Genomic DNA, 113,139 nt, shown 5'->3' with positions numbered 1-113,139 from the left:
GGATGAAAGCCGAAAAGTATAAAAACAGAGTGAAGCTAACAAAATCCATAAAAATAAACCGATGGAAAAACCGCATATCTGTTGAATGTTACAACAAAAAGACAAAAAGATTTGCAAATTATATCTGGATGATTATTCATTAATTGAGAGGGCCTTTAAACAGCCCTCTTAAATACCTCTTCCCAGGAAGGACGTTTTCTGTAAGTGGTATGAAGAATATGATGGGCTTTCTCACCACCGATTGCACCTAAATATTTCTCGTAAACAGCTTTTACGTAAGGGTTCTCGTGAGATTTCCTTAAAACCCTTCTTTCATCATCACTGTAAAGACCTTCCGCCCTCTTTCTAACAACCTCGGCAGTTGAAGGTATAGGCTGACCGCCACCACCGACACATCCACCGGGACACGCCATAACCTCAAAGAAGTGAACTTCTACCTCACCATTCTTAATCATCTGGAGCAATCTTTCAGCAGCAGAGAGCGTATGTGCAACAGCAACCCTAACAGTTGTTCCGTTTATGTCAACTTCTGCAAATTTAAGATCTTCCACACCTCGAACGGCAGTAAATTCAAGCTTTTCAAAAGTACCACCTGAAAGCCAATCAACAGCCGTCCTTAGAGCAGCCTCCATAACACCACCGGTAACACCAAAAATAGTAGCCGCACCTGTGTAATCACCAAAAGGCTTATCCGCTTCATCTTCTGGTAGTTTTGAAAGATCTATATCAAACCGTTTAAGCAGTCTTGCAAGTTCCCTTGTCGTCAGAACATAATCTGTATCGCCACTAAGTTCGGGCCTTGAAGCTTCATACTTTTTCGCCGTACATGGCATAATGGTAACGTGAACAACATTCTCTTCCGGAATACCCTCAACCTCTTTCATGTAGTTTTTTACAAGTGCACCAAGCATTGCTTGTGGTGACTTACAGGAAGAGAGGTTAGGAATAAACTCTGGATAAAATCTCTCCACGAAACTCACCCATCCGGGACAACAGGAAGTTGCCATCGGCAGAACACCGCCATTTTTTATCCTTTCAATCAGTTCGTTGGCCTCTTCAACAATTGTAAGATCTGCACCAAAGTTTACGTCGTAAACCCTGTCAAATCCGAGCTTTCTCAAAGCAGAAACAAGTTTTCCGACCACAACCTCTCCAGGTTCCATTCCAAAAGGTTCACCGATTGCAACCCTAACAGAAGGAGCAAAAGAGGCAAAAACGACTTTATCAGGATCATATATAGCCTCTAAAACCTTTTCGGTATCATCCCTCTCTGTAAGAGCACCTGTCGGACATCTTACGACACACTGGCCGCACACAATACACGGTGTATCCGACATTGATAGAGATTCAGGCGGCTCAACAGTTGCATCGTGCCCCTTTCCGAAATACCCGTAAATACCGATACCCGGAATAAGTTCACAGGTATTAACGCACCTCTGGCACTTAATACACTTTGCCGGTTCCCTTGAAATTATGGAATTGTCAACGCCTTCGTCTCTGTATATCGGTTCCACTTCAAAGTCTGGAAAGCCAAGGTGTTTTGCGACTTTTCTTATCTCACAGGTTTCATCCCTTTTGCAGACCGGACACTCTACCTTGTGGTCAGCCAAAATCATCTCAAAGACAGTCTTCCTCACCTCCCTAACAGCAGGCGTGTTTGTCTCAATTTCCATGCCGTCCCTAACTTCCGTTATGCACGCCCTCTGAAATGTTTTAGCGCCCTTCACATCAACAATACAGAGGCCACAATGCCCGCCTTCGCTTATCTCTTCCATAAAGCAGAGCGTGGGAATGTAAATACCAAGTTTTTTACAAATCTCAAGAATCGTCTGTCCCGATTCCACCGTGTATTTTTTGCCGTCTATTTTTATGGTAACCGTCTCAGCCATTCTTACCTCCTCTCACGTGGGCAAGCCATTCATCTCTAAACTTTTGAATGGACTGATATAGAATGTTGGGCGCAGTCTGACCAAGTCCGCAGAATGAAGCCTTTCTCATTCCTATGGATATTTTTTCTATTTTTTTAAGGTCTTCCTCCGTTCCGTTACCCTCTTTTATTCTGTGAATAAGATTACAGAGAGAAACTGTTCCAAGACTGCACGGACGGCACTTACCGCAGGATTCCGTCCTGAAAAACTCCATAATATTCTCAGTTACATCTACTATATCTCTCGTCTCATCAAGGACAATAATCGTCCCACATCCGGGACCTGCTTCAATAACACCGAGTGAATGGTAATCGACCGAGATATCAACCTCATCGTACCTGACAAGCGTTCCGGATACTCCTCCTAAAATAACCGCTTTAAGTTTCTTACCACCTTTTACCCCGCCTGCAAGTTCTATAATTTCCTTTATTGTCGCACCGAAAGGAATCTCTATAAGACCTTTCCACTCAATATCTCCTGATAGGCTGAAAAGCTTCGTTCCGTGAGAACCTTCTATACCAAATTCAAGAAACCTATCTGCACCTTCACTTATAATAAAGGGAAGATTTGCAAGCGTTTCGACATTGTTAACAACAGTGGGTTTTCCATAAAGCCCTTTCTGCGGCGGGAAAGGTGGTTTTTTTCTCGGTTCTCCACGCTTTCCTTCTATCATCTCAAGAAGCGCTGTCTCTTCGCCGCAGACATAGGCACCGGCACCTCTTTCAATGGTTATATCAAAGGAAAAGTCCGTTCCAAAAATATTTTTACCTAAAAGGCCTCTATCGTAAGCATCAGCTATTGCTTTTTCAAGTCTTTCAATCGCTTTTATGTAGTCACACCTTACACATATTATTCCCTCATCAGCACCTATCGCGTAACCGGCAAGGATCGTCCCCTCTATGAGAAGGTGTGGCGAATCCTCCATTATTATTCTATCCTTAAATGTCCCCGGTTCTCCCTCTTCACCATTAACAACCACGTACTTTTTATCCGACTTTTCTTTCGCTGCAAGTTCAAACTTCAACCCCGTGGGGAAGCCAGCACCACCTCTACCACGAAGCTGAGATCTTTTTATCTCCTCTATTACTTCTTCCGGTTTCATTTCAGTAATGGCTTTCCTTAAAGCTCCGTACCTACCTGCCTCCATACACTTTTCTATGTCATTAGGACATATCTTACGGGCATTTTTAAGAATGATAGGTTCCCCAATAACCTTAAAATCAATCATTGTCGCCCTCCATATATTCCTTCAAAACCTCAACGACCTTTTCAGGCGTTAAATTTCCGTAAGGCACGTTGTTTATAAGAATCACCGGAGCAGCAGCACACAATCCAAGGCAAGAAGTACGTTCAAGATAGAACTTCCCATCCGGCGTTGACTGACCAAAGTCTATATCTAAAAAATTTTTAATTGCATCTATAACTTCCTGAGCACCTTCTATGTGACAGGGAAGGTTCTCACAAACCCTTATTAAATACTTTCCTCTTGGTTTATCAGAAAGCCTGGGATAGAAAGAAATTACAGAGTGGATATCGGCGGGACTTCTACCGGTCTTTTTGGCAAGCTCAAGGATCTTTTCTTCAGGAATATAATGAAGTTCATTCTCTTCTTGAATTTTTAGAAGCTCCTCTATCAGAAAGAACTTTTCCTCTTTCATAACACCCTCACGAGAAGTTTTCTCCCATTTTTACAAAATTTTTACATATTAGTCAAATTTAACAGATTAAGAATAAACAAAAAATGAAACGCATTTTCACACACCAGCTCTACTTTTAATACTCAAAGCGAAGTTAACGGCAGATAGAAAACTTCTGTTATCAGCTATACCCTTACCGGCAATATCATAGGCGGTACCATGACCCACCGATGTTCTGACAAAGGGAAGACCAAGAGTTATATTAACAGCTTCAGAAAAACCTGTAAGCTTAACAGGAATCAATCCCTGATCGTGATACATACATACCACCGTTCCAAACTCACCGGAAATCGCCCTGTTAAACACAGTATCTGAAGGAAAAGGACCTTCAACAGGGATACCGGCTCCTTTCGCCTTTTCTATAGCAGGAACAATTATCTTTTCCTCCTCGTCACCAAAAAGTCCATTCTCACCGGCATGGGGATTAAGTCCTGCAACCGCTATTCTTTCATTCGGAAAGTATCTGTGAACGAGGAAAATCTTTTTTAAAATGGATTCTGTAGAGATGAGAATCGGAACTTTCCTTAAAGGAACGTGAATGGTCTCAAGGACAACCTTAAGCTTTGAGTTTGCAAGCATCATGGCAAAATCGGAAACACCAAACTCAGACGCAAAGTACTCCGTATGACCGGGAAATTTAAAACCGGCAAGTTTAATTGCCTTCTTATTTATAGGTAAAGTTACAACCCCCCAGAGCAAACCCTTCTTTAAATCCTCTACAACCGCCTGAAGATATGCAAACTGTGCCCTGCCAGATTCAAGGGAAACAACGCCCGGAACAACATTACAGTTTGGAAAAACATCTACAAAAATAAGATTTTTAAAAGAGCGAAATTTGTCAAAACCAAGACTTTCTAAAACGGAAAATGAACAATAAATTCTCAAAGGAAAGCCAAGCGCATCAAGGCTTTCAATACTTTTTATAACTATTTCCGGCCCTACACCGGCCGGATCACCCATAGTTATGGCTAAAGCTTTTATAAATCGCCTCCGTTCGTATCATTTCCAAAGTTTTCAGGCGGAAGAGACGTTCTTTTAATAACCTCTGCAACAATTTTTTCACCTAAAGTCTTCAATTCTTCTGAAAGCTGGCGAAGTTTATACTTCAACTCCACATTTTCCTGCTCAAGAGCTTCACATCTTTCAGATAATTCCTGAACTTTATCCTCATACTCCTTCTCCAATTTTTCAAACAGTGCGAAAAGTGAAACAGAAATATTTTCGAGCTCCGCCTTATACTTACTGTTTTTATCAAAATTCTCTTCCATTATCTCCTTTCTATCTTCCATAATAATTCCTCCTCTCTAAAATAGATTTATTTTTCTCAGATTTTCCACCCTTAATATTCTATCAATATTTTTCACTTTAATATAATACCTTTTAAAGAACTTGTGGAGGAAAAGATGTTAGGAACACCACTACTTAAAAATGCAGACAAGATAATGCTCCTTGGTTCAGGAGAGCTTGGAAAGGAAGTAACTATTGAAGCACAAAGACTTGGGATAGAAGTTATAGCGGTTGATAGGTATCAAAATGCTCCTGCTATGCAGGTAGCCCACAGAAGCTATGTTATCGATATGTTAGACGGAAACGCTATCAGGGCAATCGTCGAAAGGGAAAAACCGGAACTGATAGTTCCAGAGATTGAAGCAATCCATACACCTACACTACTTGAACTTGAGAAAGAGGGATATACGGTAATACCAACTGCAAGGGCAACAAGACTCACAATGGATAGAGAGGGAATAAGAAGAGTAGCCGCTGAAAAGTTAGGCCTTAAAACTGCAAAGTATGCTTTTGCAGATACGATGGAAGAACTTGCAGAAGCTGTTAAATACGTGGGACTTCCCGCCGTCATAAAACCTATAATGTCATCTTCTGGAAAAGGACAGAGCATCATAAAAACATTGGCAGAAATAGAAGAGGCATGGAAATATGCTCAAAGTACGAAGAGGGGAATGGGAACAAGGGTAATCGTTGAAGAATTTATTGAATTTGATACAGAAATAACACTACTAACAATAAGAGCAGTAAATGGAACATTCTTCTGTGAGCCGATAGGACATCTCCAGATAAAGGGCGACTACAACGAAAGCTGGCAGCCGGCAGGTATCAGTGAAATAGCCAAGAAACGGGCACAGGAAATTGCCAAAAAAATAACTGATGAGCTTGGAGGACTTGGAATCTTTGGCGTTGAACTATTTATAAAAGGTGATGATGTGATCTTCAGCGAGGTCTCACCAAGACCACACGACACAGGAATGGTAACAATGATAACTCAGGACATGAGTGAATTTGAACTTCACATAAGAGCAATACTTGGCTTTAACATAAATCCGCCTAAATTACTCTATCCTGCAGGGGCATCAAAAGTGATACTCTCTGATGTTAAAGGATGGAATCCTGGATACACAGGTGTTGAAGAGGCAATGGCTATGAAAAATGTAAAAGTAAGGCTCTTTGGAAAGCCTAACACAAAGCCTGGAAGAAGGATGGGCGTTGTTTTAGCAGCAGGTGGTAGTGTCGAAGAGGCAAGAAAACTTGCCAATGAAGCTGCAGCAAAAATAAAGGTTGTGGTGTAGATGAAAATCGACATTATTTCTGACCTACACTTAACAAAAGCTTCCAGCATCAACATAGAACCGGAAAGTGACTTGATAATCATCGCCGGTGATGTCAGCTCTGACGCTGACATCACTATCGATTTTTTAAATAGCCTCTCAAAAAAATACAAATCAGTAATTTATACATTTGGAAATATTGAACTATGGTGCAGCAATAATCCTTACAACAAATTAAATTACATAAAAGATAGGACAAATGATAATGTTTTCATTCTTGATTTTTCCAGATGTGTTAAGGTAAACAACATAGTAATCACTGGAGGAATATACATATCACCCGAAAACCTCACGAATCAGGATAAAGAGAATATTGCGGACTACAGTAAATTCGTAGAAAAGCTATCTTTACTGTCTAAAAGTTCAATTTACAAACATATAAAGGAATTAAATCCACGGATAATAGTCACCCACTACCCACCAATTTCCGTATCGCAATTAAAAAGAATCTATGACATAAAAGAAATAAAATTTGAAAAACTGTGGATATTTGGACATTACCATCAGTTTAAATCATTCGCAGGAATCCATCCTGTCGCAAAAAATATTTTATACGTAAGTAACGCATCCGACACAATAATGACATTGGAAATATAAGCAGACCCTTTCTTGACATTTCAATAATTTAAGTGTAAAATTAGCTACGGAATTTAAAATATGGTGAAAATTATGGAGTTTAAAGAACTTCTTAAAGTATACAACATCACAAATGAAGACCTAAAAGAAATAAAAAGTTTAAAAAAATTTTTTTCTCATGAAACCAAAAAAACAATAAGCAAACAAACACTTGATTTCATAAAAAGAAGCCTGCCAGATTCATCTCAGATAATAGCAGACCTTAAATTTCAGGAAAGTTTTATAGAAATAATATTAGAGTTTTTCGACAAAATATTCAAAGCTGAAAAAATCGATGTGCACATAGATGTAATAGCAAGAACTCACTTAAAATATATACCCACAGAAGACTTCATTAAAGATTACGCCAAATTCCTTCAGAACATAATAAACTCAATAGACATTCCTCAGGAAAAACTTCCAACGTTTAAGAAATTTATATTCATCTTAATTCTTATATCTTATTGTATTCTATTCAAGCAAATATCAAGTGAACTGCAAAATCAGGATGCTGATTCTGTAACAAAGCTTCCATCAAAAACGTATCTTATAAGAAACTTTTCTAAAATACTAACTAAATCCAGAACTGTAACAGTAGTAGATATAAATGATTTTAAAAACATAAACATTTATTACGGATTTCAGGCAGGAAACAGCATCTTGACTTATATGGCATCCTTCTTAAAATCAATATTTAAAAAAGCAACTATCGTAAGGATACAAAACGATGAATTTTTTATTTTGTCTGAAGAAAAGCCAGAAGTTGTATTTCAAAAACTGAGAAACCTGCAAAACGAACTACAAAACACATCCATTGAAGTTCCCGTGAAATCAGGCATTGAAAAATTATCTTTATTTTTCACCGGAGTCATATTAGAAACATCCAGATGTAAAACTATGGATTACAACACATTACTCTGGATATTATATAGAGGTATCAAAACAGCAAAGAAAAAAGAAAATAACATAAAAATTATATATCCCGAAGAAATTTCATATTTTCTTTTACAAAGGAAATTAACTCTTGACGTAATAGAAGCCATAAGAAGAAAAAAAATCAAAATAGGGCTTCAAAAAATAGAAAGCCTAATAACCGAAAAGCTGCTGTTTAAAGAATCTCTTGCAAGAATTCCAGCAACCGATACCGTTATAGAAGCAGAAAAATTCATCAAACTTGTATGTCAAACTAACATAGAAGAAAAGCTTGATACTTTAATGGTGGAAAAATTGCTGGATTTCCTCAAAGAAGAAAAACCAGATTTTTCAATTTCAATCAACCTTTCTTCTCTATTTATGCAGAATAAATTCAACTGGTTCCTTGATAAAATCTCAAACGCAAACATAAATCCAGAAAAGATTATCGTAGAACTAACAGAAAGAGAGGATATTCTTGCTATTCCCAATATTGTAAAAAAAGTTACTATTCTTAAGAAAAAAGGAATAAAAGTTTTCATAGACGATTTTGGCGTTAAGTATGCTAATTATGAACTCTTAAGAATACTCCCCGTTGACGGAATAAAAATAGACGGAAGCATAATACAGAATATAACAAACAATAAACTTGACCAATTATTTGTATCTTATGTTTTAGAATTAGCAAAACTTAAAAATCTAAAGATTGTTGCAGAGCATATAGAAAATGAAGACATTAAAGAAAAATTAATAGACCTTTCAGAAAAAGCCAACTTTACTGAAATTTACGGTCAAGGATTTCTCATGGGCAAACCGGTAATTGTCAACATCTGATTTGAAAAATTCATCCATTTATCTTAATTTTTAAAGACACACTACATTAGGAGGTCTCAATGGACAAGACTATTAGTCAACTTATTCCAATGGTAATAGAGCAGACTGGAAGAGGAGAAAGAGCTTACGACATCTACTCAAGACTTTTAAAGGACAGAATTATTTTTCTCGGCACGCCGATAGATGACAACATAGCAAATCTGATAATTGCACAGCTCCTATTCCTCGAAGCAGAGGATCCTGAAAAAGATATCTACCTTTACATCAACAGTCCCGGTGGCGTAGTAACAGCAGGACTTGCAATATACGACACAATGCAATATATAAAACCTGATGTCTGCACGATTTGTCTCGGCCAGGCAGCAAGTATGGGTGCTGTACTTTTAGCAGCCGGTGCAGCCGGTAAAAGATTTGCTCTACCACATTCAAGGATAATGATTCATCAGCCACTTGGTGGATTTCAGGGACAGGCAAAAGACATCGAAATTCACGCAAAAGAAATACTGAAACTCAAAAAGATGCTAAATGAAATTCTTTCTCACCACACCGGCCAGTCTGTTAGAAAGATTGAAAAAGATACAGACAGAGACTTCTTCATGAGTGCCGAAGAGGCAAAAGAGTACGGAATTGTTGACAAAGTTCTCTACAAAAGAGGAGAGTAAAAGTGGTAAAGGGCAGATTCAACCTCAACACCGTAGAAGAAGCCATTAAAGATTTAAAAAACGGAAAAATGATAATTGTCGTTGACGACCCAAATAGAGAGAACGAAGGTGACCTTGTGATGGCTGCCGAAAAGGTCACGCCGGAAGCCATAAACTTCATGGCAAAGTATGGTAGAGGATTAATCTGCCTTGCACTCCCGGAAGAACGCTTTGACGAATTAGGCATAGAGATGATGACGCCAAGGCCAACAGACCCTAAAGGAACGGCCTTCGGTGTTTCCATAGATGCACACCCCAAGTTTGGAACAACAACGGGAATATCTGCCTACGACAGAGCAATAACGATAAAAAGAGCCATAGCAAAAGATGCCAGACCAGAAGATTTTGTAAGGCCGGGACACATATTTCCTCTAAGAGCAAGGAAGGGTGGCGTTCTTAAACGTTCAGGACACACGGAAGCCGCCGTTGACCTTGCAAAGCTTGCCGGTCTTTATCCTGCCGGTGTGATATGTGAAATTATGGATGAAGATGGAACAATGATGAGGCTTCCCGCCCTCATAGAATACGCAAAGAGACACAACCTTAAAATAATAAGTATTGCTGACCTTATTGAATATAGAATGAGAACAGACACACTTATAAAGAGAGAAGCCGTTGCAAATCTACCAACAAAGTACGGCAACTGGAAGATATACGCCTACACAAGCACAGTGGACAATAAAGAGCATGTAGCCCTTGTAATGGGAGAAATCAAAGAAGATGAACCGGTACTTGTCAGAGTCCACTCTGAATGTTTAACAGGAGATGTTTTTGGTTCTCTAAAGTGTGACTGCCAGTCGCAACTTCACAAAGCAATGGAAATGATAGCTGAAGAAGGAAAAGGTGTAATAGTCTATTTAAGGCAGGAAGGCAGAGGGATAGGTCTTGTAAACAAGATAAAGGCTTATCACCTTCAGGACCACGGATTCGATACGGTTGAAGCAAACCTAAAGTTAGGATTTCCGGCAGACATGAGAAATTTTGGAATTGGTGCACAGATTTTAAGAGACTTAGGTGTAAGAAAAATGAGGTTGATGACAAACAATCCTAAAAAGCTAATAGGACTTGAAGGATATGGTCTTGAAATCGTTGAAAGAGTTCCTATAGAAACGGGAATATGTGAACACAACATAGAATATCTTAAAACAAAAAAGGAAAAGCTTGGACACATTTTAAAGAGCATAGACAATGGTGAAAGTTAACTATCTTCCACCTGCACCACCGCCACCAAAACCGCCGCCTGCTCCGAAACCGCCACCAGCACTACCAGAACCGCTTGATAGAGAAGCAACTCCTTTTCCTATACTTACATAAACAGCACCCAAATGGGTCCTCACCCCTCTCTCTATATCAACTTCAGGGATATGCACATTCAGCTCTTCCATCGCCTTTTCCACCTTGTCAGCAACACCAAGAGCCGTACCATATACAAGCCACTCTTTCCACATCAAAAGATCTTCTGGAGCGTACTTTTTAATCATGGCCATATTTGAAAGAAAGTTTTTAAAACTCTGCCAGAGAAGCCTATCCTTATAACGTCTCTCCTTCCATCTACCAAGAACCTGAGGTGGCAGGATAAAGAAAACAAAAAGCTGAGCAATTAAAACAGCACAGTGAATAACAACCTTCTGAGTATCTATAAGAACGTTATCTGTAACAAGAACTGAAGCAGCAAAAAAGACCAAAATCACAGCAGTAATGATTGCACCTGCTCTGAATAGATTATAACCTTTAAGGTCAAGATAATCATAAACTATAGAATTATCTTTCCAGTGTAAAACCGCGTCAAAACTCTTTTTCATAGATTCAAGTGCTGTCAAATCTTTCTGATTCACAAGATTTTTAACCTTTAATTCAACCTTTTCCGGAATAAAAAGTTTTTTTCCACCTACATCTTCGGAATAGTGTTTCAAAAATGAAAGAACTTTAACCTCGTAAGGATCATCAGCCTGCATAGAAAGAACCTCTATAATGACACCGCTTCCATCACTCTTAATATCTATCAATCCACGTCTTTTTAGATCCAAAAGTGTCGCATAAAAACCGTTCTCATCACAGGAAGTAGCATTTCCAGAGAACAGCAGATTAACTATATAGGGCTTTTTCTTTTTATCTGGAACAAAACTTATATATTCGGGAACCGTAGCAGAAATCTCACTGCCGAACCTGTTGTAGTAATAGACCATAAAGAATGGAAAAACAACAATTGCAACAATAACAAGTTTATCTGCAATCTTAACAATAAACGCATATAAGTCCCTGTTCATCTTCTCGGTTAAAACTGTGACATCAGAAACACGCCTGTAAAATCCCTTGAAAGGTGAAGGATTCTTTAAAACCATTTCAAGCTCAACGAGAGAATCGTCAGGTGCTTTCCCGGTTATAACATACCCGGAATGCACTACCTTTACAGAATAATCTACCATGTGAACGTACAACTTTTTAATCAAAGATTTCGGATCCTTTAAAATAATTTTCACCTCAGGATAGAAAACGTGAGAATCGGCAAGTTTTATATTCAGATGCGACAAATTACCATCTGTTTCAATTGGTGGATACAGAGAATAAAAAGCTGAAAGAGTATAGATTCCTCTGTTAAATCTTTTAAGAAATCCACCATTCACACCTCTAACTATACCAATCTCATTATTAAAAGCCTTTGATTTACAAATAGCAGCAAGAGCTCTATCGGGCGTTTGAAGGTAAACCCTATGGGCATAATCAACAACGTACCATGGATAAGATGCGTTTAAAGATTCCACAGTAATATGAGGATTGTTAAAATTTTCATTTTTAAACGTAAGAGGAACTTTCCAGTTTCTAAAAAGCATGGAGTACTTATTATCTTTTTTTACCCTGAAATCAAAATTTTCCTGTAAAGAAACAGTATCATTAAGCGTAATAACAGCCGTATAGTCAGCAAGGAGCGAAGAAAACAAGAGCCTGAAGTCGTAAAAAGCCACGAAAACAAGGATGAGAGAAACTATTACGGCAGCAGTAAAAATCCTCTTTTCAGTCATCACATTACCACGTAGTGTCAGGTGTCTTATTTATCTCTTCACCAAATTCCAGATAAGAGAGCTTTCTAAATCCAAACATAGAGGCAACAAGATTGGAAGGAAACATATCAATTTTTGTATTCATCTCCTGAGCTATATTGTTGTAAGTGTACCTGTGGCGGGCAATTTCATTCTCTATGTCCTGAATGGCCTGCGTAAGCTCGAGAACAATCGTTGATGTTTTAAGTTCTGGGTAACTTTCAACAGCAACGTTTATTGCTCCCATTATTCTCCTTGTCTCTCTTTCTATCTCCGAAAGTTCTTCAGGCGTCTCAGCCCTGGTTACTCCACTCCTCAAAGCTGCAACCTTTTCAAACGTTTCTTTTTCAAATTTAGCATGGCTTTTAACAGTATTAACAAGTTGAGAAATCATATCTAATCTCTTTTTAAGGGCAACCTTAATCTGCCCTAACGTTGCTTCTGCACCGTTCTTAAGCGACTGAAAGCGGTTGTAAGTAGAAATGGTGTAAAGAATGATAACGACTAAAAGTAATATAATTACGACTCTTATCATAACGACACCCCAGAGAGATATTATATTGATAGTATATCATTAATTTTATTTTCGGGAGGGAGAATGAGCGTAGAGTTTAGATTAAAAGAGATACTTACTGAGAAAAAACTTAAACTATCAACTGCAGAAAGCTGTACTGGAGGACTGATTGCAGCAAGAATCGTAAATGTTCCTGGAAGTTCTGAATACTTTATGGGTGGCGTCGTATCCTACGATAACAGTATAAAAATGAAAGTTTTAAATGTATCTGCCGAAACACTTTTAAAGTACGGTGCAGTAAGTGAAGAAACGGCAAGGGAAATGGTTGAAGGTGTAAAAAAACTAATGGGAACGGAATGTGCCGTGTCAACCACAGGAATAGCGGGACCTACTGGCGGAACACCTGAAAAACCTGTTGGATTAGTCTACATAGGCGTATCGGTAAAAAACAGAACTGAAGTTTACCGCTTTATATTTAAAGATAGCCATCCGGATCCCGTGAAGAGGCGAAATAAGATAAGGAAAAAAGCAGCGAAAAAAGCTCTCAAGCTTCTACTATCAATGTTAAAAGAGGAAGCAGATGGCTAAAGTAGTCCTCTGCATAGGAACAAACCTTGGAAATAGAAGAGAGAACATAGAAAGAGCTATCTCAGGTATAGAAAAGTACGCCGGTAAAATAGTCAAAACAACAGAGATTACAGAAACGGCACCTTTTGGCGTAACAAGACAACCTTACTTTCTTAACGTTGGTGTCCTGATAGAAACAGAACATCCACCATTTCTACTCTTAAATATTCTTAAGAAGCTCGAGAAAAAAGTTGGAAGATATCCCACCTACCGTTGGGGACCAAGGGTGATAGACATAGATATTTTACTTTATGAAATGGTGAAAATTAATACAACAAAACTAACGATTCCTCACCCTGGCCTAAAAGACAGAGACTTCTTCCAAGAAGCAGCATCACTGATAGAGAAAGGGGGCTAAAGCCCCCTTAAAATTACTTTTTCTTAAGAATTTTTTCTGTAGCTTCCTTGAGGTCTTTTCCAGGTTTGAAGTCAGGAACAACTTTTGGAGGAACTTTAACCTCTTTTCCTGTTTTAGGATTCCTTGCAACCCTTGCAGCCCTTTCCTTCATAAGGAAAGTACCAAAACCTCTAATCTCCACCTTGTCCCCTTTCTTGAGGGTTTCTGTTACCACCTCAAGAAACGCGTTGAGAGCTGCTTCAGCATCTTTTTTTCTGAGACCTGCCTTCTCGGCAATTGCACTTACAAGCTCGCTTTTTGTCATACCGCTCCCTCCATTAAGGATTAATAGTTAAAAACTATCTTTAAAATGAAAATACTATTTCTTTTTTTTCCTGTCAAGAGTTTACAACTAACTTTTCAAATCTGATACCAATTGGAGCAGTTTTTTCTCAACTTTATCAGGATTTTCGGTAAAAATTGCCACAATTTTATCCCTTGAGGTCTGTCCTTTTACTATTTCAACAGATGAAACTGAAACTTTTAAATTTTTTGAGAAAAGCCTTCTAACAGCGTCGTTTGCCTTACCGCCTTCAGGCGGTGCCGTCACCTTTATCTTCAACTTCCCGTTTTCCACTTTTACTATTGCGTTCTGTCTCCCTTTGGGTTGAACTTTCACCTCCACCTGAATGAAATTCTTTCCCTTTTTTAGGTTTATCATCAGGTTTAATCTCCTCTAAAATTCTTGTCATCTCTATTATTGTTAATTTCAATTTATTAGCCATTTTCCTCTGAACAATTCTTAACTGCTCTATTTCATTCTCAATCCGACGTTTTTCCTCTTCAAGTTGCCTTTTTTCTTTTTTACTCTCTTCCACTATCTTTTCTATCTTCTTTTTAGTTTTTCTAACAAGTTCTTTCATTTTGCTTTCAGGTGTTTGACTCCTAATCTGTTCAATTTTATTAAGCAAATTTTGAAATTCGTTAGATAATTCTATTAGAAAAGCATCAACCTCATCAGGATTATAACCAAAAACTTTTTTAGAAAACTGCTTGGTTCTTATGTCTTTTGGATTAAATTTCAATTTAATGTCCATGTCAAAAACCCCTTATTATGAAATTGTCTATCATCTGCAAAATCATTATAGCAATTAGCGGCGTAATGTCTATTCCACCAAGGGGAGGAATAATCTTTCTAAGAGGTTCCAGCAAATCGTCGGTAACAGCAATTATCCAGTCTGCAAAACGGGGCCTGTTGGCCGGAGGTATCCAGGTAAAAACTGCACCTATTACAATGAACCATGTGAGAAACTGTATGAGAAAGTGAATTAAATCCTTAAACATCATCATTTTAATTTCTCCTTCAAAAGGTTAACTATCTTCTCAAGAGCCTTTCCTCTATGGCTTATTCTGTTTTTTTCTATCATAGAATACTCAGCAAGCGTTCTGTTATCACCTTCAGGTATAAAGATAGGGTCATATCCAAAGCCTTCATTACCTTTTGGCTCTGTTACGACTTTTCCCTTAAGAACGCCCTTACTCCAGAATCCTTTACCGTCAGGAAACGTAACCATCATAAAACAGACAAAAGAAGCCGGAGATTCAAAAAGCCCCTTGTGCTTTAAAAGTTCAACAAGCTTTTTCAAATTCTCTTCATCAGTGGCACCTTCACCTGCAAAGCGGGACGAGTGAACGCCTGGAAGTCCCCCCAGAGCATCAACAACAAGGCCGGAATCATCGGACAACACGGGCATATTTAACCTCTCAGCGTAGAAAGAGGATTTTTGATAGACATTTTCAAGAAAGGTACTACCCGTTTCAGGTGCTTCAGTAACTTCAAAATCAAGAAGTGACAACGACTCTATTCCAAGAGTTTTTAGCTTTTCACTTATTTCCTCAATTTTATGCCTGTTCTTACTCGCAATTACAATCTCCATCACTAAACCCCAAGAACGCTCTTTTGAATCTCTATAAGTCCCTTAATACCCTTCTCGGCAAGCTCTAAAAGCTTATCAAGTTCTTCCCTGTTAAAGGGACGTTCCTCTCCCGTTCCCTGAATCTCTATAAACTCACCCTTTTCATTCATAACAACATTCATATCAACTTCTGCGGAAGAATCTTCCTGATAGTTAAGGTCAAGGCAGGGAATAGACTCAACAATCCCAACGCTGGTAGCTGCAACAAACGAAGAGATTGCATCTGTCAGTTCAAGTTTCTTTAAAGCAAGATAGAGAGCAACGAAAGCACCTGTAATTGAGGCTGTTCTCGTACCGCCATCAGCCTGAATAACATCACAGTCTATCCATACAGTCCTCTCACCTAACTTTTCAAGATTAACAGCACTTCTCAAAGCCCTTCCTATCAAGCGCTGAATCTCCTGTGTCCTTCCAGAAAGTTTCCCTTTAGCCGCCTCTCTAACATTCCTCGTTGCTGTCGCCCTCGGGAGCATAGAATACTCAGCAGTTATCCATCCCTTTCCAGAATCCTTTAAAAAAGGCGGAACCTTCTCCTCTACAGAGGCCGAACAGATAACCTTTGTATCTCCAACTTCTATCAGACACGAACCCTCCGGATATCTAACGTAATCAAGCGTTATTTTTACAGGCCTAAGTTCATCATAATCCCTTCCATCTGGTCTAACAAACATCAACAGAAACCTCCTCTATGGAAAAAGACTCTCCCATTATCATTTCAGCAATTTTCCTAAAACGTTGACTCATGTCACTTACAAGAATTCTAACCTCTCCCTTTTCATCGCCTTCTCTTTTATTGAGAAGTTTTCCAGTTTCAAGTGCCGTTTCCTCAGCAGAATCTACCAATTTTATATTATTACACACTTTTCCAATAATATTTTTCAGTAAAGGATAATGAGTACAGCCAAGAACAAGCGTATCAATATCTTTATTCCTTAACTCCGAGAGGTACCTCTCTGCCACCATGTATGTAATCTCATCATCAAGCCAGCCTTCTTCAATCAAAGGAACAAACAGCGGGCAGGGTTTCTCAAAAATTTTTAGAAAAGGATTGATGGAAAGTATCTCTCTTCTGTAAGCACCACTCTTAATAGTCGCCTCTGTCCCTATAACTCCGATGTTTCCCGTCCTTGTTGCCTTAACAGCAGCTGCAGCTCCAGGTTTAACAACACCTATAACAGGAATATCCATCTCTCTTTTCAGTATATCAAGGGCGTAAGATGAAGACGTGTTGCAGGCAACAACAATAAGTTTCACATTGAATTTTCTCAAAAGTTTTGCATTCTCAAGACTATACCTTATTATGGTTCTCTCAGACTTAGTCCCGTAAGGTACTCGGGCTGTATCACCAAAATAGATAAAATCTTCTTCCGGATATCTGTCTCTTATTGCCTTAAGAACAGTAAGGCCACCAACGCCAGAATCAAAAATACCTATAGGTCTTCTCTCCATAAGCTTCCCTTTACAAAACTGATTTAATGCACTACTTTTAAAATTTAAGCCACTGTAAAACAGGGAGATAAATTGAGAAGTTGTAAAGAAATTATAGAAAAAGTTAAAACCTATAGGGATAGTTTTGACAGTAAACTCATAGAGAAAGCTTACAAATACTCAAAAGAAAAACATGAAGGACAGTTCAGAAAATCTGGTGAACCTTACTTTTCCCATCCAGCAGAAGTAGCATACATATTAGCCGAAATGAAAATGGATGTTCACACGATAGCCGCCGGCCTACTCCACGATGTTGTAGAAGACACGGATACAACAATAGAAGAGATAGAAAGAGAGTTTGGAAAAGAGGTAGCTTTTATCGTTGCCGGTGTTACAAAACTTGAACAGTATAAGTTTTCAAGTAAAGAAGAGAGAAACGCGGAAAGTTTTAGAAAACTTTTAATCTCTCTTTCTGAAGACATAAGGGTCCTTATAGTGAAATTAGCAGACCGCCTTCACAATATGAGAACACTTGACAGCAGAAGTCCAAACGGACAGAGAAGAACTGCAAGAGAAACGTTAACAATATACGCACCACTTGCCAACCGACTCGGCCTCTACAGAATCAAAAATGAACTTGAAGACCTGTCTCTAAAATACCTTGAGCCAGAAATATACAGAGAGCTTCAGGAAAAGGTAAAAGAAAAAAAGAGAGTAATAAGCACATACCTTTCAGAAATTATAGAAACCGTCAGGAAAAAACTTGAAGAGAACGGGATAGAAGGTGAAATACAGTGGCGATTTAAACACATATACGGTATCTATAACAAAATGGTAAAAAAAGGTATCCCCTTTGAAGAAGTTTACGATGTTGCAGGAATAAGAATAATAACAGACACCGTACCAAACTGTTACGTTATAGCGGGACTCATTCACAGCCTATGGATGCCTGTACCGGGCAGAATTAAAGATTACATAGCAGTTCCAAAGCCAAATATGTACCAATCACTCCACACAACAGTAGTAGGACCCCGGGGACAGTTTATAGAGTTTCAAATAAGAACACACGAAATGCACCAGATAGCAGAGATGGGAATCGCTGCCCACTGGAAGTACAAAGAAGGTGGCGGTAAACTCTCTGAATCTGAAAGGGAAAGATTCCTCTGGCTGAGAAATCTCTTAGAATGGGTAAAAGAGGAAAAGGATACAAAAGAATTTATGGAAAACGTCAAAAGTGACCTATACGAAGAGGATATTTATGTATTTACACCCAAAGGTGACCTCAAAACACTTCCAAAAGGCGCAACGCCGGTTGACTTTGCCTACGCAATACACACAAGTGTTGGACACAGATGTATAGGTGCAAAGGTGAACGGTAAACTTGTTCCTTTAAATCACATACTCAGAAGCGGAGATAAAGTAGAAATAATAACCGGAAATATTGAAAATCCAAAAAGAGACTGGCTTGCTTTTGTAAAAACTTCAAAGGCAAGAACTGCCATAAAATCGTTCATAAAAAAACAGGAAAACGAAAAAGCAAAAAAAATTGGGTGAAAGTATTGTTGAAAAGATAATCAGGAGAAGTGCCGGAAAAGGCATAAGCTTTTTATATGAAAACGACTTTTCAGAACAGTTAAAATCTCTCGGTTACTCATCACTTGAATTTGCTCTAATTGATGTAGGATTTGGAAAACTTGACGGTGAAAAGTTAGTAAGAAGACTTTTGGGAATCCAGGAAGAACAGGAAAAGAAGAAAAAGAAAGAGAAGAAAAATGAAGGTGCCGACATTATTATTGACGGTATAGAAAACATGCTGGTTACACTGGCAAAGTGCTGCCATCCACTTCCTGGCGATGACGTTGTTGGCATTGTTTCAAAGGGGAAAGGAATAGTAGTGCATACAAAAAACTGTGTTGTGGCTCAGCAGGTACTTGAAAGCGCTCCAGGAAGAGTCCTCTCAATAGAGTTTAAACCGTCTGATAAGCTCTACCCTGCAAAGATAAGAGTCTTTGTAGAAGACAGACCCGGAATGTTAGCTGCCGTATCGGCAAAGATAGCGGATACAAAAACAAACATTGCAAGTGCCTACACACGAACAATTGGGGGAAAAGCAATCCTTGATTTTACACTACAGGTAAAAGATGTTTCTCAGCTTCAAAAAGTTATAAATGCGATAAAATCAACAAAAGGCGTAATAAACGTCAAAAGGATAAAAAGAGAAAAGGTACAAATTAGATAATTTTGTGGAGGCGGCGGGCGGATTTGAACCGCCGAATAAGGGATTTGCAGTCCCCTGCCTTGCCACTTGGCTACGCCGCCAATATGGAGCGGGCGACGGGACTTGAACCCGCGACCCCAACCTTGGCAAGGTTGTGCTCTACCAACTGAGCTACGCCCGCGCTAAGGGTTATTATACTAAATCTATGGTGCGGGAGGAGGGAGTCGAACCCTCACGCCACAAGGACACTGGATCCTAAGTCCAGCGCGTCTGCCAGTTCCGCCACTCCCGCATTAAGTGGGGTGGGAGACGGGACTTGAACCCGCGACCGCCGGGGCCACAACCCGGCGCTCCACCAGCTGAGCTACTCCCACCACTATGCGGGAATAAAAAAATGGCTGGGGCGGCAGGATTCGAACCTGCGAATGGCGGATCCAAAGTCCGCTGCCTTACCGCTTGGCTACGCCCCAACTCAAATTGCAGAACAAAATTTAACCCACCAGCCCTTTCTTTGCAAGGGGGTAATGTCTATTTTTTTATTTTTATCTATGATAGCAAAAAGGCTTGAACCACTTCCACTCATTAAAACCTTTGAACCTACAACCTCTTCAACTAACTTTTTAGCTTCCATAACTTCTTTTATACAGGGTGCAGCAGAAGACTCAAGGTCATTCCACATATTCTCTCTTAGAGTGTTAAAATCACCTTTCATAAGAGGAATAAGTATCAACCTCTCAGCATCCTCTATTCCCATTTCTCTCTTTATTGGTGGAAGATGTTTATAAACTTCCGCCGTTGAACAGAAGATATTTGGATAAACAAGAAGAATATTAAATTTCTGTTTGCCGTAGAATATAAGCTTTTCCCCTCTACCGTAACCTACCGCAAGTCCTCCCTTAAGAAAAAAGGCAACATCAGAACCTATCTCTGCAGCCATGCCCATCAATTTATCTTCATCAACAGGATAGTTATATAGCATATTTAAACCCTTTAAAACAAGAGCAGCATTGGAGCTTCCACCTCCAAGTCCAGCCCCAATGGGTATGTGTTTTTCAAGGGTTATACTAACCTTCGGTTTTATACCTGTATGCTTTGAAAATACTTCACAAGCCTTGATTATCAAATTGTCATTTCCTGCCGGAACAACAGTCGACCCTGCAACATTCAATTCAAGTTGTCCTGACTGCTGAATGGAAATGTAATCAAAAACGTTAATGGTATGAAAAACAGTCAGAATATCATGATAACCGTCATCCCTTTTCCCGTTAACCCAAAGGGATAAATTTATCTTTGCCGGAGATGGTAATATTATCTTCATAGCAGAAGTATTATAACACTTCAAAGGATTTAAATTATGACAACACTGTCTGTATCAATGATTGTCAAAAACGGTGAAAAATACCTGAGCGATGTCTTAAGAAGTGTAGAAGACCTGGCTGATGAAATAATCGTGGTAGATTCAGGTTCGACAGACAAAACAGTTGAGATAGCAAAAAGCTACGGTGCTAAAGTTGTTTTCAGAAAATTCGATAACTTCATAAACCAGAAAAACTATGCTCTATCACTCTGTACAAAGGATTGGGTCCTCTTTCTTGACGATGATGAAGTTGTTGACGAAAAACTAAAAAGAGAGATTGAACTTGTAAAGAAACAAAATTCAGAGTACAAAGGTTTTTATATAAACAGACTCACAAATTACCTTGGAAAATGGATAAAACACGCATGGTACCCTGACTGGCAGCTGAGACTTGCAAGGAGAGACTCTTGCAGATGGGAAGGTGATGAGGTTCATGAAACGTTAAAAGTTAACGGAAAAACGGGTTATCTTAAGGGAAACCTCCTCCACTACTCATATCCAGATATAGAAACGCACCTTAAAAAGCTCAACCTATACACAACACTTTACGCTAAAGGTACTCACAAAAGAGGCAAAAGATTTTCAAAAACAAAACTTATAACCTCGTCCATTGGAGCATTCATCAGAAGATACTTCATAAAGAAAGGATTCCTGGACGGATTTGAAGGATTCGTTGTGTCGGTTATGAGTTCTTATTATACTTTTTTAAAATATTTAAAACTGTGGGAAATTGAGAAGAGGAGCGAAAAGAGATGATACCATTTATATTTAAATGGACAGTTGTCGCACTTACAATATTTGCAACTTTTATTCTTATACTTATGGCGGTAGGAACCACAATAAGAGCTATTAGAGAGAGGAAAAAGTAATTGTTTGCCGAAGTGGCTTTAAACATACCTCTTGATAAAACGTTTATATATAAAGTGCCTGAAACGGTATCTTCAAAACCGGAAGTAGGTAAGCGCGTAATAGTTCCCTTTGGTAAAAGTGACTTTTTAAAAACAGGAATAATCGTTTCTCTAAAAGAAACGAGTAGCGAGATAGAAGAAACCTACATAAAGGAAATATTTGATATACCGGACGATTTTGTCCTATTTACAGAAAAAAACATAAAACTTGCAGAGGAAATTGCCAGAAGGTACGCTTCGGCTATTGGCGAAGTTCTATTTTTCTTTCTCCCTTCAGGATTCATCATTGAAGAAACAAGTTACGTCTATCTTAAAAGAAACGAACATGTTAAGGGAAAAACCGAACAGCAGATAATAAAATACCTTAAAAGTAAGAAAGGAAGAGTAAAACTCATCACACTTGTAAGAGCTATTAAGGGGAAATCAACCTATTCCACCGTCAAAAATCTTATAAGAAAGGGAATCATAGGAAAGGAAGAGGATATAACGTACACCCTTCTCCCAACTCAAAAAGTTGCAGTTCTAAAAGAAATCAAACCGGTAAAAGGAAAAAAAGAGTTAGAAGCCATTGAAATCTTAAAAAAGATAAAAGAAATACCAATAAAAGACTTAAATAAAAGAGGGATCTCCTACAACACGATAAAGAGACTCACCAATAAAGGCATTATAGAAATTGAAGAGAGAGAACACCTGATAGACATTAAAAAACAGGTACTTACAGACAATAGAAAAATAATTCTGACAGCCGATCAGAAAAGAGCACTTAACGCAATACTGAATGGAAAAAATGAAACATTCCTCCTTTATGGAGTAACCGGCTCTGGAAAGATGGAAGTTTATCTCCACGCTGCACTTGAAACAGTCAAGAAGGGAAAAAGCGTTCTCATACTGGTTCCAGAACTTTTACTAACACCTGAATTAAGAGCAAGGGTGGAAAGTTACTTTGGCGAAAATATTGTTGTTTTTCATAGTAAACTCAGTAAAAAAGAGTTAGTCTCTCAGTGGTTAAAAGCTGTCAAAGGAAAGAGCAAGGTTTTCATAGGCACAAGAATGTCTCTTATGCTTCCCATAAAAGACTTAGGATTAATAATCGTAGATGAAGAACAAGACACATCCTACAAAGAGCAGCAGAAGCCTCTCTACCATGCAAGGGAAATGGCCGTTAAAAGGGGAAGTATAGAAAAGTGTCCTGTAATACTTGTATCGGCAACACCATCAGTTGAAAGCTACTACAGAGCATCTATTGAAAAATATAGAGCCTTAGAACTTAAAAAAAGAGTATCAAATATACCGCTTCCATACATAAAGGTGGTGAATCTGAAAGAGGAAAAAAGGGTTGGCATATTTTCTGAATCACTAATTTCAGCCATAAAAAACACGGTGAAAAAAGGTGAACAGGTACTCCTCTTCATCAACAGGAGAGGTTTCTTCTCATCAGGGTTTTGCCCAAAGTGCGGTTTTGTGGCAGAGTGTGACGACTGCGCTGTTCCTCTCGTCTATCACAAAAACATGAACAGGCTTATATGTCATATATGCGGTAAAAAGTATAAACCTCTCTTCAGGTGCCCCGAATGCGGAACAAAACTTGAATTTAAAGGCTACGGAACAGAAAGGGTTGAAGAAGAAGTTAAAGTTCTCTTTCCCGATTTCAGAATCGTAAGGCTTGACCAGGACACTGTAAAAAACCCAACAAAAGGCGCCAAACTGATAGCAGATATAAAAAACGGAAACTACGACATAATTGTAGGGACACAAATAGCAAGTAAGGGACACAATTTTCCAAAACTTACCCTTGTTGCTGTTCTAATGGCAGACACGGGATACCTTCTTCCGGACTTTCGTTCGGCAGAAAGAACATTTCAAACAATCGTACATACAACAGGTAGAGCAGGAAGATTTAAACCTGGCGCTGCTATTATTCAAGCCTTTGACCCTGAAAATCCCGCAGTCAAATATGCAGCAGAGTACAAGTTTGATCTGTTCTACAAAGAAGAAATAGAGGCAAGAAAAATTTTTAATTATCCACCTTTTTCATACCCTGTGCTTTTAGAATTCCAGATAGAAAAGACCTCTAAGTTTGGCAAAATTGAAGAGAAATTCAATATTCTGAAAGAAAAGATAAAACCTTACTTTAATGTGCCACCACTCAACCCGGCTCCCATACCAAAAGTGTCTGGAAGATACAGATTTATAACCTTTATGAGGGCAGCAACTGAGGAAAACCTTTTAAAAGGTATAGAGATACTTAAGAGAGAAATGCCCGTACTTTTCAGGGGCGTAAGGTATAGAATTGATGTTGACCCTGTTTATCTTCTCTGACTTGAAGTTTTTACAAACAGCAATTACTTTATCAGTATAAACAGTACCACTGGAGAAAAAATGGCCTGTAAAGAGTGTTCCGGAACAGGATGGATTATTATAAAAAGCAACGGCAGAAGGGAAGCGGTAAGGTGCAGGTGCCAGTTTGACATATTAAAAAAAGAGTTTTCCAGGAATTCAGGCATTCCAAGCAGATATAAGAAGTGTAAATTTTCCAACTTTAAACCTGAAACGATATACCAGAAGAGAGCTTTAAGGCTCTGTAAAGAATTCTTTAAACTCTATCCATTTGTTGATAAAGGGCTCGTACTTTACGGACCACCCGGTGTTGGGAAAACACACCTTGCAGTTGCTCTTCTTAAAAACATCTTAATCTACAAGGGATTAAGAGGAAAGTTCGTCGATTTCAGAAACCTTCTAATAGACATTAAAACAACATTTGACACAAAAGAATCGTCTCAGGAACTGCTCCACAGAGTAATGGAAGCTCCTCTCCTCATACTTGATGATGTTGGTGCAGAAAGAACAACAGACTGGGCAAAGGATATCCTATCTACAATCATAAACTACAGATACACAAAAAATCTACCTACAATAATAACGACCAACCTCAGTTTCAACTCACCGCTTGATGACAGCTTCTCTTCCCGTTTTGACAAAAGAACAGAATCAAGAATCTATGAAATGTGTAAATTAGTAAGGGTGGAAGGAAATGACTACAGAAAAGAGGAAAGCTAAATATAGAAACATTGGCATTATTTCAAACCCAACTAAAAGAGATGCAGCAGAGGGCGTCAAAAAGATAATATCGCTCCTTTTGGAAAAGGGAGCGGTTGTCTGGACAGAAGAGGAAACAGCATCGTTGTTACCACAAGAGATGGTAAAAAAAGTAAAAGTCGTTGATAGAGTGTGCCTCCCAGACAAAATTGAAGTAATGATAGTTCTTGGAGGTGATGGAACCTTTTTAAACGTCGCAAGGCTTATAGACAAAAAACCCGTTCCCATCTTAGGCGTAAACTTTGGAACTTTAGGATTTTTAACAGAATTAACTATGGACGAAATAGAAAAAAGCATAGAAAAACTTTTAAACGGAAAGTTTATAGTCGAAAACAGACCTGTAATAAGAGTGAAATTAACAAGAAGAAACGGCCACATAGCCATCTACAGATGCGTTAATGAAGTGGTAATAAAGAGAGATACATTAGCACGAATAATAGAGGTTGAACTAAAAGCAAATGGAAAGTTTGTCAGTACTTTCAGAGGTGACGGCCTTATAGTTGCAACGCCAACAGGTTCTACAGCCTACTCACTATCAGCCGGCGGACCCATAATATTTCCTACGTTAAGCGCCATGCTTATAACACCTATATGCCCCCACACGCTCACCATGAGACCACTCGTAATAGACGGAAACATTGTATTAACTGCGCAGCTAAAAACGACAAGTGAAACGGTAATGGTGATTTTTGATGGTCAGGAAGGAATAGAACTGAGAAAAGGGGATAGATTGGACATAGCAAAATCACCCTACGACCTTCTCATACTGAGAGATCCCGACAAATCGTACTATCAAACCTTAAGAGAAAAGCTCCACTGGGGGTAGAAATGAAAAAGGTGTTTATATTGTTCTTTTTGATCTTTACCTGTTCATCTTCCGCAGCAACGTTAAAAACGCCGGAGAGTGCCCAGATTTATCATGGAAAAATATACGTTTCAAACATAGGCAACCTTCCTCCATCTGCAAAAGATGGAGATGGATTCATAGCAGTTTTAAATCTTAACGGAAATTTCAATAAAATTCTCACAAAGGAATTAAACGCTCCAAAAGGAATAACATTTGCAAAAGGAAAACTGTTTGTAACAGACATAGACAGAGTTTTAGAAATAGACCCTCACAGCGGAAAAGTAGAAAAAATAATTCCGATCAAAGGTTCTCAATTTTTAAATGACATAACAACAAACGGTAAAGAACTGTTTATCTCTGACACACAGACAAATACCATCTACAAAATTCCTCTATCAACCTTTGAACCGGAAGTTTTTATCAAATCTCCACTTCTTGAAGGACCAAATGGACTGATATTTAAAGGAAACACGCTACTGTGTGTAACATGGAATACAGGAAAGGTATTGGTAATAAAAAACGGCAAGATAGAAACTCTCTGTAAGGTCAACGGAAACCTTGACGGAATAGTCGTAACAGATAAAGGAAACGTTCTCTTTTCAGACTTCAAAAACGGCATTATCTATAAATTAGAAAACAACAAAGCCATACCTGTTTTTAAAGGCTTAATCACACCAGCGGACATAGGATACAAAAATGGTATACTAACCGTACCTCAATTTTATACTAATAGTGTTAAAATTTTAAAGGTTAAAAGATGAAAGAAGCAAAAAAGATAATTATAATAACCGGACTCTCAGGAGGCGGAAAATCTACCGCCGCTAAATACCTTGAAGATCTTGAGTTCTATTGTATAGACAATATTCCACCAGACCTCATCCCAAACCTTTTCCACCTTATAAGCGAAAATCCTGAAATTCACAGAGCCGCTCTCGTTCTTGATATAAGAAATCCAAAATTCAGAGAACTTGCAGGTGGCATGCTCAGAAGATTAAAGAAAGAGTTTCCTGAAGTTGAAGTCTGGTTCTTTAAAGCTGACGAAAAAACACTTATAAAACGGTTCAGTGAAACAAGAAGGCCACATCCACTTCAAAGATATGAATCTGAAAAAAGTCTTCAAAAACTTATAGAAGAAGAAATTGAATACCTGAAACCTGTAGAAGAAGAGGCGACAAAAATTATAGATACATCCCATATGACGCCTCACGAACTCAAACAGCTTATAAAAGACCTCATAGCCGGTGGAAAGGGAACGTTCAAGATAACGTTTCTATCCTTTGGCTTTAAGTACGGCATACCACAGGAAGCAGACAACGTTTTTGACGTAAGATTTCTTCCAAATCCCCACTTTGTCCCTGAACTTAGGGCAAAAACGGGAATGGATAGAGAGGTAAAAGAGTTTATTCTTAAATTTCCTGAAACACTATCTTTCATAGAAAAACTGAAGGATCTTATCTCCTTCACAATTCCACACTACTACAAAGAAGGAAAAAGTTATCTAACTTTTGCCGTTGGATGCACTGGCGGACAGCACCGTTCAGTGGCAATTGCCGAAATTCTTGCGGAAGCAGCCGCAAAAGAGTTTCCCGACTTTGATATATTTGTGGAACACAGGGAACAGAAAGAAAGAAAAAAAGTTAAGCAGTAACCTCCCTTCCCCTTAAAATCTTCATTATCCTTTCTGCTATCTCTTTTCCTGTTAATCCCAACTTTTCCCTCAACAGCATCTGGTCACCATGTTCTATAAACATGTCAGGAACCCCAATGTTATAAACTTTCCCGTCATACCAGCTACTTAAAAACTCATCAACAGCACCGCCAAGACCACCCTTAACTGTGTTCTCTTCAACTGTTATGATAAGACTGTGCTTCTTTGCTATATCGGTTAAAAGAACCTCATCAATCGGCTTTATAAATCTTGCATTGACAACCGTAACGCTTAAACCTTTCTTCTCAAGTTCTTTTGCCGCTTCAAGGGCCTGATTTACCTCCCATCCCGCAGCAATAACAGCAAGGTCCTTTCCTTCCTTTAAAATTTCCCAGCTTCCTATCGGAATATCTTTAAAACCGCTTTCTATATCGACACCCGTTGCAGCTCCTCGAGGATACCTTATGGCAAATGGAAGTTTTGACTTAACAGCGGTGTATAAGAGATTTCTCAACTCATTTTCATCTTTTGGTGCAGAAACAATAACGTTTGGCACTATTCGAAGGTAGGAAAGGTCAAAAACACCGTGATGCGTTGCACCATCTTCGCCCACAATACCGCCTCTATCAATTGCAAAAATAACGGGAAGTTCCTGAAGTGCAACATCGTGGATAATCTGGTCGTAAGCCCTCTGAAGGAACGTTGAATATATGGCAACCACAGGTCTTAGCCCCTTCTTTGCAAGTCCGGCTCCAAATGTAACGGCGTGCTGTTCGGCAATACCTACATCAAAGTACCTGTCTGGAAACCTTTCCTGAAACTTATCAAGTCCCGTTCCCGAAGGCATGGCAGCCGTTATTGCAACAATTCTCTCATCTTTACTGGCAAGCTCTATAAGAGCGTCCGAAAAGACTGAAGTCCACTTTGGAATGGGCTTTTCAACAGAAACGGATATCTTTTTCTTTGGAACACCGTGAAACTTGTCCGGTCTTTTCTCTGCCGGTTCATATCCTTTGCCTTTTTTAGTTAAAACGTGAACGAGCGTAGGTCCTTTCATTTTCGAAACATTTTCAAGAACGGGAATAAGCGTCTCCAGATTGTGACCATCAACAGGACCTATGTATCTAAAACCAAGTTCTTCAAAAAGCATACCTGGAGGAAACAATCCCTTAACTATTAAGTCTTCAAAACGCTTCATTCGCTTGTATATACGTTCACCAAAAATCTTTTTAACAACCTTTTCAAAATGTCCCTTCGTCTTTCTGAGCCACTCATCGGTAGTGACTCTAATAAGGTAGTTTGCCATGGCACCGATGTTTGGCGATATAGACATCCTGTTGTCGTTAAGGATAACAATTAAATCCTCCTTCAGCTGGCCGGCGTTGTTTAGACCTTCATAAGCCTCACCTGCCGTTAAGGCACCGTCACCAATTACGGCAATAACCTTTCCCTTTTCGCCTTTAAGCCTCTTTGCAACTTTTATTCCAAGAGCTGCTGATATGGAAATACTGCTATGACCCGCACCAAAGGCATCATAGGGACTCTCTTTTATTGACGGGAAGCCTGAAATACCTTTATACTGTCTGAGCGTTGGAAATCTATCTTTTCTGTCTGTAAGGATCTTGTAAGAGTAGGCTTGATGTCCGACATCCCATACTATCTCATCTTCAGGCGGCGAAAAAACCTTTAAAAGTGCTATTGTAAGTTCAACAACACCCAAAGAAGATGCAAGATGTCCTCCTGTTTTGGTTACAACATCTATTATGTACTTTCTCAGTTCTTCTGAAAGCTGTTTTAACTCATTTATGGAAAGTTTTTTTAAATCTTCAGGACCGTTCACTCTATCCAAAATCAATAAACTACCTCCCCTCTAAACAGTACCCATAACTATTATAAGAAATCAATACTCCCGCTCCACTATGAAACGGGCTATCCGTTCAAGAGGTTCTCTCTTTTCCTCATCAAAAATCCCAAGCAGGCTAACTGCTTTATTTACAGCCTCTTCAGCCTTTTTCTTTGCTCCTTCCACGCCGTAGAAGGTAACAAACGTAACCTTTCCCTTTTCAACATCAGAACCTACATTCTTTCCTATCTTTGACTGGTCACCAATAACATCAAGAACATCGTCTATTATCTGAAAGGCATAACCAATAAGCTGCCCATAGTTTCTCAAAACCTCTATCTCATCTTCACTGCCACCACCGACAATACCACCTGAAACAACAGAAGCGGTTATCAAGGCACCTGTCTTGTGTCTGTGAATAAATTCAAGCTCTTCAAGTGATACATCCTTTCTCCCTTCTGCTTCCATATCACACTGCTGTCCCAACACCATACCAAGCATGCCGGCAGCCTTTCCAATTTCAGAGATAACCTTTAACTTTAATTCCGAATTAAGAGAACAATCGGCTAAAACCTCAAAAGCCCTGTTCAAAAGAGCATCTCCTGCTAAAATTGCCGTAGCTTCATCAAACTTTTTCCAGGTTGTTGGATGTCCCCGCCTTAACGTATCGTTATCCATGGCAGGAAGGTCATCATGGACGAGAGAATAGGTGTGAATCATCTCAAGCGCCACAGCAACAGGAACAGCCTTTTCTATATCTCCTCCGACAATCTCACAACCGGCCATACAAAGTATTGGTCTTAACCTCTTTCCACCAACAGTAAGAGAATACTTTACCGCCTCGTAAAGCCTCTTACCAAACGGCGGCTCCTCAGGAAGATAATCTGTCAAAATTTCATCTATGAAAGCTTTTCTCTCTTTAAGATACATCTTAAGATCCATACTTCTTTTCCTCGCCTTTAATGAGTCTCACGATATTAGCGTAGTGTTTAGCTATTATTACAAAACCTGCAACGGCTACAAAAAAGAAATGGTCAGGACAGGGAGAAACAAGAAATTTAAAAGCCACAATGTACGTTGCAACTGCCGTTATTGAACTAAGTGAAACATACCTTGTAATGGTAAAAATGAAAATAAAAACGCACACCGCAAGAAGAGCATTTATCGGTGAAATAACCAGAAATGCACCTATACCTGTTGCGACTCCTTTTCCTCCTCTAAACCTTAAAAACGGTGAAAAGCAATGACCTAAAACGGCAAAAAGAGCTGCCATAAGCTGATAGTGAAGCGGCAGTCCGACAGATTTTACAACCAGAACGGGAATAGCACCTTTCAGTGCATCAAGTATCAGAACTAAAAGGCCAACTTTTTTTCCTAAAACTCTTGAAACATTTGTAGCACCAATATTTCCACTTCCGTACTTTCTAACGTCAACACCTTTTAGTTTCCCTATTATGTAGCCAAAAGGGATGGAACCTGAAAGAAACGAAAGAACAACTATCAAAACCTTTAACGTAGCACTATCCATTTTCTTCTCCACTTAATCTAAAAAAGTTATAGAAGTAGATTGCACCAGAGTAAATAGCAACAAAAGCTGAAACCATTAAAAGAATTTCTCCGTAACGCTTAAAACCAGAAAGGAGAAGCAGAATAGAAACCATTATAAACACGGTTTTCAACTTCCCAAAACTTCCAGCAGGAAGAACCTTTCCCTTTGAAGCCGCAATTGCCCTTAATCCCGTAACTGCTTCTTCCCTTGCAACTATCGCTGTAACGGAAAATGGATCACACAGATGCTTGTAGGTCAAAGCAATCAAAACAGACGATGTAAGAATTTTATCCGCAACAGGATCTAAAAGCTTTCCAAAGTTCGTAACGCTTGCCATGCGCCTTGCAAGATAGCCATCTAAAAAATCTGTAAGGGAGGAAATTATAAAAAGAACAAAAGAGACCATATACATTCCGTCAACAATAAAGAAAACTATAAACGGAATAAAGAGTATTCTCAAAAAGGTAAGCGTATTAGGAATGCTACTCATCTTTAAATCTTCATAGGCATTATTACACATTTTATCTGAGGCTCTTCACTGCTTTCAAGTAAAACCTGAGTCATAGGACCATCCATTGAAATGGTGATAGTATCACTATCGAAACTTCCAACAGCCTCTACCATATGTTTAACGTTGAAAGCTATTTCGAACTCCTCACCGTTGTACTCACAGGGAACTTCAACCTCAGCTTCCTCACTGGCATCTATAGAATCAAAACGCCTTGCAACAAGTTTTACTCTGTCCGGATTAAAGATCATAATAACAGGTTGAGTATCATCCCTCTCGTATATGACTGAAACCTCTTTGAGTGCCGTTAAAAATTCATCCTTATTAACCACAGCCTTAAGCGGATTGTCTTCTGGAATAACAGCCATGTAGTCTGGATACTCTCCTTCAATAACAGAGCTGAAAAGGTAAGTATCATCTATTTCAAAAAATATTTGATTACCTTCGGTTGAAATCTTAACCTCACCACTTCCCTTTAAAAGTCTCTTTAATTCCCCAAGTGTTCTCTTTGGAATGATAACACCAAATTCTGCAACAGAAGCATCCATAACATAGAGGGCCAATCTATGACCATCAGTAGCAACCGCATCTATTCTCTCACCGTTGGAATTTAGATAGACTCCCATAAGGTTGTACCTTACCTCATCTCTGCTCGCCGCATATGCGACCTTTCTGATAGCCTTATCAATTTCTTCCGAAGGCAATGAAACTTCGTTTTCACCTTTTATCTTTATCTGCGGAAACTCATCAGGCGGCAGGGTGGCAAGTGAAAATCTTGATCCCATTGTTCTTACTGTAAACATGTTTCCTTCCACTTCACACTCTACCTCTTCAACGGAAAGGCTTGAAACAAGCTTCATCAGTTTCTGAGCATTTACCGTAGTATTACCTTCTTCTATTACTTCACAGTTAACAATTGTCGCTATACCTATATCAAGATCCGTTGCGTAAAGAGAAAGTGTGTTGTCACTGGCAACAAGAAGTATGTTCGAAAGAATCGGAATGTTGCCCTTTCTGTCGGCTGCTGGCGCAACTTTTTTCACAGCCTCTTTTAATACTTCCTTATTTATTTTAATCTTCATTTTGGAGTTTCCTCCCTTTTGGACTCATCATAGTCATATAGTGCACATAATTTATGCAAAAACTGTTTAGCCCTTTATATTGTATAAAATTCCTGCAACAGTGTGTGAATAACTATGTGGATAACTATGTGGATAAGTTTTAACTTATCCACAGTTTGAATAAATTTCTGTGGATAAGTGGAACGCTTTTTAGTTTATCCACAAGTTTAGAGTTGTCCACAACAGTTATCCACAAGAGTTATCCACAGTTACTGTGGATAACTTACACCGATGTATCTATCAAGCGCGTTAGCGTACTCTCGATCTCTGTAATAATTTGATTAATTTCTGTGTCTTTTTCTCTTAGCTCTTTTATCCTGTTAAACGCGTGCATGGCAGTTGTGTGGTCACTTCTGTTAAAAGCTGATGCAATCTTTGGAAATGAATAGTTCCCAAATTTCTTACACAGGTACATGGCAACTTGCCTTGCTAATGCTATGTGTTTTTTTCTTGAGCTTCCGTCAAGTTCTTCAATGGTTACACCCATAACCTGAGATACGACTTTTTTAATCTCATCAACAGGTAGGTGTTCAGACTCGTTTGACGGTGGTTGAGCTATTCCGGGTTCTATTCTTAGTGCACTTTTCACCAATTCTTCGTCAAGAGGCTTTCCTTCGAGTTGAGCTTTAGCTTTAAGTTTCAGTAATGCCCCTTCCAGCTGTCTGATGTTTGATTTTATTCTGCTTGCTATGAGCTTGAGGACTGAATCTGAAACTTCGATTCCCTCATCTTCCGCTTTACGCCTCAGGATTGCTATTCTCGTTTCAAAGTCTGGTGGCTGTATATCAGCGATCAATCCCCATTCGAAACGGCTTCTAAGTCTTTCTGTAAGCATCGGGATTTCTCTTGGTGGTCTATCGCTTGTCAGAACAACTTGTTTTCCTGAGCCGTGAAGCGCGTTGAATGTATGGAAAAACTCAATCTGAGTCCTGTCTTTACCGCTTATGAACTGGATGTCGTCAATGAGAAGAACATCAACGGTTCTGTACTTTTCTCTGAATTCTGTCATTCTGTCGTTTCTCAGCGAATCTATGAGGTCGTTCATGAAGCTTTCCGTAGTAACGTAAACAACCGTTTTTGATGGATACATCGTTTTTATGAAGTTTCCTATTGCCTGCATAAGATGAGTTTTTCCCAGCCCCACACCTCCATATATAAAGAGCGGGTTGTAGGCTTTTCCGGGATTTTCGGCTACTGCTATCGCAGCAGCATGGGCAAACTGGTTGCTTGCACCGACTATAAAGTTTTCGAATGTGTATTTGGGATTCAAGTTGGACTCTATCTTGTTTTCTGCCTTTTTCTTTTTTGCCCTTAAATCTAATTCAAGGACTCTTGCGGTATTACCCTTTAAAACTATTGATATGTTAAGGGGCTTGCTAAAATTTTTGGCAACTACATCTTTTATGGCGGGGAGGTATCTCTTTTCTATAAGCTCTTTTGTTATGTGGTCTTTTGCCTTGATTACCAGTTTGTTGCCGGTTATAGATACAAATTCAAGATCCTTTATCCAGGCTTTGTATTCATGGCTTTTGATGGACTTTTTTAGGTCATTTAAACACTTGTCCCATATAGCCTTCACTCTATTACCTCCCCGTAGAGCTGGAAATATGCATTTACCATTTTATCAACTGTGAAGTTTTCGTTAACGAATTTGCGGGCGTTAATTATAAGGCTTTTTCTCAATTTTTCATCCCTTAAAATCCTTATAACAGCGGTAGAAAGTGCCTTAGGATTGTTTTTGGGAACCAAAAGTCCCGTTTTCCCGTTAATTACGACCTCTCTTACGCCTCCCGCGTCTGTCGCAACAACAGGAACTTCTAACATCATAGCTTGAAGAATAGTACTTCCAAGGCCTTCGTTGTTTGATGTCAGGACAAATACATCAAGTGCTTTTATATAGTTCAAAATATCTTCTTTAAATCCTAAAAATTTTATTCTGTCTGATATTTCTCTATCTTTAGCATACTTTTTGAGCTGATTTAGTAATTTTCCACTTCCTATAATCGGGAAAAATGAGTTTTTAATTTGTTTTGAAATTAGATTAGCCATGTCTATAAATAAAAACTGGTTTTTTTGTTCAGTTAAAGCACCAACATTTCCTATAAGTATATTATTTTTGAAAGATTTCTTTATTTGTGTTACTTTCTTTGTATCTATTTTATTATTGATATCCTTTTCTACACTACTATAGATTACTTCTGATTTTATTCCGGATTCTTCCAATATTTTTTGTACAGTTTTTGTTATAGATATGATTTTATCAGTGTTACGGTATTTAAATTTTGTTAAAAAATTGTTTTTAACAGGGTAATCTACCCGTCTTGTGTATATGACTTTTTTTCTATGAATTGGTTTCGAAGCTACTGATATGTTGTGTCCCTTTGCGTTGTGTGCATGTATTATATCTGCCCATTTTCCTTCTGTTCCAAGGATAAATATATCTTTTATCTGGTTGCCGGTTAAATCTACCGTTTTTATTCCCGATTTTTTACATCTTTTCCACAGTTCTTCACCTTTTACACATGCAACGGCTTGATTAACATTCTTTTTGTTTAGGCCTTTTAGTAGGTAGAAAAGCTGCTGTTCTCCACCTCTCCAGCCTTTTTCTGTATCAACGTGGATAATTTTCATTTTAGTTCCCATCTCATTTTTGGTAACAGGTATAATATCATCTCAGATCCCTTTCCATTAAATTTCCGGAGGTTACCATGCGTTTTTCAAGGCTCTTTGCACCGACTTTAAAAGAGTCACCTGCAGATGCAGAAATACCAAGTCATAAGCTTCTTATTAGAGCTGGATTTATAAGAAAAAAGGCTGCTGGCCTTTACGATATTCTTCCTCTTGGAGTTAGAACTCTTTTGAAGATTGAAAAGATAATAAGAGAGGAGATGAATAGTGCCGGTGCTCAGGAGGTTTCTCTTCCAGTAATGCATCCTTCTGAGCTGTGGATAGAGAGCGGTAGATGGAATGTTTATGGAAAAGAGATGATTAAGTTTAAAGATAGGCATGAGAGGGATTATGCCCTTGGACCAACAGCTGAAGAGATGATAACAGACCTTGTAAGGAAAGAGGTAAGGTCTTATAAGCAGCTTCCGCTTAACCTATATCAGATAGGTAAAAAGTTTAGAGATGAGATTCGTCCCCGCTTTGGTCTTATGAGATGCAGGGAATTTATCATGAAGGATGCATACTCTTTTCACGTTAGCGATGAAGATGCTGAGAGAGAATACTGGAATATGTATGAGACCTATTCAAGAATATTTAAAAGAATGGGACTTAACTTTAGAGCAGTTGAGGCTGACACGGGCGAGATAGGGGGGAAGTTTTCCCACGAATTTATGGTTATTGCAGATACGGGAGAAGGAAAACTTGTTTATTGTGAAAAGTGTGGTTACGCTGCAAGCACGGAGAAGGCGGAACAGTGCAAAGCGGTTATTCCAGAAGATAGAGAATCTCTCTTTAATTCTGTTGAGGAAGTTTACACACCTGATGTTAAGTCGATTGAGGATGTTGCAAAGTTTCTACGTGTTAAAGAATCTTCTCTTGCCAAGTTACTTGTTATTATTGTTGAAGGTAAGCCGTATGCGGTTCTCTTAAGAGGTGATAGAGAGATTAACGAACTTAAACTTTCAAGGCTTCTTAAAGTCAAAGATTTCCGGTTTGCCACTGATGAGGAAGTTAAGGAATTAACAGGGCAGGAGCCAGGATTTCTTTCACCTATGAATATAAAGATTCCTCTAATTGTTGATGTTTCTATTGCTGAGATGGTTAACTTCTATACTGGAAGTGGCAGAAAAGATTATCACCTGAAGAATGTTAACTGGGGAAGGGATTTTCCTGTTGAAAAGTTCAATGACATTTCGGAGGTTAAAGGTGGCGATAGGTGTCCCCGTTGCGGCGCGCCTCTTATTGAAAAGAGAGGTATTGAGGTGGGACACATATTTAAATTAGGCACAAAGTATAGTGAAGCTATGAATTGTGTCTTTGTAGATGAGAACGGTAAAGAGAAACCCATGGTTATGGGATGTTACGGCATAGGTGTTACAAGGGTTATGGCTGCAGCTGTTGAACAGAACTATGATGAATGGGGAATTATCTGGCCTGTCGCAATAGCACCTTTTGAGGTAGAGGTAATTCCCGTTAATGTTAAAAACAGTCAGCAGATGGAAATTGCAGAAAGAATTTATAAAGAACTTGTTTCAAAAGGCATTGATGTTCTCATGGACGATAGGGATGAGAGGGCTGGATTTAAGTTTAAAGATGCTGATTTAATAGGTATTCCTTATCAGATTATTGTCGGTAGAAAGGTGTCTGAGGGTGTTGTTGAGGTAAAAATTAGAAGAACCGGTGAAAAGAGAGAAGTACCTGTAGAACAAGCGGTTCAGGAAGTTTTAAATTTGATAGAAGTTGAAGTAAAAAATTTGTAAAAAAATTCTTTTCTGGGGGTTGACACCCTCCCACTCTTTTCTTATATTTCCTCATGCGTTGTCCCCATCGTCTAGCCCGGCCTAGGACACCGGCCTTTCACGCCGGCGACGGGGGTTCGAATCCCCCTGGGGACGCCAATTTAATTTTTAAACTTGATTTAAAGGGGAGCGGAAGTTTAGTCTTCATCATACCCCCCTTTTCCCCCTCCCTCCCCTTTATGGAGAAAGCCGGCACCTGCAGGTGCCGGTATTTTTTATTGTTGTCATAACTAATTTTAAGACTTTGTCTCTTAAATGGCAATACTATATATAAATCTTATTATTAACTATCAAAATTAGCCTTATCATAAGCTTTTTAGTTTAACCTAACCACAGCTAAGTGGTTAATTAAGCTTGTAAAGTATTAACAAATTTTAAATTATCTTGAATGCTATGTATTCCATTGTCTCTGAGAATCTTGTTAGATGGTTCTGTTTTTTGAAAAGGTTGTTTTTTTTCGTTCCGGTTATATCCGCTCTTTTATTATATTAACGTTTCTTTTTTCGTTTCCAAATTTGATTGCCTGTAAAAACGAAGCTTTAAATTCTTCTACATTTCCCCTGTTATAGATTATTTCACCTACAGGTTCTCCCCTCTTAACGTAGTCACCTATTTTTTTGAAAAATCTCAGACCTACTGAGTGGTCTATTTCTTCTCCGGCTTTCCTTCTTCCTCCACCCATTTCTATTATCAGAAATCCCAATTTTTCCCCGTCTATCTCAGTTATGTAGCCGCTTTCTTGAGCTTTAACAAGAGCTCTTTTTTTTGAGATTTTGAGTTCTGTTGTTCCGCCCAAGTACTCTATCCACTCTGCAAATCGATTAAGGGCTTTTCCTGAAAGTATGATTTCTTCGGCTTTTCCTTTTCCCTCTTTGAAGCTGCCGGTCTCTGTTATTTCGTACAGAACACCGCTTAGAGAGGTTACGACCTCTAAAAGGTCGCCAGATATATCTCCCGATAGTGCATTCAGAGACTCTATCACTTCTATTGCGTTTCCTGCCGTTCTTCCAAGGGGCTGGTTCATGTCGGTTATAAGTGCTCCTGCTCTCTTTCCGTAGAGTTTTGATACGTTTACAAGGCCATTTGCAAGGGCTCGTGCTCTTTCCATCGTTTTCATAAATGCACCGGTGCCCACTTTCACGTCGAAGACTATTGCTTCCGTGTTGACAGAGAGTTTTTTGCTTAATATGCTTGATACTATTAGGGGAATACTTTCAACCGTTGAGGTAGCATCTCTCAATGCGTATATCTTTCTGTCTGCCGGTGCTATTGTATCTGTCTGACAGGATATTGAAAAACCGAATTTTTCCGTGACTTCTTCTATTTCTGCTTTTGAGAGTGTTACTTTCATTCCAGTACTTTCTAACTTGTCCGCTGTTCCTCCTGTAAATCCTAAAGCTCTTCCGGATAGTAAGACAGCTTTAAATCCCATTTCTGCTAAAACCGGTGCTATTATAAGGGATACCTTGTCACCTATACCGCCTGTGCTGTGTTTATCAACGATTGTTCCGTTGCAGCTTATATTGATCGTCTCACCACTTTTAAGCATTGCGTCTGTAAGGTAAAGGGTCTCTTTGTCTGTCATTCCTTTGAAAAAGATTGCCATTAGGAGGGCGGCCATCTGGTAGTCAGGAATTTCACCGTTCGTGTACTGCTTTACAGCCTCTCTTATCTCTTTTTCTGTTAAGATTTCACCGTCTCTCTTTTTCTTTATTATCTCTTTAAATACCATTTTTTCTACCTAAAATAGGTTTATTCCGACAATTTTTGCCATTACCATACTTATGCCGTTTATCATTGATATAAAAACAGATGTAAACGGTGGGAGTATGATAATTGCTATGAGAATTAGCATTCCGTAAGGTTCGTACTTTTTGATTTTTATTAGTGTTTCCACCGGAAGGAAGTATTCAAGGATTCTGTATCCGTCAAGTGGCGGAATCGGTAGCAGGTTGAATATGCCGAAACCTATATTAATGAAAGTTCCCCAGGTTAGAAATATTTCGAGTGGTAGTTTCACAGCTTGAGGTATTGATAGAGGGGTTAAAATTTTTAGAAAGATGAGGAATAGTAGTGCACTTATGAAGTTTGCCACAGGTCCTGCAAGTGCTACAAGTAGCATTCCCAGCCTTTTGTTCTTTACATTTCTGAACAAAAGAGGGTTAACAGGTACGGGTTTTGCCCATCCAAAGTGGACTAAGAGAAGCGCTATGAAACCAAAAGGGTCTATGTGTGCTATGGGATTAAGCGTGAGCCTTCCGTGGATTTTCGGCGTTATGTCTCCCAATTTATAGGCTATGTAGCCGTGGGCGAATTCGTGGATTGTTAGTGCCCACAGAACGGCAGGTATTCCTATTATCCATTCGTTCAGATTGATGGCTTCCTCCTTAATCTAAAAGGTGTTATTCAATTTATCTCGTTTATATATTTTCTTCAACAATTTTACCGTAAGGTTCAACCTCTTTGAAAATCTGTCCCTGAAATCTGTAAATTTTGCAGTAGGGGCTTTTCCAGCAGTCCGGTGGCATTCCTGCTTTTATGCAGGTTTGCGATAGAAATTCCCTTTCGTTCCAGCCCCACTCTACCGGTACCTGTGGCAGGAGAAGACCGCTTGTGAAACCACACCTGATTATCAGTCCGTCCCTTCCAACTTTTATCATTTCAGGCAGTTTTTCCGGTGGTGCTTCTATAAGTTCTGGTGGCGTTAAAACGGTTACTTCAAATGTAACGTTGTCGAGTTCTTCAGGTGACATTGGAGGAAATCTCGGGTCTCTTGTTGCTGCTGATATTGCTGCATCAATCGTTGCTTCAATAAGCGGCATTACAGGTTCGGGAAATCCTATGCATCCTCTTAGCTGGTTGTGAGGGTGGGTTTTTATTGTGACAAAGACACCCCTTTCTTCAAAGAGCTCTTCAGGTGTGTTTTCCGGAACGGGAAGTTTCATGCCTTTTGTCAGGAGTGTTTCAACTGCGGCTCTTGCAACTTTTACCAAAAATTTTCCTTTTTCAATGTCAAGCAACTTCATTCTTTTTCCTCCGGATTACGGACGCTTCCTATAAATAAAATAGTGCCTTTTTTGTCGCTTATGGTGAAAATAAAAGGTCTATCTACTCTGAACACTTTTCCTGGCTCCGGTGGAATGCACTTTAATCCAACAATTACGGCTGTTGCTGCGGCTGCTTCTGTTCCATTTTCGTTAACATCTATGAACGTCTGGTGGATTGCTTTCTGGATGTAAAGATTTTTTGTTCCATCCATATTTTTAAAGTTCGCTTTCCATGTGAAGGGTAGTACTACGTGAAGTTTTACAAGGTACTTTTTCAGGTAAAGTCTCTCTTTTATGTGAAACTTTGGGAGATAGAGTTTAATAAATTTCCTTTTCATTGCTCTTTTGATTTTTCTGTAGTTTTCCAGCGTTAGATTGAAATTTTTTTGAGGAACGATAATTGTCATATCAAATCCACTTCTGTACGGTATTGAAACGGCTTTTACGTCTTGAGATTTGTATATCTTGAAGTAACCGGTTGTTTCCATCGTTGGGACAGAAATTGTTTTATTACCGGTAAAAAATGGCCTTTTTTTCGTGTTGTTTTTGTTGAAAGGTTTCTTCCAGCTGTCTTTGAAGTAGATGGCGTTAATGTTTATGAGTCTTGTAAGCCTGTTAACATCGCTCGGGTGTATGAGATCTTTTATCTTTCCTTCTGTTGCGTTTTTCACGTCGTTGTTTATAAGCTTTATAGCCAGATATCTCTTTTCAGAATCTATGAAGTCAACTTTTTTAACCTCTGATAGGTAGTAAGTTTTTACGATGTTTATGTAGCTTCTGAGAAAATTGTACCTTCTTTCAACATAGAGACCGTTGAAAATTTTAAGGGGCGTTTTTATTTTTTCTTTAAGTTCTTTCAGCACAGCTTTTCTGAGTTTGCACTTCTCTGGATATTCAAAGCCGATTTTCAATTCTTCCTCTGTTTTTCCGGCAGCTCCTTCATATATGGGGCCAAACGCAAGGTATATGCTGTAGGGTGATAAAAAGCTGTTTTTTGCTTTGTTTGTTACGTTAAAAAGGTTTATTGAAAATCTGTTTACAGACTGTTTCAGGTTGAAGCTTTCCATTCCTTTTGCTGAAAACGGGAAAAGCGATGATAGTGCAATCAGTGCAGCGATGATTTTTTTCATGTTAGCCTCATAAAAGGTTTAGTGAAACAGCCGCATAATATCATTATAGAAAACAAGCACCATCAAAAATCCCAATATGGCAAATCCTATCTGCTGGAATCTTTCTCTGAATTCTACCGATAGGGGTTTTCTCCTTACCCACTCTATCAGGAACATGAGTATTAGACCGCCGTCAAGGACGGGAAGTGGAATGAGATTGAAGTATCCAAGTTGAAGACTTATGAATGCCATAAAGTAGAGAAAGCTTGATAGTCCTGCCTTTGCGGCTTTTCCTGCAACCTGAGCTATCATTATTGGACCGCCGAGGCTCTTAACAGAGGCTCCCCCTGTGAGGAGTTTTTTCAGGAACGTAAAGAAGAGAGACGACTGTGATAGGAATTCTTTGAATCCCATCTTTACAGATTCTGGAAACGGATAGCGAACAAATGTCTGGTCTATCTTTGGCACGATACCGATTATGTACTTTTTGTACTCTTTGCTGTACTCTGGTTTTACCTTTAACGTTAATTTTTTTCCATTCCTTAAAACTGTAATTGTTAAAACTTTTCCGTTGCTTGATTTTATTATGTTAACGACCTCTTCCCAGCTTTTTATTTCCTTTCCGTCTATTTTCAGAATTATGTCGCCTTTTTTAAGTCCCGCTTTCTCGGCGGGGCTGTTTTTTGCCACCTGGCCGACAATTGGTTTTAGTGCCGGAATTACATTTATAAATCCGGTTCCCGTCTCGTTATCCTTTTCCGTTTTAACGTTTACCGTTATTTCTTTTCCATTTCTTTTAATGAGAAGTTTCAGCGTTTTGTCAGGGTTAAGTGCAACTATTTTTTCAAAGTCTTCCCACGTTTTTACCTTTTTTCCGTTTACCTCTTCTATTATGTCGCCCTGCTTCAGTGTGGAGTTTGCAGGGACAAATCCAACTTTTGGGGCTTTTATGCGATATGTTGGAATGTATCTTCCGATTGTGTAAACGGCTGAAAAGAGAAATATTGCAAGGAGAAGGTTCATTACAGGACCTGCAAGGGCTATTACTATTCTCTGCCAGGGAGGTTTTGCATAGAAATCTCTATTGCTTTTGACAGGTTCGTCCGGATTTTCACCTGCCATTTTCACGTATCCACCAAGGGGAATTGCGGCGATGACATATTCCGTTTCGCCTATCTTTTTCTTTAGTATAGGGGGGCCAAATCCTATGGAAAATGTTTCAACTTCTACATCAAAGAATTTAGCTGCCGCGAAGTGGCCTGCTTCATGGATTGTGATGAGAACTCCAAGTGCTATGACAAAAGCTAAAAGGGTTACCATTAACGTTCCTCCTGAAATATGATGTCTTTAAGTGCTTCTTCCGGCTTTTTTGCACCGGTTTTTATTGAGAATTCTGCTTCGTGAATTGTGCTTAACTTTTTGTACAGAGTTTTTAACGGTATTCCTCTTGTAAGAAGGTTGTACTCTTTTACTACAAAAGATGGCAGTTTAACAGGTTTTCCTAATTTTACTTCTATTATCTGTCTCATTTGTGTCTGCAGTAGGGCTATTAAACTTAGAGGTTCGCTTTCTTGAAGAATTAGGTTGAGGTTTTCTATGTATTCCCGTTTTCTGTTTCTTACTATTTCCTTTATGAGCGAAAATACATTTCCCGATTTTGCAGCAAATAGCAGTTCACTTACCGTTTCTTTCGTCAATGTTCCCGGGTAACAGATGAGCTTGTCGGTTTCTACTTTTAAATTCTGCAGATTGCGCCCCACAGAGTCTATGATGAAGAGAATGGTTTCGTCGTCAATCTCCTTTCCGGCTGTTTTGAATTTCTTTTTAAGAATTGAAAATAGGCTTTTTTTATCGAAAGGTGTTGCGTTTATGACTGTGTCAACAGTTGATAGTATCTTTTTAAAGAGTTCTGTTTTAAGAGTTTTGGGTTCAAGCTTCGATTTTGAAACTAAAAGGTATTCTTCTTTTGTTTTGAGAAAAGAGAGAAATTTCTCTTTATCCTGTTTTTTTCTAAGTTTTCCGCCTAAATGTTCAATACCTATGACTATGGGAAATGTATATTTTTTTGAGAAAAGATTTGCACTTTCAGTTGAAAATAATCTATTTAAGAAGTTTTCGTCGTCAACGTAGATTTTTTCCGTATCAAGTTTATCTGTGAAGAGTTTAACTATCTGTTTGGTCAGATAATACTCTTCACCGTGTATGAGGAATTTTCTTTTATCGGGTAAGTTTTTCTTATATTTTTTAATAAATTCTGCTGCTTTTATTTCACTCATTTTCAACCTTTACCATAATTATGGATTTAGGTTCGGTTGGACAGGCGTTTATACACCTTCCACATCCCTTACACTCTTCAGGGTGAAATTCTGGATAGCTTCTATCCCTTATGGTTATGGCTTTATCTATATTCGGGCAGCTCCAGTAACATGTAAGGCAGAACATCTCTTTAAACGCAACGCATCTATCCTTTAATAGTTTTGCAACGTACCTATATTTTTTAAGGTTTTCAAACTTTAGAGCACCGGAAGAACAGCTTTCTATGCAGGTGTAGCACTGTTCACAATAGTTGTTGTCAAAGTTCATAAAGGGTGTTTCTAAAATAATAGGGTTTAGCTTTTTATACTTTTCAAGTACGCCTGTTTTGCAGTTTTCCACGCATTTACCACACTTTTCACACAGTGCTGTGAAGGTATCTTCGTCGGCACTTCCCGGTGGTCTTACAAGGTTTTCGGTTGTTTTTGATACTTCGTATGCAAATTCTGCTGCTGCTTTTGTCACAGAGCTGAATAGTTCCTTGAAAAAGTCTCTCCTTCCTCTCATGGAAGTTTACCTCTCTTTATCCTTCTGTATGCAAGGAACAGAATAATTATCAATGCACCGGAAACGGTAAAAATGATATTGAGGTTATGTTCGACAAAACCGGTTATCTGGCTTCCGTAAAAATAGAATAGAGCGGCCTCAGCGAAAAACCGCAATCCTCTCCCTATAACGGAGAATATTATAAGTTTTGGGAGGCTTGCGAATAGAACACCTGAAGTTATTGTAAACAGTTTGTAGGGTAAAGGCGTAAATCCTGCTGTGAGGATTATCATACTTTCGTAAGCTTCGAAAAGGCGGTGAACCCTGTTTACTTTTTCTTCACCGAAAAATCTTATCGCTAAAGGTTTTCCCCCTTTGTATCCAATAAAGTATCCTACAATACCACCGAGCGTTGAAAAGATTGTGGTTATGAGTGCGTAAAAGAACGCTTTTTGAGGGTTTGTGGCACACAGGGCAATTAGAAGGACATCAGGTGGTATTGGGAAGAATATGGCTTCGATAAAGCTATTGAGGGCAAGTCCCGCTATGCCGTACTTTAATGCAAAGGTCTGCCAGTAGGATGGATTGAAAAGTTCCATTTTCCTGCCTTTTGAAATGAAGTTTCAGAATAAATATATGTTTTTTTTACCGGGAGGCAGGCTTTTAATTTTCTCCGAATATTTCGTCCATTATAGATCTTACCGGAGATTCCTCGTATAAAAGGTCTATACCACATTTTAGTTCTGACAGAAAATCGAGAGCAGTTTTTACAAATTCTTCTGGAATTATTGAGCCATGCTGGGGGGCTATTGCTTTTATGTTAAAGGGGCTCACTTTGTTGACAAAGTACTTTAAAGCTTTTTGAGAGGCCATATAGTAAACATGGAAATACATCATTTCATTTTTATGTTTTTCCATGTTTTTAACTATAAGTTCCCATCTGTTCTGGATTGCTGCGAATATGTCCCCGGAAAACAGAATTCTGCTTCTTGAATCGTATGTTACGAATGCGTCTGGAAAGTGAAGGAAAGGTGCACTTAAAAATATGAGAGTGCTACTATTTCCTATGTCAATTATAGTATCGTCTAACGGACTAACGTCAAGCCAGTTTACATTTTCTCTGTCAAAGCCATAATAGGGGATTAGCACTTTGGTTCTCGGCGTTGTTATTACCGTGATTTCGGGATTTATTTTAAGCCATTCAGGTAAAGAGCCTATAACGTCAGGATCCTGATGGTGTGTTATTATGTGTGTTACATTTGCCGGATTCCCCACAATTTTTGTTACTCTGTCTTTAACCTGTGGAAAGTGTTGTATGCCTCCCGGGTCTATCAGTATGTTTATTCCTCCTGAGGAAATTAAGTACGCATTGCACCTGAAAATAAATTCTTCAGCACTGCCGACCCATGCAACTTTGTAGTCGGGAGATTCGTAAAGAATTACAGGATTTGTTAAATCTATTTTTCCTTTTTTAATCTCTTCTATTTTAAGTGCCATTTTATACCTCTTCTGCTATTGCTTTTGAGTAGTGGTGAAGCATGTACCTGGTGTATCCTAAGTTTGCATCTTTTTTAAGCACCGCTAACTGGAAAAATTCATAATTGTAAAATATTCTTATAAGAATTGTTATTTCAGATGTAGTCATAAGTATTTCTTTTGGAATACCTACTGCGTATTCGCCCAGTGAATGGTATATGCTTATATAATTTTCTACGATAGACTGTATGTTTTTGAGATTTTTCTCAGTTTCTTCACCAGCAATTGAAAGGAGTTCTCCGTTAAATTTCACCGCTGCGTATCCTGTTATGTAAGGTATTTCTTCCATCGCTTTTTCGGCGAGTCCGGTCATTTTGCCCCCTCCTGTAATTTTCTTCCATTATACAATAATGTTTCTTAATTGCTACATGTTTTCTTCATTTTTGGTCAGTTTGTATATTACGTAAACGGGAATTTTTATCTGGCTCTTTTTGACTTCTGGTGGAAACGGCGGGAATTTTGCCTTTTTTGCCGTTTCAACGGCGTTTTCATCAAGTATCGGGAATCCTGATGATTCAGCCACCTGAACATTTACAAGCTTTCCGTTTCTATCGACAATCAGGATTAGTTTTACGGTTCCCTGAATTCCCATTTCTCTTGCCACCATTGGATACTCTTTTTTTTCTTCCAATCGTAAGATTACGGAGTTTATGTATGAACGTTTCCAATCAAGGAATGAGAAAAGACTTCCACCTACTTTTTGGCCCTTAGTTTCCTGTTGAGTGTTTGTTGGCTGTGTTGTTTTTTCTTCTCTCTGTTTTACTGCCGTTGTGTTACTTTCTGTTTCCTGCTGTTTTTTATTTTTATGTTTCTTTGGAATTTTTTGTGCATTTTTAGAGTGTACCTTTTTTGTGGTGATTTTACTGCTAACTTTTTTCTTTCTTCTTTTGGCTGTTTCTTTGATATTACTGCTTTTAATTTCTGTAGTTTTTCTCCTTTTCTTTTTTTTGAAAGTAGAAGTGGAGTATGTTTTTAGAGATACCTTTATTTTTCCTTTTCCACCAGACAGGGAAAATAACTTTCCTGTGGAGTAACTGTTTGCTGCTATGATTTTTAAAAGTGTAAGATGCAAGAAGAGAGAGAAAACCATCGTAATTATGAGAATTTTATTCCTTGAGGGTGAGTAGATTGACATTGTTTATGCCTGCCTCTTTTAATCTGTCTAAAACTTTCATGAATGTTTGATAGCTTATGTTTTTATCGCCTGCTATGTCAACCTCGGCTGTTTTTGGAATTTTCTCTATGTCGTTTAATGTAGATGTTTTTCCGTTTATGAGTATTATGCCGTTTGGTTTTATTTCTATTGTGTATGTTTTCTTCGTCTCTGTTACTTCCTGTCCCGATTTTGTGGCAGGAAGAGTAACTGATACCTGGTGCTTCTGATAACTGTTTGTCAGGAGGAAAAAAATAAGGAGAAGAAAAACCATATCAACAAGGGGCGCAATATCAAGAATCGAACCGTTATCTTCTCTCTTTTTGAACTCTATCACCGTAAACCTCTATCAATACCTCTTCCATATCCTGTTTCAGGGCAAGTTCAATCTTCTCTATCAGATTTGTAAGGTAAAAGTAACCGAAGTATGCTGGAATAGCAACGCACAAACCTTCTGCCGTTGTTAGAAGTGCTGTCCATATTCCATCTGCTAACTGGGCAGGATTAACACTATATCCACTTCCGGCAACATTGTGAAAGGCTTCTATCATTCCTATAACGGTTCCAAGGAGGCCGAGAAGAGGTGCTATAGAAGAGGCGAGCCTTATAAAGCCTACCCCTTTCTCGCATTCGGCTATTATCATTGAACCTCTTATACTTAGAAGATTTTCTACAACTTCAATAGACTGATTACCAACAGATTCTATTACCCTGCGTACTTCTGGCTTAAAACCATGTTTTTTAACCTTTCTGTAAAACCTGTTGAGAGAGAAGACTCGTTCCAAGAACACGCCAAGCGTAACGATGGAGAGAAAAAGAATAACATATCCTACAAAGCCGCTTTTAGCAAGAAGTTCCATATTATTCCTCGTCTTCTATTAGTTCTTCTATCGTTTTAGCCTCTCTTTCAGGAGGAACAAGAAGAACCGGAATGTCAGCGTCGTCTGTTACTTTTTGGGCAACACTTCCAAACCAGAACAGGTTGTATTTCATCCTTTTTTCTTCGTGGGTTCCGATGATTCCCATTGCTATCAATGTGGCATTTTCGTTCTGGGCTTCGTTAAGTATTGCATCAGCCGGTTCATCATTCCGCAGGATTTTATAGGATACATTTTTAACGCCGGAAGATTTTATGTGGTCTGTTATCTCTTTAAGCTTTTCTTCTATTTCGGTGCTTTCACTTCCGTTTTTGAGAACGTGAACGACAGTTATTCCGTCGATTAGCGGCTGGAATTTCAGGATATACTCAATCATTCTAAAGGAGTTTTTGGACAGGTCTGTTGCTATGATTATCTTCTCAAAAATGCTTACTTTTTCGTGCTCTTTAAATGTGGATGGAAATATAAGAACAGGAAACGCGGTAACTTTTATGAAGGTGAGGGCCGTTGAACCGAGACTGCTAAATAGGATTCCGAAGAAGCTTCTCCTCTTCCTGTGTCCTAAGATTACAAGGTCGGCATTTTCTTCTATCGCCGTTTCAAGTATTTTTTCTACCGCTTTTCCCATTTTTACGTGGTAGGAGGCCTCTATGCCGTATTCCTCAAGGAGAAGCTGCCATTTTTTGAATCCCTCTTCTGCCTTCTGTTTTTCCTTTTCCAATTCGCTTTTTAGCAGTTCGCCTGTTTTGGGAACAATAACCTTTTCAGGTTCTATTACATAAAGAAATACAATCTCTTTAAGTCCTGCTTTCCTGAGTTTTATTAATTCTCTTAAAATTCCAAATGAAAACTTTTCAAAGATTGTTGGAAACAGTACCTTCATTATTACCCCCTTTATGTTTTAAACTTTAACTATTTTATCAAAATCATACCCGTTTTTTAGTTTCTGTGCTATCTCTCTTGCTCTTTTGATAGAAGATTGTCTGAAGGTTATTTTGTATTCTTTTCCATCTATCATGACCGTTCCAATATCTCCTTCTACTGCGTTGAAGGGACACAGGTTGATACATCTGCCGCAGAACATACAGTTAGTGAGAAATCCTTCTTCTTTTGAGAACGCTTCTGCCGGACAGTGTTCTTCTATAAGGCAGGGATTGCACTTTTGGCACTTTTCTCTGTTAAATTTTAAGGTATCGTCAAATTTCCAGACGTCACTGTAAGTTAGCGTGGCTATAGGTTTTCTTCCTACAACGTTTGCCACTAAAAGAGGGATGTTTTCATGCCTCTTTTCTGTGAGTTTCTTATACTCTTCACGGCTTTCTACTGACTTTTTTATACCTAACCCTACGTAGTATTCTGTTCCTCCGCCTGTTTTGAATAGACCGAAGTACTCTTTCTTAACGTCTTTTAGATCGCACATGACCGAGAGGTTTGGTTTTTTAGGTGTGCTTCTTGTTCCGTTTCCTGTAACGATGCCTACCGTTCCTGCGATGAAGATTTTTTCACCGGGTTTTACTTTGAAGTGTTCAAGGGGATTAAGCGCACCGCAGCCTGAGAATGTGAATTCACCTGGATTCAGTTTCTCTGCTGAGAAGATGGTTTTTACGGGTTTATCCGATACAAAACCCATGTAGTTTTTGACACACACTCTGGTGAAGAGGAGTTTTGTGTAGGAAAAATCTTCAAGGGATAGGTTTCTTTCAATAGTTTCTGTTGAACCGTCCATTTTTTCTGCTGTAACGATGGCTTTAACGCTTTTTCCGCTTAAAAGTTTTTCTACAAAGAGGGGCCTTGAGGCTATTCCATCTGCTATTCCAAGTGTTTCGTTTGGAGCGGGTCCAGTTAGAGTTTCTTCGCCGTCTATTGTAACTTTTATAGCCTTTTTGAACCTTCCTGGTTCTGCAAAGGGAAATTCAAATACAAGGGATACGGCAGAAACGATTGCAAAAGTGGCACAGGTAACGGCATCAACTTCTCTGTAATCGGGAAGCCGATTCTGCAGTTCTTCTATCGTAAAAACGCCTTCCATTCTGCCTCCGGAGATATTTTACTCTTTTTTCTGATTTGAATGATAGGACTAAACCTTTATAATAAAAGTGACTTAATATCAGGGGTGGTGGTATGACGTTTACAGAAAAGTTGAGAGCTTTTGTGAGATTGTCAAAGCCTTTTAAATTTTTAACGATGGTCTATCCGTTTCTCCTTGGGACGGTGGTTGCCATATGGGATGAGCGGCATATCGATGTAGGTCTTTTTGTTGTAAGTTTTTCTATTTTGATGCTTGCCGTTGAGTGTGTTTACGTTCAAAATGACGTTGCCGATTTAAAAACGGATAGTGAGAATCCGTCAAAGTTTACAGGCGGTTCAAAGGTGTTAGTTGAAGGACTCATCTCGCCCAAAGAGGCTCTTTTCATTGCTTACGCTTCAGGTATTCTTGCCGTTCTGTTGGGACTGGTGTTTGTTTTTAAATACAGATTTTCGTGGAATTTCTATTTTCTCTGTTTTGTTCTCTTTCTTATAGCGTACGGTTATACGGGTTGGCCCTTTAAGTTTGCCTACAGAGGGCTTGGTGAGATTGTTTTAGCTTTTACAAATGCGGTTGCTCCGACGCTCATAGCTTACATGTTTCAGACAAGGCACTTTTCATGGCTTCCAGTTGTGATGGCCCTGCCTTATATGATTTCTGTTTTTGCACAAAAAGTTTTGAGGGAGTTTCCCGATTATGAACCTGATAAAAAAGCTGGAAAAAGAAACCTTGTAGTCAGATTTGGAAAAGATACTATGGCCAATGTTTATATCGCTTCTCTCTATATTTATCTGATGACACTCATTTTCTGTGCCGTATATCTTCTCCATCTTGGACTTTCAATAGTTGCGACGATTCCCATCGCATACCTTTTTGTTTCTGTCTATAGACTTATAAATCTTGCGAAAAATAGAAGGGATTTCTATAACGATTACGAGACGTTGAAGTTAATGAACGGAAAGGGATTTAAGTTAATGTTTGATACAAATATTGTTCTTATACTTGTCCTTGGTGTTGACCTAATAGTAAAAGTGGTGAGAGGTTAAGCCTCTCATCCACTAATGGAGTACGCTTTGTCGGATTCTTTTATTAACTTTCTAAGTTCCGCTTCGATTTCAGCGGAACCTTTCTTTCCGATAAACCTCAGGCGATTTGCATATACGAAGAACTGCCTGAGCATTATTAGGAATGCATACATACCCCTTTCGGTAGTGTAAACGTTACCTCTCTCTTCCGTTACTATACCCATGAGTTTGACAAATTTAGATTCCCACCAGAGAGCTCTTTCGTACTCTACACCAAATCTCTCTTTAAATTTCTCTTTATTAAGCCTTCTTCCAAAGAGACTCATCATCATGTAGTATCTCATGTGGTCTTTGAAAGCCAACTTGTAAGAGCGCATTATAGTCGGAAATTTCCCTTCTTTTATGAGAGATATGTAGAGAGGAATGGTATAGGCGTTCATGTTTACATAACCATTTGCGAATGAGAAAGAGCCACATCCAACGCCTATGTAATCCTGATAATCCACAATGTACTCGTCAATCATGTCTATTTTCTTATCTTCTCTTTTTCTTGAGAAGCACCATGAAGATGCAGGGATGTACTTTTCTCTCATTGCAGGAAGAACAGTGTTAAAGTACATGTACCTTTCTTTATTGTAATCAACCTGCCCCATCTGTTTAATGTTTTTCACGTTCTGTTCTGCCACCATGAGTGGATAACAGGTTATCTGATCGGCGCCAAGTTCTATGGCTGTTTCAAGGTCTGATTTGAGTATTTCTGGTGTTTGTGTTGGAAGGTTAAAGATGAAATCAAGATTTACAATTCTGAACTTTCCGATTATTTCTTTTACCCTTTCTTTGATTTCTTCGCCGCTTCCGTATTTTTCGTATCTACCTATCTCTTTCAGAAGTTGATTGTTGAAACTTTGAATGCCTATAGATAGTCTATCAAGTCCGGCGTTCTGAAAGATTTTTACAGTTTCATCAGAAATCCTCGGATTTGCTTCGATAGAAATTTCTGTAATGTTGAATTCTTTTCTTATGAATTCAAGTATTTCTGCCAGTTCGTCAGGAACAGTTGTAGGTGTTCCTCCACCTACATAGGCAGAATTAAAGTCGTATCCCAGATCTCTGTACATTTTAATTTCTTCTTTTACCGCTTCGAAATACTCTTTTATTGTATGTCTGTATTTGTTTATATCGTAGCTATTAAAACAACAGAAGGGACACACTTCTTCACAGTAAGGAACATGAATGTAAAGAAGCTTTTTTCCCCTGCTGTTCATGTCCTCGGCTGGAGGTTCGCCAACAGCTTTTCGGAACTTTAAGGTTCTTGAAAGTTTGTATCTCATTGCAGGCACAAGGGCTGAATTGATAATATTCATTCAGGCCTCCTAATAGGTTTAGAGCAAATTTTACGGGTAATTATAGTTTATAGTTATAGAAATTTCCAAGGATTTCATGAAACATAAATTAAAAATGATATTAGTCTTTATTTAATAATTCAAAGAAGTCCATAAAGCCAATGGTGAACTTTTCCTGACAGGGTTCCTTCATGGGTTGTAGTTCTGCTGTCTGGATTTCGTTTCTGTGCTTAACAATTCTGTTAAGAGCTTCTTTCCCCGTGAAAACTTCTTTTGTTATTTTGTCTAAAAAGTAAGCATCTATGTATTTTCTATCTTTTAAGTATAGTTTACCTTTAAAAGTTGCACTCTGGAGGTTAACCACCCAGTTGCTGTCAAGGGAAATGAGGTTTAAAAGGAATTCTTCTATCCAGCTCTTTTCACCGGGCGTTATCGCTTCTATCTCTTCAAGCATTTGCATTACACAGTAAATATCGCAGGACATTCTATTTTCCACTTTATTTCTTAATGGGAATATGTCTAATTTTTCTATCTCTCTTCTCCTTTTTATTATTTCTTTGAATGCTTCAAAATCTTTTAGTGTTTTATTTTTCTTTTTAAGTTCGGCAGCAACGATCATTTTGTTTTCGACATATATTGCACCCTCACTTTCCGGAAGTTTAATAGATATTTCCCATGGGTGAAATGCTTTAAGAGCAAGAAAGAGAACTTTTTCTATTTCAAGCATTCCTGCTTCTCCTTATTTGAATATCTTTTCTAACTTCTCTTCTAATTCCTCTGAAGATATGGGCTTTTTAAGGAATTCGTCAAAGATATCTTTATGTTTTTTGTATTCTTCTGGATACATCGTCAAAGCTATTACTAAAGTTCCAGGATATTTTCTTTTTATATGCTTTGCAAGTTCTATACCGAGACCGTCTTTTAGTTTTATATCTGTTATGACAATGTCATAATCTCCTTTGCTCAATTTTTTGATAGCTTCCCTGTAGCTTGCCGCCTGGTCAAGGATGTCAAAATGAATTTCCCTCTTTGATTCTAAAATCTTTAACGCCTCTTCCATAACGAGCCTTGTAAAAAGAACATCATCGACTATTAATGCCTTCAATGCAAGCCTCCATTTGTATCATATATTATCTCAAATTCTGAGTCTATTTTGCAGGGTAAATATGCATTAGATTTAATTTTAGCTTAGAGGATATATATTTATGATTTCTGTGAAATTATAATAAAGTGAGGTTTTATGATGAAGATTCTACTTTCAAACGATGACGGCATTCGTTCTGAAGGTTTGAAAGCCCTGTACGACGCGCTTTCCACATTTGCTGATGTTGTCGTTGTTGCACCTGATAGAGAGAGGAGTGCCGTTGGCAGGGCTTTGACGCTTCACAGACCGATAAGGTGTGAAAGAGTGGCGGATAGGTGGTACGCCGTTGATGGTACACCCACGAGTTGCGTTTACATAGGTGTACATGCCGTTATGAACGGGAAACGCCCCGATATGATTATTGGTGGTATTAACAGGGGGCCCAATCTTGGTGAGGATATAACCTATTCAGGTACCGTTTCTGTTGCTATGGAAGGTGCACTTTTAGGTATTCCTTCTATTGCTTTTTCCCTTGCCGCTTTTACCGATTTTCACTGGACTGCAGCGGCTGAATATGCAAGGAAGATTACACTTAAGGTCGCGGAGAAAGGGCTTCCGGAGGGATGTTGTTTAAATGTGAACATTCCAAACCTTCCTTTAGAAAAAATAAAGGGAATCAAAATGACAAGACAGGGCAAGAAAGCTTACAGTGAGAAGGTAGAAGAGAGAAAAGATCCCTGGGGAAGGAGTTACTACTGGATAGGAGGGGAAGAACCGAACTGGAAAGCGGAACCAGGAACAGACTACTGGGCCGTAAAAAACAGTTTTGTCTCAATAACACCTATACAGCTTGATTTAACGGATTATAAGGCACTTTCAATTCTTGAAACTTACGATTGGGAAAAATAAAAGGTGAGGATTTCCCTCACCTTAGTATGCCTGTAGCCTTTAACGCCATTTGATAAATTGGTGATGGAATAATTCCTATTGCAAGTACAATTACGGCCAGTATGACCGCTACGGTAGAGTCAATCGGTGACGTATTTACTTTTTCTTCTGTTTCACTCTCTTCTGTGTATGAGAAGCGGATAAACTTCAGATAGTAATAGGCTGCTACTGCTGTGTTAAGAGCCGCTACAATAATAAGCCAGTCAAATCCCTTACCCCATGCACCTGTAAGGAGGAAGAACTTTCCTATGAATCCTCCTGTAGGTGGAAGTCCTATCAGTCCCATTGCAGCAATTGTTACGGCGAATGCAAGAATCGGTGCTCTTTTATAGAGCCCTGAAAAATCCTTAAAGGTAAGATTCTTGCCGTCAGAGAGTTTACATATAACCCAAAAGGCAAGAAGATTCATAAACATGTAGGCCGCTGCGTAAAATGCAACGTTTGCCAGTGCTTCTTTTGTTTGAATGAGAAGAGCAACTGTCATGTAACCTGCATGGGCGACAGAAGAGTATCCAAGAACTCTTTTAACATCATCCTGAACGAGAGCAGTAATGTTACCTATTGTCATTGAAAGTGCAGCGAATACCGCAAGAACCGATGCAACGGCTGCTGATGGGTAAACTGCCCCAAGAAGTCTTATGAGCACCACTATTGTTCCAAGTTTTGGAAGTGTTGTTGCATAGGCTGCAGTTTCGTTTGCCATTCCCTGATAAACATCAGGTGCCCAAAAGTGGAACGGGAACAATGCCAATTTAAACAGGAATCCAACTAAGAATAGTGTTATTCCAAATGTTGCCATCGGATGGGCCGTTAAGGTCCATCCAATATTTTTAAACTGGGAAAGCATCGTTGTGTGGGCATCAGCATAGATGAAGGAAAGACCGTAAAGTGAAACGGCGGTCATAACCGCACTAAATAGAATGTATTTTATGCCAGCTTCAGCTGCTTCTTTACTTTCAGCTCTCAGGGGAACTATAGCATAGAGAGCATATGAAGCGATTTCTAAAGAGATGTATATAGTTATAAGTTCTACAGAAGAAGAGAGCATCATGAGTCCAAGAACGCTTATAGAGATTAGTAAAAAATAATCTGCTCTGCGGTTTTCATCTATACTTTTCACATGGAGGAGAGAGACTATAAAAAATCCAATTGTTATTAGTAGTTTAAAAAATTGAGATAGCATATCTATTTTATAAGTTCCGTAGAACATAAGTCCGGAGTTAAAAAGTGAGACAGCGGTAACGACAACGCATGTTCCTGTTAGGAACGGTAACCAGGAAAATTTCCTTTTTTCTTTGCCAAGAGCAACTAAAAACAGAATTATAACTATTAAAAGCTGAAACAGCTCAGGTAAAAGCATTACTATTCCGTTCATTGCCTCTCTCCGTAAGAAGGAATGGTATGTTTATTTATAAGTTTTCCGTTAGAATTTTTCTCTACGTGAGTGATGAGAGTTTTAATAGACGGGTCTATCGTTTTGAGGAAGATGCCCGGAGCAACACCTATATAAATTACAAAGAATGCAAGGGGTAGCAACATTACGATTTCCCTTAAAGTTAGATCCTTCCACTCTTTTGCTTTTGAAGGTTCGCCCCATGCAAGCTTTAAAGTGAGTCTAAGCATGTAAGCTGCCGCAAGGAGCGCACCCGGAATAACTGCGAGTCCAAGAGGTACATCTTTTGCAAAGGTTCCTATAAGAACTAACATTTCACCAACGAAACTGTTTGTCCCGGGAAACGCAAATGAAGACAGTGCGAAAAGGAGGAAAAACCCCATGTAAATGGGCATGTACTTTGAAAGCCCCAGGTTATCTTCTATTTCTCTGCTGTGGCTTCTTTCATAAAGTGCACCAACCAGCATAAAGAGGGCACCTGTTGTAATGCCGTGGTTAAGCATCTGCATAAGTGCACCTTCAACACCCCTTAAGTTAAACATGAAAATACCTAACGTTACAAATCCCATGTGAGCTACAGAAGAATAAGCGATAAGCTTTTTAATATCTGTCTGTCCTAACGCTACAAAGCCGCCGTAAATGATTGAAATTACAGAAAGAACCACCATAAGAGGTGCAAGTGTGACGCTTGCTTCTGGTGCAAGGGGTAAACAGAGTCTTAAGAATCCGTAAGTTCCCATTTTAAGGAGAACAGAAGCAAGAATAACACTACCTGCTGTCGGTGCTTCAACGTGGGCAGCAGGTAGCCATGTGTGGAATGGGAACATTGGAACCTTTATAGCAAAGGCAAGAGCCATGGCAAGGAACGTAAATATCTGAAAAGTTAAACCAAATTTGTGTTTCATAAGTTCAGGAATGGAAAAGGTTCCGGCACTTTTGTAGAATGCAATGATGGCAACGAGTAGAAGAACACTTCCAGCTAATGTGTAGAGGAAAAACTTTATGGAAGCGTATTTCTTTCGCGGTCCACCCCAAACGGCAATGATAAGGAACATCGGAATGAGCATTGCTTCCCAGAATATGTAAAAGAGAACCAGATTAAGGACGGAAAACAGTCCGATACATGCAGCTGCGGTCAGCAAAAGTGCTACGTGAAATTCTTTCACACGTTTCTTTATGTAGGTCCAGGAACAGAGAACTGTAAGGGGAAGAAGAAACACAGTTAGCAGAATCATTAAAATACTTATACCATCAACACCTACGTAATAGTTAAGCCCAAGAGAAGGAATCCACTTTACTTTCTCTACAAACTGAAATCCTGCACCCGGTTTAAATCCTGTTATAAGAGGTATTGATAGTCCTATCTCAACCAGTCCAACTATCAGCGTGTAAAACCTTACTGTCTTTTCCCCTTTTAAGAAGGGAATAACTATCGCCGCAACTATCGGAAACAGTATAAGTGCAGTTAGAACCATTGGTGCCACTCCGTTTTAATGTAGTATAAAGTAAAGAATCAGTATTATTGCAAATCCAAAGCTTAGAGCATACTCAACGTACTCATTGAGGTTTCCACTCTGTAGGTTGCCTAAAATGCCACCACTTTTTTCAACGGCCTTTGCACTTCCGTCAACAATACCGTCAATGACGCCCCTGTCAAATATGGATGTAAATTGAGAAACTGTAATTAGAAAAGCAACACCAAGTTTCTTGTAGAGCGTTGACCAGAAACTGTCTATTGAAGCTACAAAGTCTGCAAATATCATCATGAGCCATTTAACAAAGTCGTAGTAGAGATATTGAAGGTCAAGGATAATTTTGTCGTGAGGTTTGACAATTTTCCTCAGCAGGTAGAATCCAAGACCTGTAAATCCAAGGAGCTGTAGTGTGGAAAGAACGTGAAAAGCCGTGTAAGGATGGTATTCGACAGGCTGGATCGGAAGCATATGGTAAAGGTAATGAGGATATGAACCTACAAGGATGCACATAAATGCCGCCATTGCCATGCCGACATACATGTTTTTTGGAACAGGTTTAACTTCACCATCAAATTCCTTCTTGTGGAAGAATGCAAAGTATGGAAGTTTAAGACCAACAGAAAGGAAAGTACCGACAGCAGCAACTTCAAGTCCAAGGGCAAGTATTTTCATATGCTCTTCAGCTGCACCTGCTATGACCATTGTTTTTGTAACGTACGCGGCAAACAGCGGTGCACCTGAAATAGAAAGGGCCCCCACCATGTAGAAGATCATTGCCCACGGAAGTTTGTAGGCAAGTCCGCCCATTTCTGTAAGTTTTCTCCTTCCTGTAGCCTCTATGATTACGCCTACGCCCATAAATAGCAGACCTTTAAATAGAATATCTGCGTAGGCGTGGGCAATACCGCCGTTAAATCCTAAAGAGTTACCTATTCCTATTCCGGCAACCATATAGCCAACCTGAGAGATAATATGGTATGTGAGAATCTTTCTTGCATTGTTTTCAATAAGTGCCATGGCGGCACCGAATATAGTCATAACTGTTCCTGCAACGGCCAGCAGATACATACCGGGGAATACCGTTGCCAGTGCAAAGACGGCTGTCTTTGTGGTGTAAGCGTTCATGAAGGTAATACCCGTTACTGTTGAACGCGGATAAGCGTCGTGAATCCATGCGTGTAGGGGAACTATTGCCGCATTAATGGCAAAACTTATAAGGATTAGCCAGTCGTAAGCGGCAAGGTGGTGTATATCTATGGTAGAAAAGTCAAAGCTACCAACGTATTTATATCTGAGCATTATCCCAGCGAGGAGGAACAGACCGGAAACGATGTGGAAGAGTAAGTATCTAAACGCAACAACAGGCGCACAGTCAAGGTCTTCATTTAGCCAGATGAGAAATGCAGAAGCGACTGCTATCAGTTCCCAGAATATGTAAAGTGTTAGGTAATCTGCAGAAAAGATACAGGCGATGGCACCGCCTACGTACGTTGCAGCGGCAACGTGGTGCCATGGATTTTTTACATGCATTGAGAATACCATTGCAATTATGGCTTCAATGGCAAATATGTTTGCGAATATAAGTGAAAGTGTCGAAACACGTGCAGTTAGCGTGTAGCCAAGGTAATGCCCAAGCTCATAAATTCCCGGCTTCATTGACATACTTATGATAAGTGCAAGTACGCCGGGAATAGGTAGAAACCACTTCCATATGTGATGTCTATCCTTTCCAAGGATAGGTACAATTACTGCCAGCAGAAAGAAAAATATTGCAGGATGTATGAAATTAGCACTCATAGTACCCCTCTGGACGGCTTATTAGTGGATAAATAACCTTCTTCATAACTAAGATGATTGTTATTGAAAATACGAGTCCAAAAATACCCCACGCTCCGGGAATCTTTTCCCACTCGAAATGGGGATGGTGTGGCTTTATGAAGATATTTAGAACAACTGTCAGGGCTAAAAATGCCCACCAGAGCAGTTTCAGTTTGTGACTGTTATCCCTTAGGGTTTCCAAAACTTTAACCATGTCCATTTCTTACCTCCAGAGCGTCTGAATAAGGTTGAGGAAGAAGTAAGGGTAAATACCAAGTAGTAAAGATGCAATGGCTGTAACTGTTAAAGGTATGACCATTGTTAACGGTGCTTCCGATATATGTTCTATTTCAATTCCGGGTTTGGGCTTTTCAAAGAAACCTTTATAAACGATTGGTACAAAGTAAGCAGCGTTGAAGAGGGCACTGATAAGCAGAACAACCATAAAAATAACCTGATGGATGTTTAAAGCACCTTCTATCAAGTACCACTTACTTACAAAACCGACTGCCGGCGGAAGGCCGATCATGCTTATAGTTGCAAGGCCAAACATACCAAATGTTATTGGCATCTTTCTGCCTACGCCCGAAAGCTGACTCACCTTTTTAAGATGTGCAGCTACATATATGGCACCGGCAGCAAAAAATAGGGTAATTTTAGAAAAAGCATGTGCAGCAATGTGAAAAAGTCCTCCCTGTATTGCTGCAGGAGCCAGCAGAACCACACCCAAAACTATGTATGAAAGCTGGCTTATTGTAGAGTATGCAATCCTTGCTTTTAGGTCGTCTTTTGTTAGAGCTATTATTGAAGCAACGAGAATTGTAAATGATGCAAGGTAGGCACTCGGTATGTCAAGGTGTAGTCTGTGCATCGCATTTGTTCCCATCACGCAGAGAACCACTCTTGCGATTGAGAAAACGCCGGCTTTAACAACGGCAACCGCGTGTAGAAGTGCAGATACCGGTGTTGGTGCAACCATAGCGGATGGAAGCCAGTTGTGTAGCGGCATAATGGCAGCTTTTGCGATACCTGCTATGTAAAGTGCGTATGTTAATACCATTATCCAGTGAGGTGTGGTTGTGGGGAATATACCGTGGGCAAGGTCCATGAGGTTAAAATCAAGTGTTCCGGCATAAACGTAGGTAAGTATCATCGCCGGAAGCAAGAAGAGTTTGGAGGTACCCATAAGGTAGATAAGGTATTTCTTTGCACCTTCTAAAGCCGTTTCTGTCTGTTCGTGACCAACTAAGGGGAAAGTAGCTACAGTGATTATTTCATAGAAAAAGTACATGGTAAAAATGTTGCCACTGAATGCTACACCTAAAGCGCCAAATATGGCGAGTGCAAAAAATGCAAAGAAGCGGGTCTGTGCGTGTTCTTTTAAGGAGCGCATGTAACCTATATTGTAGCTTGTAGCGAATATCCAGAGGAATGAGGATACAATGGCAAACAGGAGACTCATTCCGTCAACGGCAAGCTTAAAAGAGATACCCGGTATTAATTCGGAAATCTTGTATATGAGAACCTTATGGTTTAACACCGGAGGAACAAGGGATATTACCGATAGGAAAGTTAAAATGGCAATGATAAAGGATACCATTTCTCTTCTGTTCGGATCTTTTCTCATAAACACTATAAGTAGGGGTGCTATACCTGTCAGGATTAACGGAATCACCATCTGTGCACTAACGACAAATTCTTTCATCCCTTAACCTCTCAAAGTTGCAACTTTTTCAGATTCTACAGTTTTAAACCTTCTATAGACGATTAGAGCTATTGCGAGGACGAGCGTTGCTTCTGCAGCTGCAAGGCCCATTATGAGTAGTGCACCTATCTGGCCTGTAGCGCTGTCAGCTGTTGTTAATTGTGAAGAGGCAACAAGAGATAACCCTGCGCCGTTCAGCATTATCTCAACACCGATTAACATCCCTATAAATGTTCTTTTAAATGCCATACATGTGGCACCTATGAAAAAGAGCAGAGCACCTGTAAGCTGGAACATTGTAAGTGGTGAGAGAATCATTCTTTTTCCCTCCTTCTCTCAAATCCGAGAGCCACGGCACCTGCCATAGCTACAAAAAGAACTATGGATATAAGCTCAAAAGGAAGCATGTATGTTGTTAAAAGAGCTTTTCCAATGACTTTTAAGCTAACTTCTTGTGGGAGCGTGAAGTTTATTCTACTCCTTGCAATTGTCAAAACCATTGTTGCAGCGGCAATGCCTGCAGGAACGGCACTTTTTAAGAGTCTTTTGATATCAAATTTTGCTTCACAGTCTGTTTTTGTAAGCATTATTGCGAAGAATATTAAGACACTTACAGCACCTACGTATATCATTATCTGCATTAATGCCATAAATGGTGCTGCCATAAGAAGGTACATCCCTGCCACGCCAAACAGTGTTACAATGAGACCAACGAGAGACCTTACGAGATTCTTGCTGAATATGGCAAGTGCACCGCCGGCTAAGATTATAAATATGTAAATTCCAAAAGCTGCGTATCCGGCAAGTTGTTCTATCATTTTTCCTCTCCGTATCTTTTCTTGAAATCTTCAAGAAGGTTGTAAACGAAATCGTCCCTGCTTGTTCCCACGATATACGGATAGTTTGAAAACTGGAGTGTTTTAGTTGGACAGGATTCAACACACAATCCACACAGACTGCACAGAGAAAAGTCAACGTAGAATCCCTGAAGTTCTCTGTTGACCTTTTTTTTCTTTTTGCCGTCTGGCAGTTCAATCTCTTCAACTGTCTGCTTTACATCAAGTTTTATGCAATTTGAAGGGCAGCTCCTTGCACACATACCGCAGGCAACACATTTGTGCTTATTCCCGCTGGGTGGAACGGGAACAAGCTGAATTACCATCCTGAAACCTTCGAGACCTTCTTTTCCAACAGTTTCCCATGGATAGTTTACTGTCACTTTCGGCTTGATGAGGTATTCACCTGTTATTTTCATACCTACAAAAAGGCTTTTAATTCCTTTTAAAAACTCTTTTATATCCTGTGCCAGAGCCACTTTTTCCTCTCCAGTTTTAGAAAAGTTTTACTAAAAATGCCGTTGCAAGAAGATTTAGTATGCCTGCCGGGATTAGATACTTCCAGCTCAGGTTGAGTAGTTGGTCGAATCTAACCCTTGGATATGCCCATCTTATCCATATTATGATAAAGCAGAGCAAGTACATTTTTAAAAGAAACCACCATATGCCCGGAAGGAACGGGCCCTTCCATCCACCAAGGAAAAGAGCGGTCATTACTGAAGATGCAACTACAACGTGGGTATATTCTGCAAGCACAAAAAGTCCAAAACCCATGCCGCCGTACTCTGTGTTGTAACCTGCCGTTAGTTCACTTTCACCTTCAGGAAGGTCGAAAGGTACTCTGTTCATCTCTGCGAGTGATGCTACAAAGAAGATTACAAATGCTAACGGCTGAACCACTATATTCCACTGCCAGGGGAAATTTCCCTGCTGATTAACTATTTCAGAAAGGTTTAGTGTCCCTGTCATCATAGCTATGGCCAGGGCCACAAGAAGTATAGGTACTTCGAATGCTATATATTGAGAAACTGAACGGGCGGCTCCAAGGAGAGACCACTTGTTGTTCGAACCCCAGCCACCTATACAGAGGGCGAGAACGTTAAGTCCCGCGAATGCAAGTATTAAAACGATTCCCAAGTTAACGTCTAAAACTGTAAATGTTGGGCTGAAGGGAATTGCTATGAAAAGTACCGGAACCGCCATAAAGGCTATGAGAGGAGCAGCCCAGTATAGGTATTTGTCAGCCTGCTTCGGCGTTACAAGCTGCTTTGTCATGAGTTTTACCATATCGACCATCATCTGAAAGATTCCGTGAGGTCCCACGGCGTAAGGTCCGAGTCTTCTCTGAATAAATCCGGATATTTTTCTTTCGCCGTAACCTAACAGGATTGCGTTTAGCCCTATAAACATAAGGACCACAACGAGCCCAGCAACGATTTTTAGAAACGGTGTTCCCATTATTCCACTCATTTGTCTATCTCCGGAATAACAAGGTCTAAACTTCCAAGTGTTGCAACATAGTCTGCAAGTAGCATTCCTTCAGATGCCTCATTCAGCAGGCTCAAGTTTGAATAAGTTGGAGAACGCAATTTTACCCTATAGGGATTCAACCCTCCGTCGCTTACAACATAGATACCTACCTTTCCTCTTGCACTTTCAACGGAGAAATAAGCTTCTCCTGGAGGAGGTTTGAGGATTTTAGGTGCTTTTTTGTTGCGGAAATCTCCTTCAGGAAGCCCTTCTATAGCCTGTTCTATAATATTTAGACTCTGCTCTATCTCTCTCATTCTAACCGTGTATCTTGCAAGACAGTCGCCCGATTCTTCCACTGGAATTTCAAAGTCAAATCTGTCGTAAACACCGTAAGGTTCTGCTTTTCTAACGTCGTAGTTTATACCTGAACCTCTGGCTACCGGTCCTGTTGCGCCGTACTTGGTTATCAAGTCTTTTGAGAAAACACCTACGCCTTCAACCCTTTTTCTGAAAATGATATTTTCCGTTACAAAGTCTCTGTAAAGGTTCAGCCTTGAGCGCATTCTTTTGCAGAAGTTTTTTGTCTGTTCTATGAACTTTGAGTCGATATCCTGAAATACGCCACCGAAGCGGAAGTAAGTGTATGTTAATCTTGAACCGGTGACTCTCTGAAGGATGTCAAGGAGAATTTCCCTGTCCTCGAAAGCGTACATTACGGGTGTGAATGCTCCAAGGTCGAGGAGATAGACGCCCCACCAGAGCAGGTGAGATGCTATTCTGTTAAGTTCAGTGGTGATGACTCTTATATATTCTGCCCTTTCCGGGACTTCTATGCCGGCTAATCTTTCAACGGCTCCCACGTATGCCCAGTTCCAGGCCAAGGCATGTGCATAATCGAGCCTTCCGGTGTTTGGATAAAACTGAGGATAGGTTTTTACCTCTCCCATCTTTTCCTGCATTCTGTGCAGGTATCCAAGAACACATTCGCTGCGTACGATATATTCACCATAAAGTTCCACTAAAACTCTCAACACACCGTGTGTTGCCGGGTGCTGAGGTCCCATGTTAACGATTATCGTATCGTCTCTCTTTTTCTCAGCAAACTTTCTTGAGTAAAAGTCTTCTTTCCAGAATTCCATCAGGATTGCTCCTCTTTACTTTCAGATTCTTCCTGCTCTGATTTTTCAAAGAACATCGGGAAAATATCTTTAATCGATTTTGCACTCTTCTCGTCTTTTCTGAGAGGCTTTCCTTCAAAATCTTCAGCAGGGAGAAGCAGTGGCTTTAGATCCGGGTGTCCTTTGAAGTTTATGCCGAAAAATTCGTACACCTCTCTTTCATGCCACAGAGCACCGGGATATATATCGGAAATAGATTCTATTTCACCCGGTTCTTTATCTATGGATGTTCTTACTGTTACTGTTCCAGGATTTTCAAAATGGTTAAATCTGTAGAGCAGGTGGAAACACTCTTTAAATTCCATTGCCATTACGTCTTCAAGAAAGTAACCGTTTTCTCTGAACCGCTGTGTGACCTCTCTTATGTTTTGCGGTTCTATGAGAATTTGTTTTTTGCTTCCCTTTAGTCTATCGTCTTCAATGATTTTTATATCAATTCCCTCAAGGAGTTTTTCCATTATTTATCCTCCTTTGGAGGTTCTGGCCACCAGCGTTTGCCACTTATGAGTTCCTGGAGTTTAAAGATTGCTTCAAAGAGTGCTTCAGGCCTTGGTGGGCATCCCGGAACATATACATCAACGGGAATAAGTTTGTCTATACCCTCTATTATGCCGTACTGACCTTTGAAAACGAAAGGTCCACCTGATATAGCACAGCTTCCAAACGCTATAACCCACTTTGGATGAGGCATTTGCTCGTACAATCTAACGATAGCAGGTGCCATTTTCTTGGAAATGGTTCCAGGGACTATCATAAGGTCAGCCTGCCTTGGTGAAGGTCTAAAAACCTCAGAACCAAATCTTGCAAGGTCAAATCTGCACATTCCCGCAGCCATCATCTCAAGGGAACAACAGGCAAGACCAAAAGCCATCGGCCATATTGATAGAGAACGGCACATTTCAATAAACTTTTCAGCTACTGCAAACTGAACGACTGGTGGAACAACTTCCGGTTTTATCATTGGTTCTATTGTATGTTTATCTTTTTCGGCCATGTAAAAACTCCTTTTTTAAGGAAGTATATAACCGCGGCTCCAAGCACTCCTACAAATATTAGAACGTCTATAAACGGAACAATTCCCGGTGCTTCCGGGTAGAAAACAGCAACCGGAAACAGATAAAGAACGTCCACATCAAAGGCTAAAAAGATAAGGGCGTAGAAGTAGTAGTTGATGCCAAACTTTCCCCAGGCATTATCGTGAGGTACCATACCACATTCGTAAGTTGTATATAAAAGTTCATCTTTAATCTTGTGGGATAAAAGTGTTGATGCCATTAAGGGGCCAGCACCAAATGCCAATCCACCAACCATGAAGAGTATAACTGCAAGGTGAAGCCAGGAAAAAACCATAACCTTTTCTCCCTTTGCTAAATATTAGCGTTCCGAAAGCTATTTTTACAAAATTTTTACATGAAGTCAATATCTATTTTTTACTATATAGAAGAGGCATAGTCCTTTTTTTTCCCTTGTTGTTGACGTTCAGAAGTTATAGTATTAATTAATACGTAAAGACAAATAAAATTTTTGGAGGTTAAGGATGCGTATAGCTGTCCCTGTTAACGAGGATAACGGTTTGGATTCAACTATTTGTGAGCACTTTGGCCATGCCCCCTATTTCGCGATCATAGATGTTGAAGGAGAAGATATTAACCTTTCCATTTTCCCGAATCCTGCTATTGAGCATGCTGCAGGCCAGATTCCAAGGATGCTTGCGGAAAAGAACGTTAACATGATAATTGCCAGCAGAATGGGAGAAAAGGCGAAGCTTTTCTTTAAACAGTTTGGTATAGAAGCAGTTACAGGTGCTTCAGGAACGCTTAGAGATGTTGTTGCCCGGATTACAGCGTAAAAATTTTTTTACCGTCCGGTTTGTAAATACTAATAAAGTTTGGTGGAGGTTTCCTTAATGATAATAGCGTTTTCCGGCGGAAAAGGCGGAACCGGTAAATCTACCGTTTCTACGAATATAGCGGTTCTTCTTGAGTATTTTGCACTTGTTGACCTTGATGTTGAAGCACCGGATGACCACATTCTTCTTTCAACGGAACTTGTCAAGGTTAAGGATGTGAATCTGTTTCAGCCGGTTTTTAACCACGATGCCTGTTTTGCCTGTGGAAGGTGCCTTGATGCGTGTCACGACAGTGCAATAATAAGTGGAAGGGATGGTAAACCTATTCTTATACCTGAACTTTGTGGTGGTTGTAGAGGCTGTAAACTTATCTGTCCTTCTGAGGAGGCAATAAAAGAGGGTGGAAAGTTTGTTGGAAGAATCTATGAAAATTTGACACCTTACGGCTTTCCCCTAATTACAGGGGAACTTCTTGAAGGAGAAGAAAAGACCTACAGGGTTTTGCTTGAGACGAGGCGTTATGCTGTTGGTAAGTATGAGAAGCTAATATTTGACACGGCTGCTGGGGCTGGCAACAGTATTTTTAAAGCTCTTGAAGGTGTTGATGTTGTTGTTGCTGTTACAGAACCAACGCCTTTTGGGGTAAGGGATTTAGAAAAAATTCTTGAAGTGACGAAACGGCTGGAGAGAAGGACGGTTGTTGTTATTAATAGAAGCGGTACCGGTGATGAGTCTGTCGTTGAGAGTTTATGTGATAGATACGGGGTAAAACTAATTGGAAGAATCCCTTACAGTGAAAATGTTATGAAAAGTTACTTTGAGAACAGGCCCATTGTTAAAACTGATCTGCCGGAAGCGGAGGTTTTTAAAGAGCTGAAGGATAGAATTTTGGAGGAAGCATGCAAATAACTGTTTCAAGTGGTAAGGGAGGCGTTGGCAAGTCGTCTATAACGGCTTCTCTTCTCTATTTACTTGGTAAAGACATTGAGTTGGTTGCTGTTGATGCTGATGCTGATACTCCAAACCTTGATATACTTTTAAACGTTAAAGATTGGGAAGGGGAAGAGCCTCTTTCTGGTGAAAGAATTGCCGTCATAGATGACAATAGGTGTAACGGTTGCGGTTTATGTGCAAGGCACTGTCCCTACGAGTGTATAGAGAGGGACGGAAAGGTTTATCGCGTGAATGAGGACTTGTGTGAAGGTTGTAATGTTTGTTCTATCGTCTGTCCCCACGACTTTGTGATCTTTTTTAAAGAGACGGTGCCCGGCGTTGTTAAGTGGGGTAAGACCGTTTACGGTTTTGATCTCGTTTCTGCTCAGCTGTTTCCTGGACGCCCCAATTCAGGTAAGCTCGTATTTAAGGCAAAGAAATTGGCAGAGTCTTTTGATAAGGATTTGATCGTGGTTGATGCTGCAGCTGGTATAGGTTGTTCAGTTGTAGCGAGTGTTAACGGAAGTGATATCGTTGTTGTGGTTGTTGAACCTACGGAAGTTTCCCTTTCCGATGCTAAAAGATTGATAAAGGTGCTTGATCATTTTGGTTTAAAAAGGGTAGGGGTGATAAACAAATTTGACGTTCATCCTGGTTTTGTTCCGGTAGTGGAAGAATTTCTTAAGGAGGCAGATGCCGAAATTATCGGATATGTACCGTACGATAAGAATGTCGTAAATGCAATGTTAGGGGGAAAACCTGCAGTAGAGATTTTCCCCGAGTCTCCGTTTTCATTAGCTGTAAAAAAGGTTTATGAAAACTTAAAGAACTTCATTTAACGTTCTCAGTCCCTCTCTTACTTCGACTTCAATGCCTGCCTGTTCCAATGCCGATGAAGCGTGAGGACCGGCAGGCTTTTTAAGGATAACTTTCTCAACACCGCCATTAATTATAAATTGGGAGGCCTTTACACCAGCACCGCTTGAAGTTTCACTACCCGGATTTTTAACAAACTTAACATTATTTTCCTCTATGATCGCAAAAAACGGTGCTCTTCCAAATTCTGTAACTTCTGCTTCTCTTCTATCTTCAGTTACAGGAACGGCTATTTTCATCTTTTCCTCCAGATATTTTACTTTTGTTGGTTTAAATATACTAACTTTTTTAGGCAGGGCAACTAATAGGAAATTTGAGGATTGAAACTGCCCCCGGCCGGGGGCAGAGGATTATTCAATTTCTATATCTGTATCACCAGAACCGGCTTTGATGATGAGGAGAGAACCTGTATCAAGAACTTTTTCCAATTTTCCAGGTCCAGAATACATGTCTTCAAGTTTCATAAAGAGTTCATAAGCGTTTGGTATGTCTTTTACATACACAACGTAGGTTGTTGCCGATTTTCCTGAAGCTAAACGTTTAATGGGTCTCCTTGAAAGTTTTCTAAACAGTCTGTAAAGGCTTCTGTCAACGTCTCTAAATTGATCCTCTGAGGAGAAAACTACGACTTTGAAAGGTTTTCCTTTTCTTGTTTCTTTGATCCATGCCTTTCTTATCTGGAGTGTAATTTTGTCTGCAAGGTCGTTTGTCGCTTCCTGAACAACTGCTTCAGGCGATGTTACATTTCTTTCTGGTGAAAATCCTGTTGAAGCACCAAGGAGCTTTCCTGTAGCTGTTTCGTAGGCTTTCGCCTCTGCTGATGCTTTAAGGAATGTTCTCCCGTATTTGTTTACTTTCCACACGGATGTTTTCACTTTTACGAAAATGTCACTTCCAGCCTGCATCGCTTCCATGTAGTACGGATCAGTTTTTCCTTCAAGGGCTGCAACAGTTTTAATTATCTTGTCAATCTTTTCGTTTCCTTCCGGCACGTAAACTTCGTAATCTCTGTCCTGAAGGTATTCTTCAATTACCGTTACCGCGAATTTTGAAAACTCATCATTTGATGCTGGAAGGACGGCAATGAACGGTAGTCCAACTTCTTCAGATATTTCTTCGGTTGCCTCTAATACGCCTTCGTCAAGGAGCTTTTGCTTTAGGGCTTCCACATCTACTTTGAACAGGAAAGACATTACGATGTAAGGACCTTCTTTCCTTTTTGACTTTGGTTCGCTTTCCCATCTTATATAATTCTGAGGATTTCTTAAAATTTCTCCCAGTATAGCTTTTGCCTTTCTTCTCTCTTTTGATGTCTGCAGTAGTGGCCTATCACCACCAAAGAGAACAAACCATATGGCTGCTTTTCTGGCGTCGTTTCTTGCCTGATCTACCGTGCAGCCTTTTCCCGTGGCCAAGATGATGTATTCTGCAGTACTTGAAGACTCAACAAATTGTGCTTCTCTTGAGAGAGGTTCAACGGTGTTTGGCATACGGCAGAGCTGTTTCCCTGTTGATGCACATGATGTTGATAGTAGCAAACCAACTAACAGCAAGGTTACTTTTTTCTTCATTGTGACCCCCCAAAATATTCAAATAATTTGAAGTTCTCTTCTATTTCTTCAGGAATAGTGTCTTTAATGTAAACTTTGTTTCCTTTTATGGATACACTTTTTCCTGGAGGAAGCACAAATTCTCTGGTATAGAATAAAAATTCCTCCTGAATTTTTTTCTTGTAATTTTTAAATTCTTCCATAGTTCTGTTTTGGTATTGTTTAAACTCTTTTTGAAAATCGCTAAATTCTTTAAGAGTTTTTAATCTATATACTTCAAATTCTTTTTCAGGTGATCTTATAGATAGAGAACCTTTTTTGAGGAAAATGTCTGCATTTTGCCTGTTTACAGTTACGGCAAACATGGTACCTTTTACACCTATTATAGAAACAGGTGTTTTAACTGTTATGCCTGATGTTCCGCCGTATTTTTTGATTTTGTACAGAATTGTTCCATTTTCCTGATCGATAGTTTTGCTGTTTTCTATAAATAGGACGCTTTTTTCCAGTAATACAATGTGTGTTTTTTCTGAAAGAATCACAAAAGCTTTTGATTTTCTGTAGGTTTTTACTCGTGAGTTTACTGGTATCTCTTCGGGTGTTGTTCTAACTATTTCTCCCCTCAGATTGTCGTCGGTAAGAATTTTAACGCGGCCTTCTGTTTTAGTTATTCTGCCGGCATAGAGGCCGGCAGAAGCGTTTACAGGTATAAAAATTAGTAACAACAGGATATGGAACAATCTTTTCATTTTGTTCTCCTGCAGGAAGGCGGTTCAGAGTAAAGTTTAGACAGACTGCCCACTATCCCGAAGTGGTAGGATGCACCTATAAAGAAGTTTACACCACCTTCTGTTTGGGCAGTTCCGGTGTACTGGATGCCCCATATGTCTGTGTATGTTGTGTCGGAAGATACATTGACAGGGTAGCCGATTTCTCCGTTTATTTCAAAGTTTGCGGAAATGTTGTAAACGACACCCACATGGGGTGTTGTTGTTACGGCGCCTATGGTCAGCTTATCGCCGCCTGTTCCGGTAAACTGGAGGTATCTATATGACAGGTCTATTCCGGGGGTAACTGCAAGTCCTGTTGTTCCAAGGTATATTCTTTTATAAATACCGAGGCCACCTTCAATATAACTGTCAGGCGATATTGTTGCACCTAAAGCAGGAATGGTGATGTCATCGCCGCCTGACCCGGCGCCGGCGAACAGTCTGAGCCACCATTCTGAGAGTAATTTAGAGTTTCTAATGTAGCCAAGATCTGCATCAATGGTTACTCTCATTGTGCCCCAATTTCCGCCGCCATCTGCCGTGTAACCTGCCACCTCTGTTACAGTAAACGGTGTCATTCCTCCCTGAATTCCGAAAAGAATGCCGCTCCATGGATGCTCTCTCAGTAAATCATACTCTTCTGCCTTTCCTTTTATAATGTCGAATTTTGTCTTGTTCGTTGAATTAATTTCGCAGTTATAGGCCACTTCTCTTGCCTTACCGAATCCTTTATAAACTTTCTTACCGTTCTCAAATTCATATATGTCAAACGGTGCGTCTATTCTTATGGCTTCTGCTACACCGATTTTAGCTTTAAATGTTTTATCTTCCACCTCTTCTGCCGGTGTGAATATTGCGAAGTTATCATCTTCTTTTAGTTTCATTCCGGTGTTTATTGCGGCGGCTTTGACTGTAGTAAAGAGTGTTTTGTTAAAGAGGTCCCGGTAGAAAGCTTGATTGTATATTGGCACCTTTAGAGGTTTACTTTCAATGGTTGCACCTGAGTCTCCCCTGATCTCTTTGTAAAAGGTGAATTTTCCTTTATCGCCGTCGAATTTATATACGAGGAGGATTGGTTTGGCCTGTAAAGAGATCTTTGCGTTGTAGGGTGCTGTAAGTTTTTCAAGGCCTTGAGATATATTAAGAGAAAAGGCTCCTTCTATGGTCGGGATGTATGTTGCAAAGGCGAATCCTGAGTTCATTAGTTTTTCCGCTACTTCTGCAGTTAGGCCGAGTTCTTTAGCCTTTTGCGTTATAAAGGTTGCCTTCTCCTGTTCGGGAAGTTCCCTGTATCTTTGATCTAACGTGATTTCCATCAGTTTTTTCATTATTGGTGCGATATTGCCGTTTAGGTACCTTTCAACTTTTGATCTGTATTCGTTTAAACCGATTCCCTGTGGAATGGATGGTTGCGGAAGTTGAGCGTTTAGCGTAGCTTCGCCCGTTTTTGTCATTAAGATAACCTGATCTGGAAGGATGATAAGCTTATCGAATCGTTGTGTGATTACATATTTATAAAATGTCCTTGTTAGCTCTTCGATTTGAGCATCTGTTATGGGATAGGTATAAACCGTGTTTCCCGTCACGGATCTTATAATGCTTGTTATTACATTGGCGGCTCCCCTTTTAGTGTTGTCTATTACGGGCAGCCTGACAAACGTTTTTTGGAACTCGAGTTCACCAATGCTGACGGCGGTTTTTCTTTCGTATTTTTTCTGTGTTATGTCAGAAGTTAGGGTACCGGTGTTTTCTACTGCGAATACGTTTCCTGTTAGGGCGAGACAGATAGTGAGTGCAAAGAGCGCTTTTCTCATTTTCCTCCTCCTAATCGTTTTGTGTCAATGTTGTTCAGCAGGCTGTTTAAAACGGCTTTTGTTAATTTTTCCAACTTTGACTTAAGTATGGAGTTCTCCGTTTCTTCGGTTGTGAAGAAAGGTTTTATTTTTCCTTTTTTACTTGTAATAGGTTGACCGTTAGCATAAAAAGTGGCTATTACTTCTAATTCGTGTTTCGTGTATCCCTTTACCCTGGAAGAGTAGTCTTTGACCGTGATGGTTAACTTGTTTTCAGATTGGTTTTGAACGTTAAATCCACTATCTATCAGTGCTTTTTTTGCTATGTCTGTTACGAAAGGCATGTTTGCTTCTATAGCTACCGGGATGAATCCTTCAACCTTTTTAGGAAGTTCTATGGAGATATTTTTTATTTCCCCTCGGCCTATGTAGATTTTCTTTCTTACAGTTTTGTAACCCTTAGATTTAATAGTTATGAAATACTCTTTTTCCGGTTCAAGAAAGATAATTTCTCCGGGTGAGTATTCCTTTTTCCCTATGACTATTACCGCGCTGGCTGGCATGGTGTTAACGTTAAGTCTGCCAAAGTTTAGAAGCCTGTCTATGTATTTTAGTTTTTTCATTGCAAAGTTAATGGTGTTTTTGTCATTTGCCGATTCTGCAAGAGATAGAAGAATAAAAGCTTGATTTTGTAATTTTCGTAATTCATCTTTTGAAAGGTGCAACATGTCCCTTTTTAGTGTAGAGCTTAAGTAGGCAATAGTCTTCTTTAATCCTTCTTCTGTTATTATGGCACACACTTTATAGCCTTCTTTCGTTCTTCCTAAGTCCTGAAATCTGAGTCCTTTAAGGATTGTTCTTGTTCCAATTACAGTTTGTGAGAAGTATTCGCGGGATATTTTGCCTTTGCTGAGACTTTTTTGTGCAATTTCAAGGGCACTGACGTTTGAAAGTATGTCCTGTGATAGTCTTTTAACGGCAGTGCTTCTTGCGTCTTTTTGGTCTTTTCCGTAGGCACACTCTTTTAGAACGATTTTTCCCGATTTGTATTGAGGAACTGTTCCGATTTCTTCTTCGAGAGAGGCTGGTTTTTCTTTGCGGATGGTTTCTGGTGTGTTTTCGGATGTTGATGGTTTTTCAGGTTGGAATTCGTTTTCAAGTTCTTCAAATGCCTTTTCTGATTTTGATTGTATTGCTTGAATTTCAGCGTCCTGAAGTGTTGTGGTCTGGGAAGCGGGTTGTGAAGAGGCGCAGGAGAACAAAATAACAGGAAAACTCAGTGTTGAAATTAGTATTTTTAGTTTCATTATCTCCTCCCCTAAGGTTTTTTTAATTCGGCTATGCCTGCAAAAACGGTTCCAGAAGGTGAAAAGTAGATGCCTATGAGTTCGCCTTTAACAACTTCTGTCGTATTTTCTTTTGTAAATAGAGAGATCCATCTGGCGTTATTTAATCTTACAGTTACCCTTTCAGTGTCTATCTCTACGCCTTTTGATTTTGCCATCTGTATTAGGGCGTTTTCTATAGCTTTTTTAATTTGAGCTTTTATGCCAGAGATATTTTCGCCTGCAGAACCGATGTATATGTATCCTTTACTTTTGAGACAGAAAGGATCTATTAGCCAGCAGGGTTTTCCGTCTATGGTGGGATAGGGTTTTTTCTTTATATTCGGTGTAATGACATACACGAAAAGGCGTCCTTTTTTGTCGACAAACATTGAACGTACGAGAAAGTTAATCTCAGGATGGTCTGTTGCTTTGAAAGAGAAATCTTTTATTGAAAGTTTATACGCACCAACGGGCGTTCGGATACTTTTCCTGATTTCGGTTCCATTGACAGAGATGCCGTACATTAGTGCAAGTTTTTCAACAGCGTCTCGGACAGCGTATAGGTATTCATCGAAAAAGTTACTGGATATATTTGAAATTCCAACTGCTCCGGCATAACCTTCTATCTCGTAGTTACAGAGCCATTTGGGTTTGCATTTTTGAAGACTTGGATTTTTACAGTCTTTGTAGTATTTAAAAGGTGGTGTCGGTTTTTTTAGTCCCGCAAAGGCAGCATATATTTCACCTGCTACAAATCTATCGTCTTTGTATTTGTAGGTTAGAAATGTGACTTTTTTGTTTTTTAATTTAACTGGTTTTCTAATTTTGAGTGATTTAATTGCAGCTTCACAGTTAACGTTAAGAGTTGTGCATAAACTTTGCAGAGCTCTTTTTTTAGCAAGTTGAAAAGCCTTTTTCTCTGTTACACATGGGTTTGAAAATCCAACAGAACCAGGGAAATGGGGCCTCCCCGGTTCGAAGAACCAGGGAGGCGTAACTTTGACTACTTTTTTATTGCCGCATCCGTATGATAGCAATGTTAGTCCTATTGTTATCAGTAGAGCCGCTTTTCGCATTAGTATCCTTTAATCTCTTTCTCAAGTTCCTGCTGAGCTTTATAGGCTTTAAATTCCTGGTATAGGATGTCTTCGTCTCTTGGTGACATCTCCATCTTTTGTGCCATCTCTTTAATCATATTCTTGACTACAGCTGGTTGGAGAGCTACTACAGAACATACAACATATCTACCATCATCGGCACGGAACGTTTTTGTGCTTATCGGTCTGCTTCCTCTTAGGTATTGTTTTGCAACTTGTTTTGCGACCTCTTCAAAAGTGCTTCCCATGTACCTCTTTTTACCAGCAACAGTTCTGTTCTTGTACCTTTTAACCATTGTCATAACTTTTACTTCAAGGATTCTTGCGAGTTCACTTCTTGCGTCTGCGACAGCTTCTTCTCTTGCTATTTGGGCTTCTTCAAGATCATTGGCAAATACACACTTACACGCAGCTACACCACCTTCCATGTTTGCATACTTGTTGCAGAAATCATCCCAGGGTGTACTTACAACGGCTGTTGTTTTTGGTGCCGGTTTTTTACCACAACCGCCAACCATTACGGCCGCACCTATGAGTGTTGCTGTAAGAAGCTTTTTTACTCTCATCCTTTCCTCCCATGATGTTGTTAGAAGTTTTTATAGAACTTAATTCTATTATAAACTTTTTTTACATAGTTTCTTGTTTCTCTCATCGGTGCTCTTGTGGTTAGAACTCTATAAACTTCTTTTGGTGTCATTGCGTTTATTTTCTTTTCAGCAAGGTATAGCTTGGTTGTTCCTGTAAATGCCCTTGCGACACTACCGGGGCCTCCGTTGTAGGCGGCAATTGTGCAGAGTAATCTGCTTTCGGGGTTTTTGATGCCGGAGAAGTATTTATAGTACAACAGGTAAAGGTAACCCGTTCCTATGTTTATGTTATTTTTCTTATTGAAGAGGTATGATGGTGTTAAAATCATTGGCTTACCAAATAGATTTTTCGTTACGTCTCTTCCGGCAGTTTGTGGAACAATCTGCATGAGTCCGTACGCTGGAATATATGAAACAGCCATGGGATTAAAACTGCTTTCGGTGTGTATTATTGCGAGAACCAGCGGGTATTCCACGTTGTATTTTTGAGATATAGAAACAACAAGAGGCCTGTACTCCCTGGCCTTAAGGTATAGCTTATTCTTCGGAAACTTAAATGTGAGTGTGTATTTTGTTCCGCCTTTGTCTTTTGATTTAATTATCTTTGCCGTTTTTAGTATTTTTTCGGCTTCTTTTTCAGCCTCTTTTTTGGTTATTTCTGTTTTTCCTGTCAGGATGTCGCCTATTATGAATTCACTGTTTGGTGGGCGGCTTATTACTGTAGCTCCAGCAGCTATCAGTTTCAGCCTCTTGTCGGTGTTTGTAATTACCGGATTTCTTTTAAACGCATCTTTTGTTTTTTCGATTATTAATTCTGTTAGATTGTTTAGGAGCTCTTTTTTGTAATTTTGTGGCCGAAGTACTTCTATTTTCACCGTTGTGTTATTAAAGTCAACAATTTTACGGGCTTTATAGTTGTTGCTGTATTCTACAAATACTTTTTGTGATGGTACTATAGGGTTTTTCCACTCTTTCTCGATATTTTTCTTGTAATTTTCGAACTCTTCTTCCATTATTTTTTTGTAAGCTTCAAATTCTTCATCAATCCTTTTTTTGTATTTGTAAAATTCCGAGTTGTAACTTTTAAACTCATTGTATGTATTTTGATAATATGTATTGAAGTTTTCCGCTTTTACGTTTTGAGAGATAAATAATCCCCCGATAACGATAGAAATTAGAATACCCCTTTTCAACTTTTCCTCCCGCAAGATTTCTATATAACCCTAATTCATAATATATTCCTAAAGTTTTATAGAGACAAACTATTTAGGGATTCTTTACGGAAGGTGTGTTTATAAAATTTGCCTCTTGTCTTCGCCGGATTTTTATCCTCTGACTCTAATCTTTCCGGTTCCCTTTTCCGTTATTTTGCCTATTTCGTAGCAACTTAAGTTTTTCAACTTACATTTTTCTTCAAAGATACCTTTTTTATTTTCTGGAACAGATATGAGCAGTCCACCGGATGTTTGGGGATCAAACAGTAAAAGCTGTAGCTCTTCTTTGATATTACTATTAAATGTTACATTGTTTCCAACGTAATCTATGTTTTCGTAGGTTGCTGCCGGGAACAGTCCCATTTCAGCAAATTCTATTGATTGAGGAAGAAAATCAAAAGCGTTTATATTTATGATTGCGTTTACTTTTGAGTATTTCACCATTTCGTATAGATGACCTAAAAGTCCAAATCCTGTTATGTCTGTACAGGCGTTGACACCTATCTCTTTCATAACTTCTGCGGTGTCTTTGTTGAGTGTTATCATGACTTTAGATGCTTCTTCTGTAGTTGTTTCGTCAGCCATGTCAGCTTTTATAGCCGTTGTTATAACTCCTATTCCTAAGGGTTTTGTGTAGTAAAGAATATCACCGGGCTTTGCCGTAGAATTTCTAACAATTTTTTCAGGATGAACTATGCCTGTTGCGGCAAGTCCGTATTTTGTTTCAAGATCGTCAACGGTGTGACCGCCGATGAGAGAAACGCCAGCCTCTTTTAGTTTATCAGCGCCACCCTGAAGGATTTTAGGCAAGTAAGATTCAGGGACGTTGCATGAGGCGAACATCACCAGATTTATTGCGGTAATAGGCGTGCCTCCCATGGCGTATATATCTGATAGGGCATTTGCAACGGCTATCTGACCGTATATGTACGGGTCATCAACGACAGGTGTTATGAAGTCAGCAGTTTGAATCAACGCAGTGGTCTCGTTTAACAAATAGACACCTGCATCCTCTGCTGTTTCAAGTCCTATCAGTACGTTTTTATCCCTATATAAGCTGAGATTTTTTAGAACCTTTTCAAGCCCGACCGGGCTTAGCTTTGCACCTCAGCCAGAAGCTCTTACTGTTGTTGTCAGCTTAAACTTGTCTGCCATTTTTGCTCCGCCAGTCAGTTTTTATGGGAATTTGGCTAAATTTTAGCGTTTTTTATAAATTTTTGACAATCATAACAATAAGCCTTCCCGCCGAATAAACTTTTGTGATTCCAGCAGTAGGTTGCTTCTTTTTCGGAAATGTCTTTTTTACATCTGGCACAGAAGTATTTTTTCTTCTGTTCTTTTTTGATTCCAAAATAGGATAGCCAGTCAATTTTAATAGGTTTATGTAACATGAGTATCTTTTTGCCGAAATTCATAAGTTGTTCATGAGATGCTATTTTGCCTATTGCGGAAAACGTATCGGTAATAGACATTTTATCTATTTTTTCTTCAATGAATTTCATTATCATATCCGCTTTTATTATATTGCTTGTGTCAAATTTCGAAGACCTTTTCACTATTGTGTTAGGAGATACCATAATTACATTTAAGAATTTGGGTTTTATTCGAATAAATCTGCGAGGATACATATCTTTATTGGTTAATATCTTGTCTAAAAGATGAATATGCCTTTTATTTTGTTCTATAGGAGATGGGATTCCGATTTTGCTATTTTTGTATTTCAGTGTGAATTCGCCATAATCATTTATTTCCATATACTGAGCATGGAAATTTTTAGTTTCTATAACATACATATCGTAAAGTCTATTGATTAAAAGATGATCTATTTGTGCGATTTGGCCTTTGAATTCTATTCTTAAATCATGAATGACAACCCAATTTTTTGAATCCTTTAGATAATAATCTATGTAGTACGCTGCTGTTTTTTCTCCTTGAATTCCTTTTTTGATGTTGGTAATCATAATATTTATAAGTGTTTTTTGCCTTTGTGAAAGTTTGTATGATTTTAATATACTATTTAGCTCTTCTATCGCTTCAGTATTAGGTTGCCATTTTTTTAATAACATCTTCACTCCCTGTGGTAAGGTGTTCCTTTTATGATCTGGAATCCCCGGTATATCTGCTCAAGCAGGACAATTCTTGCGATGTCGTGCTGGAGAGTTAGTTTTGATAGGGATAACAACATATTGGATTCTTTTTTGACATTTTCTGAGAGGCCGTCGGCACCTCCGATTACAAAAGAGATGTGCCGATGTTTTTGTAACAGTTTTGCAAACTCTTTTGAGGTTAGCTCCTTTCCCCTTTCGTCAAGGGCGATGATAAAACCTTTTGTTTTTGAAAGCAACAGTTCCCCTTCGTCTTCTTTTGTTCTCTGTTTCTTGACTTTCACAATTTCGATGTCTGTCAGTTTTTTTAGTCTATTGATGTAGTGTTCTTGAGCTTCTTTTAAATGGGGTGCTATCTTTCCAACGGCAATAACTTTTATCATTTTAAAAGCTCTACCGGTTCTATGCGTGGTGCGTCTATCCAGAGGTTTTCAAGTCCATATAGTTCTCTTGTTTCCGGGCGGAATATGTGGATTATTATGTCGCCGTAGTCTATGAGTATCCAGTTACCAAGATCGTAACCTTCTACACTTATGGGAAGAGTTTCTTTTTCTTTTAATCTTTTTGTTATTTCATCTGCGATGGTTCTTCCGTGTATGTCAGAAGATGATGAGACGATGAGAAAGAAATCGGCAAGGGCGCTTAATTCTCTAAGGTCAAGTATTACAGGCTCTTCAGCTTTTTTGTCAGAAGCTGCTTGAAGAGCTGTTTTAAGTTTTTCAATTGTATCCAAGTTCACCTCCAGAAAGTTTTTAATTTCCTTTTATTATAACAGGTTGTATTGGTGAGAAAATGCCGCCTTTTAAGGCGGCGTACTGCATTTACTTTTCCTTTTTGATGTATTCGTTGAAAGTTTTAACGGCACACAAATTACCGCACATACTGCATGTTTCTTCATCTTTCTTTGGAGCCCTTCTGTTTCTGTATTCTCTTGCCTTTTCGGGGTCAAGTGCAAGTTCAAACTGTCTTTCCCAGTCAAGGGCATCTCTGGCTTTTGCCATTTCTATATCCCATTCCATTGCACCAGGTACGCCTTTAACAATATCTGCGGCATGTCCTGCAATTTTTGATGCTATAAGCCCTTCTTTAACATCATTAACATCAGGTAATGCTAAATGTTCAGCCGGCGTTACATAACAAAGGAAGTCAGCTCCTGCTTTTGCGGCTATTGCACCTCCGATTGCTGCCGTTATGTGGTCGTATCCCGGTGCTATGTCTGTTACGATAGGGCCCAATACGTAGAACGGTGCACCATGGCATAGCCTTTTTTGAAGTATGATGTTTGTCTCTATCTGGTTGAGCGGCACGTGTCCTGGTCCTTCTACCATCACCTGTACGTCTGCTTTTCTTGCTCTATCAACTAATTCACCTAAGGTTATCAGTTCTTCTATTTGACACCTGTCTGTTGCGTCTGCGAGACACCCTGGCCGCATGCCGTCGCCTAAAGAAAGTGTTACATCGTACCTTTTGGCTATTTCAAGGAGCCGGTCGTAGTGTTCAAACAGTGGATTTTCTTTTTCGTTGTAAACCATCCATTCGGCAATAAGTGCACCGCCCCTTGAAACGATGTTCATCAGTCTACCTTCTTTTTTGAGCCGCTCTAATGAAGATAGTGTCACGCCGCAGTGAACGGTAATAAAGTCAACGCCGTCTTTGCAGTGTCTCTCTATAACATTAAAGAGTTCGTCAACGGTCATTTTCCCCATAAAGCCATGCTTTTCTATTGCTTCAACAACCGCCTGGTATATGGGGACGGTTCCAACCATTACGGGTGAGTGCTCTACAATAATTTTTCTTGTCTTTTCTATCCGGGTTCCTGTTGAGAGGTCCATTACGGCGTCGGTGCCATACTTTATTGAAACTTCTAATTTCTTCAGCTCAAGTTCTATATCTTCAACGTCGGCGGAGGTTCCTAAGTTAACGTTGACTTTTGTTTTTAGCCCTTTTCCTATACCTTTCGGCGTAAAGTTATCCCTGCTTCTGTGATAGATGTTTGCAGGAATAACAATGGTTCCATCAATTAAACCGTTGACTATATATTCAGTGTCTCTTTTTTCTTCTTCTGCGACCTTTTTTACTTCTGCGGGAATTTCTCCCCTTTTGACAAGTTCAACAAGGGTAGCCATTACGCCTCCAGTTAAGATTTAAGCTTTTGAGCTATTTCCATTGCTATCTTTTTCCCGGACATGAGCATGCCTCCAAAAACAGGTCCCATTCTGTGGGAACCGCAGGTGGCATTTGCTGCCATACCGCTGACGTAGATGCCGGGATAGACTTCTCTGCTGTTTTTAACGGTGTCTTCTTCACCTACAGAAGCCCAGAGCGGTTTTTCACCAACTACACATCCTGTTTCTGTGTCAAGTTTTATGCCGGCCTTTTTCTGGAGTGTTGAAACTATTGTTGCGTCGTGTCCTGTGGCGTCTATGACGTAATTTGATGTAACAACTAAAGGATCAACCATCAGCCCTGTTATGTCAACGGTGCTCCAGTTTATGACGAGGCCGCAAACTTTATATTGACCGTTTACTTTTTTGAGCACAACATCTTCAGCTGTTACACCATTGAATATTTTTGCTCCAGCTTTAACTGCTTTTGATGCTATTGTTGTTACTGCTTCAACGGCGTCTGCAGTGTAGTATCCTTCTTCGTATTTTCTGTATGAAACGCTGAATTCGTCAAGTATTTCTCTTCCCATTTCCTGGACAACTATTTCGTTGAAGAACATAGCGCCAGCCCACATTCCGCCGCCGATGGAGAGTTTCCTTTCAAAAAGAGACACTCTGAGTCCTTCTTTTGCAAGGTAGTATGCGGCCACAAGGCCTGAAGGTCCGCCGCCTACAATTGCAACGTCAACTTCAAGGTTCGAGAGAAGTTTCTCAGTGAATCTCTCGATGATTGCTTTTGAGATTTTTATCTCGCTGAGGTTCTCCATGCTGTTCCTCCCGGTATTAAATTTGCCTTAAAATAAAAAAGCCGCTAACTTTTAGAAGTTAGCGGCTAAAATCCTAACGCAGAGTAGGAATTTTAGCCGCTCCCTACGCCGGCATTACCCGGATCAGGTTCAAAGGGTTGTCCGGTTTCCCGGACTCTCAGGGACTAAGTCCCACCCCTGCGGCTTCAATTCTTAAATTTATCAAAGTTTTTTAACTTTTCAATCTCACGTACAGGAAGGAATTTCTATAAGTCCTAAATTTCCATCCTTTCTTTTATAAAGAACGGCCGCTTTTTTTGTAGAAGCATCGCAGAATACAACAAATTCTCTGTTAGAGCTGAGAAGTTTAACAGCAGCGTCTTCAACGGTTATCGGCTTGTAAAGTTCTGGTTCTACTTCAATAATCCTTATGGGTTTTTCTACAGTCTCTTCTTCTATGAGAGAAAACTCTTTTACGCCTTCTTTGTTGTTTCTCCTTGATTTTTGTACTTTCTCTTTTAATCTTCTAAGTTGCTTTTCGGCGGCATCAACGACTTCATCTATAGATGTATAGAGGTCGTCCGTTTCTTTCTTAATTCTGATTGTATGATCAAAAATGTTGTATATTACTATTTCAACGGAAGCTCTGTACTTTTCCTTTGAAACGATTACATCGGCGAATACTTCTTCTTTTCCACCTCCAAGATATTTTTCGAGACGGCTGAATTTTTCCTCAATAATGGACTTTAGAGCGTCTGTGAGTTCCAGGTCTTTTCCGATGAGGTTTAGCTTGAGAGTCGCCATCATACCCCGTCCTCCTTTTTCTTTGGTCTTATATTTAAAGTAACGCCAAAACCAAAAATTGGGAAGAGAGGTATTGTGAAAAAAGTTTTTCTCCTGTTTTCCGGTGGTCTTGATAGCATCATTGCCGCAAGATTGCTGAAACTTAGAGGATTTGATGTTGAGGCTGTTCACTTCAAAACGCCCTTTTTTGGAAAGGAAGAGAGTGAATTAAAAGGGCTTGCCGATAGAATAGGTGTTGAACTTAAGGTTTTTGACATTACAGATGAGTTTTTGCCCATTTTGAAGAATCCGCCTCACGGCTACGGAAAGAACGCCAATCCCTGTATTGATTGTAAGGCTTTAATGCTCAGGAAATTAAAAGAGGCTGCCGGCGGTGGAATAATTGCAACAGGTGAAGTTGTAGGTCAGCGTCCAATGTCACAAAGAGCTCAGGCTCTGCGGCTTATAGAAAAAATAGCGGGTCTTGAAGAACGAATTCTGAGACCTCTTTCTGGAAAGCTTTTACCACCTACAGTTTATGAAAAAGAGGGATTTATAAAGAGAGATTGGCTTTTAGATATTCAAGGACGTTCAAGGAAAAGGTATCCCGAGATTGTAAGGTTTCTCGGGATAGATGCTGATTTACCTACACCTGCAGGTGGATGTCTTTTAACTCAACCTGCTTTTGCAAAAAAGGTAAAAGATTTGATTAAACACGACCAGTTGACGAAAAGAGATATTGCCCTTTTAAAAATAGGCAGACATTTTAGACTTTCGGATGGTAAGCTTGTTGTTGGAAGAAACAGAGAGGAAAATCTTTTTCTTAAAAATTTTGTGAAAGGTGGGGATATTCTGTTTTACTCGGTTGACGTTCCAGGTCCTGCTGCTATTTTAAGACACTCTTTTTCACCTGAAGATGTTGAACTTGCTTCAAGAATAGTAGCAGGATATTCCGACGGTAAAAACAGAGATGCTGTTCTTGTTGCGGTTGAAAGGGATGGAAAAAGGGAAGAAATTAAAATAAAGCCCCTGCTAAATTTTGATTCTTACAGGGTGACTTGATACGGGGAGGTGAGGATGCCGCTTTTTGAAAAGGTTTTATACTCTACGGACTTTTCTCCTCTTGCAGAGTATGCATTTCATTATGTTAAGAGGCTCAAAAGTGCAGGAATGAGAGAAGTTGTAATCGTTCACGTCGTTAACGAGCTTTCCGTTGAGCTTCCCGAAGGATTGGACGTTATGCAGGAAAGGGAAGCCATGGATGTTCTTTCCAGGGCAGATAGGGAGTATCTTTTAAATGTTATTGAGAGAGCCGAAGCTTTAGAAAAGGAACTTAAAAATAAGGGAATTTCTGTTAAACTAAAAATAGTAGCGGCTTCTAATACTGCGGGACAGATAGTGAAGGTGGCAGAAGAGGAGAATGTGAACGTGATTGTTATTGGTGCTCATGGTAAAGGACTTTTAACACAGCTTATTCTTGGTAGCGTTTCTCATGATGTAGTTAGAAAAGCGAAGTGTCCTGTACTGCTTGTTAAAAAGAGGGATTAATTGATAAATCTTTTTATCAGGCGAGGGGGAGGTAAAGATGTCAGTATTCGGGAAAGTTCTTTATGCAACCGATTTTTCGCCACTTGCAGAGTATGCCTTAAAATTTGTGAAGAAACTTAAAAGTGCCGGAACAGAAGAGGTAGTGATAGTTCATGTTGTTGATTCGAGAACGACGGCACTTCCTGACGGTGCGGATCTGATAGAGAGAAAGACAGAACTTGCGCTTGAACTTCCTGAAAATGAAGCAAAGCACCTTTACGAATTGATAGAAAGAACGAGAGCCATAGAGAGAGATCTGAAGAAAGAGGGATTTAAGACAAGACTTTGTTTGAAAGCTGCACCGGATGTTTCAAAAACTGTTCTTGAAATTGCAGAGAAAGAGAAAGTGGATGTTATTATTCTTGGTGCTCACGGTAAGAGTCTTTTAGCTCAGCTTATTTTAGGAAGTGTTTCACTTGAAATAGTTAGAAAAGCAAAGTGTCCTGTTCTTCTTGTAAAAAAGAGAGATTAAGTTAGCTTTTCCTCTTCCTGAAAATTTGAGATAATGTATTGTTAGAATTTATTTTTAAGGGAAGAGGATGAAAAGGACGCTCGTTACCGGGGGAGCAGGATTTATCGGTTCTCATCTTGTAGAGGCTTTAGTTAAAGAAGGCAGAGAAGTTTTAGTTTTTGACGACTTTTCTACTGGAAAAATTGAAAATATTCCAGACAGCAAGCTTGTTCACGTTGTTAAAGGAGATATTTCTGATAGATTTCAGGTAGAAAACTTGTTTAAAAAATACCGATTTGATACGGTTTTTCACCTGGCAGCCATTGCATCTGTTGTAAAAAGTGTTGAGAATCCGGAAGAGACTCACAAAACAAATTTTGACGGGACGCTGTATCTTCTACAGGAATCTGTTAAGTACGGTGTTATAAGGTTTATTTTTGCTTCTTCAGCTGCCGTTTACGGAGATCTTCCGGGACTTCCCAAAAAAGAGACAGATCCGGTTAAACCTTTAACGCCTTATGCCGTTGACAAGTACGCTTCTGAAAGATATGTAATTAACGCTTATGAGCTTTACGGACTTAAAACTACCGCTTTAAGGTTTTTCAACGTATTTGGTCCCCGTCAGGATCCTTCATCGCCCTACTCTGGAGTAATATCGATTTTTGTTGATAGAGTTATAAGGAACCTGAAAGGTGAGAAAGTTGCGATAACGGTATTCGGTGATGGGAAGCAGACGAGAGACTTTATATTTGTCAAGGACGTTGTAAAGGCGCTTCTCCTTGTTGAAAGGTGCCATGAAGCTGTGGGAAGAGTCTTTAATGTGGGTACGGGGAAAGCCACCTCTTTACTTGACCTTCTTGATTATTTAGCAAAGATTGCCGGGAAACTTCCGCCGATTCACTTTGAGCCGCCGCGGAAGGGTGATATAAAACACTCCCTTGCTGATATATCGGAGTTGAAAAAGCTTGGCTTTTCACCCTCGTTTACCGCTCAGGAAGGGTTGAAACTGCTTTTTGAGTGGGAGATGGAAAAGTAGCTTATGGAGAATGAGTACAGCTGGAACGCGGGCGATTACGCTAAAAATTCACTTTTCCAGAAGAAATGGGCGCGGGAGCTTATAAAGAAGCTTTCTCTGAAGGGAAATGAGCGGATACTTGATATCGGTTGCGGAGACGGAAAAGTAACTTTTGAAATTGCACAGCATGTTCCTGATGGATGTGCCGTCGGGATAGACAGTTCGGAGGAGATGGTAAAGCTTGCTTCTAAAATGTTTCCGCCTTCGAAATATCCCAATCTTTCTTTTAAGCTTTTAGACGTTCGGGAAATGGATTTCTTTGAAGAATTTGACGTTATCTTTTCAAATGCGGCACTTCACTGGGTTATAGACCACAAACCTGTTTTAAGGAGAATGTTTAGAGCTTTAAAACCTGGTGGTAGGGCAGTTGTCCAGATGGGAGGGAAGGGAAATGCTGCCGGTGTTGTGGAAGTATTGAACAAAATAATGACTGAAAATCCGTGGAAAGAATACTTTCTTGACTTTTCTTTCCCTTACGGTTTCTATTCACCGGAAAGATATAAGCCACGGCTTATAGATGCAGGTTTTAAAGTTCAGTACATTGAGCTGAAACCTAAAATGATGATTTATGAAAGTGTTGAAAAATTTAAGGGCTGGATAAGAACAACGTGGCTTCCTTATATCAATAGAGTTCCTGAGGAGTTAAGAAATAGTTTTATTGATCTGGTTGTTGAGAGATACCTTGATAAACATCCTATAGACGGTAACGGCAGGATTAAGGTTTCAATGCAGCGTTTGGAGTTTGTGGCGGTTAAGTAAAATTTTCAAACCAATTTTAGAAATTGGCAATAAAAAACAATAAATTACTTAGTATTGCATAGTATTATATGGCTTTATATAAAGCTTGCAAAACCTTGTGTCTTCAATTTATATAACATTTCCAGAAGTTTGTGGGCTGTATGTTTGTACTTTTGATTGCTTATTGATTTTAAATCTGGAACTCCATTTTCTATTAAGTTTTCAGGTTTTTCTATACTAATTTCTTTTAAGAGTTTTACAATAGGATCCCATAATCTTTGTCTTGTTCCATTGAATTTTGGCAGGATTTTCATTTTTATAGCTAGGTCAAAGGCTTCATTAAGATTTTCAAATTTTAGTAAAGAGTTCTGGCTGTTATAAAGAAACATTATTATTTCATCAAAAACACGATATCCAAAATGTAAATTGTAAGGTTTAAGGATAGAGTTTATTTTTTCAAGCTTTTCGACGAAATTCTGAGGTTTATCTGCAAACTCTTTTATTTTTTCTTTATCTATAAGTGTAAATTTACCTTCGTTTATAAAGTCTTTTTTTAGTTGAGTTTTAAAGTCCTCCGTCATATTCGTTTTGTTATTTTCAGTGTTATCTTCCTTTAAAAATTTTAAGTATTCAAAAAAATCTCCGACATCAAATTCAATTGTAAAAGATCTGTCTAAAACTTTTGGAGAAAACATATATGTAGTTTCGTCTATGTTTACGGTACCAGCAAAGTAAAGATTGGGTGGGAGAAATAGTTCTTGAGGAACGTCATTTAAGTTCTCGCTATGAAGTTTTATACTTTGAGAAGTAAATCTAAAGTTGTCTTCTTTTAAGGAATTAATCCCTAAAGTTTTAATGAACTCTTTGAATTTATGGTTTTTCAATGCATCTTCTTTGTCTTCGAAGCGTTTAGTTTCTAAAATAGATAGAAAATCAGCAAAATAATATTCAACTCTTGCTAAGTTCATTTCATCAAATAGAATGAAAAACGGATCGGCTTCTTTTCCTTTTTCTGAATAGTTTTTAGAAGCCCTTAGGATAAACTCTAAAAGAGGTGTGGAATGATATGTTTCTTTTAGAGGATTGTAAAATCCGAGTAATGATTTTGTGTCTTTAAAGTCTGGCCTTATGGATATAAATTCTTTTTCGACTTTAGGAAAGCATTTTACAAACTCTTCAAAAATCTTTGTTTTTCCTGTTCCGGAAAGTCCGGCAAGAATCACAAAGCCTTTTGTTTTTAGGGAATTATAAAAGGATTTGATAATGTGTTGATCCAAGTTTAGTTTCTTTGAGAGACAATTTATTTTGTTTGCATTATACTCTATCTTTACTTTTGTATTCTTTTCACTTTCACTTATCCATCTTGTTATTATATCTTGAATTTCTTCCTCAAGATCATTGAAATTTCGGCATACAGTTTGTCCTTTAAAGATTTTTTTTGCAACATCCTTTATTTGATTATTTTCGAAAATTTTTAGTATTTTTAGTTCAATATAATTACGATAACTTTCGCTTTCATCTTTCCAAGCCTTTTTCAGAATCTGATATATTCTTTCATCACTCCCTTTTTCTTTTACTCTTGTCAGAACTCCCTTGTTATTGATAATGTCAAGAAAAAGTAAAATATTACCCTTTTCTACGTTACATCCTCCAGGTCTATCATTCCAGAAGTATTTCCTATCGTTGTTAATATAAATACCATCTAGTATAGTTTTTTTGAAATTTTCTTGCATTCGTTTATTTCCTGAAATCTTTATAACCTTATTTGGTTTCATTATAGACCTCCTTTATGGATATAGTAAGGTATCCAATACCTTTTAACTCTTTTTTACTATTATTTTTGAGGCTTTTTAAAACTTTGGTTAGGTTAAAGGATTCAGTATTGTTATTTTCATAATAGAACTCTCCATTTTCCTTCCCTATACAAACAGCAATTGCTGCATCTAACTGTAGACCATCTCTGTAATAATGCATATTTTTAAAGATATCGCTTTTATTATTATTGTCAAATAGTCTAAACTTTGCGTCAAATACTATCTTTTTATTTTTATCATCGAAATAAATCAAAAAATCAGGTCTAAATTCTAATCTTGAATATGTATATTTTGTTGCCTGAAAGTGTAATACTAATCCATTGTTGAAACTGAATTTAGCTTTATCATATATTGTTTTTCCTATTTTCTTTGGTTCAAAGTCAATTTCTACCTTATAGTTTCCAAACTCTTTTTTAAATTCTTCAAGCAATTTAACCAAAACATAGTATTCCCAGAGAGTTGCCATATCCTTTAATGAAAAGGCCAGATCCAGATCCTTAAAGAACTTGGGAATGTATGAAATGTGCAAAAGCCTATAAATCTGAAAAATTTCTCGATAACCTGCTTTTTTCATTAAAACTTGTGAACTTGAAGGAAAAATAGAAAGATCTCCTACTCTTGAGAAAATATCGCTTTGAAGTGCATATTCGATGTTTTCCTTTATCATCTGTAGTTCAAGAATAAACTGGAAATCCTTTAAATCCTCAGAAAGTATGTTTTCCAGTTCTTTTAGAAAAAGTTTTACAAATCTATTTTCCAGAGTATCATAAGTTTCATCTACTTCATACTGTAAGACGGAAATTGGAGAATATTTCTGTCCTTTATATTCAAAAATTCCGTTTTCTGTTTGATACAACCTTTCCGGGCTTTGACATATATCGGTTATTACTTCTGAATTTATATAGCTAATTTCCTCTAAACTTTTGTATGTTTTGTACTCAAAAAGTTTTCTGTGGGGATTAGAAAGAATAAGCTGTAGAGAGTTAATTAATTCATCTTTCTTTTCTAAAAGAAGTAATAATTTAAAAATTTTGCTATCGTTTAACGTGCTTTCTTCAACTGGAAACTTGGCTAGGCCAACTGTATAAATTATTTGTTCCTTTAAAAGCTTTTCCAGTATGTAGTTAAGAAATTTTTCAAATTTATTGGTATAGATATGATAAAAATTACTTAAAGGTTTTCCATTTTCATCTATAAGGCAAAAGTGTTCCGCTAGTTTCCTTGGTATTATTAAATATCTGTCTTTATTAGTTTCCAATATTCCAGTAAAGTTTTTAAAAACAACTGTATTGCCAATGATTTCTGCTTGGTCTTTTTCTACTAGATGGTCCATAATATATTTGAAAGTATCTTTTATTTCTTCTTTTTTGAATCCATATTCCGCAAAAATCAGTTTCACTTTGGCATAACTCCATTTTTGATTTTTTCTACAACTTTTTCTTTCCTCCAAATAGCATGAATTGTTTTGTATAAGTCGAAATAAATTAATTTAAGCAAAACCTACGAAATATGAAAATATAACTCCTATAAGGTTGTGTCAATAATTTTATGTAAGCCATTATGAATACCTTCTGCAGAACATGTTCTGAATCTCCTTCTTGGCTTCCAGAAAACCATTCACTATCCTTTTAGATCACTTATTGTTAAGCATTGTTACCCTTAAGTAAACGAACTTCAAAAGCAGAACTAACAGACGGTAACGCTTCTATTAGCTTAACTTACTTCCTTGTTTTCTTTATAGTCTTTATCTATCATCTGTTTTCAGATTTTAAAGTTTTCCAAAGGTTGCATCATAAAAATACTTTTATAAAAGCCGTTTTTGTTCCTCCGTGCTCTTTAAGAAACACTTTTCTTTCTACTGTCATGATGAATTCCAGTGTCTGCTTTACCACTTCTTTAATGATGTCTGGTAAAATTTTCTGTAGTTTCATTTTCACCTCCTGGGGTTGGTATTTGTGGGGTGTTCCCCAGGAGGTTTTTACCTAATTCTTCAAGCTTACACAAAATATCGTACACTACCAATGGGAATGTAATTTTTTGGGTTACAGTATTGTATGATTAAAGTATTATTACATAGAGTTATAATGAGGCAGATTGATACTATTGAAGAACTAGTGTCACTTTTAAAAAGAAAAAATTGTTGTCGGATAGGAATTGATGGTGTTAATGGTGTTGGTAAATCAACTTTGGTATGTCAGTTGTCCGATGTATTGATTGTAACTCATTTTTGTTTGGATGATTATCTGGATAAACGTAAGGGATAGTATTTAAAATATCTAAAGTATAAAGATTTAAAAACAGAAGTTTTGAAGTTTGACTGTTTTATTATTATTGAGGGAATTTGCTTGCTTCACGTTTTAGAAAGGATTAAAACCGAAATTGATTGCCTCATCTACATCAAACGAGTGCATAGAGGTGTTTGGTGCGATGAGGATTATTGTGATGTCTCGGATGTAGAGAAGTATATTAAAAAAGAAAGATTGCTTCTGAAACAAATAATGACGAAGTTAGGTGAACCGTGGTCAGGAACATTAGGAATAACAGAGGAAATTATCCGATATCACGTTAAATATAAACCTCACGAGGTGGCTGATATTTGTTATGTAGTGAGGTTGGATTGAATTTCTCTCACTTTCCGATACAAAACGTTGAAAATATAATATCCAGCATGTCTTCAACGCCTTTTTTGCCGACGATTTCGCCGAGGGTATCGAGGGCTTCGTCAAGGTCAAGGGCTAAAAATTCCGGTGATTCCACACCTGATTCTATACTTACTTTCATGTTTTGAAGGTTTTTGAGTGCTTTTTCAAGTAAATTTTTATGTCTTTCGCTTGTTATCATTGTTTCGGCTTCTTTAAAGAGTGTTTCAGGTTCAAGAAGGAGCTTTTTCATTATTGTTTCGGAAAGGTTTTCTATGCCTTCGCCTGTTTTTGCACTTATTTCAATGCAAGTTTGTTTAAAGTCTTTGCAGGTAACCTTTAGTCCCTGATCTTTTTTGTTTATCACGACTATGAGGTTAGGGTTGTTTTTTAAGATATTGTATATCTTTCTGTCTTCTTCGGTAAATCCGGTAGAGCCGTCAATGACAAAGAGTATAACGTCTGCTGTTTTCAGTTTTTCCATTGTTCGGCTTATGCCTATCTTTTCAACAGTATCTCTTGCTTCTCTGATGCCGGCGGTATCTATAAGGCGAACGGGAATGCCTTTCAGCGTTACTGCCTCTTCTATCACATCCCTTGTCGTTCCGGGAATGTCCGTGACGATTGCTCTTTCTTCCTTTAGAAGGGCGTTAAGGAGGGAAGATTTACCGACGTTTGGCCTTCCTGCTATCGCTATTTTTATGCCTTCACGAATAATTCTGCCGTCGTCGTATGTCTCAAGGAGCTTTTCTATGTCTCTGGCTGCTTTTTCAACCTCTTCTTTTACCCTGCCCGTTTCGATGATTTCAATTTCTTCTTCCGGAAAGTCAACGGCTGCTTCTATGAATGCTTTTAAGTGAAAGAGCCTGTCTCTTATGGATTCTATCTTGCTGCTCAGGTTTCCTTTAAGGTGGTTTACGGCAACTTTCAGTGATAATTCACTTTCAGCGTTGATTATTTCGTTTATCGCTTCCGCCTGGACAAGGTCAATCCTGCCGTTTATGAAGGCTCTCTTGGTGAATTCGCCAGGTTCTGCAAGGCGTGCGCCTTCCAACAGAACTCTTTTGAGGATTTTTCTAACCACATAAATTCCGCCGTGGGAGTGGATTTCCACCACGTCTTCGCCGGTGAACGTTTTTGGCCCTTTCATGTAAACGGCAAGGACTTCGTCTATCTCATTATTGTTTTCGTCAACGATAATGCCGTAGGTCATCTTTCTATCTTCAAAGGTTTCTTTTGGTTTTCCGCTCTTTGTTCTGAATACCTTTTTAAGAATTTCAGGGGCTCTTTCCCCTGAAATTCTCACGATTCCAATGGCACCTTTTGATAATGGCGTGCTTATTGCCGCTATCGTGTCTTCGCACAGGTAGTCTTTCATACTTTTATCCCTTTCTCTTCAAGGATTCTGGCAACTTCGGGATTTTCCTTTGCTAAAGGTTTTATGAACTCTATGAATTCCTGTTCGTTCATCCGTTTTATTCCTAACTTCTCAGCCTTTGCAAGTTTTGATCCGGGGTTTTCACCTACGACCACGAAAGAAGTTTTTCTTGTTACGGAGTTTGTTGGATTTCCGCCTAAAAGTTCTATGATTTTTTGTGCCTCTTTTCTCTTAAAGTGCTCAAGCTCGCCGGTGAATACGACGTTCTGTCCTGCTAAAGGTTTTGGAAGTTCTCTCTCCTCTTCCTCTTCCGCTGTTCTCTCAAAAGTGAAGCCAACATTTTTGAGCTTCTCTATCATTTCGATGTTTTTCTCTGCTTTAAAGAAGTTTTTAATGCTTGTTGCGGTAATTGGTCCTATTCCGGGAATGGAAGCAAGTTTTTCAAAAGGCGCATTCATCAGTTCGTCAAGATTTTTGAACCGCTTTGCAAGGAGCATTGCTGTTTTTTCGCCAACATGTCTGATTCCAAGAGCTGTAAGTTTTTTGTAAAACTCTGCACTTTTTGACTTTTCTATCTGGGAAAGGAGATTGTCTGTCTTTTTCTCGCCCCAGCCGGGAAGTCTGATAAGCTGGCTTCTGTCAAGGGTATAGAGGTCTGCGATGTTTTTAACAAAGCCTTTTCTGGTAAGCAGGTTTGCGGTTGACTCACCAAGTCCTTTGATGTCAAGCACCTTTCCCCAGTATATAAGGTGTTCTTTCAGTTGAGCCGGACAGTTGATGTTCGGGCATCTTGGAACGGCTTCGTCAAGTTCGTGAACGATTGGTGAACCGCACTCAGGGCATGTTTTAGGTACTTCTATCGGTTTTTCTTCTCCTGTTCTTCTCTCTTTTACAGGAGCAACGATGTAGGGGATTGTTTCGCCGGCACGTTCAACGATAACGTAGTCGCCGATTCTGATGTCTTTTCTCTTTATCTCGTCAGGGTTAAAGAGAGATGCCCTTGATACAACAACACCGCCAACCTCAACAGGTTCAAGGACTGCAACAGGTGTAAGAGCTCCTGTCCTTCCCACCTGCCATACGACGTCTTTTAGTTTTGTTACTGCCTGTTTTGCCGGGAATTTGTATGCAACTGCCCAACGTGGATGGTGGAGTGTTTCGCCAAGTTTCTCCCAGGCGCAGGTGTTGTTTATCTTAACGACCATTCCGTCTGCTTCAAAGTCCCAGGATTCTCTCTCTTCCTGACACTTCATTATATAGTCTATAACTTCGTCTATTCCTTTGCATAGCTTGTTTAACGGTGAGACTTTAAATCCGCAGTCCTTAAGGATTTCAAGGGCTTCCCACTGGGTTTTAATGTCTCTGCAAAGTTTTTTCGGTTCGCTGTAGAGGATGAAATAGGTGTAGCAGTCAAGTTTTCTCTTTGCAACTTCGCCCGGATCTTTCAGTCTCATCGTTCCGGCTGCCGCGTTTCTCGGGTTTGCAAAGAGTGTAAGTCCCTGCTTTTCCCTTTCTCTGTTAAGTTCTATGAAAACGCTCCTTGGCATTATGATTTCGCCACGGAGGGAAACCTTTTTTATGCCGTGTTTTGAAAAGGGTGCTTTTAAAGGAATGGATTTTATGGTTTTAACGTTCATTGTTACGTCTTCGCCGACAAGTCCGTCGCCTCTCGTTACACCTCTTACGAAGATGTCGTTTTCGTAAACAAGCTCTATGCTCGCACCGTCAAATTTTGGTTCAACGACGTACTCTAACGTCTCTACGCCGAGAGCGGTTCTTACCTTTCTGTCCCATTCCTTTAAATCTTCTGCTGAGTAAGTATTTTCGAGGGAGGTCATCTCGGCCAGATGTTTAACCTTTTTAAATTCGCCGGTGAATGCCGGTGAGATTCGCTGTGTTGGTGAATCTGGCGTAACGAGTTCAGGAAAATGCCTTTCTATTCCTTCAAGTGCGTGGAATAGGCGGTCGTACTGGTAGTCTGAAATAACTGGATTTGCTTCAACATAATATTTATAATCGTGATACCTTATGACTTTTCTTAAATCTTCCGCTATCTTTTTTGCTTCTTCTTTTGATAGCTTTTTGATGAAGTCTTTTTTCTCTATTTCTTTTAGAAGTTTATCTGTTAATGACTGAAGGGCTTCTTCGTCTTTTACCGTATATCGCATGGCTTACCTCCGCTAAAACCTTACAATACAAAATATAATATCCTCTTTTGGTAAGATTTGGAAGTATAGAACAGATTGCGGGAGATTGCCATGAAGTATGGTGTAATCGGTGTTGGTGGTGTTGGCGGCTTTTACGGAGGTATGCTTGCAAACGGCGGAAAAGCGATTGTTTTTATCGGTAAGTCCCACCATGTGAAGGTTTTTAAAAGCAAAGGTTTAACGGTTGAAAGTTTTAAGCACGGTAAGTTTACCGTTAGAGAGTCTGACAGGGTTGTTTTTTCTGATTCGTTCGATGCTTTAAAAGATGTTGATGTTGTTCTTCTCTGCGTTAAGTCCTACGATACGGAAGAGATTGCCAGAAAGCTCTCTGAGATAGATGGAAAGTTTGCCGTTGTTTCTGTTCAAAACGGTATAGAGAATGAGGAGATTCTGGCAAAATACCTTGGCAGTGATAGAGTTATTGGTGCTACGGCCTTTATCGGTGCTTACGTTAAAGAACCGGGCGTTGTTGTTCATGAAGCTGCCGGACTTCTTGAGATTGGAGAAGTTGTAACTACAACTGTTACTGATAGAATCAGGCGTATTGCAGAGGATATGGCAGAAACGGGAATAGAGATCAGGATTTCGCGAGATATCAACTATACTCTCTGGAAAAAGCTCATGTGGAACGTTGCCTTCAATCCTTATTCTGTCGTTACGAGAGCAACTGTTGGTGAAATGCTTGAACATCCTGAAACGTTTAAAGTGTTAGAGCGTTTGATGGAAGAATGTATGGAAGTGGCAAAGGCTTGGGGCGTTGAGCTTAAAAAAGAAACTATGGAGAAGTACTTAAAATCGTCGCCGGACCTTATGGCTTATAAAACATCCATGCTTCTTGATTTTGAAAGGGGAAAACCACTTGAGATTGAAGGGATAACGGGGGCTCTCATAAGGAAAGCAAAGAAGAAAGGAATAAATGTTCCCTGCAACCACTGTGTTTACGCTACGGTTTTGCTTCTTGACGAGAAGAGAAAAAAATAAATTTTTTTATGCTAAAATTTTCAAAACTTTTTGCGAGGAAGGAGATTGAAGGGAGATAAGTTTCAGATAATTGTTATTGAGAGTGAGTTAGGGGAGATAAAAACCTATCATCTCTCGAGGAAAAAGATTAAAGCATTGGCAGCATTTTTGCTTGTGCTTTTTACTTTCGTTACATATACAGCAGTTCATTCTACCGTTTCTTTTAAAAGGGTGGCTTCCGAGAATAGGGAATTGAAGGAACAGGTTGCAGAGCTCTCTTCAACTAAGAAGAGACTTTCATTAGAAGTTGCGAAGCTAAAAGAAGAAAGAGATAAAACTGTTAAGGAGCTTGCAAAAAGGATAAAAGTAATAGATTCTATAATGAAAACGGCAGGACTGAAAACGCCGGTTTCTCTTTCCTCATCTTCAGAAAGTGGAGAAGGTGGTATTTACATACCGCTTGAAAACATGAGTCCTGAAGAGCTTTCAGATTCCATTTCTGTTATAGATTCTCTTATATCTGATTTCAGGAAATATCCATTTGGGATTCCCGCTTACGGAAGACTCACTTCAAAGTTTGGCATTAGAAGGGATCCTTTTACACATCTGCTTGCTTTTCATCCGGGCATTGACATAGCAAATAAGCCGGGAACTCCTGTAAGGGTTACTGCTGACGGTAAGGTTATAAGAGCTGGATGGTGGGCTGGCTGGGGAAAGGTAGTTTTAGTTAAACATCCATCCGGTTATATAACGATATATGCTCACCTGAGGAAAATATTTGTTAAACCGGGACAAAAAGTTAAGCTTGGTCAGGTTATAGGTGAAATGGGAGATACGGGCAGAAGCACAGGGCCCCATCTTCACTACGGAATCGAGATAAACGATAGGTGGGTTAATCCTATGAAATTTCTGGAGGTTTCTAATGTTTGGAAAAAACGATAAAAAAGGGAAGAAGCCTGTAAAGTCTTATGCAGGTTCAGAGATAAAGAGCATTCTTTCAAAAGAGCTTAAAATTTCCGGTAACATAAAGTCTGAAGGTAAGGTAAGGATTGACGGTGAGATAGAGGGTGACATAGAAGGGGATTACGTTATCCTTGGCTCTTCCGCAGTTGTGAAGGGGAATGTTCGTGCCGATGTTCTGATTCTTCAGGGAACGGTAAAAGGAAACATCCATGCAGACTCTTTAGAGTTGAAATCGACGGCATCTGTGACCGGAGAAATTTCCGTTAAAAATCTTACTGTTGAGGCTGGTGCGAGCGTTTCTGGAAAGGTGAGTTCAGGTAGCTTTTACAAGGAAATAGCCTCCTTTCAAGCGCCTAAAATAATTGAAGATAAAGGTGCAAAAGTATAGTTCCCCACTTCGTTGATAAGAACGGGCGTTGTTTCCATATATTCTATGAACCCTTTTCTGTTTATTTTTCCTTTTACAAAGAAGGCTCTGCCGCCTTTTGATAGTCCGTAAGGTTTTATGTTTCTTATTCTTATGTAGCCAAGACCTTTAATTGAAAAGTAGCCGGTTGTGTAGTCTGGATCGTCAGATATGCACAGTTCAGCGATGACGTCAGGATGGCTTAGTACTTTTGTTGAAAGGACAACAGCGTCTTTCATGTTCGGGGTGAACCTTTCACCTACCAGATTTTTTAGGTTCTCTTCTGCTTCCGGCGTAATGTCCATGTAGGAGGCTCTTATCCCTCTGAACTTGTCGGGTTCAAGCCTTATTCCGGTCTGGCAGTCAACAATCATGGCGCCTCTCATTACCGTGCCGGCGGGCGAAGCTCCGCTTATTAAGGCTCTGTATATTGAGAGTCCAATATTGCTATCAATTTTTGCCTTTTTAAACAGTTCTGTCAGAATCTCTTTTATCGTGTAATTTTCCCTGTCAGCGATTTCGTAGATGTCTAAAAGTTTTAAGTAAATCGGGGATTTTTCAAGGAGTTCTATCTTAATATGGATAGAATCAGGTTTCCCTTTAGGATGATATAGAGCTCTTTCGGTTAACTCCTTTACAACTTTTGAGATTTCATTCTCCGGCACGATTCTCTCTGCGCCGGAGATATGCTCTCTTTCACTTGAAGCTCTCATTTTTATGCTGAAAAGGTTATTCCTTTTCAATTTTTATTTTGACCCCCTCAGGAAAGTAGTTTGTCTGACACGGGAACGGTATATTTATACCATTTTCGGCAAAAAGTTTGTTTATTTTTTCGTTTATTTTTGATTTTACGCCGTAAGCAATGTCTTTCTTTTTAACGTAGTAAAATGCCTGGAAAATTAAGGCGGAATCGCCGAAGTCTATAAAGAATACAGACGGTGGTGGCTCTTTTAAGACACCGTCTGTCGTGGTTATTGCTTCAAGGAGAAGTTTCTTTACGAGTTCAACGTCACTTCCGTATTCCACGCCGATTTTTACAGAATCTTTGAACTTCATGTCCGGATAAAGGGCGTTTTCTATAACGCCTTCTGTGAGTTTTGAGTTCGGGACGATTATAAGGTTGTTGCCGGATATGGTTATTATTCGCGTAGTTCTAAGACCAATGTCATAAACGTAGCCGTCCACGTCGATGTCTTTTATGTAAACCCTGTCGCCGATCCTGAACTGTCTGTCGGTGACAAGGAGTATTCCGGATATAAAGTTTTTAATCGTGTCCTGAGCGGCAAGACCAACAGCAAGAGAACCTACACCTAAGGATGTTATTAGGGATGTTACGTTGAATCCGAGCTTGTCTAAGAGTATGATGGCGGAGATAAGGACAGTAAAAATTTTGACTATTTTAGAGATCATGGAAAAGTAAGTTTCAACCAGGGGAATTTCCGATACGGGAACGGTCTTTTTTGCCCTTTCAGATAGGAATTCAATGAAGATGTCAACGGTTTTAAGTACGGCTAATGTTGCAAACCCTATGTAGAGTGTGTATGCACCTGTGTTGATTGCGTTTTTCCAGACAGGAGGTGGGTTAAACTGAAGAAGGCCGAAGTGAAAAAGAAAGGTGGACAGAATATAATTCAAAAGATTGGATAGTTCAAGAATTAGCTTTTCTACTTTTGATATTCTTCTGTCTTTTAAAAAGATTCTTTTTAGGATTCTGTTTACAGGAGTTTTGACCTTGAGTGTTATAAAGGAAGCTGAAATAAAAAGCATGCCAGGGAGATACTTCAGATAAACTTCATAGCCGGTGTTCACGACAGACCTCCCTGGAACAATTCTCTGGAGTCAAGTATAAAGGTTACAGGGCCGTCGTTAAGGATGTAAACTTCCATTTCTGCACCAAATATTCCGGTTTCAACAGGTATCTGTTCTCTACATATTTCTACAAACTTATCAAACATCTTTTTTGCCGCTTCCGGATTTTCGGACGATTGAAAGCTTGGCCGTCTGCCTTTTTTACAGTCTGCTGCAAGTGTAAAGTTTGGAACAAGTAAAAGTTTTCCTTTTATATCTTTTAAGGATAGATTCATTTTCCCTTCTTTGTCTTCAAAGATTCGCAGGTTTATTATCTTTTCTGCCATCTTTTCAAGGAAGGAGTATATGTCGCCTTTTTCAAATCCGATTAGTGCAACAATGCCTTTGCCTATTTCACCTGCCGTTTCGCCGTTTACCACAACTTTTCCTTCTTTTACGCGCTGAATAACAACTTTCATAGGATTCTCCCTTAAAGCCTTACAACACTGTCTGCATTTGCTAAGAATTGAACAACGTCGTATGCGTTGGATGCTATACCTACTTCAAGGTCATCAAGTATGTTGAAGTAGTTAAGGCATGTTCCGCAACAGATGATTTCTACGCCTTTTTTCTGAAGTTCTTTTAACGCTTCTAAAATCTCTTTATCACCACCTTTGCATGCAAGTTTCACGGCAGTGTTTATTAAAACTATGCCTTTTGGAAGCGGGTCGGCGTTGAGGAATGTCTTTATGAAGCCCTTTATTAAAATTTCGCCAAGTTCTCTGTCTTCGCCTACATGGGTTGAAGCTATAAGGACGGCGTAGTTTCCTGTCTTTTCTTTTTCTTCTTCCGGTTGTGGAATTTCGCAGGTGTATCCTTTTATCACTTTTACATAGAAGAGACCATCTTTCTCTTCAACATCTACTGTGCATCCCTGTTTCTGAGCAAAGCGCTTTACGTTTTCCCTTGCCGCTTTGTTGTCAACAATTACAGTTATTATACCTTCCTCTATCTCTTCAAGTGCTTCTTTCGTTTTTAAAACCGGCAGGGGACATGCAAGGCCTGTACAGTCAATTGTTCTTTCCATCGCTTCCTCCTTCAAGGAGCTTTTCTCCAACTTCTCTAAATATATCTTTTGCTATGCTTTCTATACACTCTTTCCTTTTCATTTCTGCTTCTGTAGGTGTTCCTGTTGCATCGTAAAAGCCGTAGCAGGTGATTTTGAATGTTTTGAAGGGCTTTTTGTAACCATATTTTATAAGTTTGATTGTGGCTGTTACGCTGAGTCTGTATTCTATTGCCTGGTCGTCTGCGTTGTATCCAACTGAGAATGCGGAGATGGAGTCAACGGACGGTTTCACGATTATAGTTTCATCGGGTATTGGCGTTTTATCAACGGCAAATCGGGAATCGGTGTAGAAGGTGTCGTCTGCTGCCCTTGTGAAGAGAATATCTATCCCTTCTTCAGGGGTTCTGTTTGTTACAGGTGAAATGTAAACATGTTTCACAACTTCTCTTTTTGCCACGTAGGTTATGGTGCCGCATCCGCTGATGCCGGCACCTACTATCAAAACGAGAAAAATCCTACTTAATAACCACATTTATCAATCTTCCTTTGACGTAGATGAATTTCTTTAGCTCTTTGCCTTCCATATATTTTTTGACCTTTTCCCTTTCAAATACAAGTTTTTTCAGTTCTTCTTCACCAGTGTCAGGAGCAACGGTTATTCTATCTCTAACCTTTCCGTTTATCTGGATAGGCAGTTCTATCTCATCTTTGACAAGTGCCTTTTCATCAACTTCTGGCCACTTTTCCGTCGATATGAGTGTTTTGTGCCCCGTCATTTCCCACATCTCTTCCGCTATGTGAGGAGCAACCGGGGAAAGCATTATTATGAGAAGTTCTATTGCTTCTTTCAAAGCATTTTCATCGCCTTCTTTTTCGGGTTTAAATCGGGATATTGCGTTAAAGAGTTCCATTATTGCTGCGATTGCGGTGTTAAACTTGAACCTTTCGTTGAATTCGTCAGTTACCTTTTTGAGTGTTTCGTGGGTTTTGCGCCTTAATTCTCTTCCGGTCTTTGAAAGCCTTGTGCTTTTTATCTCTTTTGAGAAGAGGTTTTTGTTTTCTTCAACAAAGGTGAAGACTCTCCTTAAAAATCTGTAGGCACCGTCTATGTCTTCCATCTTCCACTCGAATTCTGTTTCTGGTGGAGCGGCGAACAGTATGTAAAGTCTTGTGGCGTCGGCGCCGTAGCGTTCTATCATTTCAGCAGGGTTGACTATGTTAAGTTTTGACTTGCTCATCTTTGAAAGTTCGCCGTACTCTTTTACCAGGTTTTCAAGTACCTCTTCTGGATTATTGAGGTGCTTTTCTATCTCTGGATGTGTAACAACAAGGAGAAAGTTATCGCCGCTGCCTATGCGGTTTTCAGAGAGGAATTCACCAACGGTTTTGCCGGTTGTTTCGCCTTTCCCGCCAAGAGCTTCTATCAGCTTCTCAATATCGTCACTTTCTGAAATGTTGAGAACAGAGAGAGCAGTTTTTACCTTTATCCACCTTTTGCATACCATTCCCTGAGTGAGGAGGTTCTGGAAAGGTTCTCCTGCTTTGAAAAAGTCGTATTGACGGTGTGTTTCGTCGGCTTTAAACAGACCTAAGTCCCTCAGAACTTTTGTGAAGAATCGTGAGTAGAGCAGGTGTAAAACGGCGTGTTCTATACCTCCGATATACTGGTCAACCACCATCCAGTATTCGGCCTTTTCTGTGTCAAACGGTGCTTTTTCAAATTTCGGGGAACAGTACCTTAAGAAATACCAGGAAGAATCAAAGAATGTGTCCATTGTGTCGGTTTCTCTTTTTGCGGGACTTCCACACTTTGGACATGTTGTATTTACGAAAGATTCAACTTTTGAGAGGGGATTTCCTTCGCCTGTAAATTCAACGTTTTCAGGCAGTTTTACTGGAAGTTCTTCGTCTGGTACCGGTACGATTCCGCACTTTTCACAGTAGATAACGGGAATAGGCGTTCCCCAGTAACGCTGTCTGGAGATGTTCCAGTCTCTCAATCTGTACTGAACGGTCTTCCTTCCAAGTCCTTTCTTTTCAAGTTCTTCTGTTATTGCTCTCTTTGCATCGGTGCTTTTCATTCCGTTAAATTTACCGGAGTTTACGACTATTCCAGGTTTCTCGTAAGCTTTTTCCATTGTTTCTGGTGAAAGCTCTTCGTCTTCTGGTGAGATGACGATTTTTATTGGAAGATTGTACTTCTTTGCGAACTCAAAATCTCTCTGATCGTGGGCTGGAACGGACATGACGGCACCTGTTCCGTAGTCCATAAGAACAAAGTTTGCAAGATAGACAGGTATCTCTTCGCCGGTTAGGGGATGGATAACGTAAGAACCTGTGGAAACACCTTCTTTTTCAAGCTCGCCTGTCGTTCTTTTCCTCTTCTCGGTTCTTCTCATTTTTTCTATAAACGCTTTTACTTTTTCTTTCTGTTCTTCTTTTGCAAGTTTTTCGGCAAAGGGATGTTCTGGAGCTAAAACTAAGTAAGTTACGCCAAAGAGGGTGTCAGGCCTTGTCGTGAATACCTCTATTGCCTCTATACCTTCAGGTCTATCGCTTTTTCTTATCGGGAATTTTATCCTTGCACCTGTACTTTTTCCTATCCAATTTCTCTGCATCTCTATTACCGGATCTGGCCAGTGGCCTTTCAGAAGTTCAAGATCTTTTAATAACTCTTCAGCGTAATCGGTGATTTTCAAATACCAGCTGTCTATCTCCTTTTGTTCAACGGTTGTTCCGCAACGCCAGCATCCTCCATCTTCATCTACCTGTTCATTTGCTAAAACCGTTTGACAGTTTGGACACCAGTTAACGGTTGTTTTTGCACGATAAGCTATCCCTTTTTCAAGCATCCTGAGGAATATCCACTGGTTCCACCTGTAGTAATCCGGAAGGCAGGTTGCTATTTCTCTATCCCAGTCATAAGAGAAACCGAGTCTTTTAAGTTCTTTTTTCATGTAATCTATATTGCTTAATGTCCAGTCTCTCGGGTGAACACCTCTGTTAATTGCTGCGTTTTCTGCTGGAAGGCCAAATGCATCCCAGCCCATTGGATGTATAACGTTGAATCCGAACATTCTTTTGAACCTTGCTATTACATCACCGATAGTGTAGTTTCGGACATGTCCCATATGTATTTTGCCTGATGGGTAGGGGAACATTTCAAGGACGTAGTATTTCTTTTTCTTTTTATCAGCTTCTGATTTAAACGTCTTTTTTTCGTTCCATATATTCTGCCACTTTTTTTCAATATTTTTAAAGTCGTACATTGTTCATCCTCCTGTCGGGCTGTGAATACTCTTCTGCAACGAAAATAATAGCACAGAGAAAAGCAAAAGAGGAAAATGGGTTATAATAACTTCTGTAAAGAAAAATGGAAGAAGGAGAGCAGGGAGGTATGTCTGTTAAAATCCTTGAAGGTGAGAATCTTGAGGCTCTGATAGAGAAAGCAAAGGCGTCCTATGGTAATGACATAGAGATTCTTTATTATGAGGTAGAGACCAGGTCAGGACTATTACCTTTTAAGAAGAAAAAATACTACAGGCTCTTTTTTAAGGAGGCGGATAGGAAGGAAGATGAAACTAAGGCTTTGAAAGAGGAATTGGACACTCTAAAAGCTCTCCTTTCAGAGTTAAAAGAGGAGATAAAACAATCACCTGAAAAGAGTCAACAGGAGGTACTTTCGCCTTATGTTCCTCCAGCAGACCTTCCGTCCCATATAAAATCTGCCGTTCCTCCCCCTTCTGTTAATATAAATTTTCATGAGTTCACGGGTGATGCTCTTGAACTTTTGAGGATTTTAGAATCAAAAAATGTTTTTCCTGACGTTGCCAGGGAAATTGTTGAGCCAGCCTGCGGTCTTGATCTTGAAACGGGAAAGTTAGATTTAAGCGTTCCCACTTTGAAAGAGGCTCTTGAAAAGGGCATTGCAGAAAAGATAAAGTTTACGGGTAGGATTTCTGCGGAGAATAAGCCCAAAATAGTTGCTTTTGTTGGTCCGACCGGTGTTGGAAAAACGACGAATCTTTTTAAGATAGCTTCTGATCTTGTGATAAATCAGCAGTTAAAAGTTGGGGTTGTTAGTATTGATACATTCAAGGTTGGTGCCATTCAACAGGGGCGCATGTATGCCAATATTTTAAACATACCATTTTTTACCGTATCTGAAGGCAGGAAGTTGAAAGAGACGCTTGCCAATCTTACGGATGTTGATGTTATTCTCATAGATACCGTTGGCAGGAGTCATTACGATTATTGGAGGCTGGGCGAAATAAAAGCCATACTTCACGGTTCGGAAAAAGAGATGGAGGTTAACCTGGTTATAAGTTGTAACTACAGCAACGAAGAAGCCATAGAAGTGGTTAACAGATACAGGTCTATATTTCCCGTTACAGCTCTTTTGCTTACAAAGATTGACGAGACCCGAAAGCCCGGCATACTTTTAAACCTGCCTGTTAAAACTGAACTTTCACTTTCTTACCTCAGTACCGGGCAAAGGGTTCCTGAGGATATAAAACTATTAACACCGAAAAAAGTAGCTGATTATCTTTTAGGGGATTTATGAACATTCAGGCAGAAAAATTAATAGAGTTAGTTAAGGAGAGACATAATCCTAAAAAGAGAAGGGCAAAATTTATCTGTGTTGCAAGTGGTAAGGGAGGAGTGGGTAAAACCAACTTTTCTGTAAATTTTTCTTATGTTCTTGCTGATGTTTTTGATAAGAAGGTTCTCCTTCTTGACGGTGATGTTGGATTGGGCAATGTACATGTTCTTCTTGGTCTAAGGCCGGACAGAAATTTAAAGATGTTGATGAAGGGGGTAGATATTCAGGAATTGATCCAGCATTTTGAAAAACTTGATGTGCTTCTTGGTTTTTCCGGAATAGATACCTTTCAGGAGCTGGAAGATTTGGATGTTATCACTGTTATAAATAAACTTGAGAAGATTTCGGACAACTATGATTTTATTATTCTTGACGCATCTGCCGGTATAAATGAAAATGTTTTAAAATTTGCTGTTTCCTCTGATACCACTTATGTTGTAACAGTTCCGGAGCCAACAGCGATAACAGATGCGTATGCTCTTATAAAGAGTCTTTATAAGCTGTACAACTATGAAAATATAAAACTTGTGGCCAATATGTGCAGAAATAAGAATGAGTGTTTTTCAATTCTTGAAAGGATAACAGCCTCTTGCGAAAAATTTTTTTCCTTCAGACCGAAAACGGCGGGCATTTTGCCGGAGTCCAGTAATGTTAAAATATCCGTAAGGTACAGAGAACCTGTTGCAACTGCTTTTCCCTCCGATCCCTACACACTGGCAATTAAAGAGATAGCTTCTTTAGAGACCGGTGAGGTTATAAGAGAAGAATCACCCAGTTTCTGGAGTAAGCTTAAGAAATTCTTTAAAGTTAAAGGTTAGGTTTATGTATGGAAAGAGTCGGAAAGAATTGGTGATAGAACATTTGCCTCTTGTGAAGAAAATAGCAAATAAAATTTACCGCAGAATGCCAGAGGGAATAATAGATTTTGAAGATCTTGTTAATACCGGTGTGATAGGTCTTATGAAAGCAATCGATAAGTATGATGAGAAGAAAGCCAACTTTTCCACCTATGCATACATAAGGATTCGCGGTGAAATAATGGATTTTTTACGTTCCGTGGACTTTATGTCCCGGGGTGCACGGGAAAAAATGAAAAGTGGTGAAGCAGACCTTTTAAAAGCGGAAATGATGTATATGACAAGTATAGAGGAGGCCTTGTTTCAGGGGGCTGAAAGGATAACGATAGCCGATACCTTAAGGTCTGATACTCCTGATCCGGAAGAGGAAACAATATTTAAGGATTTAAAATTTCGTCTGGCCAGGGCACTTGATAATCTTTCCGATAGGGAAAAGCTCATTCTTCAGCTTATTTTTGTGGAAGAGCTTGATTTAAAATCAATATCACACATTCTTGACATATCTGTTTCGCGGATTTCTCAGATAAAGACAAGGGCTTTGAAAAAGCTTTCAGAAATTTTAAAGAAGGATGTATAATATTAGCGTTAGCTGGATTCGCCGGGAAGGGGAAAGGTGATGATAAGGGTAAATCTAATTTTATCTGCCGGAACAGCAGGTGTGAAAAATAAAGAGGAAAAGAAAGGTGAGCATTCGCTTTTTGATATTCTGTTTTCTGCCTTTTCCGGTGAAGAAAATCTGGATAAAGAGGAAAAATTAGCGTTAATGTCACAACTTGGCAGTCATCTTCTTATATTTAAAGGAAATAAAGAACAAAATATTTTTGAGAGCAAAACTGCTTTACAAGATGTTACGAGTTCCATTCCAGAAATGCTGAAAACTGAAAAAGAAGAAAAAAACTTAAAAAAATTGTCTGTGATGGATGAAAAAGGGATCAAGAAACCGAATATTAATGCCTCTGAGTTTTTAGAAAAGCATAAAATGTTTTTTAACGATATCCCGGAAAAAGAAGATTCATTGAATAAAGAAGATGTAAAATTTATTAGAAAAATAAAATCAGAAGTTGTTTCATACAGGCAGAGGAAGAGTAATCGTTTAAGTTTACAGGTTAGTAAAAAAGTTCAGTCTAATTCTGGTAAAGAGGTGTTAGAAGAGAAAGATGGCCCTGACAATATTCGTGAACTTTTAGAGTTTAGTGAGGTATCTGGAGAAAAGATTTTTAGACAGGTTTCTGCGGAAAAGCAACCTGAATTTATTAAAAGAAGTTGGGTTTTAAACCATCTGGATGTTAAGAATGGCACTTCAGCTGGTATCTTAAAAAGTGGCGATAAAAAGGTAGCAGATAAATCCCCATTTCATAATTTGTCTGCCGGGTTTTACGTTGGGAGTCACAACTTCCACCGTAAGGAGTTAAAGTCACAGGATGTTGTTGAAACATCACAGAAAGAGGTTCCTCCTGTAGGCTTAAATTTCGTCAGTAATTTTGAGGGTAAAAGGAAGAGCGTTAAATCTGAAAAGCAATTGACGGATACTGTTGATAAAGGTCAACTATCTGTTTTAAATGTAGCCTGTAAAGATTTTGCTGGAATTTCTTGCAATACGAGAGAAAATTTAAAGAATAAGGATATTTTTTTAGCTATAGGAAAAATTTCTAAAAACGGTGATTCTACAGTTTCTCATTCAAACACTGAAAATCTAAAATCTTTACAAAGAAAAGTTTTTAGTGAAAAAATGTTTATGGTAAAAGAAGATAGTAAGTTGAAAAGCGGCGAGGTTATACTTAACAAGTCTTTAAAAGGTTTAGATTTTAACTTTAAAGAAGAAACGGCACTTCAAAAAGGTGTTTCTCTTTTGAAAAATGGAGAGGCTGTTTTTAAGAAGACAAACAGAATAGTTCGGTTTCCGATTTCTCATAATAAGAGGATTAATAATTCAAATGTGGACAAGAGATTTAAAATTGTAAGTTATAAAGAGAAAGTGGATAGTGCTGTTTCTACTATGAGAAAAGAAACTCCCAAACTTTCTGACAAAGTAACAGAAAATGCTGAAAGTCAGGCTGGAAATTTAGATGCTTTTAGTTCTGCAAAACAGGAAGCATCACATAAACTCAGTGTTTCTCACTCTGAATCTGTTGCTCAAGCTTCGCTTTCAGTCCAGAAAAGTTTGCACAAAGAAGGCAAAGGGTTTTCTCAGGGAAATAGGGGACAGAGTGGAAAGGCAGATGTAGGAAACGGCACTAAGTACACTCTTACGGCGACATTTGAAGATATGAGAGTAAGGGCAAGTATGGTCAGGAAGTTTCTCAATATTTCCATAGAGTTACCACAGTCTGTTTTTAACGCTGCAGGTCTTAGCGATGAAATCAGAGAAATTTTAAATAGTACCGGACTTTCTGGATTTCGTGTTAAAATCAAGTCCCGCGGTAAAAATCTTTATTCTGAGACATTTTACAGAGAGGATGAAAGTTCTTCAGTAGAAATAAGGGTGTAATAGTGAGAGCCATTATTGTCCTTCTATCTTTTATTTTTTTCTGCAATGCTTTTGCTGTCACCAATGAAGGGAATAATACGATAAAAAGAACAGAAGAAAGTGTGTTTGTTTATAAGCCGGAAATCTGGTTAAAAAAGGGAATGTATCAGTATAAAATAGGCTCTTACAACGCGGCACTTGAATATTTTTTGAAAATATTAGCTAAAGATAAAAAGAGAGATGACTATTATAGAAAAGCTCTTTTTATGCTTTCAAAAACCTACATGAAGATAGGCAGAAAGATTGGTGATAAAGAATATCTATGGCAGGCTCTGGATCTTCTCCAGCTTTACTTTAATACAGTTAAAAATGTTGATTGGGATTTTTACTACACGAAAGCTCGCATTTATGAAAATTTAGGTTTTTACGATAAAAGTCTTGACATATACAGAGTTGCTTTTCTAAAAGCTAAAAATGATAGACAACAGATAAAAACTGTTATAGGAATTCTAAGGTCTGCTGTTTATCTGAGGAGGCCGGATATTGTAGATGAATATTATATTCTGCTGTCAACCTCTCCTTTAACAAGGCAGGATGAGAAAGAACTTGAGTTTTTGAAAGGCTTAATACTTTTCAGTAAAGGTAAGTACAGGGAAGCTTTCAGATACTTTTTTAAAACCTACAGAAAAAACGAAGCCTATCTTATAGAAAATCCTGAATATTACTACCTTGTTGCAGAGGATATTTACAGGAAAGGTGATTACCGTCTTGCAGAGCAGCTTTTTAAGAGAATAATAAGTCTTACAAGGGATAAGAGTGTTATAAGGAAAGCGATGTTGCGTCTTGGTGATACTGAATTAAAAAAGGGAGATAAGAAACTTGCAGTAGCTACATACTACAACCTTGTAACGACATATCCAGATTCTCCGGAAACCACAATTGCCAAGTTAAAGTTAATAGCTCTAATGGAAAAGGATCCAGCTTTAAAATACAGGCTACAGCAGACAGATATAAAAGCGTTTAAGCAACCTTTGAGATTTGTGCTTGAAACGTTGATTCATTCGAGAGACACTTATCTTGGTGCTTTTGCTCTGGCAAACTTCGGTGCCTACGTTTTGCAGACCGACAGCGATAACCTTTTTAAGCAGCTTGAATGGGAAATTTCTCTGGTTTTTCCTAAACAGCTTAAATATGAACAGAAAGAATTTATCGTTAGGGAGTGGAAACCTTATCTTTTAAAACTTGCTTCTAAAAGGTTGTGTGAACTTTATAAAACGAATCCGGACTTTTTTAAGGTAATTTTTGATAAGGAAACACTTATAAAAATAGCGGAAGCCTTAGGTAAGTGTAATGAGAGGAAAGAGAGATTGAATCTTATACGCTATATTGCTGCTAAATGGAGAGATGACAATGACCTTTTGATGCTTGCAGAAGCTTTAACGGAAAGTAAGGATTTTAACGACTCTTTAGAAATATTAAAAAAAGTAAAAAAAAGGAACTGTCGTTATTATAAAATTTACATCAAAAATCTTGTTTTTCTTGGAAAATCCGCAAAAGAATTTTTGCCTATGTTGAGAGAGATGGAAGACATATGTCCATCTGATGATATAGAGGTAAAGGCTTATGAGATTCTTGCGAGTATAGAGCAAAAAAATCCACAAAGGGCAATGTGGATAATAAAAGAAAACAAAAAAAAGATTGCTGAATTTTACGATAAAGACCCGGTTTTGAAGTTGGCCATTTATAAAACTATTTCTTATTTGTTAGCTATTAATAATTACGAAGGATGTTTAAAAGTAATAGATGTTATAGAGCCCAAAAGTAACAACTGTTTTTTGGCTTCTGCAAAACTTATATCTCTTTCAAGACTTGATAAAATAAACCTTGCAGAGGCTATACTGCCAAAAGTTAGAATGTGTAAAGATACTATGAGCAGGATAGCTCAGATTGTTTATGAAGATCAAATCATATACAGGAAGTTGAAAAATGAGTGAGCTGTGGGGAAAAACGGATGCTATTTCAGAAACGGCTGCTTACTACCTTGAACGTTCAAAAGTGATACAGAGCAACATAGCCAATGCTGATACACCGGGGTATGTGCCGAAGGATCTAAAATTCGAAAAATGCCTGGATAAAGAAACGTTAAAATTAAAGACAACAGATCCAAAACACATAGAACCTGAGCCGTGCGATAAGGCACAGTTTAAGGTAGTGGAACTTAATAAAATTGCCGGTTACGATAAAAACAGGGTGAACGTTGATGAGGAATTGGGTAAACTGGCAGAAACCGCTATCATGTATAAAACGATGGTTCAAAGTTTACATGTGGAACTTGCAAAATTAAAAATAAGCATCACGGGGAGGTAATAAAAAGTGCTTTTTAAAGGTCTTGAAATATCATTAACTGGAATGGAAGCAGAAAGAATTCGTATGGATATTGCTTCAAGTAATCTTGCAAATGCAAATTCAATAGATCCAGAAACAAAACAGCCATACATAAGAAAAGTCCCTGTTTTTGAGACGCTGCTCACCTCTGACGGTAAAGTTCCCCTTGAAGAAGTCAGGGTTAAAAAGATAGTTTACGATAATTCGCCGTTTAGAGAAAAGTATGATCCTTCCAGTCCACTTGCGGATAAAACGGGATATGTAAAACTTCCAAATGTTGACCCTGTGAAAGAGATGGTTGATATGATTTCTGCAATGAGAGCCTATGAGGCAAATTTAACAGCTTTTAATACTCATAAAAATATGTTAACTTCAAGTCTTGAAATCCTCAGAGTTTAAGGGGAGCAATGATGAAAGTAGAAAACGACGCGGTTTTTAATGTACTTCCTGCAGTATCAGATAAAAAGTTAGATAAAAAGAGCGGGTTTGAGGAGATATTTGAAAACTTTATAAGAGATGTTAACAATGATTTGAAAGCTGCTTCTGAAGCTGAAAGAAAGCTGATGGATGGTAATGTTCAGAATTTTGAGGAGCTTTTATATACCATATCTAAATCAGAATTATCCCTGAGGTTGCTTGTTGAGATTAAAAACAAGGCACTTGAAAGCTATCAGGAGATAATGAGAATGCAGGTTTAATGAGGTTAAATAGGTGAATTCGGAAGAGATTAAGAATAAATTTTCGGAAGTTGTGTCGAAGTATGCAAATATAAAGGGGCTTGCCATTCTTATTGGAAGCCTTGCCCTTATTTCTTTTCTTTCAATTGCTGTTGTTAAAATGGCTTCAAATGTTGATTATGCTGTTCTCTATACCCATTTGAGTCCCGATGACGCGGGCAATATTCTCACAGTCCTTCAGGAAGAGCACATTCCGTATAAGGTTGAGGGTAACGGAAGTATTATTCTTGTTCCAAAGGACAAGGTTTACGATGTGAGACTTAAACTTGCCGCTAAAGGGCTTCCTTCTGGAAAGATAGTCGGGTTTGAAATATTTGATGAACCGAAACTTGGAATAACCCAGTTTCAGGAACACATAGAGTATCTTCGTGCCCTTGAAGGTGAACTTGAGAAGACAATTCAGCAGATAGATGCCGTCTGGAGTGATAAAGTCAACATTGCTCTTCCAAAAGAGTCCGTTTTTGTAAGAGAAACTGAAGAGCCAAAAGCTTCCGTTATTTTGAGGCTCTGGCCCGGGAAAGATCTTACAAAAGAGCAGGTTAAAGCTATTGTTTTTCTCGTTTCTCATGCCGTTCCCGGATTGAAACCGCAGAACGTTACTGTTGTGGATAACAGAGGACGTGTTCTTTCCGACATGCTTGAAGAAGATAACACCACTGATTCAAATAAAGAACTTGCAATAAAGAAAGAGCTTGAGAGGGATATTGAGAGGAAGGTTGAATCTATACTTTCAAAAGCCCTTGGTTCAAACAGAGTTATTGCACGTGCTACCGTCGAGATAGAGACAGGAAAGTTAGAGAAGCAGTCTGAAATCTACGATCCGGATATGACTGCTGTTGTTAGTGAAAGAAAGATTCAAGAAAGTGAAAAAGGTGTAGAAGAGAAACCTTCAGGTGTTCCGGGTAGTGGAACGAACGTTCCGCCGGTTATAAGCAACGGTGGTAATGGAACCGTAAAAAGCAGCAGAGAGAAAAAGGATGTTACCACTAACTATGATGTTTCAAAAACCGTTGAGAAAACGGTTGCTCCTATCTTTGTTGTTAAAAGGATAAGTGTTGGTGTTCTTATAGATGGTCGGTACAAGAAGGTTAAAGGAAAGGACGGAAAGGAAAAAGAGGAGTTTTTCCCAAGAACGCCAGAGGAGCTTAAAACCTATGAAAATCTTGTCAAAAGCGTAATAGGTTACGACGAGAAACGGGGAGATAAAGTCACGGTTGTAAGTGTTCCGTTTGAAGTACCGCCACCAGAGGAAAATATTGTGACCGGTAAAGTTTTTCCGGTAATTCCTGTGGCTATCGGTGGTGGTGTTGCATTTCTTCTCCTTGCAGGTACTCTATTCTTAGTATTAAAGAGGAAAAAGCGAGCACCTGAAGCAATGCCTGCCGTTCAATCTGCAGCGGTAAAAGCTTACGGTGAAGCCATCCAGACGGCTGAAGAGAAGATGGAAAAAGAGAGAAAAGAGATAGAAAGCTTTGATATAAAGTCGGAACCTTCCTATATAAAAATTCTTGAAATAACAAAGGAACATCCCGAGCTTATAGCGGAGCTTTTAAGAGAATGGCTTGGGGAGAAACAGAATGCTTAACCTTGATGATTTTTCCCATCTTTTGAGTGGTTCTGAAAGAAAAAATATGTCACCTGAGGAAGTGGAAAGAATTTACATTGCCCGTATTGAGGAGCTTGAAAAAAAGTATAGAAAAATTTTGAAAAGGACAGAAGAAGAGGCTTTTAAGAAGGGCTATGAAAAAGGGAGGGAGGATGCCAGACAAGAGTGGGAGCAAAGGTTTGAGATAGAAAAGAGAAAGATAGACGATGTTGTAAAGAGGGAAGTAGAGAACCTGAAAAGGGAAGTGAAACGGTTTGTAGGTTCTATGCGGGAAGAAAACGTTAAATTTACAAGGAAAATACTTGAGATAGTCGCCGATTCTCTTGAAGAGATTTTCCGCTTTCTCTTGATAAGTGACGACAATCTTCCCTTTATAAAAGAGAAAATTGAAGAGATTCTGGAAGAGTTTAAATCAACATCAACAGTTATTTCTATAGAAGCTGATGAGCGTTTAGGGGCTGTTTTGAAAGATATTAATGGAATAACTGTGAAGATTAATAAGGAGTTAGAACCGGGCAATTTTGTTATAAAGTTTGAGGATTTCACAGTTGTTCACGACATTAAAGAGAAATTTTCACTATTGAGGGAAGAGATTGAAAGAGAGATTAAGAAATCTTCCTCAGTATAGGATTATTGGAAAGGTAACAGGCGTAAAGGGACCTTTGATAGAGAGTGCTCTTCCAAAGGTTTGTCTTGGTGATTTTTGCACGATAGATGGTAAAGTAGAGGCAGAGGTTGTTGGATTTAAAGACGGCAGAACGCTTCTCATGGCGTATTCAGACACCACCGGAATTAGTGCAGGAAGTAAAATAGAGCCAAAGCCAGGTTCCGTTAAAATTGGTGTTTCCAGGGAACTTCTTGGGACAGTTATAGATCCATTTGGAAAGCCTCTTAATAGAGATAGGATTACCTATACTGACTTTACCTACCTTCAAGGGGAATCTATAAATCCTCTCAAAAGGGATAGAATCCGTGAGCCGTTAGATTTAGGCATTCGCAGTATTAATGCTCTTCTTACGGTTGGGAAAGGCCAGCGTATAGGTATCTTTTCAGGTGCCGGTGTTGGAAAAAGTACCCTTTTAGGAATGATTGCTCGCTACACGGCAGCGGATGTTAATGTTATTGTTTTAGTTGGTGAGCGGGGTAGAGAGGTAAGGGAATTTATAGAGGATAACCTGGGCGAGGAAGGTCTTAAAAAGTCTGTGGTTGTTGTCGCAACGTCGGATCAGCCGCCCTTAGCAAAGATAAGAGCTGTTCTTACAGGTTGTGCCATTGCAGAGTATTTCTCTTCTCAAAATAACGATGTTCTTCTTCTCCTTGATTCTCTGACGAGACTTGCCATGGCACAGAGGGAAATTGGCCTAACTGTTGGAGAACCACCGACAACCAAGGGTTACGTTCCTTCAGTCTTTTCCCTCCTTTCAAAAGTTATAGAGAGGGCAGGGAATTTTGCCGGACAGGGAAGTATAACGGGAATCTACACAGTTTTAGTTGAAGGAGATGAGATTGCGCTTGATCCTGTAGCTGATGCAGCGGTTGGTTTTCTTGATGGTCACATAGTCCTTTCCAGGACTCTTGCAAATAGAAGAATTTTTCCGGCAATAGATATATTAAAGAGCATAAGCCGTTTAACACCTCAACTTGTACCTGAAGAGGTTTTAAGGTGGCAGTCCTTTTTTATTGACCTTGAAGCAACTTACAGAGAGAGTCAGGATATGATAAATCTTGGTCTTTATAAAAAGGGGACAAATCCAAAGATTGATCTTGCGATGGCTGTTCATAATAAGATGGAAGAGTTTATGAAGCAACGGATAGAAGAGAGAGTTTCCCTTGAGGAGAGCTTGTCCTCTTTGAAATCTTTGATAGAATATATAGGTAACGAAGGGGGAAAGTATGGATATCAGTGGAATAACATATAATCCTGACGCTCAGCAAGTTAAGATTGTTGATGCCAATTATGATAATTCGAAAATGTCACAGGAGGATTTTCTTAAAGTT

At 39.1% G+C, this 113,139-nt stretch carries 121 protein-coding genes, 6 tRNA genes and 1 riboswitch (2 of these 128 only partly in view); of the genes, 43 read left to right on the top strand and 84 right to left on the bottom strand.

Annotated features, from left to right (window positions below):
• Positions 1-143, top strand: partial view of a polysaccharide deacetylase family protein gene (locus tag H153_RS0107520; RefSeq protein WP_022847518.1) — the final stretch only. Its footprint begins 892 nt before the window's first position; the window shows 143 of its 1,035 coding nt (coding positions 893-1,035); its start codon lies off the left edge, out of view; its stop codon occupies positions 141-143.
• A gap of 12 nt (positions 144-155) precedes the next feature.
• On the opposite strand, the gene H153_RS0107515 is transcribed toward H153_RS0107520, so the two are convergent.
• From H153_RS0107515 to H153_RS0107495, 5 genes are all read right to left on the bottom strand, one after another.
• Positions 156-1,889 (bottom strand): NADH-dependent [FeFe] hydrogenase, group A6, encoded by a 1,734-nt coding sequence (locus H153_RS0107515; protein ID WP_022847517.1) that lies wholly within the window; start codon positions 1,887-1,889, stop codon positions 156-158.
• Positions 1,882-3,156 carry an NADH-quinone oxidoreductase subunit NuoF gene (gene nuoF / locus H153_RS09625; protein ID WP_022847516.1) on the bottom strand — a complete coding sequence of 425 codons (1,275 nt, stop codon included), beginning with the start codon at positions 3,154-3,156 and terminating at the stop codon, positions 1,882-1,884. The genes H153_RS0107515 and nuoF overlap by 8 nt, the downstream gene beginning before the upstream one ends.
• Positions 3,149-3,586 carry an NAD(P)H-dependent oxidoreductase subunit E gene (locus H153_RS09620; RefSeq protein ID WP_022847515.1) on the bottom strand — a complete coding sequence of 146 codons (438 nt, stop codon included), beginning with the start codon at positions 3,584-3,586 and terminating at the stop codon, positions 3,149-3,151. Before H153_RS09620 ends, nuoF begins: the two co-directional genes overlap by 8 nt.
• Positions 3,587-3,682: 96 nt before the next feature.
• Positions 3,683-4,585, bottom strand: a complete 903-nt coding sequence (pdxA, locus tag H153_RS0107500; RefSeq protein ID WP_022847514.1) for a 4-hydroxythreonine-4-phosphate dehydrogenase PdxA — start codon at positions 4,583-4,585, stop codon at positions 3,683-3,685.
• A gap of 17 nt (positions 4,586-4,602) precedes the next feature.
• On the bottom strand, positions 4,603-4,914 hold the full coding sequence (locus tag H153_RS0107495; RefSeq protein WP_022847513.1) for a hypothetical protein: 312 nt from the start codon (positions 4,912-4,914) through the stop codon (positions 4,603-4,605).
• Between the two features lie 114 nt (positions 4,915-5,028).
• Between H153_RS0107495 and purT the strand changes: the two genes are divergently transcribed.
• The 5 genes from purT (at position 5,029) to H153_RS0107470 (ending at position 10,510) form a co-directional block, all read left to right on the top strand.
• Positions 5,029-6,207: a formate-dependent phosphoribosylglycinamide formyltransferase gene (purT, locus tag H153_RS0107490; protein WP_022847512.1), complete on the top strand. Its 1,179-nt coding sequence runs from the start codon at positions 5,029-5,031 to the stop codon at positions 6,205-6,207.
• On the top strand, positions 6,208-6,843 hold the full coding sequence (locus H153_RS0107485; RefSeq protein WP_022847511.1) for a metallophosphoesterase: 636 nt from the start codon (positions 6,208-6,210) through the stop codon (positions 6,841-6,843).
• Between the two features lie 72 nt (positions 6,844-6,915).
• A complete protein-coding gene (locus tag H153_RS0107480) occupies positions 6,916-8,607 on the top strand; it encodes a GGDEF domain-containing protein (protein WP_022847510.1) in 1,692 nt (563 codons plus the stop codon).
• A gap of 59 nt (positions 8,608-8,666) precedes the next feature.
• Complete coding sequence (gene clpP / locus H153_RS0107475) at positions 8,667-9,269, top strand: ATP-dependent Clp endopeptidase proteolytic subunit ClpP (RefSeq protein ID WP_022847509.1); 603 nt, start codon at positions 8,667-8,669, stop codon at positions 9,267-9,269.
• 2 nt (positions 9,270-9,271) lie between these two features.
• Positions 9,272-10,510, top strand: coding sequence for a bifunctional 3,4-dihydroxy-2-butanone-4-phosphate synthase/GTP cyclohydrolase II (locus tag H153_RS0107470; RefSeq protein ID WP_022847508.1), 1,239 nt, complete (start codon positions 9,272-9,274; stop codon positions 10,508-10,510).
• Here H153_RS0107470 and H153_RS0107465 read toward each other — a convergent pair whose 3' ends face one another.
• Entirely contained in the window at positions 10,511-12,328 is a 1,818-nt protein-coding gene (locus H153_RS0107465; protein ID WP_022847507.1) for a DUF2207 domain-containing protein, read from the bottom strand.
• Positions 12,329-12,332: 4 nt separating this feature from the next.
• A complete protein-coding gene (locus H153_RS0107460; protein WP_022847506.1) occupies positions 12,333-12,881 on the bottom strand; it encodes a LemA family protein in 549 nt (182 codons plus the stop codon).
• Positions 12,882-12,944: 63 nt separating this feature from the next.
• Here H153_RS0107460 and H153_RS0107455 point away from each other — a divergent pair, with 63 nt between their 5' ends.
• On the top strand, positions 12,945-13,448 hold the full coding sequence (locus tag H153_RS0107455) for a CinA family protein (protein ID WP_022847505.1): 504 nt from the start codon (positions 12,945-12,947) through the stop codon (positions 13,446-13,448).
• On the top strand, positions 13,441-13,845 hold the full coding sequence (gene folK, locus H153_RS0107450; protein ID WP_022847504.1) for a 2-amino-4-hydroxy-6-hydroxymethyldihydropteridine diphosphokinase: 405 nt from the start codon (positions 13,441-13,443) through the stop codon (positions 13,843-13,845). The genes H153_RS0107455 and folK overlap by 8 nt, the downstream gene beginning before the upstream one ends.
• A 13-nt stretch (positions 13,846-13,858) precedes the next feature.
• Here the strand turns inward: folK and H153_RS0107445 are convergent, their stop codons facing one another.
• The 7 genes from H153_RS0107445 to murI form a co-directional block, all read right to left on the bottom strand.
• Positions 13,859-14,149 (bottom strand): HU family DNA-binding protein, encoded by a 291-nt coding sequence (locus tag H153_RS0107445; RefSeq protein ID WP_022847503.1) that lies wholly within the window; start codon positions 14,147-14,149, stop codon positions 13,859-13,861.
• Positions 14,150-14,236: 87 nt separating this feature from the next.
• Positions 14,237-14,461 (bottom strand): DUF167 domain-containing protein, encoded by a 225-nt coding sequence (locus tag H153_RS09615; RefSeq protein ID WP_231378257.1) that lies wholly within the window; start codon positions 14,459-14,461, stop codon positions 14,237-14,239.
• Positions 14,418-14,921 carry a DivIVA domain-containing protein gene (locus H153_RS10105; protein ID WP_022847501.1) on the bottom strand — a complete coding sequence of 168 codons (504 nt, stop codon included), beginning with the start codon at positions 14,919-14,921 and terminating at the stop codon, positions 14,418-14,420. The genes H153_RS09615 and H153_RS10105 overlap by 44 nt, the downstream gene beginning before the upstream one ends.
• Position 14,922: 1 nt before the next feature.
• Positions 14,923-15,174, bottom strand: a complete 252-nt coding sequence (locus H153_RS0107430; protein WP_022847500.1) for a YggT family protein — start codon at positions 15,172-15,174, stop codon at positions 14,923-14,925.
• Positions 15,171-15,761, bottom strand: coding sequence for an RdgB/HAM1 family non-canonical purine NTP pyrophosphatase (rdgB, locus tag H153_RS0107425; RefSeq protein ID WP_040371626.1), 591 nt, complete (start codon positions 15,759-15,761; stop codon positions 15,171-15,173). The genes H153_RS0107430 and rdgB overlap by 4 nt, the downstream gene beginning before the upstream one ends.
• A gap of 2 nt (positions 15,762-15,763) precedes the next feature.
• Positions 15,764-16,471, bottom strand: a complete 708-nt coding sequence (rph, locus tag H153_RS0107420) for a ribonuclease PH (RefSeq protein WP_027720086.1) — start codon at positions 16,469-16,471, stop codon at positions 15,764-15,766.
• On the bottom strand, positions 16,461-17,249 hold the full coding sequence (murI, locus tag H153_RS0107415) for a glutamate racemase (protein WP_022847499.1): 789 nt from the start codon (positions 17,247-17,249) through the stop codon (positions 16,461-16,463). The genes rph and murI overlap by 11 nt, the downstream gene beginning before the upstream one ends.
• Before the next feature lie 72 nt (positions 17,250-17,321).
• Here murI and H153_RS09610 point away from each other — a divergent pair, with 72 nt between their 5' ends.
• Positions 17,322-18,782: a bifunctional (p)ppGpp synthetase/guanosine-3',5'-bis(diphosphate) 3'-pyrophosphohydrolase gene (locus tag H153_RS09610; protein WP_231378256.1), complete on the top strand. Its 1,461-nt coding sequence runs from the start codon at positions 17,322-17,324 to the stop codon at positions 18,780-18,782.
• Positions 18,775-19,467 carry an ACT domain-containing protein gene (locus tag H153_RS10250; protein ID WP_231378255.1) on the top strand — a complete coding sequence of 231 codons (693 nt, stop codon included), beginning with the start codon at positions 18,775-18,777 and terminating at the stop codon, positions 19,465-19,467. The genes H153_RS09610 and H153_RS10250 overlap by 8 nt, the downstream gene beginning before the upstream one ends.
• Positions 19,468-19,472: 5 nt before the next feature.
• On the opposite strand, the gene H153_RS0107405 is transcribed toward H153_RS10250, so the two are convergent.
• The 6 genes from H153_RS0107405 to ispE all read right to left on the bottom strand — a co-directional run bounded on the left by H153_RS0107405 (position 19,473) and on the right by ispE (position 20,764).
• Positions 19,473-19,547 (bottom strand) — tRNA-Cys (locus H153_RS0107405).
• 4 nt (positions 19,548-19,551) lie between these two features.
• Positions 19,552-19,627: transfer RNA gene (locus H153_RS0107400), tRNA-Gly, on the bottom strand.
• A gap of 25 nt (positions 19,628-19,652) precedes the next feature.
• Positions 19,653-19,738: transfer RNA gene (locus tag H153_RS0107395), tRNA-Leu, on the bottom strand.
• Positions 19,739-19,744: 6 nt separating this feature from the next.
• Positions 19,745-19,820: transfer RNA gene (locus H153_RS0107390), tRNA-His, on the bottom strand.
• Positions 19,821-19,841: 21 nt separating this feature from the next.
• Positions 19,842-19,916, bottom strand: a tRNA-Gln gene (locus H153_RS0107385).
• A gap of 2 nt (positions 19,917-19,918) precedes the next feature.
• On the bottom strand, positions 19,919-20,764 hold the full coding sequence (ispE, locus tag H153_RS0107380) for a 4-(cytidine 5'-diphospho)-2-C-methyl-D-erythritol kinase (protein WP_022847498.1): 846 nt from the start codon (positions 20,762-20,764) through the stop codon (positions 19,919-19,921).
• A 36-nt stretch (positions 20,765-20,800) separates the two neighbouring features.
• Here ispE and H153_RS0107375 point away from each other — a divergent pair, with 36 nt between their 5' ends.
• The 6 genes from H153_RS0107375 to rapZ all read left to right on the top strand — a co-directional run bounded on the left by H153_RS0107375 (position 20,801) and on the right by rapZ (position 27,302).
• On the top strand, positions 20,801-21,559 hold the full coding sequence (locus H153_RS0107375; protein WP_022847497.1) for a glycosyltransferase family 2 protein: 759 nt from the start codon (positions 20,801-20,803) through the stop codon (positions 21,557-21,559).
• 113 nt (positions 21,560-21,672) lie between these two features.
• Positions 21,673-24,030, top strand: coding sequence for a primosomal protein N' (gene priA / locus H153_RS0107365; RefSeq protein ID WP_022847495.1), 2,358 nt, complete (start codon positions 21,673-21,675; stop codon positions 24,028-24,030).
• 60 nt (positions 24,031-24,090) lie between these two features.
• A complete protein-coding gene (locus H153_RS0107360; RefSeq protein WP_022847494.1) occupies positions 24,091-24,768 on the top strand; it encodes an ATP-binding protein in 678 nt (225 codons plus the stop codon).
• A complete protein-coding gene (locus tag H153_RS0107355; RefSeq protein WP_022847493.1) occupies positions 24,743-25,633 on the top strand; it encodes an NAD(+)/NADH kinase in 891 nt (296 codons plus the stop codon). The genes H153_RS0107360 and H153_RS0107355 overlap by 26 nt, the downstream gene beginning before the upstream one ends.
• Before the next feature lie 2 nt (positions 25,634-25,635).
• A complete protein-coding gene (locus H153_RS0107350) occupies positions 25,636-26,415 on the top strand; it encodes an ATP/GTP-binding protein (RefSeq protein ID WP_022847492.1) in 780 nt (259 codons plus the stop codon).
• Positions 26,412-27,302, top strand: a complete 891-nt coding sequence (gene rapZ, locus H153_RS0107345) for an RNase adapter RapZ (protein WP_022847491.1) — start codon at positions 26,412-26,414, stop codon at positions 27,300-27,302. Before H153_RS0107350 ends, rapZ begins: the two co-directional genes overlap by 4 nt.
• Here rapZ and dxs read toward each other — a convergent pair.
• The 7 genes from dxs to H153_RS0107310 all read right to left on the bottom strand — a co-directional run bounded on the left by dxs (position 27,292) and on the right by H153_RS0107310 (position 34,954).
• Complete coding sequence (gene dxs, locus H153_RS0107340; RefSeq protein ID WP_022847490.1) at positions 27,292-29,157, bottom strand: 1-deoxy-D-xylulose-5-phosphate synthase; 1,866 nt, start codon at positions 29,155-29,157, stop codon at positions 27,292-27,294. The two genes, rapZ and dxs, sit on opposite strands and share 11 nt — an antisense overlap.
• 45 nt (positions 29,158-29,202) lie before the next feature.
• Positions 29,203-30,087 carry a polyprenyl synthetase family protein gene (locus H153_RS0107335; RefSeq protein WP_022847489.1) on the bottom strand — a complete coding sequence of 295 codons (885 nt, stop codon included), beginning with the start codon at positions 30,085-30,087 and terminating at the stop codon, positions 29,203-29,205.
• A complete protein-coding gene (plsY, locus tag H153_RS0107330; RefSeq protein ID WP_022847488.1) occupies positions 30,077-30,673 on the bottom strand; it encodes a glycerol-3-phosphate 1-O-acyltransferase PlsY in 597 nt (198 codons plus the stop codon). The genes H153_RS0107335 and plsY overlap by 11 nt, the downstream gene beginning before the upstream one ends.
• Positions 30,666-31,184, bottom strand: coding sequence for a CDP-diacylglycerol--glycerol-3-phosphate 3-phosphatidyltransferase (gene pgsA, locus H153_RS0107325; protein ID WP_027720084.1), 519 nt, complete (start codon positions 31,182-31,184; stop codon positions 30,666-30,668). Before pgsA ends, plsY begins: the two co-directional genes overlap by 8 nt.
• A gap of 2 nt (positions 31,185-31,186) precedes the next feature.
• Entirely contained in the window at positions 31,187-32,284 is a 1,098-nt protein-coding gene (dnaN, locus tag H153_RS0107320; RefSeq protein ID WP_022847486.1) for a DNA polymerase III subunit beta, read from the bottom strand.
• Between the two features lie 262 nt (positions 32,285-32,546).
• Entirely contained in the window at positions 32,547-33,902 is a 1,356-nt protein-coding gene (dnaA, locus tag H153_RS0107315) for a chromosomal replication initiator protein DnaA (RefSeq protein WP_022847485.1), read from the bottom strand.
• Positions 33,899-34,954, bottom strand: coding sequence for a glycosyltransferase family 4 protein (locus H153_RS0107310; protein ID WP_022847484.1), 1,056 nt, complete (start codon positions 34,952-34,954; stop codon positions 33,899-33,901). The genes dnaA and H153_RS0107310 overlap by 4 nt, the downstream gene beginning before the upstream one ends.
• 77 nt (positions 34,955-35,031) lie before the next feature.
• Between H153_RS0107310 and H153_RS0107305 the strand changes: the two genes are divergently transcribed.
• Positions 35,032-36,750, top strand: coding sequence for a proline--tRNA ligase (locus H153_RS0107305; protein WP_022847483.1), 1,719 nt, complete (start codon positions 35,032-35,034; stop codon positions 36,748-36,750).
• A gap of 60 nt (positions 36,751-36,810) precedes the next feature.
• Positions 36,811-36,888 (top strand) — tRNA-Glu (locus H153_RS0107300).
• Between the two features lie 367 nt (positions 36,889-37,255).
• Here the strand turns inward: H153_RS0107300 and H153_RS0107295 are convergent.
• From H153_RS0107295 to H153_RS0107225, 15 genes are all read right to left on the bottom strand, one after another.
• Entirely contained in the window at positions 37,256-38,521 is a 1,266-nt protein-coding gene (locus H153_RS0107295) for a thymidine phosphorylase (protein WP_022847482.1), read from the bottom strand.
• Between the two features lie 9 nt (positions 38,522-38,530).
• A complete protein-coding gene (locus H153_RS0107290; RefSeq protein ID WP_022847481.1) occupies positions 38,531-39,076 on the bottom strand; it encodes a site-2 protease family protein in 546 nt (181 codons plus the stop codon).
• A 133-nt stretch (positions 39,077-39,209) separates the two neighbouring features.
• Entirely contained in the window at positions 39,210-39,815 is a 606-nt protein-coding gene (locus H153_RS0107285) for a TIGR00296 family protein (protein ID WP_022847480.1), read from the bottom strand.
• On the bottom strand, positions 39,812-40,966 hold the full coding sequence (locus H153_RS0107280) for a serpin family protein (RefSeq protein ID WP_022847479.1): 1,155 nt from the start codon (positions 40,964-40,966) through the stop codon (positions 39,812-39,814). The genes H153_RS0107285 and H153_RS0107280 overlap by 4 nt, the downstream gene beginning before the upstream one ends.
• An 18-nt stretch (positions 40,967-40,984) precedes the next feature.
• The gene (gene rseP, locus H153_RS0107275) at positions 40,985-42,265 is read right to left on the bottom strand and encodes an RIP metalloprotease RseP (RefSeq protein WP_022847478.1); all 1,281 of its coding nucleotides are present in this window, start codon (positions 42,263-42,265) and stop codon (positions 40,985-40,987) included.
• Positions 42,265-43,221, bottom strand: coding sequence for a DNA polymerase III subunit delta (holA, locus tag H153_RS0107270; protein ID WP_022847477.1), 957 nt, complete (start codon positions 43,219-43,221; stop codon positions 42,265-42,267). The genes rseP and holA overlap by 1 nt, the downstream gene beginning before the upstream one ends.
• Complete coding sequence (locus H153_RS0107265) at positions 43,214-43,765, bottom strand: 4Fe-4S dicluster domain-containing protein (RefSeq protein WP_022847476.1); 552 nt, start codon at positions 43,763-43,765, stop codon at positions 43,214-43,216. Before H153_RS0107265 ends, holA begins: the two co-directional genes overlap by 8 nt.
• Positions 43,762-44,343 carry a YqaA family protein gene (locus H153_RS0107260; protein ID WP_022847475.1) on the bottom strand — a complete coding sequence of 194 codons (582 nt, stop codon included), beginning with the start codon at positions 44,341-44,343 and terminating at the stop codon, positions 43,762-43,764. Before H153_RS0107260 ends, H153_RS0107265 begins: the two co-directional genes overlap by 4 nt.
• A 64-nt stretch (positions 44,344-44,407) precedes the next feature.
• The gene (locus tag H153_RS09605; protein WP_022847474.1) at positions 44,408-45,241 is read right to left on the bottom strand and encodes an MBL fold metallo-hydrolase; all 834 of its coding nucleotides are present in this window, start codon (positions 45,239-45,241) and stop codon (positions 44,408-44,410) included.
• A 1-nt stretch (position 45,242) separates the two neighbouring features.
• Entirely contained in the window at positions 45,243-45,593 is a 351-nt protein-coding gene (locus H153_RS0107250) for a hypothetical protein (protein ID WP_022847473.1), read from the bottom strand.
• Between the two features lie 51 nt (positions 45,594-45,644).
• Entirely contained in the window at positions 45,645-46,415 is a 771-nt protein-coding gene (locus H153_RS0107245) for an energy transducer TonB (RefSeq protein ID WP_022847472.1), read from the bottom strand.
• Positions 46,387-46,770: a biopolymer transporter ExbD gene (locus H153_RS09980; protein WP_022847471.1), complete on the bottom strand. Its 384-nt coding sequence runs from the start codon at positions 46,768-46,770 to the stop codon at positions 46,387-46,389. The genes H153_RS0107245 and H153_RS09980 overlap by 29 nt, the downstream gene beginning before the upstream one ends.
• Complete coding sequence (locus tag H153_RS09975) at positions 46,742-47,293, bottom strand: MotA/TolQ/ExbB proton channel family protein (RefSeq protein WP_022847470.1); 552 nt, start codon at positions 47,291-47,293, stop codon at positions 46,742-46,744. The genes H153_RS09980 and H153_RS09975 overlap by 29 nt, the downstream gene beginning before the upstream one ends.
• A 1-nt stretch (position 47,294) precedes the next feature.
• Positions 47,295-48,194, bottom strand: a complete 900-nt coding sequence (locus H153_RS0107230) for a universal stress protein (protein WP_022847469.1) — start codon at positions 48,192-48,194, stop codon at positions 47,295-47,297.
• 18 nt (positions 48,195-48,212) lie between these two features.
• A complete protein-coding gene (locus tag H153_RS0107225; protein ID WP_022847468.1) occupies positions 48,213-49,340 on the bottom strand; it encodes a homocysteine biosynthesis protein in 1,128 nt (375 codons plus the stop codon).
• Positions 49,341-49,432: 92 nt separating this feature from the next.
• Between H153_RS0107225 and H153_RS0107220 the strand changes: the two genes are divergently transcribed.
• On the top strand, positions 49,433-50,383 hold the full coding sequence (locus H153_RS0107220) for a prenyltransferase (RefSeq protein WP_022847467.1): 951 nt from the start codon (positions 49,433-49,435) through the stop codon (positions 50,381-50,383).
• 5 nt (positions 50,384-50,388) lie between these two features.
• Here H153_RS0107220 and H153_RS09590 read toward each other — a convergent pair whose 3' ends face one another.
• The 3 genes from H153_RS09590 to H153_RS0107205 all read right to left on the bottom strand — a co-directional run bounded on the left by H153_RS09590 (position 50,389) and on the right by H153_RS0107205 (position 52,810).
• Positions 50,389-51,726, bottom strand: coding sequence for a coproporphyrinogen III oxidase family protein (locus tag H153_RS09590; RefSeq protein ID WP_022847466.1), 1,338 nt, complete (start codon positions 51,724-51,726; stop codon positions 50,389-50,391).
• Between the two features lie 100 nt (positions 51,727-51,826).
• A complete protein-coding gene (locus H153_RS09970) occupies positions 51,827-52,432 on the bottom strand; it encodes a hypothetical protein (RefSeq protein WP_022847465.1) in 606 nt (201 codons plus the stop codon).
• A 12-nt stretch (positions 52,433-52,444) separates the two neighbouring features.
• Positions 52,445-52,810, bottom strand: a complete 366-nt coding sequence (locus H153_RS0107205) for a response regulator (protein WP_022847464.1) — start codon at positions 52,808-52,810, stop codon at positions 52,445-52,447.
• 138 nt (positions 52,811-52,948) lie between these two features.
• On the opposite strand from H153_RS0107205, the gene surE reads away from it, so the two are divergent.
• On the top strand, positions 52,949-53,698 hold the full coding sequence (surE, locus tag H153_RS0107200) for a 5'/3'-nucleotidase SurE (RefSeq protein ID WP_027720082.1): 750 nt from the start codon (positions 52,949-52,951) through the stop codon (positions 53,696-53,698).
• Positions 53,699-53,714: 16 nt separating this feature from the next.
• Here surE and H153_RS0107195 read toward each other — a convergent pair whose 3' ends face one another.
• From H153_RS0107195 to H153_RS0107135, 13 genes are read right to left on the bottom strand one after another with little or no spacing between them, the layout of a single operon-like run.
• Positions 53,715-55,112, bottom strand: a complete 1,398-nt coding sequence (locus H153_RS0107195) for an NADH-quinone oxidoreductase subunit N (protein ID WP_022847462.1) — start codon at positions 55,110-55,112, stop codon at positions 53,715-53,717.
• On the bottom strand, positions 55,109-56,605 hold the full coding sequence (locus H153_RS09580; protein WP_022847461.1) for an NADH-quinone oxidoreductase subunit M: 1,497 nt from the start codon (positions 56,603-56,605) through the stop codon (positions 55,109-55,111). The genes H153_RS0107195 and H153_RS09580 overlap by 4 nt, the downstream gene beginning before the upstream one ends.
• A gap of 15 nt (positions 56,606-56,620) precedes the next feature.
• Positions 56,621-58,402 (bottom strand): Na(+)/H(+) antiporter subunit D, encoded by a 1,782-nt coding sequence (locus H153_RS0107185; protein ID WP_022847460.1) that lies wholly within the window; start codon positions 58,400-58,402, stop codon positions 56,621-56,623.
• The gene (locus tag H153_RS0107180) at positions 58,392-58,643 is read right to left on the bottom strand and encodes a hypothetical protein (RefSeq protein ID WP_022847459.1); all 252 of its coding nucleotides are present in this window, start codon (positions 58,641-58,643) and stop codon (positions 58,392-58,394) included. Before H153_RS0107180 ends, H153_RS0107185 begins: the two co-directional genes overlap by 11 nt.
• Positions 58,644-58,646: 3 nt before the next feature.
• Positions 58,647-60,128, bottom strand: a complete 1,482-nt coding sequence (locus tag H153_RS0107175; protein ID WP_022847458.1) for a monovalent cation/H+ antiporter subunit D family protein — start codon at positions 60,126-60,128, stop codon at positions 58,647-58,649.
• A gap of 3 nt (positions 60,129-60,131) precedes the next feature.
• Positions 60,132-60,425, bottom strand: coding sequence for an NADH-quinone oxidoreductase subunit NuoK (gene nuoK, locus H153_RS0107170; RefSeq protein ID WP_155883441.1), 294 nt, complete (start codon positions 60,423-60,425; stop codon positions 60,132-60,134).
• Between the two features lie 17 nt (positions 60,426-60,442).
• The gene (locus H153_RS0107165; protein ID WP_022847456.1) at positions 60,443-60,946 is read right to left on the bottom strand and encodes an NADH-quinone oxidoreductase subunit J; all 504 of its coding nucleotides are present in this window, start codon (positions 60,944-60,946) and stop codon (positions 60,443-60,445) included.
• A complete protein-coding gene (locus H153_RS0107160; protein ID WP_022847455.1) occupies positions 60,943-61,443 on the bottom strand; it encodes a 4Fe-4S binding protein in 501 nt (166 codons plus the stop codon). The genes H153_RS0107165 and H153_RS0107160 overlap by 4 nt, the downstream gene beginning before the upstream one ends.
• Positions 61,444-61,459: 16 nt before the next feature.
• Positions 61,460-62,434, bottom strand: a complete 975-nt coding sequence (nuoH, locus tag H153_RS0107155; protein ID WP_022847454.1) for an NADH-quinone oxidoreductase subunit NuoH — start codon at positions 62,432-62,434, stop codon at positions 61,460-61,462.
• Complete coding sequence (locus H153_RS0107150; RefSeq protein ID WP_022847453.1) at positions 62,431-63,576, bottom strand: NADH-quinone oxidoreductase subunit D; 1,146 nt, start codon at positions 63,574-63,576, stop codon at positions 62,431-62,433. Before H153_RS0107150 ends, nuoH begins: the two co-directional genes overlap by 4 nt.
• Positions 63,576-64,073 (bottom strand): NADH-quinone oxidoreductase subunit C, encoded by a 498-nt coding sequence (locus tag H153_RS09575; RefSeq protein ID WP_022847452.1) that lies wholly within the window; start codon positions 64,071-64,073, stop codon positions 63,576-63,578. The genes H153_RS0107150 and H153_RS09575 overlap by 1 nt, the downstream gene beginning before the upstream one ends.
• Positions 64,073-64,576, bottom strand: a complete 504-nt coding sequence (nuoB, locus tag H153_RS0107140) for an NADH-quinone oxidoreductase subunit NuoB (protein WP_196799802.1) — start codon at positions 64,574-64,576, stop codon at positions 64,073-64,075. The genes H153_RS09575 and nuoB overlap by 1 nt, the downstream gene beginning before the upstream one ends.
• A 5-nt stretch (positions 64,577-64,581) precedes the next feature.
• The gene (locus H153_RS0107135) at positions 64,582-64,965 is read right to left on the bottom strand and encodes an NADH-quinone oxidoreductase subunit A (protein ID WP_022847450.1); all 384 of its coding nucleotides are present in this window, start codon (positions 64,963-64,965) and stop codon (positions 64,582-64,584) included.
• A 187-nt stretch (positions 64,966-65,152) separates the two neighbouring features.
• Here H153_RS0107135 and H153_RS09570 point away from each other — a divergent pair, with 187 nt between their 5' ends.
• Genes H153_RS09570 through H153_RS0107120 form a run of 3 tightly spaced genes read left to right on the top strand, consistent with a single transcriptional unit; the run spans position 65,153 to position 67,236 of the window.
• On the top strand, positions 65,153-65,464 hold the full coding sequence (locus H153_RS09570; RefSeq protein WP_022847449.1) for a NifB/NifX family molybdenum-iron cluster-binding protein: 312 nt from the start codon (positions 65,153-65,155) through the stop codon (positions 65,462-65,464).
• A gap of 57 nt (positions 65,465-65,521) precedes the next feature.
• Positions 65,522-66,373: an ATP-binding protein gene (locus H153_RS0107125; RefSeq protein ID WP_022847448.1), complete on the top strand. Its 852-nt coding sequence runs from the start codon at positions 65,522-65,524 to the stop codon at positions 66,371-66,373.
• The gene (locus tag H153_RS0107120) at positions 66,364-67,236 is read left to right on the top strand and encodes an ATP-binding protein (RefSeq protein ID WP_022847447.1); all 873 of its coding nucleotides are present in this window, start codon (positions 66,364-66,366) and stop codon (positions 67,234-67,236) included. The genes H153_RS0107125 and H153_RS0107120 overlap by 10 nt, the downstream gene beginning before the upstream one ends.
• Here H153_RS0107120 and H153_RS09565 read toward each other — a convergent pair.
• The 15 genes from H153_RS09565 to raiA all read right to left on the bottom strand — a co-directional run bounded on the left by H153_RS09565 (position 67,219) and on the right by raiA (position 81,435).
• Positions 67,219-67,512, bottom strand: coding sequence for a NifB/NifX family molybdenum-iron cluster-binding protein (locus H153_RS09565; protein ID WP_022847446.1), 294 nt, complete (start codon positions 67,510-67,512; stop codon positions 67,219-67,221). The two genes, H153_RS0107120 and H153_RS09565, sit on opposite strands and share 18 nt — an antisense overlap.
• A gap of 111 nt (positions 67,513-67,623) precedes the next feature.
• Positions 67,624-68,844: a DUF6175 family protein gene (locus H153_RS0107110; RefSeq protein WP_022847445.1), complete on the bottom strand. Its 1,221-nt coding sequence runs from the start codon at positions 68,842-68,844 to the stop codon at positions 67,624-67,626.
• Positions 68,841-69,572, bottom strand: coding sequence for a FecR domain-containing protein (locus H153_RS0107105; RefSeq protein ID WP_022847444.1), 732 nt, complete (start codon positions 69,570-69,572; stop codon positions 68,841-68,843). The genes H153_RS0107110 and H153_RS0107105 overlap by 4 nt, the downstream gene beginning before the upstream one ends.
• Entirely contained in the window at positions 69,569-71,407 is a 1,839-nt protein-coding gene (locus H153_RS0107100) for a hypothetical protein (protein WP_022847443.1), read from the bottom strand. The genes H153_RS0107105 and H153_RS0107100 overlap by 4 nt, the downstream gene beginning before the upstream one ends.
• Positions 71,404-72,693, bottom strand: a complete 1,290-nt coding sequence (locus H153_RS0107095; protein ID WP_022847442.1) for a PEGA domain-containing protein — start codon at positions 72,691-72,693, stop codon at positions 71,404-71,406. Before H153_RS0107095 ends, H153_RS0107100 begins: the two co-directional genes overlap by 4 nt.
• An 11-nt stretch (positions 72,694-72,704) precedes the next feature.
• A complete protein-coding gene (locus H153_RS0107090; RefSeq protein WP_022847441.1) occupies positions 72,705-73,790 on the bottom strand; it encodes a hypothetical protein in 1,086 nt (361 codons plus the stop codon).
• Positions 73,790-74,377 (bottom strand): LPP20 family lipoprotein, encoded by a 588-nt coding sequence (locus H153_RS0107085; RefSeq protein ID WP_022847440.1) that lies wholly within the window; start codon positions 74,375-74,377, stop codon positions 73,790-73,792. The genes H153_RS0107090 and H153_RS0107085 overlap by 1 nt, the downstream gene beginning before the upstream one ends.
• 20 nt (positions 74,378-74,397) lie before the next feature.
• A complete protein-coding gene (locus H153_RS0107080; protein WP_022847439.1) occupies positions 74,398-75,591 on the bottom strand; it encodes a murein transglycosylase domain-containing protein in 1,194 nt (397 codons plus the stop codon).
• 132 nt (positions 75,592-75,723) lie between these two features.
• Entirely contained in the window at positions 75,724-76,767 is a 1,044-nt protein-coding gene (gene selD, locus H153_RS09560) for a selenide, water dikinase SelD (RefSeq protein WP_081638838.1), read from the bottom strand.
• 35 nt (positions 76,768-76,802) lie between these two features.
• A complete protein-coding gene (locus H153_RS0107070; RefSeq protein WP_022847437.1) occupies positions 76,803-77,678 on the bottom strand; it encodes a nuclease-related domain-containing protein in 876 nt (291 codons plus the stop codon).
• Between the two features lie 2 nt (positions 77,679-77,680).
• Positions 77,681-78,100 (bottom strand): 23S rRNA (pseudouridine(1915)-N(3))-methyltransferase RlmH, encoded by a 420-nt coding sequence (locus H153_RS0107065; protein ID WP_022847436.1) that lies wholly within the window; start codon positions 78,098-78,100, stop codon positions 77,681-77,683.
• Positions 78,097-78,450, bottom strand: a complete 354-nt coding sequence (gene rsfS, locus H153_RS0107060; protein WP_022847435.1) for a ribosome silencing factor — start codon at positions 78,448-78,450, stop codon at positions 78,097-78,099. The genes H153_RS0107065 and rsfS overlap by 4 nt, the downstream gene beginning before the upstream one ends.
• 88 nt (positions 78,451-78,538) lie before the next feature.
• Positions 78,539-79,843: a phosphomethylpyrimidine synthase ThiC gene (gene thiC / locus H153_RS0107055; protein WP_022847434.1), complete on the bottom strand. Its 1,305-nt coding sequence runs from the start codon at positions 79,841-79,843 to the stop codon at positions 78,539-78,541.
• 11 nt (positions 79,844-79,854) lie between these two features.
• Entirely contained in the window at positions 79,855-80,649 is a 795-nt protein-coding gene (locus H153_RS0107050; RefSeq protein WP_022847433.1) for a sulfide-dependent adenosine diphosphate thiazole synthase, read from the bottom strand.
• An 83-nt stretch (positions 80,650-80,732) separates the two neighbouring features.
• Positions 80,733-80,838: riboswitch (TPP riboswitch) on the bottom strand.
• 36 nt (positions 80,839-80,874) lie between these two features.
• Positions 80,875-81,435 carry a ribosome-associated translation inhibitor RaiA gene (gene raiA / locus H153_RS0107045; protein ID WP_022847432.1) on the bottom strand — a complete coding sequence of 187 codons (561 nt, stop codon included), beginning with the start codon at positions 81,433-81,435 and terminating at the stop codon, positions 80,875-80,877.
• A 72-nt stretch (positions 81,436-81,507) separates the two neighbouring features.
• Between raiA and H153_RS0107040 the strand changes: the two genes are divergently transcribed.
• The 5 genes from H153_RS0107040 (at position 81,508) to H153_RS0107020 (ending at position 85,283) form a co-directional block, all read left to right on the top strand.
• On the top strand, positions 81,508-82,473 hold the full coding sequence (locus H153_RS0107040; protein ID WP_022847431.1) for a fibronectin-binding protein: 966 nt from the start codon (positions 81,508-81,510) through the stop codon (positions 82,471-82,473).
• 15 nt (positions 82,474-82,488) lie between these two features.
• On the top strand, positions 82,489-82,959 hold the full coding sequence (locus H153_RS0107035; RefSeq protein WP_022847430.1) for a universal stress protein: 471 nt from the start codon (positions 82,489-82,491) through the stop codon (positions 82,957-82,959).
• 37 nt (positions 82,960-82,996) lie between these two features.
• Positions 82,997-83,470, top strand: coding sequence for a universal stress protein (locus H153_RS0107030; protein WP_022847429.1), 474 nt, complete (start codon positions 82,997-82,999; stop codon positions 83,468-83,470).
• A 67-nt stretch (positions 83,471-83,537) separates the two neighbouring features.
• Positions 83,538-84,485: an SDR family NAD(P)-dependent oxidoreductase gene (locus tag H153_RS0107025; RefSeq protein WP_022847428.1), complete on the top strand. Its 948-nt coding sequence runs from the start codon at positions 83,538-83,540 to the stop codon at positions 84,483-84,485.
• A 3-nt stretch (positions 84,486-84,488) separates the two neighbouring features.
• Positions 84,489-85,283 carry a methyltransferase domain-containing protein gene (locus tag H153_RS0107020; RefSeq protein WP_022847427.1) on the top strand — a complete coding sequence of 265 codons (795 nt, stop codon included), beginning with the start codon at positions 84,489-84,491 and terminating at the stop codon, positions 85,281-85,283.
• Between the two features lie 74 nt (positions 85,284-85,357).
• On the opposite strand, the gene H153_RS09555 is transcribed toward H153_RS0107020, so the two are convergent.
• The 5 genes from H153_RS09555 to ligA all read right to left on the bottom strand — a co-directional run bounded on the left by H153_RS09555 (position 85,358) and on the right by ligA (position 93,261).
• Positions 85,358-87,037, bottom strand: coding sequence for a hypothetical protein (locus tag H153_RS09555; protein WP_022847426.1), 1,680 nt, complete (start codon positions 87,035-87,037; stop codon positions 85,358-85,360).
• Entirely contained in the window at positions 87,024-88,475 is a 1,452-nt protein-coding gene (locus H153_RS09550; protein WP_022847425.1) for a DUF2357 domain-containing protein, read from the bottom strand. Before H153_RS09550 ends, H153_RS09555 begins: the two co-directional genes overlap by 14 nt.
• A 391-nt stretch (positions 88,476-88,866) precedes the next feature.
• Positions 88,867-89,007: a hypothetical protein gene (locus H153_RS10175; protein WP_022847424.1), complete on the bottom strand. Its 141-nt coding sequence runs from the start codon at positions 89,005-89,007 to the stop codon at positions 88,867-88,869.
• A gap of 697 nt (positions 89,008-89,704) precedes the next feature.
• Positions 89,705-91,093, bottom strand: a complete 1,389-nt coding sequence (mnmE, locus tag H153_RS0106995) for a tRNA uridine-5-carboxymethylaminomethyl(34) synthesis GTPase MnmE (protein ID WP_022847422.1) — start codon at positions 91,091-91,093, stop codon at positions 89,705-89,707.
• The gene (gene ligA / locus H153_RS0106990) at positions 91,090-93,261 is read right to left on the bottom strand and encodes an NAD-dependent DNA ligase LigA (protein WP_022847421.1); all 2,172 of its coding nucleotides are present in this window, start codon (positions 93,259-93,261) and stop codon (positions 91,090-91,092) included. Before ligA ends, mnmE begins: the two co-directional genes overlap by 4 nt.
• A 90-nt stretch (positions 93,262-93,351) precedes the next feature.
• On the opposite strand from ligA, the gene H153_RS0106985 reads away from it, so the two are divergent.
• From H153_RS0106985 to H153_RS09540, 3 genes are read left to right on the top strand one after another with little or no spacing between them, the layout of a single operon-like run.
• Positions 93,352-94,281 carry a ketopantoate reductase family protein gene (locus H153_RS0106985; RefSeq protein WP_022847420.1) on the top strand — a complete coding sequence of 310 codons (930 nt, stop codon included), beginning with the start codon at positions 93,352-93,354 and terminating at the stop codon, positions 94,279-94,281.
• A gap of 45 nt (positions 94,282-94,326) precedes the next feature.
• Positions 94,327-95,202 (top strand): M23 family metallopeptidase, encoded by an 876-nt coding sequence (locus H153_RS09965; RefSeq protein WP_022847419.1) that lies wholly within the window; start codon positions 94,327-94,329, stop codon positions 95,200-95,202.
• Positions 95,183-95,611: a polymer-forming cytoskeletal protein gene (locus H153_RS09540; RefSeq protein WP_022847418.1), complete on the top strand. Its 429-nt coding sequence runs from the start codon at positions 95,183-95,185 to the stop codon at positions 95,609-95,611. The genes H153_RS09965 and H153_RS09540 overlap by 20 nt, the downstream gene beginning before the upstream one ends.
• On the opposite strand, the gene H153_RS09535 is transcribed toward H153_RS09540, so the two are convergent.
• Genes H153_RS09535 through leuS form a run of 6 tightly spaced genes read right to left on the bottom strand, consistent with a single transcriptional unit; the run spans position 95,569 to position 101,755 of the window.
• The gene (locus H153_RS09535; RefSeq protein WP_022847417.1) at positions 95,569-96,372 is read right to left on the bottom strand and encodes a 6-carboxyhexanoate--CoA ligase; all 804 of its coding nucleotides are present in this window, start codon (positions 96,370-96,372) and stop codon (positions 95,569-95,571) included. The genes H153_RS09540 and H153_RS09535 overlap by 43 nt on opposite strands.
• Positions 96,359-97,438: a mechanosensitive ion channel domain-containing protein gene (locus H153_RS09530; protein ID WP_040371616.1), complete on the bottom strand. Its 1,080-nt coding sequence runs from the start codon at positions 97,436-97,438 to the stop codon at positions 96,359-96,361. The genes H153_RS09535 and H153_RS09530 overlap by 14 nt, the downstream gene beginning before the upstream one ends.
• Positions 97,435-97,896, bottom strand: a complete 462-nt coding sequence (dtd, locus tag H153_RS0106960) for a D-aminoacyl-tRNA deacylase (RefSeq protein ID WP_022847416.1) — start codon at positions 97,894-97,896, stop codon at positions 97,435-97,437. Before dtd ends, H153_RS09530 begins: the two co-directional genes overlap by 4 nt.
• A gap of 11 nt (positions 97,897-97,907) precedes the next feature.
• Entirely contained in the window at positions 97,908-98,504 is a 597-nt protein-coding gene (gene yedF, locus H153_RS0106955; RefSeq protein ID WP_022847415.1) for a sulfurtransferase-like selenium metabolism protein YedF, read from the bottom strand.
• A complete protein-coding gene (locus H153_RS0106950) occupies positions 98,488-99,018 on the bottom strand; it encodes an LptE family protein (RefSeq protein ID WP_022847414.1) in 531 nt (176 codons plus the stop codon). The genes yedF and H153_RS0106950 overlap by 17 nt, the downstream gene beginning before the upstream one ends.
• The gene (leuS, locus tag H153_RS0106945; RefSeq protein WP_022847413.1) at positions 99,002-101,755 is read right to left on the bottom strand and encodes a leucine--tRNA ligase; all 2,754 of its coding nucleotides are present in this window, start codon (positions 101,753-101,755) and stop codon (positions 99,002-99,004) included. The genes H153_RS0106950 and leuS overlap by 17 nt, the downstream gene beginning before the upstream one ends.
• Positions 101,756-101,883: 128 nt before the next feature.
• Here leuS and H153_RS0106940 point away from each other — a divergent pair, with 128 nt between their 5' ends.
• The 12 genes in view from H153_RS0106940 to H153_RS0106885 are tightly spaced (at most 39 nt apart) and all read left to right on the top strand, a layout consistent with a single transcriptional unit that may run on beyond the window.
• Positions 101,884-103,050 carry a flagellar biosynthesis protein FlhF gene (locus H153_RS0106940; protein ID WP_027720075.1) on the top strand — a complete coding sequence of 389 codons (1,167 nt, stop codon included), beginning with the start codon at positions 101,884-101,886 and terminating at the stop codon, positions 103,048-103,050.
• Positions 103,047-103,907: an AAA family ATPase gene (locus tag H153_RS0106935; protein ID WP_022847411.1), complete on the top strand. Its 861-nt coding sequence runs from the start codon at positions 103,047-103,049 to the stop codon at positions 103,905-103,907. Before H153_RS0106940 ends, H153_RS0106935 begins: the two co-directional genes overlap by 4 nt.
• 31 nt (positions 103,908-103,938) lie before the next feature.
• Positions 103,939-104,523: a sigma-70 family RNA polymerase sigma factor gene (locus tag H153_RS0106930; protein ID WP_231378254.1), complete on the top strand. Its 585-nt coding sequence runs from the start codon at positions 103,939-103,941 to the stop codon at positions 104,521-104,523.
• 39 nt (positions 104,524-104,562) lie between these two features.
• Positions 104,563-106,434, top strand: a complete 1,872-nt coding sequence (locus H153_RS0106925; RefSeq protein ID WP_022847409.1) for a hypothetical protein — start codon at positions 104,563-104,565, stop codon at positions 106,432-106,434.
• Between the two features lie 2 nt (positions 106,435-106,436).
• Entirely contained in the window at positions 106,437-108,407 is a 1,971-nt protein-coding gene (locus tag H153_RS0106920; protein ID WP_022847408.1) for a tetratricopeptide repeat protein, read from the top strand.
• On the top strand, positions 108,400-108,780 hold the full coding sequence (flgB, locus tag H153_RS0106915) for a flagellar basal body rod protein FlgB (protein WP_022847407.1): 381 nt from the start codon (positions 108,400-108,402) through the stop codon (positions 108,778-108,780). Before H153_RS0106920 ends, flgB begins: the two co-directional genes overlap by 8 nt.
• 6 nt (positions 108,781-108,786) lie before the next feature.
• On the top strand, positions 108,787-109,197 hold the full coding sequence (flgC, locus tag H153_RS0106910) for a flagellar basal body rod protein FlgC (protein WP_022847406.1): 411 nt from the start codon (positions 108,787-108,789) through the stop codon (positions 109,195-109,197).
• A gap of 8 nt (positions 109,198-109,205) precedes the next feature.
• Positions 109,206-109,496 (top strand): flagellar hook-basal body complex protein FliE, encoded by a 291-nt coding sequence (gene fliE, locus H153_RS0106905; protein ID WP_231378253.1) that lies wholly within the window; start codon positions 109,206-109,208, stop codon positions 109,494-109,496.
• Positions 109,497-109,509: 13 nt separating this feature from the next.
• Positions 109,510-111,120 (top strand): flagellar basal-body MS-ring/collar protein FliF, encoded by a 1,611-nt coding sequence (gene fliF, locus H153_RS0106900; protein WP_022847404.1) that lies wholly within the window; start codon positions 109,510-109,512, stop codon positions 111,118-111,120.
• A complete protein-coding gene (locus H153_RS0106895; protein ID WP_022847403.1) occupies positions 111,113-111,769 on the top strand; it encodes a hypothetical protein in 657 nt (218 codons plus the stop codon). Before fliF ends, H153_RS0106895 begins: the two co-directional genes overlap by 8 nt.
• Entirely contained in the window at positions 111,735-113,060 is a 1,326-nt protein-coding gene (locus H153_RS0106890; RefSeq protein WP_022847402.1) for a FliI/YscN family ATPase, read from the top strand. Before H153_RS0106895 ends, H153_RS0106890 begins: the two co-directional genes overlap by 35 nt.
• A protein-coding gene (locus tag H153_RS0106885; protein ID WP_022847401.1) for a FlgD immunoglobulin-like domain containing protein crosses the window boundary here: on the top strand, positions 113,035-113,139 show its 5' end (the start). Its footprint extends 549 nt past the window's final position; 105 of the gene's 654 nt are visible here — the first part of the coding sequence; it begins with the start codon at positions 113,035-113,037; its stop codon lies beyond the right edge, outside the window. The genes H153_RS0106890 and H153_RS0106885 overlap by 26 nt, the downstream gene beginning before the upstream one ends.

Origin of the sequence: Desulfurobacterium sp. TC5-1, assembly GCF_000421485.1 — a bacterium.
In the GTDB taxonomy this organism is placed as follows: domain Bacteria; phylum Aquificota; class Aquificia; order Desulfurobacteriales; family Desulfurobacteriaceae; genus Desulfurobacterium_A.
The sequence above is the reverse complement of the archived record's forward strand: the minus strand, read 5'-3'. Positions and strand labels throughout refer to the sequence as shown.

What these genes read in the sequence shown, in the direction of transcription:
- H153_RS0107260 (WP_022847475.1), bottom strand. Translation starts at nt 44,343, where the DNA reads ATGGAACTTTTCAATCCATCCTACTGGCAGACCTTTGCATTAAAGTAC.
- pdxA (WP_022847514.1), bottom strand. Translation starts at nt 4,585, where the DNA reads ATGGGTGATCCGGCCGGTGTAGGGCCGGAAATAGTTATAAAAAGTATT.
- H153_RS0107355 (WP_022847493.1), top strand. Translation starts at nt 24,743, where the DNA reads ATGACTACAGAAAAGAGGAAAGCTAAATATAGAAACATTGGCATTATT.
- H153_RS0107480 (WP_022847510.1), top strand. Translation starts at nt 6,916, where the DNA reads ATGGAGTTTAAAGAACTTCTTAAAGTATACAACATCACAAATGAAGAC.
- H153_RS0107180 (WP_022847459.1), bottom strand. Translation starts at nt 58,643, where the DNA reads ATGGACATGGTTAAAGTTTTGGAAACCCTAAGGGATAACAGTCACAAA.
- H153_RS0107295 (WP_022847482.1), bottom strand. Translation starts at nt 38,521, where the DNA reads ATGGTATTTAAAGAGATAATAAAGAAAAAGAGAGACGGTGAAATCTTA.
- H153_RS09620 (WP_022847515.1), bottom strand. Translation starts at nt 3,586, where the DNA reads ATGAAAGAGGAAAAGTTCTTTCTGATAGAGGAGCTTCTAAAAATTCAA.
- H153_RS09570 (WP_022847449.1), top strand. Translation starts at nt 65,153, where the DNA reads ATGCGTATAGCTGTCCCTGTTAACGAGGATAACGGTTTGGATTCAACT.
- thiC (WP_022847434.1), bottom strand. Translation starts at nt 79,843, where the DNA reads ATGGCTACCCTTGTTGAACTTGTCAAAAGGGGAGAAATTCCCGCAGAA.
- flgB (WP_022847407.1), top strand. Translation starts at nt 108,400, where the DNA reads ATGAGTGAGCTGTGGGGAAAAACGGATGCTATTTCAGAAACGGCTGCT.
- H153_RS0107305 (WP_022847483.1), top strand. Translation starts at nt 35,032, where the DNA reads ATGCGTTTTTCAAGGCTCTTTGCACCGACTTTAAAAGAGTCACCTGCA.
- H153_RS0107265 (WP_022847476.1), bottom strand. Translation starts at nt 43,765, where the DNA reads ATGAGAGGAAGGAGAGACTTTTTCAAGGAACTATTCAGCTCTGTGACA.
- H153_RS09970 (WP_022847465.1), bottom strand. Translation starts at nt 52,432, where the DNA reads ATGCTTGAAATAGAAAAAGTTCTCTTTCTTGCTCTTAAAGCATTTCAC.
- holA (WP_022847477.1), bottom strand. Translation starts at nt 43,221, where the DNA reads ATGAGTGAAATAAAAGCAGCAGAATTTATTAAAAAATATAAGAAAAAC.
- H153_RS0107220 (WP_022847467.1), top strand. Translation starts at nt 49,433, where the DNA reads ATGACGTTTACAGAAAAGTTGAGAGCTTTTGTGAGATTGTCAAAGCCT.
- H153_RS0107445 (WP_022847503.1), bottom strand. Translation starts at nt 14,149, where the DNA reads ATGACAAAAAGCGAGCTTGTAAGTGCAATTGCCGAGAAGGCAGGTCTC.
- yedF (WP_022847415.1), bottom strand. Translation starts at nt 98,504, where the DNA reads ATGGAAAGAACAATTGACTGTACAGGCCTTGCATGTCCCCTGCCGGTT.
- ligA (WP_022847421.1), bottom strand. Translation starts at nt 93,261, where the DNA reads ATGCGATATACGGTAAAAGACGAAGAAGCCCTTCAGTCATTAACAGAT.
- fliE (WP_231378253.1), top strand. Translation starts at nt 109,206, where the DNA reads ATGATGAAAGTAGAAAACGACGCGGTTTTTAATGTACTTCCTGCAGTA.
- murI (WP_022847499.1), bottom strand. Translation starts at nt 17,249, where the DNA reads ATGGAGAGAAGACCTATAGGTATTTTTGATTCTGGCGTTGGTGGCCTT.
- H153_RS09975 (WP_022847470.1), bottom strand. Translation starts at nt 47,293, where the DNA reads ATGGAACTTCTTGCTAAAAGCGGCTTTGTAGGATATGTTATTCTTTTT.
- H153_RS0107350 (WP_022847492.1), top strand. Translation starts at nt 25,636, where the DNA reads ATGAAAAAGGTGTTTATATTGTTCTTTTTGATCTTTACCTGTTCATCT.
- H153_RS09580 (WP_022847461.1), bottom strand. Translation starts at nt 56,605, where the DNA reads ATGGTTCTAACTGCACTTATACTGTTTCCGATAGTTGCGGCGATAGTT.
- H153_RS0107085 (WP_022847440.1), bottom strand. Translation starts at nt 74,377, where the DNA reads ATGAGAGTAAAAAAGCTTCTTACAGCAACACTCATAGGTGCGGCCGTA.
- H153_RS09575 (WP_022847452.1), bottom strand. Translation starts at nt 64,073, where the DNA reads ATGGAAAAACTCCTTGAGGGAATTGATATAAAAATCATTGAAGACGAT.
- nuoB (WP_196799802.1), bottom strand. Translation starts at nt 64,576, where the DNA reads ATGATAAAACCGGAAGTTGTTCCACCAGTCGTTCAGTTTGCAGTAGCT.
- H153_RS0107120 (WP_022847447.1), top strand. Translation starts at nt 66,364, where the DNA reads ATGCAAATAACTGTTTCAAGTGGTAAGGGAGGCGTTGGCAAGTCGTCT.
- rapZ (WP_022847491.1), top strand. Translation starts at nt 26,412, where the DNA reads ATGAAAGAAGCAAAAAAGATAATTATAATAACCGGACTCTCAGGAGGC.
- H153_RS0107485 (WP_022847511.1), top strand. Translation starts at nt 6,208, where the DNA reads ATGAAAATCGACATTATTTCTGACCTACACTTAACAAAAGCTTCCAGC.
- leuS (WP_022847413.1), bottom strand. Translation starts at nt 101,755, where the DNA reads ATGTACGACTTTAAAAATATTGAAAAAAAGTGGCAGAATATATGGAAC.
- H153_RS0107515 (WP_022847517.1), bottom strand. Translation starts at nt 1,889, where the DNA reads ATGGCTGAGACGGTTACCATAAAAATAGACGGCAAAAAATACACGGTG.
- H153_RS0107285 (WP_022847480.1), bottom strand. Translation starts at nt 39,815, where the DNA reads ATGAAGTTGCTTGACATTGAAAAAGGAAAATTTTTGGTAAAAGTTGCA.
- H153_RS0107230 (WP_022847469.1), bottom strand. Translation starts at nt 48,194, where the DNA reads ATGAAGGTACTGTTTCCAACAATCTTTGAAAAGTTTTCATTTGGAATT.
- H153_RS0107125 (WP_022847448.1), top strand. Translation starts at nt 65,522, where the DNA reads ATGATAATAGCGTTTTCCGGCGGAAAAGGCGGAACCGGTAAATCTACC.
- H153_RS0107105 (WP_022847444.1), bottom strand. Translation starts at nt 69,572, where the DNA reads ATGAAAAGATTGTTCCATATCCTGTTGTTACTAATTTTTATACCTGTA.
- nuoF (WP_022847516.1), bottom strand. Translation starts at nt 3,156, where the DNA reads ATGATTGATTTTAAGGTTATTGGGGAACCTATCATTCTTAAAAATGCC.
- H153_RS0106950 (WP_022847414.1), bottom strand. Translation starts at nt 99,018, where the DNA reads ATGTGGTTATTAAGTAGGATTTTTCTCGTTTTGATAGTAGGTGCCGGC.
- H153_RS09540 (WP_022847418.1), top strand. Translation starts at nt 95,183, where the DNA reads ATGTTTGGAAAAAACGATAAAAAAGGGAAGAAGCCTGTAAAGTCTTAT.
- H153_RS0107095 (WP_022847442.1), bottom strand. Translation starts at nt 72,693, where the DNA reads ATGAAACTAAAAATACTAATTTCAACACTGAGTTTTCCTGTTATTTTG.
- H153_RS0107465 (WP_022847507.1), bottom strand. Translation starts at nt 12,328, where the DNA reads ATGACTGAAAAGAGGATTTTTACTGCTGCCGTAATAGTTTCTCTCATC.
- H153_RS0107280 (WP_022847479.1), bottom strand. Translation starts at nt 40,966, where the DNA reads ATGAAAAAAATCATCGCTGCACTGATTGCACTATCATCGCTTTTCCCG.
- H153_RS0107335 (WP_022847489.1), bottom strand. Translation starts at nt 30,087, where the DNA reads ATGGATCTTAAGATGTATCTTAAAGAGAGAAAAGCTTTCATAGATGAA.
- H153_RS09555 (WP_022847426.1), bottom strand. Translation starts at nt 87,037, where the DNA reads ATGAAACCAAATAAGGTTATAAAGATTTCAGGAAATAAACGAATGCAA.
- H153_RS0107360 (WP_022847494.1), top strand. Translation starts at nt 24,091, where the DNA reads ATGGCCTGTAAAGAGTGTTCCGGAACAGGATGGATTATTATAAAAAGC.
- H153_RS0107460 (WP_022847506.1), bottom strand. Translation starts at nt 12,881, where the DNA reads ATGATAAGAGTCGTAATTATATTACTTTTAGTCGTTATCATTCTTTAC.
- H153_RS0106925 (WP_022847409.1), top strand. Translation starts at nt 104,563, where the DNA reads ATGATAAGGGTAAATCTAATTTTATCTGCCGGAACAGCAGGTGTGAAA.
- H153_RS0107070 (WP_022847437.1), bottom strand. Translation starts at nt 77,678, where the DNA reads ATGTTATTAAAAAAATGGCAACCTAATACTGAAGCGATAGAAGAGCTA.
- nuoH (WP_022847454.1), bottom strand. Translation starts at nt 62,434, where the DNA reads ATGAGTGGAATAATGGGAACACCGTTTCTAAAAATCGTTGCTGGGCTC.
- H153_RS0107110 (WP_022847445.1), bottom strand. Translation starts at nt 68,844, where the DNA reads ATGAAGAAAAAAGTAACCTTGCTGTTAGTTGGTTTGCTACTATCAACA.
- H153_RS0107150 (WP_022847453.1), bottom strand. Translation starts at nt 63,576, where the DNA reads ATGGAATTCTGGAAAGAAGACTTTTACTCAAGAAAGTTTGCTGAGAAA.
- H153_RS0107185 (WP_022847460.1), bottom strand. Translation starts at nt 58,402, where the DNA reads ATGAGTGCTAATTTCATACATCCTGCAATATTTTTCTTTCTGCTGGCA.
- surE (WP_027720082.1), top strand. Translation starts at nt 52,949, where the DNA reads ATGAAGATTCTACTTTCAAACGATGACGGCATTCGTTCTGAAGGTTTG.
- H153_RS09605 (WP_022847474.1), bottom strand. Translation starts at nt 45,241, where the DNA reads ATGGCACTTAAAATAGAAGAGATTAAAAAAGGAAAAATAGATTTAACA.
- H153_RS0107035 (WP_022847430.1), top strand. Translation starts at nt 82,489, where the DNA reads ATGCCGCTTTTTGAAAAGGTTTTATACTCTACGGACTTTTCTCCTCTT.
- H153_RS0107250 (WP_022847473.1), bottom strand. Translation starts at nt 45,593, where the DNA reads ATGACCGGACTCGCCGAAAAAGCGATGGAAGAAATACCTTACATAACA.
- H153_RS0106895 (WP_022847403.1), top strand. Translation starts at nt 111,113, where the DNA reads ATGCTTAACCTTGATGATTTTTCCCATCTTTTGAGTGGTTCTGAAAGA.
- H153_RS0106940 (WP_027720075.1), top strand. Translation starts at nt 101,884, where the DNA reads ATGTCTGTTAAAATCCTTGAAGGTGAGAATCTTGAGGCTCTGATAGAG.
- clpP (WP_022847509.1), top strand. Translation starts at nt 8,667, where the DNA reads ATGGACAAGACTATTAGTCAACTTATTCCAATGGTAATAGAGCAGACT.
- rseP (WP_022847478.1), bottom strand. Translation starts at nt 42,265, where the DNA reads ATGGTAACCCTTTTAGCTTTTGTCATAGCACTTGGAGTTCTCATCACA.
- H153_RS0106935 (WP_022847411.1), top strand. Translation starts at nt 103,047, where the DNA reads ATGAACATTCAGGCAGAAAAATTAATAGAGTTAGTTAAGGAGAGACAT.
- H153_RS0107065 (WP_022847436.1), bottom strand. Translation starts at nt 78,100, where the DNA reads ATGATAAAAGTTATTGCCGTTGGAAAGATAGCACCCCATTTAAAAGAA.
- H153_RS09565 (WP_022847446.1), bottom strand. Translation starts at nt 67,512, where the DNA reads ATGAAAATAGCCGTTCCTGTAACTGAAGATAGAAGAGAAGCAGAAGTT.
- mnmE (WP_022847422.1), bottom strand. Translation starts at nt 91,093, where the DNA reads ATGAAAGACTACCTGTGCGAAGACACGATAGCGGCAATAAGCACGCCA.
- H153_RS10175 (WP_022847424.1), bottom strand. Translation starts at nt 89,007, where the DNA reads ATGAAACTACAGAAAATTTTACCAGACATCATTAAAGAAGTGGTAAAG.
- H153_RS0107375 (WP_022847497.1), top strand. Translation starts at nt 20,801, where the DNA reads ATGACAACACTGTCTGTATCAATGATTGTCAAAAACGGTGAAAAATAC.
- H153_RS0107310 (WP_022847484.1), bottom strand. Translation starts at nt 34,954, where the DNA reads ATGAAAATTATCCACGTTGATACAGAAAAAGGCTGGAGAGGTGGAGAA.
- nuoK (WP_155883441.1), bottom strand. Translation starts at nt 60,425, where the DNA reads ATGTTCCAGCTTACAGGTGCTCTGCTCTTTTTCATAGGTGCCACATGT.
- rph (WP_027720086.1), bottom strand. Translation starts at nt 16,471, where the DNA reads ATGTTTGTTAGACCAGATGGAAGGGATTATGATGAACTTAGGCCTGTA.
- H153_RS0107025 (WP_022847428.1), top strand. Translation starts at nt 83,538, where the DNA reads ATGAAAAGGACGCTCGTTACCGGGGGAGCAGGATTTATCGGTTCTCAT.
- H153_RS0107430 (WP_022847500.1), bottom strand. Translation starts at nt 15,174, where the DNA reads ATGATGATGTTTAAGGATTTAATTCACTTTCTCATACAGTTTCTCACA.
- H153_RS0107175 (WP_022847458.1), bottom strand. Translation starts at nt 60,128, where the DNA reads ATGAAAGAATTTGTCGTTAGTGCACAGATGGTGATTCCGTTAATCCTG.
- ispE (WP_022847498.1), bottom strand. Translation starts at nt 20,764, where the DNA reads ATGAAGATAATATTACCATCTCCGGCAAAGATAAATTTATCCCTTTGG.
- H153_RS0107195 (WP_022847462.1), bottom strand. Translation starts at nt 55,112, where the DNA reads ATGAACGGAATAGTAATGCTTTTACCTGAGCTGTTTCAGCTTTTAATA.
- H153_RS0106985 (WP_022847420.1), top strand. Translation starts at nt 93,352, where the DNA reads ATGAAGTATGGTGTAATCGGTGTTGGTGGTGTTGGCGGCTTTTACGGA.
- plsY (WP_022847488.1), bottom strand. Translation starts at nt 30,673, where the DNA reads ATGGATAGTGCTACGTTAAAGGTTTTGATAGTTGTTCTTTCGTTTCTT.
- dnaN (WP_022847486.1), bottom strand. Translation starts at nt 32,284, where the DNA reads ATGAAGATTAAAATAAATAAGGAAGTATTAAAAGAGGCTGTGAAAAAA.
- dtd (WP_022847416.1), bottom strand. Translation starts at nt 97,896, where the DNA reads ATGAAAGTTGTTATTCAGCGCGTAAAAGAAGGAAAAGTTGTGGTAAAC.
- purT (WP_022847512.1), top strand. Translation starts at nt 5,029, where the DNA reads ATGTTAGGAACACCACTACTTAAAAATGCAGACAAGATAATGCTCCTT.
- raiA (WP_022847432.1), bottom strand. Translation starts at nt 81,435, where the DNA reads ATGATGGCGACTCTCAAGCTAAACCTCATCGGAAAAGACCTGGAACTC.
- H153_RS0107165 (WP_022847456.1), bottom strand. Translation starts at nt 60,946, where the DNA reads ATGATAGAACAACTTGCCGGATACGCAGCTTTTGGAATTTACATATTT.
- H153_RS0107030 (WP_022847429.1), top strand. Translation starts at nt 82,997, where the DNA reads ATGTCAGTATTCGGGAAAGTTCTTTATGCAACCGATTTTTCGCCACTT.
- H153_RS10105 (WP_022847501.1), bottom strand. Translation starts at nt 14,921, where the DNA reads ATGGACATTAAATTGAAATTTAATCCAAAAGACATAAGAACCAAGCAG.
- rdgB (WP_040371626.1), bottom strand. Translation starts at nt 15,761, where the DNA reads ATGGAGATTGTAATTGCGAGTAAGAACAGGCATAAAATTGAGGAAATA.
- H153_RS0107090 (WP_022847441.1), bottom strand. Translation starts at nt 73,790, where the DNA reads ATGCGAAAAGCGGCTCTACTGATAACAATAGGACTAACATTGCTATCA.
- folK (WP_022847504.1), top strand. Translation starts at nt 13,441, where the DNA reads ATGGCTAAAGTAGTCCTCTGCATAGGAACAAACCTTGGAAATAGAAGA.
- pgsA (WP_027720084.1), bottom strand. Translation starts at nt 31,184, where the DNA reads ATGAGTAGCATTCCTAATACGCTTACCTTTTTGAGAATACTCTTTATT.
- H153_RS0107135 (WP_022847450.1), bottom strand. Translation starts at nt 64,965, where the DNA reads ATGGTTTTTTCCTGGCTTCACCTTGCAGTTATACTCTTCATGGTTGGT.
- H153_RS0107225 (WP_022847468.1), bottom strand. Translation starts at nt 49,340, where the DNA reads ATGGAAGGCGTTTTTACGATAGAAGAACTGCAGAATCGGCTTCCCGAT.
- H153_RS0107455 (WP_022847505.1), top strand. Translation starts at nt 12,945, where the DNA reads ATGAGCGTAGAGTTTAGATTAAAAGAGATACTTACTGAGAAAAAACTT.
- H153_RS0107050 (WP_022847433.1), bottom strand. Translation starts at nt 80,649, where the DNA reads ATGGAGAACCTCAGCGAGATAAAAATCTCAAAAGCAATCATCGAGAGA.
- H153_RS0107495 (WP_022847513.1), bottom strand. Translation starts at nt 4,914, where the DNA reads ATGGAAGATAGAAAGGAGATAATGGAAGAGAATTTTGATAAAAACAGT.
- H153_RS0107245 (WP_022847472.1), bottom strand. Translation starts at nt 46,415, where the DNA reads ATGTCAATCTACTCACCCTCAAGGAATAAAATTCTCATAATTACGATG.
- H153_RS09590 (WP_022847466.1), bottom strand. Translation starts at nt 51,726, where the DNA reads ATGAATATTATCAATTCAGCCCTTGTGCCTGCAATGAGATACAAACTT.
- H153_RS0107100 (WP_022847443.1), bottom strand. Translation starts at nt 71,407, where the DNA reads ATGAGAAAAGCGCTCTTTGCACTCACTATCTGTCTCGCCCTAACAGGA.
- H153_RS0107020 (WP_022847427.1), top strand. Translation starts at nt 84,489, where the DNA reads ATGGAGAATGAGTACAGCTGGAACGCGGGCGATTACGCTAAAAATTCA.